Origin of the sequence: Pseudomonas sp. zfem003, assembly GCF_032621675.1 — a bacterium.
Taxonomy (GTDB): domain Bacteria; phylum Pseudomonadota; class Gammaproteobacteria; order Pseudomonadales; family Pseudomonadaceae; genus Metapseudomonas; species Metapseudomonas otitidis.
In genome coordinates, this window is sequence record NZ_JAVYJG010000007.1 from 219274 (window position 1) to 331632 (window position 112359).

Below are 112359 nucleotides of genomic sequence, written 5' to 3' on the forward strand. Positions count from 1 at the left end.
TGAAGGTGTAGGGGTTGAGGGTGTCGAAGGTGCCGAATGCCATCAGCCGCAGGGTTCCGCCCTTGGGGGCGTCGGCGTTCACCCAGTCGAAATGGCTGAAATTGGCGGGGTATTTGAGGCCGCCGAACTGGGCATAGCCATGGCTCTCGCTGATTGTCGCGCTCGCGGCGGCGCTGGCGAACAGGCCGATCAGCAGGAGTATGAGGTGACGCATCAGGTGGGAATCCGGTCCGTGGTGCGCTGGGAAGGGGGCGTGCCGTGAGCCGTGCGGGGCATGAAAACCTCGGGCGGTATCAGCCGTCTCGCATCACCGAAAGGGCTGCAGGACGGGCGTTCTGGCCGGTACAGTAACAGCTTGTATCCACTGGAAAAAGGTCCGTCCCGAGTGGGGCTGGCCAGCACTTTGACTACACTTTTCCAAAACGTGCGGGGGTTCCTCATCTTGGGTTTACGCAGCCATGGTTTGCAGTCATGGATCGACAGGCTCACTCAGGCGGATCTGCCTGCTCTCGCGGCGGTCGTGTTCGACCTCCACAGCCTCGCCCAGCGCGATCACGCGTCCGTCCAGCAACTGGCCGACGTGCTGTTGCGCGATGCCGCGCTGACCTCCAAGGTCCTTCGGGTCGGTAACAGCGCCTACTACAACCCTTCCCAGGAGCCGATTCGTACGATCTCCCGCGCCATCGTGCTGGTGGGATTCGAGAACGTTCGCCTCATCGGCCTGTCCCTCAGCCTGATCGACGGCCTGCTGACCCGTGCTCCTCGTGAGCAGTTGCAGGAGCTGCTGGCGCGCTCCTTCCATGCCGCCGTGCAGGCGCGCAATATCGCTGGCTACGTGATCAGCCGTGACCAGGAAGAGGTGTTCATCGCCGCGCTGCTCTATCGCCTTGGGGAGCTTGCGTTCTGGGGCTGCGCCGGAGACCAGGCCGACGAACTGGCCCAGGCCCTTGCTCAACCCGGTGCGGATGAGGAGCAGACGGTGCGCGAGGTGCTGGGTACCAGCTTCCGCCACCTCACCACCGGGCTGATCAAGAGCTGGAACCTGGGCGAGGTGGCGGCGCTGGCCCGCGGTGGCGGTGCCCAGGCCGATCCGGCCGTCAGGGCCGTGACGCTTGGGGTGCAGGTCAGCGAGGCGGCGCTGGAGGGCTGGGACTCGCCGCAGATGGCGACGCTGGTCCAGCAGATGGCGCAGTTCATCGGTGTGTCCCCCGAGGAGGCGATGCAGCAGGTGCTGGCCAGTGCCGACGAATCGGTGAAGGTGGCGGCGACCTTCGGTGCCAGCCGCCTGTGCGCGCTCATCCCGCCCACCGACCCCGAGCAACTGCTGGTGCAGCAGGCCCAGCGCAAGGCACGCCAGCTCCAGCCCGACCTGCTGCTGATGCAGCAGGCCCTGCAGGACCTGGGCATGATGGTGTCCCGCCAGGCGGATGTCGGCCTGATTCTCGACACGCTGACGCGCGGCCTGCACCTTGGTGTGGGGTTGGAGCGTGTGATGGTGGCGGTGCTGGCTGACCGCCAGACCTGCTTCCGCGTCAAGCGGGTGGCCGGCGAGGGGACGGCGGACTGGCAACAGGGCTTCGAGCTACCGGTCGAGCAGCCGGAGCAGCCCCACCTGTTCAGCTATGTGCTGCGCAGCCGCGAGCCGCTCTGGATGGGCATTCCTGCCACGTGCACCCTGAACGACCTGATGACCCAGCCCATGCGCCGCTGGTTCGGCCAGGGAATGTTCTTCATCGCCCCGTTGTTCGCGGGGGCACGCCCGATCGGGGTGATCTACGCCGATTGCCGGCCCTCGGGGCGTGCGCTGAAGCACGAGCAGTTCGTCGCCTTCCAGCGCTTCGCCCAGTTGTCCGGGCGATGCCTGGCGGCGATCGGCAAGCCTCAGGGGAGGTAGAGGGTCAGGGTCTGGCCTGGCTTGAGCGCGTGGCCGCTGCGGGGATTCCAGCGCTGGATATGCTTCATCTCCACATTGAAGCGCTTGGCGATGACGTACAGCGAATCCCCTTCCTTCACCTTGTAGTAGGTCACCGCATCGCGGCCGGCCTTGTCGGCCATCGCCACGGTACGGGTTGTAGTGCGGGTGCTGCTGGCGCCCTGCAGGGCGAGGGTCTGGCCGACCTTCAGGTGGGTACCGTTCAGGCGGTTCCAGCGCTTGATGTCACTCACATCGACGCCGGTCTGCTTGGCGATCTGCCAGAGGTTGTCGCCGTTGCGGACCTTGTAGGTACGCGCCTTGGCGGCCGGCTCGTTGCGGGCCAGGTTCTGGAACACCGGCTGGGTCGGGGCGCGGCCGGCTTCCACCGGGATGCTGAGGCTCTGGCCCACCCGCAGGCGATTCCCGGAGAGGCCATTGATTTCCTTGATACTGGCGACGCTCACCTGGTAGCGGTTGGCGATGGCCTGCAGGTTGTCGCCGTTGCGCACCCGGTAGTCCTGCCACTCCACCAGGTCCTGGGGGGCGAGGCTGGACAGGCTGGCCACCAGTTGCTCGGCCTTCTGGGTCGGCACCAGCAGTTGCTGCGGGCCGTCCATGGTGATGCGGCGCTTGAAGGCGGGGTTGAGCTGGTAGAGCTCGTCCGCGTCCAGATCGGCCATCGCCGCCACGCGGGACAGGTCCATGCGCTGCTTGAGTTCCACCACCTCGAAATAGGGCTCGTTGGCCACGGGGCTCAGGGCGATGCCGTAGGCGTCGGGGGCCAGGACCACTTGCGACAGGGCCAGCAGCTTGGGCACGTAGTCGCGGGTTTCCTGGGGCAGCGGCAGGTTCCAGTAGTCGGTGGGCAGGCCCACTTTCTGGTTGCGCTCGATGGCGCGGCTCACCGTGCCTTCGCCAGCGTTGTAGGCGGCCAGGGCCAGCAGCCAGTCGCCGTTGAACATCTCGTGCAGGCGCCCGAGGTAATCGAGGGCGGCGTTGGTCGAGGCGGTGATGTCGCGACGGCCGTCGTACCAGTTGGTCTGGCGCAGGTTGAAGTGGCGTCCGGTGGAGGGGATGAACTGCCACAGGCCCACCGCGTCCGCACGGGAATAGGCGAAGGGGTTGTAGGCGCTCTCGATGACCGGCAGCAGCGCCAACTCCAGCGGCATCTCACGTTCTTCGAGGCGCTCGACGATGTAGTGGATGTAGGGGTTGCTGCGTTGCGAGGCCTTCTCGACGAAGGACGAGTTGCTGACGAACCAGAGGCGTTGCTGTTCGATTCGCGGGTTGACGCCGATCTCGTCCTGCAGGGCGAAGCCTTTGCGCATGCGCTCCCAGATGTCCTGCGGTTCCTGCTCGACCTGCACCTCTTCCTGCCACTGGGTCTGCTGGTGCAGCTTGGCGGCCAGCGCCTTCTCCTGGCTGTCGTCCTCGGGGCGATGACCCATGCTCTGGCAGCCGGTGAGGGCTGCGGCGGAGACCAGCAATACAGCCCTTACGGCTCTTGCCAATGCGTCTAGATCAAGGGTTTTCGGCGGCGTAGACGGCATTGGTCGCTGGGCTTTTCCGGGAAAAAAGGTCGGGCGATTCTAGGAACCGACCCGGGGGTGGTCAAGTTTTCACCAGCTCGAATGTGACCTGAAGGGCGTTTCAGAACGTGTCCTTCCAGCTCCTCAGGGTGGCGAACACCGCTGCCGGGGCGGTGTGGCGGCTGCCGCTCCGTTTGTCGGCTGCGGCGATCACCGAGGCTTCCCTGACCCGCAGGAACGGATTGGTCTCGCGTTCCAGCGCAATGCTGGAGGGCAGGCTGACGCCGTCTTCCTCGCGCAAGCGGCTTACCGCCTCGAAGCGTTGTTCGATCGCCGGGTTGCCCGGCTCGACGGCGCAGGCAAAGCGCAGATTGCCGAGGGTGTATTCGTGGGTGCAGTAGACGCGGGTCGGGGCGGGGAGGGCGGCGAGGCGAGACAGGGCCGTGTGCATCTGCTCGGCGGTACCCTCGAAGAGCCGACCGCAACCGGCAGCGAACAGGGTGTCGCCGCTGAACAGCACCGGTGCGGTGGCATCGTCGTGGAAGTAGGCGATATGGCCCAGGGTGTGGCCGGGGACGTGGAACACCTCGAACGTCAGGCCGAGCACCTCGATGCGCTCGCCGTCTTCCAGCGCCCGGTCCCGCGCCGGGATGGTCTCGTGGGCCGGGCCGTACACCGTGGCGCCGGTGCGAGCCTTCAGCTCGGCCACCCCCCCCACGTGGTCGCCGTGGTGGTGGGTGATCAGGATGTCGCTGAGGGTCCAGCCGGGGTGTGCCTCCAGCCAGGCCAGCACGGGGGCGGCATCGCCGGGGTCGACCACCGCACAGCGTCGTTCGGTCGCATCCTGCAACAGCCAGATATAGTTGTCGGAGAAGGCACGGATGGGGTCGATCTGTATCATGGGCCGCTCGCCTGTCTGTCAGCAAAAGCGCATCTTAGGGGCCGTGCCCCGGGGCGTCGAGCCGGTGTGGGTAGTGCCCGTCGTGCTGCCCGGATCGGCGGCTCCGTGTCCATCACCAGGAGGTTTCCGTGAACAGGCCACCCATCGCCCAGGCCGATCCCGCCTGGCTCGAGTTGATCGAGGACGCCCGCACCTGGTTCTCCGGCCCGCTGGGTGGGCTGATGCTGTTCGAGGAGCAGCGCCTGCTCGAGGACGAACTGGGGCGTTATTTCGGCGGCTACCTGGTTCACTACGGCCCCCGTGCCGAACTGCCGCCGGGTGCGCGGCAGATCCAGCGCAGCGTCCATCTCGGCGCACCGTTGCCGGGGGTGGAGATCGCCTGCGACGAGAATGCCTGGCCCCTCTCCGAACATGCCGCCGATGTAGTGGTGCTGCAGCATGGGCTGGATTTCAGCCTCTCGCCCCATGGCCTGCTGCGTGAGGCCGCGCGCAGTGTGCGCCCTGGCGGGCACCTGCTGATCGTCGGGGTCAACCCGTGGAGTGCCTGGGGCGTGCGTCATTACTCCGCCGGGGACGCCCTGGGCAAGGCCCGCTGCATCGCGCCGAGCCGGGTCGCCGACTGGCTCAACCTGCTGGGTTTCGCGCTGGAGAAACGCCGCTTCGGGTGCTATCGTCCGCCGCTCGCTTCACCGGCCTGGCAATCGCGCCTGGCCTGGCTGGAGCGCTGGGGCGGCGCCGGGCAGTGGTTCGGTGCCGGCTTCTATCTGCTGGTGGCGCGCAAGCTGGTGGTCGGCCTGCGCCCGTTGCGCCAGAGTCGACGCGAGCCCATGGGCAAGCTGATTCCCATGCCGGTGGCGAAGGTCAGCCGGCGCGATTCGAAACACGAGGCATAAGTGACAGAACGGGTCGAGATGTACACCGACGGGGCCTGCAAGGGTAACCCCGGTCCCGGTGGCTGGGGCGTATTGCTCGTCTACAAGGGCGCCGAGAAGGAGCTCTGGGGGGGCGAGCACGACACCACCAACAACCGCATGGAGCTGATGGCCGCGATTGCCGGCCTGGTAGCGCTCAAGCGGCCGTGCCAGGTGCGTCTGGTCACCGACTCCGAATACGTGATGCGCGGCATCCAGGAGTGGCTCCCCAACTGGAAGAAGCGCGGCTGGAAGACGGCCGCCAAGCAACCGGTGAAGAACGCCGACCTGTGGCAGTTGCTGGACGAGCAGGTCAGCCGCCACCAGGTGGAATGGCAGTGGGTGCGCGGGCACACCGGCCATCCGGGCAACGAGCGTGCCGACCAGTTGGCGAACCGGGGTGTCAGCGAGCTGGGCCCCCGTTAGAATGCGCCATCGCAATACCGCCTCCTGATCCAGACCCTCCACCCCACGGGCATCGAACATGCGTTACGTAGTACTGGATACCGAAACCACCGGCATGCCGGTGACCGATGGCCACCGCATCATCGAGATCGGTTGCGTCGAGCTTGAAGGGCGCCGCCTCACCGGTCGCCACTTCCACCAATACCTGCAGCCCGACCGCGAAGTGGACGAAGGCGCCATCGCCGTCCACGGCATCACCAACGAGTTCCTGGTGGGCAAGCCGCGCTTCAAGGACGTTGCCGACGAGTTCTTCGAATTCATCAAGGGCGCCGAGCTGATCATCCACAACGCGGCGTTCGACATCGGCTTCATCAACAACGAGTTCGCCCTGCTGGGGCAGAGCGACCGTTCCGACATCGCCGAGCACTGCGGCGTGATCGACACCCTGATGATGGCGCGCGAGCGCCATCCGGGTCAGCGCAACAACCTCGACGCCCTGTGCAAGCGCTACGACGTCGACAACTCCGGCCGTGACCTCCACGGCGCACTGCTCGACGCCGAGATCCTCGCCGACGTCTACCTGGCGATGACCGGCGGCCAGACCAACCTGTCCCTGGCGGGCGAGGGCGGTGACGAGGGTGGCCGGCCCCAGGCCTCGCCCATCCGCCGCATCCAGGGCCGTGTGCCCGGCCGCGTGCTGCGGGCCAGCGAAGCGGAACTGGCGGCCCACCTGGAGCGGCTGGCAGTGATCGAGAAGGCCTCCGGCGGCCCGGCCCTGTGGGCCAAGCTGGAAGCACCGGCCACGCCCGAGGCGTGACCCGCGCCGATTTCACCGGCGCGACCTTTTCTTACAGGTGCTAGCGCCGGGGGTTACGCGACTCCCGGCGAGCTTCTACCCTGGCGTCCTGGGCGGGATGGACCCGCCGTACCGGGACGTCCTCATGTACAAAGACCTGAAGTTCCCCATCCTCATCGTCCACCGCGATATCAAGGCCGATACCGTCGCGGGGGAGCGCGTGCGCGGCATCGCCCACGAACTGGAGCGGGACGGTTTCGTCATCCTCTCCACCGCCAGTTCCGCCGAGGGGCGCATCGTCGCCTCCACCCACCACGGGCTGGCCTGCATCCTGGTGGCCGCGGAGGGCGCCGGGGAGAACCAGCGCCTGCTGCATGACGTGGTCGAACTGATCCGCGTCGCCCGGGTGCGAGCGCCGCAATTGCCGATCTTCGCCCTGGGTGAACAGGTCACCATCGAGAACGCCCCCGCCGAGGCGATGGCCGACCTCAACCAGCTGCGCGGCTTGCTGTACCTGTTCGAAGACACCGTGCCGTTTCTCGCGCGCCAGGTGGCGCGGGCTGCGCGCACCTATCTGGAGGGGTTGCTGCCGCCGTTCTTCCGCGCGCTGGTGGAGCACACCGCGCAGTCCAACTATTCCTGGCACACACCCGGCCACGGCGGTGGCGTGGCCTACCGCAAGAGCCCGGTGGGACAGGCTTTCCACCAGTTCTTCGGCGAGAACACCCTGCGTTCCGACCTCTCGGTGTCGGTGCCCGAACTGGGCTCGCTGCTGGACCACACCGGGCCGCTGGCCGAGGCAGAGGCGCGGGCGGCGCGGAACTTCGGCGCGGACCACACCTTCTTCGTCATCAACGGCACCTCTACCGCCAACAAGATCGTCTGGCACTCCATGGTCGGCCGCGATGACCTGGTACTGGTGGACCGCAACTGCCACAAGTCGATCCTCCACTCGATCATCATGACCGGCGCGATCCCGCTGTACCTGATGCCGGAGCGCAACGAGCTGGGCATCATCGGCCCGATCCCCCTGAGCGAATTCAGCCGCGAATCGATCCAGGCGAAGATCGACGCCAGCCCGCTGGCCCGTGGACGCGAGCCGAAGGTGCGCCTGGCGGTGGTGACCAACTCCACCTACGACGGGCTCTGCTACAACGCCGAGCTGATCAGGCAGACCCTGGGCGACAGCGTCGAGGTGCTGCACTTCGACGAGGCCTGGTACGCCTACGCGGCTTTCCACGAGTTCTACGCCGGCCGCTACGGCATGGGCACCGCGCGAGGGGCGGGCGGCCCGCTGGTGTTCACCACCCACTCCACCCACAAGCTGCTGGCGGCCTTCAGCCAGGCCTCGATGATCCACGTGCAGGACGGCGAGACCCGCCAGCTGGACCGTGATCGCTTCAACGAGGCGTTCATGATGCACATCTCCACCTCGCCCCAGTACGGGATCATCGCCTCGCTGGACGTGGCCTCCGCCATGATGGAAGGCCCCGCCGGGCGCTCGCTGATCCAGGAAACCTTCGACGAGGCCCTGAGCTTCCGCCGTGCCCTGGCCAACGTCGGGCAGAACCTGGCCGAGGATGACTGGTGGTTCAGCATCTGGCAGCCACCGAAGGTGGAAGGGCGCGACCAGGTCAGCACCCCCGATTGGCTGTTGCAGCCCCAGGCCGATTGGCACGGCTTCGGCGAGGTAGCCGACGACTACGTGTTGCTCGACCCGATCAAGGTCACCCTGGTGATGCCGGGCCTGACTGCCGACGGACGTTTGGGCGAACGCGGCATTCCGGCGGCGGTGGTCGGCAAGTTCCTCTGGGAGCGCGGGCTGGTGGTGGAGAAGACCGGCCTGTATTCCTTCCTGGTGCTGTTCTCCATGGGCATCACCAAGGGCAAGTGGAGTACGTTGCTCACCGAGCTGCTGGAGTTCAAGCGTCTCTACGACGCCAACGCGCCGCTGATCACCGCCTTGCCGTCCATCGCCCGTGCCGGCGGTGCCCGCTACCAGGGGCTCGGCCTGCGTGACCTGTGCGACGAACTCCACGGCTGCTACCGCGACAACGGCACCGCGCGGGCGATGCGGCGCATGTACACCACCCTGCCGGTGGCCGCGATGAAGCCGGCGGACGCCTACGACAAGCTGGTGCGCGGCGACGTGGAGGCGGTGCCGCTGGATGCGCTGCAAGGGCGCATCGCGGCGGTGATGCTGGTGCCCTATCCGCCGGGCATCCCGCTGATCATGCCGGGGGAGCGCTTCACCGAAGAGACCCGCTCGATCATCGACTACCTGGCCTTCGCCCGGACATTCGACGAGTCCTTCCCCGGTTTCGACTCCGATGTGCACGGCCTGCAGCAGCAGGACACCCCGCAGGGCCGCTGCTATACCGTTGATTGCATCAAGGAGTGACTCGGCCTGGGGGCGCGATGAGCGACGAGCGAGCGGCGGTGCGCCGGGGCGGTGGCATGGGGTTCTGGACCTGCACCGCCCTGGTGGTGGGGAACATGATCGGGTCGGGCGTTTTCCTGTTGCCCTCCAGCCTGGCGGCCTATGGCGGGCTCAGCCTGTTCGGCTGGCTGATCTCCAGCACCGGCGCGGTCATCCTCGCGCTCACCTTCGCCCGGCTGGCGCGGCTCGCGCCCGGGGCGGGCGGCCCCTACGCCTACACCCGTGATGGCTTCGGTCCGTTCGCCGGCTACCTCTGCGCCTGGACCTACTGGAAGGCGGCCTGGATCGGCAACGCGGCCATCGCTGTGACGTTGGTGGGCTACCTGCAGGTGTTCTTCCCGGCCTTGCGCGACCCAGTGCTCACTGTGCTGGTGGCCATCGGTGCCATCTGGTTGTGCACCCTGATCAACCTGCGGGGCATCGGCGCCTTCGGCGTGGCGCAGAACATCCTCACCGCGCTGAAGCTGATCCCGCTGCTGCTGGTGGGCATTCTCGGCTGGTTCTCGTTCCACCCCGAGTACCTGCGCATCCCTGCGCCGGAGGAGCTGCCGCCGGGAACCGGCGGCTACGCCAAGGCCATTGCCACCACGGCGGCGCTGACGCTGTGGTCCTTCATCGGCCTGGAGTCGGCCACCGTTCCGGCGGACGACGTCCGCGACCCGCGCCGCACCATTCCCCGTGCCACGGTGTTCGGCACCCTGGTGGCGGCGGCCGTGTACATCCTCTCCATCACCGCAGTGCAGGGGGTACTGCCGCCCGAGGAACTGGCGCGCTCCAGTGCGCCTTTCGCCGATGCGGCGCGGGTGCTGGTGGGGGAGTGGGGGTACCACCTGGTCGCGGCCGGGGCGGTGATCGCCTGCCTGGGGGCGCTCAATGGCTGGGTGCTGTTGCAGGGGCAGATCCCCATGGCCACCGCCCGTGACGGGCTGCTACCCCATTCGCTCGGGCAGACCAACCGCTGGGGCGCGCCGGCCAATGGACTGCTGGTCTCGGCGGTGCTGGTGACCGCCCTGGTGTTCGTCGATGGCCAGGGCGAGCTGGTGGATGTGTTCAACGTGATCATCCTTCTAGGCACCATGACCGGCGTCGTGCCCTATGCCTTCTGCACCGCCGCGCTGCTGCAGTGGCTGGCAGTCAAGCCCGAGGCGTTCACCGAACGTGAGCGGGGCTGGGCGCTGCTGCTCGGCTCGCTGGGGTTCGTGTACGCCATCTGGGCGCTGTACGGCACCGGCGAGCAGGCGATCTTCTGGGGCTTCCTGGTGCTGATGGCGGGGATTCCGCTGTACAGCTGGCGGCAGTGGCGAAACCGCGTGGAAGGCGCGCGGGGGAGCGGTTGAAGGCCGATGGCGTGGCCTGCATCACAGTGGTCGTCTTCGACTTTCGGTGGCCGCTTGTTATAGTTGCCGGGTTTGGAATCCCGCACTTTTCACAGGCCAGCAGCAGAACTGGCGAGGATAATTTTCGTGCCCGACTACAAAGCCTTTCGCGTTGAGCTGACGGACAAGATCGCCCATGTGGAGATCAACCGCCCCGAGAAGATCAACGCGATGAACGCCGATTTCTGGGCCGAGATCGTCGAGATCTTCCGCTGGATCGATGAAACGGACGAGGTCCGGGTCGTCGTCCTCAGTGGTGCCGGCAAGCACTTCTCCTCCGGTATCGACCTGATGCTGCTGGCATCCGTTGGCGCCCAGCTGGGCAAGGATGTGGGCCGCAATGCCCTGGTGCTGCGGCGCAAGATCCTCGAGCTGCAAGCCTCCTTCAATGCCGTCGACCTCTGCAGCAAGCCGGTGATCGCTGCGATCCAGGGTTATTGCCTGGGCGGGGCGATCGACCTGGTGTCCGCCTGCGACATGCGCTATTCCACCGTCGATGCCCAGTTCTCCATCAAGGAGATCGACATCGGCATGGCCGCGGACGTCGGTACCCTGCAGCGCCTGCCGCACATCATCGGCGACGGCATGATGCGCGAACTGGCCTACACCGGCCGCACCCTAGACGGTGAGGAAGCGCGCAGCATCGGCCTGGTCAATCGCACCTACGCCGACCGCGACGCACTCATGGAAGGCGTCTTCGCCTTGGCGCGGGACATCGCCGCCAAGTCGCCGGTGGCGATCCGCGGCACCAAGGAAATGATCCGCTACATGCGTGACCACCGCGTGGACGATGGCCTTGAGTACATCGCCACCTGGAACGCCGCCATGCTCCAGTCCAACGACCTGCGTGTGGCCATGGCCGCCCACATGAACAAACAGAAACCGGAATTCGCCGACTGATGCCGTACCAGTATTTCGCGCGGGAGGCGCGCTAGACCCATGGTCACCGGAGCCACTTCCCTCAGCTTGGTGCGCGACGAGCTGTTCGCCACGATCGAGCAGGCTGAACAGAGCCTCGAACAGTTCATTGTCGACCGCCACAACGGCAGCCTGCTGCAACAGGCGGTTGAAAGCCTGCAGCAGGTGCGCGGCACCCTCAACCTCATCGAACTGACCGGCGCCGAACTGCTGGCGCAGGAGATCCTCCAGCAGGCCACCGACATCCCGGCCGGCGTGGGGGAGGAGCGTGACAACCAGTTGGCCGCCCTGAGCAACGCGCTCTACGTGCTGCGCCGCTACCTGGAAAACGTCGATGCCCACCGGCAGGAAATGCCCGAGCTGCTGCTGCCGGCGATCAACGAGTTGCGCCAGTCCGCCGGGCAACAGCCGCTGCCGGAGAGCTTCTTCTTCAGCGTGCGCCTGGACCAGGCTCGCGTGCCGTCCGCCTCCAGCCTGCCTGAGGTCAGTGCCCAGTACCTGATGGCGCGGCGCTTGCGGCAGATGTACCAGGTGGGCCTGCTGGGCTTTATCCGCGAGCAGAGCCCCCAGCCCAGCCTGAAGCTCATGGGCCGTGCATTGGCGCGCCTGGACAGCCTCTATGCCATCGACCCGCGTGCGCGCCTGTGCTGGATCGGCGCTGCGGCGCTGGAGGCGATGGTGGACGGGCAGTTGATCGCGCGTAAGTCGCGCAAGCAGCTGTTCGCCCGCATCGACCGTGAACTCAAGCAGCTGCTGGCCAACGAGCACTACGAAGCGCCGCGCAGCCTGCAGAAGGAGCTGCTCTACCTGGTGGCCCTGGCGGACAGCCAGGGCCCGCGTGCCACCGAGGTCCGCAGCGTGTTCGGGATGACGGCGATGCCGTTCACCGACCACCTGCTGGAAGAGGAATACCAGCGCCTGGCCGGCCCCGGCCAGGCCGTCATGCGCTCGCTGTCCTCGGCGATCCGCGAGGAGCTGGCCAGCGTGAAGGACGTGCTTGACCTGATCGAGCGCGGCACCGCCCAGCCCGAAAGCCTCGGCAGCCTGCACGCCCTGCTGGGTAAGCTGGCCAAGACCCTCGGCATGGTCGGCCTGACTTCTGCCGCCAATGCGCTGCATGCGCAGCTGCCTGCCGTTGGCAGCTGGGCCGAAGGCGAAGCGGTATCGCCGGAGTCGCTCAACCGGCTCGCCGACGCCGTGCTGTATGTCGAGAGCATGGTGGCGGACCTGGAGCGCGGCGAGCGCCGTGATACCCGCCAGGCGGCCACCCCGGTGATGACCGAGGCGGAGTCCTTCGCCCAGCACCAACTGACCGAGGCGCGCATCGTGGTGATCGACGAGGCCCAGGGCGGCCTGGCGATGGCCAAGCGCGCCATCACCGCCTACCTGGAGTCCAACGGCGACAAGCTGCACCTGGCCAACGTGCCCAGCACCTTGCAGGCCGTGCGTGGCGGCCTGTGGTTCCTCGGGCAGGAGCGTGCCGGCAACCTGGTGGGCGCTTGTGGCGAGTTCATCCAGAAGCAGATGCTGGAAGCCGCGCAGATGCCCTCCGAGCAGATGCTGGAGACCCTGGCCGACGCCCTGACCAGCCTCGAGTACTACCTCGAAGGCGGCGCGGTGCTGCGCCCGGATGCCCAGCCCGATGTGCTCGACCTGGCTGCTGACAGCGTGCGGGCCCTGGGCCTGCAGGTGGCGGCCTGAGATGGCCGATCCGCGCTGGCGTTCGAGCTTCCTGGATGCGGCCCGGCCGGGTGGCTGGGCGCTGGCGCACTGCCGTCAGACTTTCCTGGCGGACGGCAATGGTGTGCTGTTCCCCCGTGACTGGCTGAAGCGCCAGGACCTGCCCATTCTCGCCGAGCATGGCATCGGTCACTTCGGTGATGACGAAGTCTTCCTCCTTGAACTGGCGCGCCCCGCCGACGTACCTGGCGCGGCCTGGGTCGGCCTGCGCCAACTGATGATGCAAGGTGATGCCGAGACCTTCCGCATGCTGGGTTTCGCTACCCAGATCGGAACCTGGGCCGACCACCACCGCTTCTGCGGCAGCTGCGGCGCACGCATGGTCCAGGTGGCCAGCGAGCGGGCGATGCACTGCGAAAGCTGCGGTGTGCACCACTACCCGCGCCTGGCGCCCAGCATGATCGTGTTGGTGACCCGTGGTGATGAGCTGCTGCTGGCGCGCTCGCCGCGCTTTGTCAGCGGCGTCTACAGCACGCTGGCGGGCTTCGTCGAACCTGGCGAGACGGTGGAGGAGTGCGTGGCCCGCGAAGTGCGCGAGGAGGTCGGGGTCGAGATCGGCGAGCCTCGCTACATTGCCAGCCAGAACTGGCCGTTCCCGCACTCGTTGATGCTGGGCTACCACGCCGAATACCGCTCCGGTGAGATCGTCCCTCAGCCGGGCGAAATCGAGGATGCGCGCTGGTTCTCCATCCATGCGCTACCGCCACTGCCGGCCAGCAAGTCCATTGCCCGCTACCTCATCGACCTCTACGTGGCGCGCCGCCTGGGCTTGTCAGAACCAGTGCTGCCAGGCTAGTCGCGCAGTCAGCGCCAGTACCACGCAGATGAACACCGGGCGGATCAGCTTCGCCCCGCCGCTGATGGCGGTGCGGGCGCCGAAGAAGGCGCCGGCCATCAGCGCCAGCCCCATGCAGATGCCCAGTACCCAGGCCACCTGGCCGCCGATGATGAACACCGCCAGCGCCACGCCGTTGCTGACGAAGTTCATGGTGCGCGCCACGCCGCTGGCCCGCACCAGGTCGAGCGGGTAGAGCAGCAGGCTGCTCACGGTCCAGAAGGCCCCTGTGCCGGGGCCGGCAACACCGTCGTAGAAGCCCAGGCCCAGCCCCTGGGGCCATTGCCTGCCATGGGGAATGGCCGCGTCGGCAGCGTGCTGCACGTCGGGGGTACGGCCGAACAACAGGTACAGGCCACAGCCGAACACCACGGCCGGCAGCATCTGGTTGAGCCAATGCGCCGGCAGCCAGTGGGCGATGGTCGCGCCAAGGGCGGCACCCACCGCTGTGGCCAGCAGGGCATTCTTCCAGCGGCGCGGTTCGAACAGCTTGCGTCGGTAGAAGGTGTAGCTGGCGGTAGCGGAGCCGAAGGTGGCGCAGAGCTTGTTGGTACCCAGCACCAGATGTGGCGGCAGGCCGGCCGTGAGCAGCGCCGGAATGGTCAACAGGCCGCCACCGCCCGCAATGGCGTCGATGAAACCGGCCAGGAACGCGACGCCGGCGAGCACCAGCAGAGTGGCCGGATCAACCGCGAGTTCGATGGGGAGGGGCATAAATGCTCGATCTGTGGCGGACTGCGCAGCGCGGCAACTGGTCGCTGCGTCGGGAGGTGCGCATAATGCCGGCTCTTTTGTGGAGAAGGAAAGGGTTCCATGCAGTATGACGGCCTGGCCTGGGGCATTGCCCTGCTGGCCCTGCTCGCGGTTGTGGTGGCCGCACGCATCCTCTTCGACCGCAGCTGGTTCCTCGGCTGGCTACGCGGCACCGTGGGCCTTGCCTTCGTCGCCTTGGCCGCCCTGGTGGGGACGGTTGCCTGGGACCTGACCCGCTACGACCACCTGGACGCCAGCAAGCCCATCGTGACGCTCAGCTTCAAGGCGCTCGGGCCCCAGCGTTACGAGGTGATGCTGCTGGAGGGCGGTCGCGAGCGCAGCGTGCTGCTGGACGGCGACCTGTGGCAACTGGATGCCCGGCTGCTGCACCTAAAGGGGTTGGCGCGCCTGATCGGCCTGCAGTCCGGCTACCGCCTGGAGAAGCTGTCGGGCCGCTTCCTCGCCATCGAGGACCAGCAGCTGGCGCAACACCCCGAGGCAACACTGGCCAGCAGCCCGTACGGCATCGACCTGTGGCGCTGGCTGCGGGTTGGGCAGCATGACCTCTTCCTGTTCGATGCCCAGGCGCAGCGCGTCACCTTCCTGCCGATGGCGGATGGGGCGGTCTACGCGGTCAACCTGTCCCCTACAGGGCTTCTGGCACAGCCGATGAACCAGGCAGCCACCCAGGCGCTCAAGGACTGGCGCTGACCTCGCCGCAGCCTCCTTGCATCACCGAGCCCCCGCATCTGCGGGGGTTTTCATATGTGCTTGAAATATTGAACAGGTGATGAGTATTTTGTTCGCGCCGCTATTCGCAGCGGTCCATGTCTACAAGGAAAACAACATGAACACGGGAATCCCGGCCGAGCTGGCAGAGCGCCTGGCTGGAGTCGATGAGATCGAGTGCGTGACGCCTGACCTGAATGGCGTGATGCGGGGCAAGGTGATGACCGGCGAGGGCTTCCTCTCCGGGCGGCGTCTGCAGCTGGCGCGTGGCGTGCTGCTGCAGTGCATCATGGGCGGCTATCCGCCGGCACGCTTCTATGGCAGTGACGATGGTGACCTGGCCCTGGTGCCCGACCCTGGACAGGTCCATCGCCTGCCGTGGAGTGACAGCCCGCGTGCCCTGGCGATCTGCGATGCCCAGGAGCTGGATGGCCGCGCGTCGGGCCTGTCCACCCGTGGCTTGCTGCGCCGTGTATTGGATCGCTATGCCGAGCGCGGCTGGTCGCCGGTGGTGGCCACCGAGCTGGAGTTCTTCGTGTTCGCGCCCAATCCCGATCCCCACCAGCCGTTCCAGCCGCCGGTTGGGCTGGATGGTCGCCGCGAGGACGGTTGTTCGGCGTTCAGCGTGAGCTCCAACAGCGGCCTGCGCCCCTTCTTCGAAGAGGTCTACCGCTGCATGGCGCTGCTGGGGATGCCGCGTGACACCTTCATGCACGAGATGGGTGTCAGCCAGTTCGAGATCAACCTCCTGCATGGCGATGCGATGCTGCTGGCCGACCAGACCTTTCTGTTCAAGCACCTGCTGAAGGAGGTCGCCCTGAAACATGGGTTGACCGTGGTGTGCATGGCCAAGCCGCTGGCGCATACGCCGGGCAGCTCGATGCATATCCACCAGAGCGTGGTGTCCAGTGCGGATGGGCGGAACATCTTTTCCGAGGCGAATGGCGATCCGTCGCCGGCGTTCTATCACTTCATCGGGGGGCAGCAGGCGGCGATGGCGGAGTTCACAGCCCTGTTCGCGCCCAACGTGAACTCATACCAGCGCTTGTGCCACCCTTACGCGTCGCCGAACAATGCGTGCTGGTCCCACGACAACCGCGCCGCTGGGCTGCGTATCCCGGCCAGTGCGCCCGTTGCGCGGCGGGTGGAGAATCGCTTGCCGGGTGCGGACACCAACCCCTACCTGGCGATTGCCGCGAGCCTGGCGGCGGGGCTTCATGGCCTGGAGCAGGGGATCGAGCCGAGCCCACCGATCCAGGGGGAGTTCGAGGTGGCGGATTCTCTTTCGTTGCCCTGTACCTTGCATGCAGCCCTGGAGCGTCTGAAGCGCAGCGACCTGGCACGGGAACTGTTCGGGGAGGAGTTCATCGAAGGCTACATCGCCACCAAGACGATGGAGCTGGCGAGCTTTTTCGATCAGATCACGCCCTGGGAGCGTCGTGTTCTGGCAGCCCAGGCTTGATCCGGCAATGTAGAGTTCCAGCGTTCGACGGCCTATCTGCCAGGCCCTAGCATTACCCCTCATCGCGGGCCGCACTCAAGCGGCCCGCCCTTGCTCAAGGAGCGCATGGAAAGCCGATGGGTCGAGTCCTGAAGTCCTTCCGGGCCCTGTATTTCGCAACGTTGCTCATGCTGATCGGCTCCGGCCTGCTCAGTACCTACCTCGGCCTGCGCCTGGCGGCGGACAAGGTCGATGGCCTGTGGGTCGGTGCGCTGATGGCGGCCAACTACCTGGGGCTCATCATCGGCGGCAAGCTGGGACACCGGCTGATCGCCCGGGTCGGGCACATCCGTGCATATGTCGCCTGTGCGGGGCTGGTGACGGCCGCCGTGCTGGGGCACGGCCTGCTGAGCTGGGTGCCCGGCTGGCTGTTCCTGCGGATGCTGGTCGGCCTGGGGATGATGTGCCAGTACATGGTGATCGAGAGCTGGTTGACCGAGCAGGCGGAGCCTGGTCAGCGCGGCAAGGTGTTCGCCGGCTACATGGTGGCCTCCTACCTCGGCTTGGTGCTGGGGCAACTGGTGCTGGTGCTGCACCCCGGCCTTGGCCCGGAGCTGCTGATGCTGGTGGCGATGTGCTTTGCGCTGTGCCTGGTGCCGGTGGCGGTGACCCGTAAGATCCACCCGGCGCCTCTGCATCCGGCGCCGCTAGAGCCACGCTTCTTCATCCGGCGGGTGCCGCAGTCGATGACCACGGTGCTGGTATCGGGCCTGATGCTGGGTTCGTTTTATGGTCTGGCGCCCCTCTACGCCACGCGACAGGGATTGACCACTGAGCAGGTCGGTCTCTTCATGGGCTGCTGCATCCTTGCGGGCTTGCTTGTGCAATGGCCTTTGGGCTGGCTGTCGGACCGTAACGACCGCGCCATGCTGATCCGTAGTGCGTCGGTGCTGCTGGTGCTGGCGGCCCTGCCGCTGGCGCTGATGCCCAGCGTGCCGATGGAGATGCTGTTCCCCATGGGCTTCCTGGTCTGCATGCTGCAGTTCACGCTCTACCCGCTGGCGGTGGCCTTCTCCAATGACCACATCGAGGCGGAGCGCCGGGTGTCGCTGACGGCGATGTTGCTGATCACCTTTGGGGTGGGCGCGAGCATCGGCCCGCTGCTGACCGGCGCGCTGATGAAGCAGCTGGGGCCGAACATGTTCTATGCGTTCGTCAGTCTCTGCGCGTTGATCCTGGTGGTGCGTGTGCGTCCCGACAAGGTCACCGGCCTGCACCGGGTGGACGAGGCTCCGTTGCAGCACGTGGCAACACCGGAAGTCAGCTCGCCGCTGGTGGCCGCGCTTGATCCTCGCGTGGATGAGCAGGTGGTGCAGGAGCAGATGACTGGGGAGGCTTTCACGCCACCCCCAGTTCCCGAGGAGCCGGAGGCGCCCCGCCCGAGCTGAAGGCTCGGGCGGAGAGCGGCTAGAAGAGATCGTCCTTGTCGAAGCGCCGGGCTTCGCGCTGGAGCTGGTAGACGAAGCGCTCCACGAGGCGTTGCTCGGGGCCGTTCATGCGGTAGAAGCGAACGCCCGCCAGGGTGATGTTCAGCTTGTCGTTGTAGCTGAGGTGGCGTAGCTCAACGGGGGTGAGCAAGGTGCCGAATGGCAGGCGAGCGCTGAAGCGCTCGTAGACCTGGCCTGTCTGCAGCTGTTGGGTGGCGTCACCGGCGAAGCGCAACTTGCAGCCGGTGGCGGAAATATCCAGCATCTCGCCGTTGATCCCAGCGGGCAGTCGGTCTCCGGCCAGCTCGATGGGGACGGGCTGCCCTTTCAACAAGGGCGCGCGGAAGGCGTTGCGGCGTTGGTGATAGGTGACTTCTTCCGGCAGGGGGCACCAATAGCAGGGGGCTCCCTGATGCTCGCCTACCTGCACGAGCTGGCGGCATTCCCAGGCGATTCTGACGCCATCATGGAAGCCTTCCACGCGGAAGTACTCCCCCGCGCGAATGAATCGCTCGCCGTCGTTGGGAACCATCTCGTCAAGGGCGATGCGTTTGCGATCCTTGTCCACTTCCACCAGAAAGCTTTGGAAGCGCTGGCTGCGCTCATGGAAGGTGACGACCAGGGGGTCATGGCTTTGCAGCAGGAGGCGAAGATTGGCCTGGATCTCCACAGGTGCCTTCAACACCTTGGGGGGTTGTGGGCCATCATCTTCGTTGAATGCGTTGGACACGGTCCAGGTCTCTCCAAACACATGGGGCTCGGGGCGCCAGCATACTGGCAATGTGCCCCGATGTCCTGGCGCTTCTTATTGTTTCAGGCCTGGCTGAGCGGGCGCTGTCGCGGGATTTTAGCGGCGCCCCCTCGGCTGTCATAGAGGCTGGGGGTTTCCTGGCCGCGGAGGATGGCCAGGGTGTTGTCGACACTGGTCTGGCTGGCGCGAATCAGGCGGCCGTTGCGCAGGTTGCCCGCCTGGCACTGTTCAAGTACATCGCTCAGCGTTGCACTGCGTGCCAGCAGGTCGGTTCCGACCGGGGAGCGTTCGGCCAGGGCGGTCAGTCCGGCACGATCGACACTCAGTCCGAGCGCCTGCAGCGCGTCGGCGCGAAGGCGGCCGTGCTGGTCGAGGAGGGCGAGCAGGGGTTGCTTGTCCGAAAGGATCTGCTCGAGTTGCGGCAGGTCACGTTCGGTCAGTGCCTTGAATTCGTTATCGATCAGCTCAAGCAGGCGCTGTGCGTGGTCGATATCGTGGTTGAGCAGGTCGAGCAGTTCGGTGTCGTGCATTTCGGGCTCTGGGGATCGGGCGTCCAACATCCCCAGCGCTGCCCTTGGACTAGCGCTGGGATTCGAAGTCGAGCAACTTGCTCGCCACGCGCTGGCTGTCTACCTGGTAGGTGCCGTTGGCGATGGCTTGCTTGATCTTGTCGACCCGCTCCCGGTCGACGGTGGGCAGGTCGCGCAGCTTGTCGGTGACCTTCTGCAGTTGCTGGGCATCGCTGCTCAGTTGCACGTTTTCACCGCTACGGGGGGACGTGGCAGCCGGCTCGCTGGTGGTCTGGCTGGCGCTGGTCTGGTTGGCGGTAACGCCTTCGTTCTTGCCGGCGTTGCCGGTACGTCCCGCGCTGGCGGGCGTGTTGGCATTATTGAGCCGGTTGAAGTCGATGACCATGATGCAGAACCTCTGGGTGTTATGGACGCTTACCGACCTTATCGACCAGGCCCAAACTAACTTTAGGGCAACTTCCGAAAAAATTCCCGGGTGCGGTGTGGCGCTGGAAAAACGGCACTCTACACGAATTGACTACGTGCCATACAAGAGTCGTGCCTACATGGCGACTTCCACTTGCCCAGGGCCGGTTACGCGGGCTTTGACCACGCGTTTGGAGTTGAGGTTGCGTACGCGTATCTGGTCACCTATGGCCCCTGCGGAAAGTGCCTCGCCCGGCATCTTGACCTGGATGGTGGAACTTCCGGCACTGATTACCACCTGATCACCCTTGTGGACTACCTCGGCCATTTCAACGTGGGTCGGCGTCAGGATCTGATCGACCAGGACGGGGCGTGTGAGCTTGTAGCCTTCCGCTTGGGAAGGCGCCGTAAGGTAGCCCTGGGAGAGCAGCCCCACATCACGCTCGACCAGGTTGTAATCACGGGAGGACAGTTCTTCCCCTTTGCGCATCGGGCGCGCTGCGACTATTACATTGCGGAACAGCCGAACCTGGGCAGGGACGAAGACCGACCAAGGGGTGCTGCCCTCGCAGCGAACCTTGACCGTCACCCGTCCGATCGGCTGTGCCGGGCTCTCCAGGCTGACCGTCAAATCCCTGTCGCAAGTGGCGAGGCGCAGGCGTGGGTCCAATCGGCTCACCTGGATCTCGTAGCGTCCCTCGATGCCGCTATTCTGGAGATATTCCTCTACCTTGAACTCAAGAAACCCTTCGGTGGAGCCGATAAGGACTTCGGGCGGCGTGAGTCCTTCTGCCTGTGCGCCGTTGTGGCTCAGGCAGAACAAAACGGGTAAAAAGGCCCATGACCGGTGGCGGCGATGTGCTATCAAGTGTCGGAAAAGCGTCGTTATCGGATTCATGCAATTCAAAAAAGCAAGGCTCGTGCCGCCTGCTAATCTATGGCGAAGCGTCCTGAAGCTCAAAAGGGGAGAGTCCTGGCATGGCCGGTGTATTGGATTCGGTTAACCAGCGTACGCAACTGGTGGGGCAGAACCGCCTGGAGTTGCTGTTGTTCCGGCTGGATGGACCCCAGCTCTACGGGATCAACGTGTTCAAGGTGAAGGAGGTGCTCCAGTGCCCCAAGCTCACCATCATGCCCAAGTCCAGCCCGGTGGTTCGGGGCGTGGCGAATATCCGCGGGGGGACCATCCCCATCCTCGACCTGTCCATGGCGACGGGGCGCAGGCCGCTGAGTGATCTCAAGAACAGCTTCGTGATCATCACGGAGTACAACAGCAAGGTTCAGGGGTTCCTGGTGCGCTCGGTGGAGCGAATCATCAACATGAACTGGGAAGAAATCCATCCGCCACCCAAGGGCACCGGGCGTGAGCACTACCTGACCGCGGTCACGCGCGTCGACAAGAACCTGGTCGAGATCATCGACGTGGAGAAAATCCTCGCCGAAGTCGCGCCGACCTCGGAGGTCATCTCCGAAGGCGTGATCGATCACGAGACCCAGGCCAGCGCCGTCACCAAGCGCGTGCTGATCGTCGATGACTCGTCCGTGGCGCGCAAGCAGCTGGTCCGCTGCCTGGAGACGGTCGGGGTGGAGGTGGTCTCGTTGAACGATGGCCGCCAGGCGTACAACTACCTGCATGACCTGGTCGAGCAGGGTAAGGCGCCGGAGAAAGAACTCCTGATGATCATTTCCGACATCGAGATGCCGGAGATGGACGGCTACACCCTGACGGCGGAGATCCGTGGCGATCCGAGAATGCAGAAGCTGCACATCCTCCTGCATACTTCGCTCTCCGGCGTATTCAACCAGGCGATGGTGAAGAAAGTTGGCGCGGATGACTTCCTCGCCAAGTTCCGGCCTGACGAGCTGGCTTCGAGGGTGATCGAGCGGATCAGGATTGCGGACGGGGCGTGAGGGGGATTCCTTCCCCAGGTACAGATATGAATGAGGCGGCCCTAGTGTCTTCAGGTAACTTGGATTTCGAGCAGTTCCGGACTTTCCTGGAAAAAACCTGCGGCATATTGCTGGGAAGCAATAAGCAGTACCTGGTTTCCAGCCGTCTGAACAAGCTGATGGAACAGAACGGCATCAAGACGCTGAGCGAACTGGTTCAGAAGATCCAGAGCGCCCCGCGCAGCGGCCTGCGAGAGCAGGTCGTGGATGCGATGACCACCAACGAAACGCTCTGGTTCCGGGATACCTACCCCTTCGAAGTGCTCAAGGGCCGCATCCTGCCCGAGCTGATCAAGGCCAACCCGAACCAGCCCCTGCGGATCTGGTCGGCGGCGAGTTCTTCTGGGCAGGAGCCGTTCTCCATCTCCATGGCCATCGACGAGTTCGAGCGGACCAACCTGGGCCAGCTCAAGGCCGGTGTGCGCATCGTCGCCACCGACCTGTCCACGGCGATGCTCGCGGCCTGCCGTGCTGGCGAATACGACAGCCTGGCGATGGGGCGTGGCTTGTCCCAGGAGCGGCTCACCCGCTTCTTCGACCCGAAAGGGCCGGGACGCTGGGTGGTCAAGCCGGCGATTCGCAATCGCGTGGAATTCCGTGCCCTGAACCTGCTGGACAGCTACGCCTCCCTCGGCAAGTTCGACATCGTGTTCTGCCGCAACGTACTGATCTACTTCTCCGCCGATGTGAAGAAGGACATCCTCACTCGTATCCACGCGACCCTGAAACCCGGTGGCTACCTGTTCCTCGGGGCCTCCGAGGCGCTGAACGGCCTGCCGGACCTCTACCAGATGGTCCAGTGCAACCCGGGCATCATCTACAAGGTGAAGTGACCGGTGGTGATCCTGAAAGGAGGCGCAAGCCTCCTTTTTTGTGCCTGCCATTCGGTCGTGCCGCCTTTTGCCGCTGGGCGGCAATCGCCTCTGCCGCCTTGCCACCCTGACCTTGGCAAAGCGGCAAGCCCTTACCGCTGATCTCCGTTCTGTCGTCCTGAATTCATCTCAACCTTTTGTTTTAAAAGGATTTTAAAAATTGGCACAGCCCTTGCTGAATGTCCGGCAGACAAACCGTCATTGCCGCACGGCAAAGGTTGGAAGAGATGAGCATCAGTTTCGAAAGCGCCCTTGGCATCCACGAGTCGGCCCTGCGGTTCCGCACCCAGCGTGCCGAAGTGCTGGCCAACAACATCGCCAACGCCGACACGCCCAACTACAAGGCGCGTGACCTGGACTTCTCCTCCGTGCTCGCCGAGCAGGCGGAGAAGGCTTCCAAGGGCACCTTCCAGGCCACGCTGACCAACGCGCGCCATATCGCGGCCGAAGGCACCGGCATGCTGGATGAGTCCCTCAAGTACCGCACCCCGTTCCAGCCTTCGATCGACCAGAACACCGTCGACCTGCAGCAGGAACAGTCCAGCTATACCGAGAACTCCGTGCAGTTCCAGGCCAGCTTCACCCTGCTCAACAGCAAGTTCAAAGGGCTCGTCAACGCGCTGCGTGGCGAGTAAGGAGAGCGATCATGTCCCTGTCCAGCGTCTTCAACATTGCCGGCACCGGCATGAGTGCCCAGAGCACCCGGCTGAACACCGTCTCCAGCAACATCGCCAACGCCGAGACCGTGTCCTCCAGCATCGACAAGACCTACCGCGCCCGCCACCCGGTGTTCGCCACCATGTACCAGAGCCAGCTCAACGGCCAGGGCAACGACCAGGGCTCTCTGTTCGCTCCCGAAGACGAGTCCGGTCGCGGCGTCCAGGTGCTGGGCGTGGTCGAAGACCAGAGCGCGCTGGTGCCGCGCTACGAGCCGAACCATCCCGCCGCCAACGCGGACGGCTACGTGTACTACCCCAACGTCAACGTGGTCGAGGAAATGGCGGACATGATCTCCGCCAGCCGAGCCTTCCAGACCAACGTCGAAATGATGAACACCGCCAAGCAGATGATGCAGCGCGTGCTGACCCTGGGTCAGTGAGTGCGTGAGGGAGCGACAAGATGAGCGTTGACGTAGGCGCCACCACCAGTTCTTCGGTACTGGATCAATACAAGCTCAAGGAAACCACCAAGTCGAAGGAGCTGGGCAAGGACCAGTTCCTCCAGTTGCTGGTGGCACAGATGAACAACCAGAACCCGCTGGACCCGCAGACCAACAGCGAGTTCGTGGCGCAGCTTGCCCAGTTCAGTACCGTCGAAGGCCTGGACAACCTGAACAAGAGCGTCAACACCATCCTCTCCAGCACCCAGTCTTCCCAGGCGCTGCAGGCGTCCTCCCTGGTCGGGCGCAAGGTCATGGTCCCCTCCAGCAAGGCCGTGGTCGATCCTGCCGAAGGGCTCACCGGCACCGTCAGCCTTACCAGTTCCACGTCCAACCTCTACGTCAACGTGCTGGACGAGAAGGGCAACACCGTCAACCGCGTCAACCTGGGTGCACAGAAGGCCGGTGCGGTCAGCTTCACCTGGGATGGCAAGGACTCCAGCGGCAACGCCGTTGCCAAGGGCACCTACACCTTCAAGGCCGAGGCCGGGGTCGATGGCAAGACAGTCGCCATGGGCACCGTCCTCCCGGCCAACGTCGATAGCGTCACCCTGGGCCAGAACGGCGGGGAAATGACGCTCAACCTCGCAGGGCTCGGCAGCATCGCGCTTTCCAAGGTCCAGGTCATCGGTAAGTAATCGTCGACGCTGTCGGCGCAACAGGAGCATCCCATGTCGTTCAACATCGGCCTCAGCGGCATCCGCGCCGCCTCCAGTGACCTCAACATCACTGGCAACAACATCGCCAACGCCGGGACCGTGGGCTTCAAGCAGTCCCGTGGAGAATTCCAGGACCTGTACTCGGCGTCCGTGCTGGGCTCCGGTAGCAAGACCATCGGCAGCGGCGTGCTGCTGGCCAACGTCGCCCAGCTCTACAACCAGGGCACCATCGACTACACCGAAAACGCCCTCGACCTGGCCATCAACGGCAACGGTTTCTTCGTCACCAGCAACAACGGCGCCGTCAGCTACACCCGTGCCGGCTACTTCGGTACCGACAAGAACGGCTTCATCGTCGACAACAACGGCTACCGTCTCCAGGGTTACACGGTAGATGCCAGTGGTGCGCTGCAAAGCGGTGTGGTGGGTGATCTCACCATCAAGACCAACAACCAGCAGCCCAAGGCCACCGCTACCATCACCCAGCCGTTCAACCTGAACTCCAGCAACACCCCGCCGACGGTGTCGCCGTTCAACCCGGCCGACCCGAAGAGCTACAACTCTTCGACCTCGGTCAACATCTATGACTCCCAGGGCAACCCTCACGTCATGACCCAGTACTTCGTCAAATCGGCCACACCGGCGAACACCTGGACCATGAACGTGCTGATCGATGGCCGTAACCCCACCAACCCGGCCTCCACCACGCCCATGAGCACGCCGGTGGGCTTTACCACCTCCGGCCAGCTGGACACCTCCACCTTCGCCAACACCGGCGGCTTCGCCGTCAACGCCGACGGCACCCTGGGCATCAACGGCTGGGTGCCGGCCGTGTCCAACGGCGCCACCCCGCCGGTGTGGAGTGCCAACGGTGCCGCTGCCGCCCCGAGCATCACCTTCGATATCCGCGGCTCCACCCAGTTCTCCAGCGCCTTCGCTGTTGCCAGCGTGGCCCAGGATGGCTACACCACCGGCCAACTGGCCGGTCTGCAGATCGATGACAAGGGCATGATCTACGCCCGCTACACCAACGGTCAGACCCAGCTCCAGGGCCAGGTCGTCCTGGCGAACTTCGCCAACGTCCAAGGCCTGACCCCGGTGGGCAAGACCTCCTGGGTCGAATCCTCCGAATCCGGTGCGCCGGTGATCGGCACCCCGCGTGCCGGCACCCTGGGGGCTCTCCAGTCCGGTGCCCTGGAGTCCTCCAACGTGGACATCTCCACCGAGCTGGTCGACCTGATCGTGGCGCAGCGCAACTACCAGGCCAACGCCAAGACCATCGAGACCGAGAACGCGGTGACCCAGACCATCATCAACCTGCGTTGAGTGAGTGGCCGCCGCCCGTCAAAAGGGTGGCGGCGACCTTGCCGCTGGCGGCATCCCCTCGCCGCCACGGCATTCCAAGGCCTCCATGTGAGGCCTTTTTCTTTTTGCTTTTTCCTTATTTGTCAATGAGTTGTCTCGATTTTGCAGGCCTGGCACAGCAATTGCTGTAGACCCTGCAAAGCAATGCGGGCGTCAAAAGCCCACCTTGGAGACCTCCATGGACAAGATGCTCTACATCTCCATGACCGGTGCCAGCCAGAACACCCTGGCCCAGCGCGCTCATGCCAACAACCTGGCGAACGTGTCCACCACCGGGTTCCGTCGCGACTTCGAACAGGCGCGTTCCATGCCCGTGTTCGGCGACACCTTCCCGGCGCGCGTGTTCGCCATGAGCGAACGTCCCGGGACCGACTTCACCCCCGGTGCCCTGCAGGAGACCGGGCGCGACATGGACATCGCCATCGGCGGGGAGGGCTGGATCGCCGTGCAGGCGCCGGACGGCAGCGAAGGCTACGTGCGCACCGCCAGCCTCCAGGTGGACGCCAACGGCCAGCTGCGAGCCGGCAATGGCTTGCCGGTTATCGGCAACGCCGGGCCGATCGCCATCCCGCCGGAGCAGAAGGTGGAGATCGGTTCCGACGGCACCATCAGCATCCGCGCCCTGGGCGAGGCCCCCAACGTGATGGCCGAGGTGGACCGCATCAAGCTGGTCAACCCCGATCCCAAGCAACTGGAGAAGGGCCTCGATGGCCTGATCCACACCAAGAACAAACAGCCGGCGGACGTGGATGGCACGGTCAAGCTCACCTCGGGCTTCCTTGAGGCGAGCAACGTCAATGCCGTCGAGGAGATGACTGCGATCCTCTCCCTGTCCCGTCAATTCGAACTGCACGTAAAGATGATGCGCACCGCCGAGGACGACGCCGCGGCGATGGCACGGGTCATGCAGCTCAGCTAACAACCAGTACGCGGCGCCATGACTTCGGCGCCCGAGGAGAATGACGATGATTCCGGCACTTTGGGTCAGCAAGACGGGTTTGGCGGCTCAGGACATGAACCTGACCACCATCTCCAACAACCTGGCCAACGTCTCCACCACCGGCTTCAAGCGCGACCGCGCCGAATTCCAGGACCTGCTCTACCAGATCCGCCGCCAGCCCGGCGCCCAGAGCACCCAGGACAGCCAACTGCCCAGCGGCCTGCAGTTGGGTACCGGTGTGCGCATCGCCGGCACCCAGAAGATCTTCACCCAGGGCAGCCTGCAGACCACCGAGCAGCCGCTGGACCTGGCCATCAACGGGCGCGGCTTCTTCCAGATCCTCATGCCGGACGGCACCGTCTCCTACACCCGCGACGGCAGCTTCCACCTGAACTCCGACGGGCAGATCGTCACCAGCCAGGGCTACCCCCTGGAGCCGGCCATCGTCCTGCCCGCCCAGGTCCAGACCTTCACCGTCGGCGAGGACGGCACCGCCTCGGTGACCACCTTCGGCAACCCCACGCCCCAGGTGATCGGCAACATCCAGACCGCCGACTTCGTCAACTACGGCGGCCTGCAGGCCATCGGCAACAACCTGTTCCTGGAGACCGCCGCCAGCGGTGCGCCGCAGGTCGGCACCCCGGGCCTCACCGGCCTCGGCAACGTCCTGCAGAACACCCTGGAGAACTCCAACGTCAGCGTGGTGGAAGAGCTGGTGGACATGATCACCACCCAGCGTGCCTACGAGATGAACTCCAAGGTCATCTCCACCGCCGACTCCATGCTCGGCTACATCTCGCAGAACCTGTAACGCCCCCGAGGTAAGTTGTCATGAACCGGCTGCTCATCATCGCCCCGTTGCTCGCCACCCAGCTCCTCGCCGGGTGCGTCGCGCCGCCGCCCAAGCCGAACGACCCGTACTACGCGCCGGTGCTGCCCCGCACCCCAATGCCGGCCGCGCAGAACAACGGCGCCATCTACCAGCCCGGGTTCGAGACCAACCTCTACAACGACCGCAAGGCCTACCGCGTAGGTGACATCATCACCATCACCCTCAACGAGCGGACCCAGGCCAGCAAGAACGCCAACTCGCAGATTCAGAAGAACAGCAAGGCCAACATCGGCCTGACCTCCCTGTTTGGCGGCGGCGTCTCGATCAGCAACCCCAGCACCAAGCTGAACCCCCTGGAAGCCGAAGACCTCACGCTGTCCGCCGGCTACAACGGCACCCGTGACGCCAACGGCACCTCCAAGGTAGGGCAGAGCAACAGCCTGACCGGCTCCATCACCGTCACCGTCTCCGAGGTGATGCCCAACGGCATCCTCGCCGTACGCGGCGAGAAGTGGCTGACCCTGAACACCGGCGACGAACTGGTACGCATCGCCGGCCTGGTGCGTGCGGACGACATCGGCACCGACAACACCGTGTCTTCCACCCGCGTGGCCGACGCCCGTATCACCTACTCGGGCACCGGCGCCTTCGCCGACGCCAGCCAGCCGGGCTGGTTCGACCGCTTCTTCATGAGCCCGCTGTGGCCGTTCTGAGCAGGTAGCGCGACATGAAACGATTCACCGCAGCCCTTTGCCTGTTGCTTGCCAGCACCCTCGCTCATGCCGAGCGGCTGAAGGACCTGGCCAGCATTCAGGGCGTGCGTAACAACCAGCTGATCGGCTACGGCCTGGTGGTGGGCCTCAACGGCACCGGCGACCAGACCACCCAGACGCCCTTCACCCTACAGACCTTCAACAACATGCTGGCGCAGTTCGGCATCAAGGTGCCGGCCGGTTCGGGCAACGTGCAGCTGAAGAACGTCGCCGCCGTCTCCATCCATGCCGACCTGCCACCCTTCGCCAAGCCCGGCCAGACCCTGGACGTGACCATCTCCTCCATCGGCAACGCCAAGAGCCTGCGCGGCGGCAGCCTGCTGATGACCCCGCTGAAGGGCATCGACGGCAACGTCTACGCCATCGCCCAGGGCAACCTGGTGGTGGGTGGCTTCGACGCCCAGGGCAGCGACGGCTCCAAGATCACCGTCAACGTCCCGTCGTCCGGCCGGATTCCCGCCGGTGCCACTGTCGAGCGCCCGGTGCCGAGCGGCTTCGATCAGGGCAATACCCTGACCCTGAACCTCAACCGCCCGGACTTCACCACCGCCAAGAACATCGTCGACAAGCTCAACGAACTGCTTGGCCCAGGCGTTGCCCAGGCCATCGACGGCGGTTCGGTACGGGTCAGCGCCCCGCTGGATCCGAACCAGCGCGTGGACTACCTCTCGGTTATCGAGAACCTGGAAATCGAATCCGGCAAGGCCGTGGCCAAGGTCATCATCAACTCGCGCACCGGCACCATCGTCATCGGCCAGGACGTGCGCGTGCAGCCGGCCGCCGTCACCCACGGCAGCCTCACCGTCACCATCACCGAAGACCCCATCGTCAGCCAGCCGGGCGCCTTGTCCGGCGGGCAGACGGCCGTCGTACCGCGTTCCAAGGTCAAGGCCGACCAGGAGGCGAAGCCGATGTTCAAGTTCGCTCCCGGTACCTCGCTGGACGAGATCGTCCGCGCGGTCAACCAGGTGGGGGCGTCTCCTTCCGACCTGATGGCCATCCTCGAGGCGCTCAAGCAAGCCGGCGCTCTCCAGGCTGACCTGATCGTGATCTGAGGTAGCGATCATGGACTCCAGGCTCACTACGGGCCTCGCCACGCGCGGGGCCATCGACTCCGGTGCCTTCACCGACCTGAACCGCATGGCCCAGTTCAAGGTGGGCAAGGGGCGCGACGGCGAGGAAAACGTCAAGAAGGTCGCCCAGGAGTTCGAGTCGCTGTTCGTCAACGAGATGCTGAAGTCCATGCGTGCCGCCGGCGACGTCTTCGCCGAAGGCAACTTCCTCAACAGCAACGAGAGCAAGACCTACCGCGACATGTACGACCAGCAGCTTGCGGTCACCATCTCCAAGGGCCACGGCATCGGCCTGGCCGATGTGCTGACCCGCCAGTTGAGCAAGACCAAGTCCACCGGCAAGGCCAATCCCTTCGCCCAGGTGGCCGAGACCGCCGGAGCCCAGTGGCCGCAGAAGGGCAGCAGCCCGGTGGCTGCGCCGGAGGCGGGCCGGGACGATTCCAAACTGCTGGCCCAGCGCCGTATCAGCCTGCCCAGCCGCTTCACCGACCGCCTGCTGGCCGGCATCGTGCCGCCTGCGGGGGCCGCAGACGGCAAGCAGGCCCTGGCCGGTTCCGACTGGTTGCCGGCCAAGTCCTATGGCGCGCCCGAGCGCGGCGTGGCCTCGGTGGACGGCGACAACGCGGTGATTGGCCGGCGCATCGCCCAACCGCCGCTGGCACCGGGCAAGCCTGCCTTCAGTTCGCCTCAGGAATTCATCGACACCATGATGCCCATGGCCCAGGAGGCGGCGAAGAGCATCGGCGTCGATCCGCGCTTCCTGGTGGCTCAGGCTGCACTGGAGACCGGCTGGGGCAAATCCATCATCCGCCAGCAGGACGGCAGCAGCAGCCACAACCTGTTCGGCATCAAGTCCCACGGCTGGGACGGCCAGTCGGCCCGCGCCGTGACCACCGAATACAAGGACGGCGAAGCCGTCAAGGAAGCGGCCTCGTTCCGCGCCTACGACTCGTACCGGCAGAGCTTCCGTGACTACGTGAGCTTCCTGCAGGGGAATGACCGTTACCAGGACGCACTGGCCGTGACCGACAAACCCGAGCGCTTCGTGCGCGAGCTGCAGCAGGCCGGCTACGCCACTGACCCGCAGTACGCCCGCAAGGTCACGCAGATCGCGCGCCAGATGCAGACCTACCAGGCCGTCGCATCGGTCGGTTCGGTGCCCAACTCATGAGGATGAGCAATGGCTGACCTTCTCTACATCGGCCTGTCCGGCCTGCGCAGCACGCAGACCTCGCTGACCACGACCGGGCACAACATCAGCAACGTCAACACGCCCGGCTTTTCACGCCAGCAGACGGTGCAGCAGACCAACCTCCCGCAGTTCACCGGCGGCGGCTACATCGGTTCCGGCAGCCAGGTGACGGATGTGCGCCGCCTGGCCAGCGAGTTCCTCACCTCGCAGCTGCGCACCGCCACCAGCCAGAACAGCGAGCTGCAGGCCTTCAAGAGCCAGATCGAACAGCTCGACTCGCTGCTGTCCAGCACCACCACCGGCATCAGCCCGGCGCTGAAGAGCTTCTTCACCTCGCTGCAGACCGCCTCCCAGGACCCGGCGTCCCTGGCCGGGCGCGAGGCCGTGCTGTCCCAGGCCAAGAGCCTCTCGGACACCTTCAACACGCTCTACAGCCAGTTCGACAAACAGAACGAACAGATCAACAGCCAGCTCGGTGCGCTGACCACCCAGATCAACTCCCTGGCCGCCAACGTCGCCTCCTACAACGACGCCATCGCCAAGGCGCGTGCCAACGGCGCCGAGCCCAACGACCTGCTGGACGCTCGCGAAGAGGCGATCCGGCAGATCTCCGAGATGGTCGGCGTGAAGACCCTTGAGCAGAAGGACGGCACCCTCAGCCTGTTCATCGGCACCGGCCAGCCGCTGGTGGTGGGCAACTCCGCCTCCACCCTGAAAGCCTCGCCGGGCGTCAACGATCCGTCGCGCTACCAGATCGAGCTCATCACCGGCGGCGTCTCGCAGATCGTCACCGACCAGGTGACCGGCGGCGAGATGGGCGGGCTGATTGCCTACCGTGATACCGCGCTGGACCAGTCCTACAACGCCCTGGGCCAGCTCGCCATCACCATCAGCGACACGGTCAACAAGCAACTGGGCCAGGGCCTGGACCTGGTTGGTCGGGCCGGCAGCCCGCTCTTCGCCAATATCAACTCGGCCCAGGCGGCATCCCTGCGTGTACTGGCGGCCACCACCAACACCGGTACGGCCAGTGGTGTCCTCAACATCACCAACACCAGCCAGATGACCGCCAGCGATTACCGGCTGGACTTCGACGGCACCAACTTCACCGCGCTGCGCCTGTCCGACAGCGCCAGCATGACCGTCACGGTCACCGGCACCGGCCCCTACACCCTGAGCTTCGCCGACGCCTCGGGCGTCAACCAGGGTTTCCAGGTGCAGTTGAACGCACTGCCGGCCGCCGGTGACCGTTTCACCCTGCAGCCGACCCGTCGCGGCGCTGCCGACTTCGGCGCGACGCTGCAGTCCGCCGACCAGTTGGCGTTCGCCGGTTCGGCCCGCGCCGAAGCCACCACCAACAACCGGGGTACCGGCGCCATCGGGCAGCCGGCGCTGGTCAACGGTCCGTCGCCCATCGACCTCACCGACCTGCAGGACTTGTTCGGCACCACCGGTCGCAAGCTGACGTTCGATTCGACCACCAACACCCTGACCGGCACCTTGCCGCCCGGCGCGACCCTGAGCTACGTCTCGCCGTCCACCACGGCGCTGACCCCCGGGCAGAACAACACCCTGCGGCTGAACTACACCGACCCGTCCACCAACAACAGCTACACCTACGAGTTCACCGTCTCGGGCATTCCCCAGGGCGGCGACAGCTTCACCCTGGCCTTCAACACCAAGGGCACCGCAGACAACCGCAACGGCCTCGCCCTGGTCGGGCTGCAGACCAAGCAGACGGTCAACATCGGTGCCACCAGCGCCACCTACAACGACTCCTACAGCGCCCTGGTGGAGAAGGTCGGTGCGCTCACGTCCCAGGTGCGGGTCAACGCGGCCTCTTCCGAGGCGGTACAGAAGCAGGCCCAGGACAGCCGTGACTCCCTGTCGGGCGTGAGCCTGGACGAAGAGGCCGCTAGCCTCATCCGGTTCCAGCAGTACTACAATGCCAATGCCCAGGTCATTCAAGTTGCGCGGGCGCTGTTCGATACCCTGATCGGCGCCTTCAACTGAGGCTGATGCGATATGAGAATCTCCACCATCCAGGCCTTCAACAACCAGGTTGCCGGCCTGCAGCGAAACTACTCCAACGTCACCCGCACCCAGGAACAGATCAGCACCGGCAAGCGCATCCTCACGCCGGCTGACGACCCGGTGGCGTCCGTGCGCCTCCTGCAGCTCAGCCAGGAGGAGTCGCTGAACGGCCAGTACAAGTCGAACATCACCGCCGCCAAGAACAGCCTCAATGCCGAAGAGGCCGTCCTGACCTCGGTGGGTAACGTGCTGCAGCGCATCCGCGAGATTGCTGTGCAGGCGGGCGACGGTGGCCAGGACTCCACTGACAAGGCAGCTCTGGGCACCGAGCTGCAACAGCGCGAGGACGAGTTGCTCAGCCTGCTCAACAGCCGTGACTCCAGCGGCAAGTACCTGTTCGGTGGCTCCCAGGCCGACACCGCGCCGTTCGTCCGCAATGCCGACGGCACCTACAGCTACCTGGGTGACGAGGGGCGGCGCGAAGTGCAGGTGGCCAGCAGCACCTTCCTCGCCCTGGGCGACAACGGCAAGGCGCTGTTCGAGGACGTGTTCAACGCCAACCGCGTGACCACCTCCCAGGGGACTGTCGGTACCGGCAGTACCGCGCGCATCGCCCAGGGCCTGGTGGTGGACAAGGTCGATTACGACACCATCTTCCCCGCCAGCAACCCGCCAGCGGCCACCGATGCCATCGGCATCCATTTCCTCGATTCCCAGAACTACGTGGTCTACAACCCGGCCACCCTGCCGCCGGCTTACGACTGGACCACCTACAACCCCGCCACGCCGCCGACTGGGCAGTTGGCTACCGGGGCGTTCGATACCAACAGCGCCACCCCTAACTTCGTCACCTACGGCGGCGTCAAGGTGCAGATCGACGGCAAGCCCGCCACTGGCGACGACTTCAGCATCAACCGCAACCCATCCCAGGAGAAGCGTGGGCTGCTGAACGTGGTCTCCGACCTGCGCAAGGCCCTTCAATCCTCCTCTGATGGCCCGGTTGGGAACCTGCAGATTCGTGATTCGGTGGCGGTGGCACTGTCCAACCTCGAAGCGGTGAATACCAAGGTACTTGCCGTGCAGGGCTCCATCGGTGCGCGCCTGAACACCCTGGAGACCACCGAAGGGTTCGTCGACGACGTCAGTCTGGTGAACAAGGCCGTGCAATCCGAGCTGGAGGACCTGGACTATGCCGAGGCCATCTCGCGCCTCACCATGCAGTCCACCATCCTGCAGGCGGCCCAGCAGAGCTTCGTCAAGATCAACGGCCTGAGCCTGTTCAACTTCCTCAACTGACCGACCTTTTGTGCACTGCTGGCGGCGCCCTGTCCCTGGGACACGGCGCCGCCTTGCATTCCGGTGGGTTGGCACCATGCTTGCTTCGTGACCTGAAAACCGAATAGAACGCCATAATTCCGTCAGCACGACAGGCGCAGGGCCGTCGGCGAAGCCGGTGGCGGCAGGGCAGGGGAGAACACGCATGTTCGATGGCAAGTCCGTATTCGTATCCGGAGGCACCGGCTCGTTCGGTCGCTCCTTCATCCGCAGCCTGCTCCAGCGCTACCAGCCCAAGCGCGTGGTGGTGTTCTCGCGGGATGAACTCAAGCAGTACGAGATGCAGCAGGAGTTCAATGCCCCCTGCATGCGCTACTTCCTGGGCGACGTGCGCGACGCCGACCGCGTTCAGCAGGCCCTGCGCGGCATCGACCTGGTGGTCCACGCCGCAGCCCTCAAGCAGGTACCGGCGGCTGAATACAACCCCACCGAATGCATCCGCACCAACGTCGGCGGCGCCGAGAACATCATCAATGGCGCCATCGCCAATGGCGTGCAGAAGGTGGTGGCACTCTCCACCGACAAGGCCTCCAGCCCCATCAACCTCTACGGCGCCACCAAGCTGCTGAGCGACAAGCTGTTCGTTGCCGCCAACAACATCACCGGCGATCACCAGACCCGTTTTGCCGTCGTCCGCTACGGCAACGTGGTCGGCTCGCGGGGCTCGGTGCTGCCGTTCTTCCGCAAGCTGCTGGCCGACGGCGCCCGAGAGCTGCCGATCACCGATGCGCGCATGACCCGCTTCTGGATCACCCTCGACCAGGGCGTCGACTTCGTCATGCGCAGCTTCGAGCGCATGCAGGGTGGCGAGCTGTTCGTGCCGAAGATCCCCTCCGCACGCATCACCGACCTGGCCGAGGCCCTGGCACCGGGCCTGCCCCATCGCCTGGTGGGCATCCGCCCCGGTGAGAAGCTGCACGAGATGATGATTTCCCGCGATGACAGCTCCCACACCTGGGAATTCGACAGCCACTTCGTCATCGCCCCCTCCATCAACTTCAACATGCAGTACGACTACGCCTGTGACGGCCTGGGAGGGATCGGGCGGGCCGTGGAGGAGGGCTTCGAGTACGTCTCCGACAGCAATCCCCACTACCTCAGCGTCGCCGAACTGCGCGAGCTGGCCGAGGTCTGGTCCTGAGCATGATTCCCTACGGACGCCAGAGCATTTCCCAGGCGGACATCGACGCTGTCGTCGAGACCCTCAACTCCGACTGGCTGACCCAGGGGCCGGCCATCGAGCGTTTCGAGGGCGCCTTCGCCGCCCGCTGCGAGGCCGCCCACGGCATCGCCGTCAGCAGCGCCACGGCAGCCTTGCACATCGCCTGCCTGGCCCTCGACCTGGGCCCGGGGGACTGGCTCTGGACCAGCCCCAACACCTTCGTCGCCAGCTCCAACTGCGCGCTCTACTGCGGCGCAAGCGTGGACTTCGTCGACATCGACCCGCGCACCCTCAACCTCGACGTGGACCTGCTGGAGGTTCGCCTCGCCCAGGCTGAGCAGTGCGGCCGGTTGCCCAAGGTGCTGGTGCCGGTGGCCTTCGCCGGTCAGAGCTGCGACATGGCGCGCATCGCCGCGCTGGCACGGCGTTATGGCTTCCGTGTGATCGAGGACGCCTCCCACGCCGTCGGCGCCGCCTACCTTGGGCGCCCGGTGGGCTGCGGCGTCCATGCCGACATCAGTGTGTTCAGCTTCCACCCGGTGAAGATCATCACCACCGGCGAGGGCGGCATGCTCACCACCCAGAACCCGCACCTGGCGGAGCGCCTGCGCCGCCTGCGCAGCCACGGCATCACCCGCGACCCCGCCGCCATGACCGAAGCCAGCCACGGCCCCTGGTACTACCAGCAGTTGGAACTGGGCTTCAACTACCGCATGACCGACCTGCAGGCCGCCCTCGGCTTCTCCCAGCTGCAGCGCCTGGAGGCCTTCGTCACCCGTCGCCGGGCACTGGCCGCGCGCTACGACGAGCTGCTCGCCGACCTGCCGCTGCGCCTGCCGGGGCGCCAGGAGGGGGCCGACTCGGCCTGGCACCTCTATCCGGTGCGCCTGCGTCTGGACGCCATCCGCCGCAGCCACCGCGAAGTGTTCGAGGGGCTGCGGGCCGCCGGTATCGGCGTCAACCTGCATTACATCCCGGTGCACCTGCAGCCTCATTACCAGCGGCTGGGCTTCGCCCCGGGCGACTTCCCCGAGGCCGAGCGCTACTACGCCGAGGCCCTGAGCCTGCCGCTCTTCCACGGCATGACCGATGACCAGCAGGAGCGGGTGGTGCAGGCACTGACCGCCCTCCTGCGCTGACAGGAGACGCGCCATGCGCGAACTGACCGAGCAGGAACGTTTCTGGCAGGGCGAGTTCGGTGACGACTACGTCGACCGCAACGACGGCGAGCGCCACGTGGCCAGCGCCACCGCCTTCTTCGCCCAGGCCCTGCGCCGTGCCGGGCGGCTCGACAGCCTGCTGGAGCTGGGTACCAACCGCGGGCTCAACCTCCAGGCGCTGCACCGGCTGCTGCCGGACGCGGCCCTGCATGGCGTCGAGCTGAATGCCAAGGCCCATGAGATGGCCCAGGGCCTGGGCATCGCCGAGGTGTGGCACGGCTCGCTGTTCGATTACCCGGTGCACGAGCCGGTGGACCTAGCCTTTACCCGTGGCGTGCTCATCCACCTGCCGCCCGAGCTGTTGCCCAAGGCCTACGCCAAGCTGTACGAGGCCAGCCGGCGCTACGTGCTCGTCGCCGAGTATTACAACCCCTCACCGGTGGAGGTGAGCTACCGGGGGCACACGGGCAAGCTGTTCAAGCGCGACTTCGCCGGCGAGCTGCTCGACCGCTACGAGGACCTGCGCCTGGTGGACTACGGCTTCGTCTACCGCCGTGACCCGAGCTTCCCCACCGACGACATCACCTGGTTCCTGCTGGAGAAGCGCCCATGAGCCGCGTCGCCATCATCCCTGCCCGAGGCGGCAGCAAGCGCATCCCGCGCAAGAACATCAAGCTCTTCCAGGGCCAGCCGATGATCGCCTACCCGATCCGCGCGGCCCTGCTGTCCGGGCTGTTCGACCGGGTGATCGTCAGCACCGACGACGAGGAGATCGCCAGCGTGGCCCGCGAACTGGGTGCCGAGGTGCCCTTCATGCGCCCGGCGGCCCTGGCCGACGACCATGCCGGCACGGTCGCGGTCATCCAGCACGCCGTTGCCGAGCTGGCGGCCGCCGGCCAACAGCCGGAGCTGGTCTGCTGCTTGTACGCCACCGCGCCCTTCGTCCAGGCCGACAGCCTGCAGGCCGGGCTGGATCTGCTGCTGCAACACCCCGATGCGCACTACGCCTTCACCGTCACCGATTTCGCTTCGCCGGTGCAGCGCGCCCTGCGCCTCACCGCCGGGGGCGGCGTGGAGTCGCTCTACCCGCAGTTCCGCGAAACCCGCTCCCAGGACCTGGAGCCGGCCTACCACGATGCCGGCCAGTTCTACTGGGGGCGTACCGAGGCCTGGACCCGTGGCGAGCCGATCCACGCCGCGCATTCGCGGCCGTTGGTGCTGCCGCGCTTCCTGGTGCAGGACATCGACACCCCCGACGATTGGCACCGGGCCGAGCTGATGTACACCGCGCTGCTGCTGGAAGGGGACATCTGAATGCGGGTGCTGGTGCGGGCGGATGCATCCCTGCGCATCGGCTCCGGCCATGTGATGCGCTGCCTGACCCTGGCCGAGGCGCTGCGCCAGGCCGGCTGCGACGTGCAGTTCGCCTGCCGGCCAGGTCCGGGTGACGGGCTGGCGCTGATCGCCGCCCGGGGGTTCCCGGTGCACCGCCTGGAAGGCGTCGAGGATGAGCGCGCCTGTGTGGAGTCCCCCTTGCCCTGGGCAGAGGACCTGGCGGCCTTGTGGCAGGCGCTGCCCGCCGGCACGACCTTCGACTGGTGCGTGGTGGACCACTACGGCCTCGGCGCCGAGTGGGAGCGGGGCGTTCGCCTGCGTGCCCGCTGGGTCATGGCCATCGACGACCTGCTGCGCCGCCCCCATGAGGTCGACCTGCTGCTGGACCAGAACGCCACCGCACGCCAACGCCTGGACGACGACTCGCTGGCGACTGTCCGGCAACCGCTGCTCGGGCCTCACTTCGCGCTCCTGCGCGAGGCTTTCCAGGGCGCGCCGATCGCTGTTGCCGAGCGGGTCGAGCGGGTACTGGTGAGCTTCGGTGGCGTGGACATCGGCGGCGAGACCCTGAAGGCCCTGGCCGCGCTGGAAACCTTTCCCGGCGTGGCGGTCGACGTGGTCGCCGGCGCCGCCAATCCGGCGTGGAGCGAACTGGAGCAGCGGGTAAGCCAGCACCCCCGCTGGACCCTGCATCGCCACGTGGACGACTTTGCCGGGCTGATGCGCCAGGCCGACCTGTGCATCGGTGCCGGCGGCGGCACCACCTGGGAGCGCGCTGCGCTGGGATTGCCGACGCTCTGCGTCTCCCTCGCGCCCAACCAGCGCCCCAATGCCGAGCGGCTGGCCGAGGCGGGCCTGCACCTCTACCTGGGAGAGGCTGCCGACCTGGCGGTCGATGATTACCGTGCGGCGCTGCGGATTCTGCTCGGCAACCCGGGCCTGCGCCGCAGCCTGGCGGCGCGGGGGCGGGAGACTGTGGACGGGCGTGGCGTCCGGCGCGTGGTCGCGGCCCTGCTGGCCCGTGACCTGCGCATGCGCGCGGCAACCCTGGACGACGCCCGGCTGCTGTTCGAAGGGCGCAATGCCGAGCCCGTGCGACGGGCGTCGCTCAACACCGAGCCGGTGGAGTGGTCGTCCCACGTGCGCTGGCTGGAGCGTGTGCTCGCCAGCCCGGACCAGCACCTGCTGTGGCTGGCCGAGGCGGCGGACGGCCCGGTTGGCGTGCTGCGCTACGACCGCATCGAGGCGGCGCGGGTCGAGGTTTCGCTCTATCTGCTGCCCGGCCGCGATTCGGCCGGCTGGGGCCTGTACATGCTGCAGGCCGGTGAGGCGGCCCTGGCCCTTCACTGGCCGGAGGTGAGCGGGGTGGAGGCACGGGTACGCCCTGACAACCTCGCCTCGCTGTTACTCTTCGAGCGCGCCGGTTTCACCCAGCGTCACTGTGTGTTTCAACGAACCCTGCAGGGAGAGAGCCGATGAGCACCTTTCGGATCGGCGCCAGAGCCATCGGGCGCGATGCCGCGCCCTTCGTCATCGCCGAGATGAGCGGCAACCACAACCAGTCCCTGGAGCGTGCCCTGGCGCTGGTGGATGCCGCCGCCGATGCCGGCGCCCACGCGCTGAAGCTGCAGACCTACACCCCGGACACCATGACCCTCGACCTGGACGAGGGCGAGTTCCACATCGGCGACCCCGACAGCCTGTGGAGCGGCACCTCGCTCTATCGTCTGTACGGTGAGGCCTACACCCCCTGGGAATGGCACGAGCCGATCTTCCGCCGCGCCCGCGAGCGCGGGCTGGAGGCCTTCTCCACGCCGTTCGACGCCACATCGGTGGACTTCCTCGAATCCCTCGGCGTGCCCGCCTACAAGATCGCCAGTTTCGAGAACGTCGACCTGCCGCTGATCCGTCGCGTGGCCGCCACCGGCAAGCCGCTGATCATCTCCACCGGCATGGCCAGCGTCGGCGAGATCCAGGACTGCGTCGACGCGGCACGCGGCGCCGGTTGCCGTGACCTGGTGCTGCTCAAATGCACCAGCACCTACCCGGCCAGCCCGGCCAACACCCACCTGCGCAGCATTCCCCACATGCGCGAGCTGTTCGGCTGCGAAGTGGGGCTGAGCGACCACACCCTCGGCGTCGGCGCCTCGGTGGCGGCCGTCGCCCTGGGCGCCAGCGTGATCGAAAAGCACTTCACCCTGTCCCGTGCCGAGGGCGGGGTGGATTCCGCCTTCTCCCTGGAACCGGCCGAGCTGGCGGCCCTGGTGAGCGAAACCGAGCGGGCCTGGCAGGCCCTCGGGCAGGTCCATTACGGGCCCACGCCGGCTGAGCGCAAGTCCCTGGTGTTTCGTCGTTCCCTCTACGTGGTGCGTGACATCGCCGCCGGCGAGCCCTTCACGGCCGACAACGTGCGCGCCATCCGTCCGGGCCTCGGCCTGCCGCCCAAGCACCTGGACGAGGTGCTGCGCTGCGTTGCCAGCGAGCCGCTCAAGCGCGGCCAGGCGCTGGCCTGGCGGCACCTGTCGGGAGGCGGTCGATGAGCCGGGTGTGCATCCTCGACTACGGCTCCGGCAACGTCCGTTCGGTGGCGAACCTGTTCGCCACCCTGGGGGAAACCCGGGTTTCCAACGATCCCCAGGTGATCGCCGATGCCACCCACCTGGTGTTGCCCGGGGTGGGGGCCTACGGCGCGGCAATGGCGCGAATCGCCCAGCAATTGCCGCTGGACGGCGTGCGCCGTGCGGTCTTCGAACATGGCAAGCCTTTCCTCGGCATCTGCGTGGGCATGCAGGTGCTCAGCGACGAGGGTCATGAATTCGGCCAGCATGCCGGGCTCGGCTGGATACCCGGTCGCGTGCTGGCGCTGGACAGTGCCGGCCTGCCGCTGCCCCACGTGGGCTGGAACGACATCCGGGGGGAGCGGCCCCACCCCCTGTTGCAGGGGTTGGAAGCCACGCCGGACTTCTATTTCGTGCACAGCTACGCCTTCGCCACGGCCTCGACCGATGACGTCATCGCCACCGTCGAGTACGGCAGCCGCTTCCCGGCGGTGGTCGGGCGGGAGAACGTGCTGGGCGTGCAGTTTCACCCCGAGAAGAGCCAGCGGGCCGGCGCCCAGCTGCTGAAGAACTTCCTGGAGCTGGCATGAAGAAGAAACGCATCATCCCGGTCCTGCTGCTGAAGAACGGCCAGCTGGTGCAGAGCAAGCGCTTTTCCCGCCACCAGGTGCTGGGCAATCCCTCCGCCGCTGTCCGCCGGCTCAGCGACTGGGCCGCCGACGAGCTGGTCTACCTGGACATCAGCCGCGACGACCACTACGACCTGGGCCGTGACGACCTGGGCAGCCGCAACCTGCAGGACATCGACGCCATCGTTGCCGAAGTCGCCCGGGCGTCCTTCATGCCGATCACCCTGGGCGGGCGCATCCGCTCGCTGGACGATATCGCCCGGCGCCTGGCCACGGGGGCGGACAAGGTCACGCTGAACACTGCTGCCCTGGACGACCCAAACCTGATCGAGGCGGCCAGCCGCGAATACGGCTCGCAGTGCATCGTGCTCTCGGTGGATGTCCTGCAGCAGGGTGACGACTACCGCGTGTTCGCCGAAGGCGGGCGTCGCGACACCGGCCGCCGTGTCGAGGACTGGGTGCGCGAGGCCCAGGAGCGGGGCGCCGGCGAGGTGATGGTGAATGCCATCGACCGGGACGGCGCGCGCCAGGGCTACGACCTGGCTCTGCTGGACCGGGTCTGCGCCAGCGTGCACATCCCGGTGATCGCCCTCGGGGGCGTGGGGGAGTGGGCGCACATGGCCCAGGCCCTGGAGCAGACCGGCGTCGACGCGGTGGCGGCGGCCAACATCTTTCATTACACCGACCAGAGCGTCTACCTGGCGCGCAAGTACCTGTTCGAGCAGGGGCTGAACGTTCGCAGCCCCCAGCTACTCAGTCTCTAGGAGCCTCTTCATGGAATATTGCAGCCGCTGCGTGTACCCCCGGGCCAGCGTCAACCTGATGCTGGACGAGCACGGTGTCTGCTCGGCCTGCCAGGTCGCCGAGCAGTTCGCCCAGCTGCCGCCCACCTTCTGGGACGAGCGCCGCAAGCGCTTCGAGCGGGTGCTGGAGGAGACCGGTGCCGGCAAGCGCAACGACAACTACGACTGCATCATCCCGGTCAGCGGTGGCAAGGACAGCTACTACCAGGCCCACGTGATCGCCGCCCAGTACGGCCTCAAGCCGCTGCTGGTGACCTACCACGGCAACAACTACCTGCCCGAGGGGGACTACAACCGCGACCGCATGCGCCATGTGTTCGATGCCGACCACATGGTCTTCGGCCCCAGCGTGGAGGTGCTCAAGCGGCTCAACCGCCTGTGCTTCCGCAAGATGGGCGACATGAACTGGCACGCCCACTGCGGGATCATGACCTACCCGATCCAGGTGGCGGTGAAGTTCGACATTCCGCTGATCATCTGGGGCGAGACCGCCTGGGACATCTCCGGGATGTTCGACCCGGACGATTACGTGGAATTCAGCGCGCGCGTCCGCCACGAGCACGCCCTGCGCGGCTTCGAGTGGAGCGACATGCTGGACGACCCCGAGGAGCCGCTGCGCGAGAAGGATCTGCTGTGGGCGCGCTATCCCAGCGATGCCGACATCCTCAAGACGGGAGTGCGGGGCATCTACATCGGCAACTTCTTCCCCTGGGACCCGAACCAGCACACCCGCCTGGTGCAGGAACGCTACGGTTGGAAGATGGCCGACAAGCCCTTCGAGCGCACCTACCGGCAGATGTCCAACCTGGACGACCGCTACGAGAACGGCGTGCACGACCTGCTCAAGTTCATCAAGTTCGGCTACGGCCGCGCCTCCGACCATGCCTCCAAGGACATCCGCGCCGGCTACCTGACCCGGGAGGAGGGCATCGAGATCGTCCGCCGCATGGACTCTGTGGTGTCCAGCGACCTGCAGCACTGGCTGGACTACGTGGGCATGACCGAGCAGGCCTTCTGGGAGACGGCCGACACCTTCCGCTCGCCGCGTGTCTGGTGGATCAAGGATGGCCAGTGGTGGAAGGACAACATCTGGGGTGAGCCGAGCGCCTACGGGCCGGTGCACCTGCCCGAGGCGCAGCAGCAGAAATACCGGCGTGCCGGTTGAGGAGTGCGACGGTGAAAGAAGACGACATCCGCCCTTCGCGCCTGCAGGCCGGTCAGCGTGTGGCCCTGCTGCATGACATCGCCTTCCTGCTGGCCCGCAATGAAGAGTTCGTCCAGTGCGCGTGCCCGGCCTGCGGCAGCGAGCGCGCCCGGCCACGCTTCGAGAAGAACGGCTTCCGCTACGTGGACTGCCTGGACTGCACCAGCTTCTACGTCAATCCCCGGCCCGGCGAGCGCCTGCTGGCGGACTTCTACCGCCAGAGCGAGAACTACGCCTACTGGGCTCGGCACATCTATCCGGCCTCGGCCGAGGCGCGCCACCAGTCGGTGATCGTGCCGCGGGTGGAGCGGGTGCTGGAGCTGTGCCAGCGCATCGGCCTGCCCTGTGGCGACCTGCTGGAGGTGGGGGCGGGCTATGGCTCCTTCTGCCGCGAGATGCAGCAGCGCGGGCTCTGGCAGCGCATCGTCGGCATCGAGCCGACGCCGGACCTGGCGGCGATCTGCCGCGAGCAGGGTTTCGAGGTGGTGGAGCAACCGGTGGAGGTCTATGCCGCCGCGACCGCCCAGCGCTTCGACCTGATCGCAGCCTTCGAGGTGATCGAGCACCTGTTCGACCCCGGCCAGGTGGTGGCCAGCCTGTCGGCGCTGCTGCGTCCGGGGGGCGCGCTGATCCTCACGTGTCCGAACGGTGCCGGGTTCGATGTCCAGCAACTGGGGCCGGAGAGCCCCTGCGTGGACCATGAGCACCTGAACTACTTCAACACCCGCTCGCTGCCGCTGCTGCTGCAGCGCCACGGGCTGGAGACCCTGGCCTGCTTCACCCCCGGCAAGCTCGATGCCGAGCTGGTGCGCAAGGGCGTCCAGGCGCAAGGCCGCGAGGCGGAGCTGGACCCCTTCCTGCAGGACGTGCTGTTCAACCGCTGGGACGAGCTGGGCCCGGCCTTCCAGCGCTTCCTGGCGGAGTCGGGGATGTCGTCCCACATGTGGGTGATGGCCCGCAAGCCGGAGGAGGGCGCCCGTGTCTGAGTACGAAGCCTTCGCCAAGGCGCTGCGCCAGAGCTACCAGGACAACGGCTTCGCCCTGGTCAAGCAGTTGCTCGCCCCCGAGACCACCCGCCATCTGCGCGAGGAACTGGTGAAGGCCTTCGCCAGCGAGACCCGCTACCCCGGCGACATCTACGACAACCCCAGCCTGGGCAGCATTCGCATCGACGTGTTCAACCGCTACCCGGCGGTGTGGAAAGCCATCTTCGACTCCGAGTTCCTGACGGTGCTGCAGATGCTGCTGGGCGAGGATTTTGTGCTGCTGCCCGAGTCCGCCCTGCATCACCGCGGCTATGGCACCTGGCACAAGGACACCGATTCGCAGCAGAAGGCCGGGCATCGTTTCCACTGGGAGCCGGACTGCGACATCGTGCAGATCGCGTTCTACCTCCAGGCCAATACGCCGGAATACGGTGGTGGGCTGGAGGTGATCCCCGGCTCCCACCGCGTGGACATGCGCTGGTACGAGGAGAGCCAGAGGGGCTATCGCGTCCCCGGCGAGGCCGGCGACCTGGTGATCTTCAACACCCGCCTGGACCACAAGGCCTGCTGGCCCACCGGGCCGGTGCCGGTGGAGCAGGAGAAGTACGCGGTGTTCTTCATGGCCTCGCGCAACAACGCCCATGCCCGCCAGTACATCGACTTCATCCGCGGGCGCAGCGGTTACCTGTTCATGGATGGATTCAGCTTCCCCGAGCCCGTGCAGCGGCTGGCCCAACCGCGTGGCATCCAGTTGCTGGTGTGAATCTTGCTCCACGGGCTGCAACGTCAATTTTCCGTACAAGGCCCGCCCGGATGGTCGGGCCTGCGATAAGGCAGGTAGCGCTATGGTCGGACTCGTTCTTCCTTCTTCGATGCAGGGCCGGCCGGCCTGGCGGCAGCTGCTGCCGGCGGGCTTCAACGGCTTCGACCCCGAGCAACCCTGCGGCTACTGGCCATCGCTTTGGCGACGTTGGCTGGGCTATCGCGACAGCGACCCGGCGTTCGCGGCCTTCCTGGCCTTCCTGGAGTCGCTGCCCGGCCAGCCGGAGCTGAGCCGCGAAGCCCTCGCCGAACAGTTGGCCGCGCACCTGGCACGTCCGCGCAATCGCTTCTTTCTCTTCGTGGTCTGGTTCTTCCGTGAAGGCGCGCAGCCCACACCGCTGGCCAGCCTGCCGGACCTGTCGGCCCTGCTGGGCGAGCAGCACTGGGCGACCTTCCGCCGCTGGCATCGCAAGTACCACACCGACTTCGTGGCCCTGCAGTGCCTGCAGGCCTGGGAGCGTCAGCCGGAAGTGAAGGCCGCTTACCAGTACCGGGGCGTGGACCTCCACGGCGCCCTGGACTACCAGGCCTTCCCGCGCATGCTCGATTCGCTGTTCAACGCTTTCTCGGCCGAGTGATCCCCATGTCCCAACCTGTACGTGCCCTCATCACCCAGCTCTGGCCGAAGAACATTCCACTGCTGGAACGCTACCTGAGCGAGAACGAGCCGCGGACGCTGATCACCTTCCAGGGCTGCCTGACTCCGGAGCTGGAGGCCATGGTCCAGCGCCATGGCGGCGAGCTGGTGGTGATCGACCCCCTGCTGGACCAGGCAATGCCCTCGGCCCAGGCGGAATTCGACCAGCGCCAGGCGCTGGCCTTCAGCGACACCGTGCGCCAGGACCTGCGCCCCGACCTGGAGGCCGCCGGCCTGGAGTGGGACGGCTGGGAGGCCACCCTGAAGGATGTGGCCGCGCGAACCCTGCCGGTGTCCTTTGCCCTGGTGGATGCGCTGGACCGGATGGCGGCGACCTACGAGGTGGAACTGGTCGCCGTCAACGAGGACTGGATGTTCGGTTCCAAGACCCTGGTGGCGTGGGCCAAGGCGCGAGGCATCCCCTCCCTGCACATCGAGCACAACCCGACGCTCTGCTACCCCTATACCGTGCATGACCAGCAGAACTCCGACCTGATGGTGGTGTGGAGCGAGGACAGCCGCCGCCTCTACGGCGACGCCGGCTTCGATCCGGAGCGTCTGCATGTGCTGGGTCTGCCGCAGTTCGACTCGCTGTTCGAAGCCCGCGAAGAACGGGCCAGTGCCCGCGCGGCCTTGTGCCAGGAACTGGGGCTGGATGCCGCGCGGCCCATTGTGGTGCTGGGCACTACGCTGCTGGCCGAGCACAGCCTGCCGCCGGAGCTGGCCATCGACGAGCAGGTGCTGCGGGCCTACCTGGAGGCTGTGCGGGCCCTGGGCGGTGAAGCCCAGGTGATCATCAAGGGCCGGCGTCCGCAGGGGCGCTTCGGGCCTGAGCAGGTCCAGTTGCTGGCGGCCCAGTACGGTCTGGGTGCCAATGACTACCGCTACGCCGACGGCGCACCGTTGCCCTTCCTGCTCAGCGCCGATGTGCTGGTGGCCGTGGATTCGGGCCTGCAGGTGGAGGCCATGCTGGTCGGTACACCAGCCCTCAACCTGATGACCGAGACCGGTTTCTTCTACGGGCCCGGCCTGGTGCCGGCTCAGGGCGTCGACACCGTGGGGGCGGACGAACTGGCCGACGCCATCCGCCGGCTGCTGACGGATGACGTTCACCGCGAAACGATGCGCGCGCGCGCGAAGGCCTGTGTGGAGGCTCTGCCGCGCAACTCGACGGCGGCCATTGCTGCGTTCATGGGCCGCATGGCGCTGTCTGAACCCCGTCGCCTGCTGGCCAGCGACCAGCTGCAGGACTGGCTGGATTCCGGTACGCCGAAAGGGCCGGCGCTGGCGCGCATCCTCGACAGCCTGGCGGCCCAGCAGCCGCGGCCGCCCCGCTTGGCAGTGGTGGTGCTGGATCGCCACGGCGATGCCGATGGGGTCTCCGCCACGCTGGACAGCCTGGCAGCCAATCTCTATCCCCATGTCGTCCCGGTGCTGCTGAGCACGGCTGGGCTGTCGGCTCCGGCCGGCGTCATGGGCCTGTGCGTGGCCGAGGGCGAGCAATTGCAGGCGATCAACGCCTGGGCCGCCGAAGCCGATGTGGACTGGTTGCAGGTGGTGGAGGCGGGCGTGACGTTCACGGCGGGCGGCCTGCTGGCGATGGTGCGACGCCTGGAGCGGCTGGAAGGGTGCCGGGCGGTGTATGGCGACGAATTCCAGCGTGCGCCTTCCGGTGCCCGCGGGGCGTGCTTCAAGCCAGACTTCAACCTCGACCTGCTGCTCAGCTTCCCCCTGAGCCTGGCGCCGCGCTGGTTCTTCCGGCGGGAAGTGTTCCTGGCCGAGGGCGGGTTCGACCCGATCTTCGTCGAGGCGCCCGAGCTGGAGTTGCTGTTGCGCCTGGTGGAAGGCGATGGCCTGCAAGGGCTGGAGCATGTCGACGAGGTGCTGCTGAGCGCTCCCGTTCCGGTGTTGCAGGCCAACCCCTACGAGCAGGTGGCCATCGAACGGCACCTGGAGAAGCGCGGCTTCCAGGCGCGGGTCGAGAGCCCGATGCCGAGGCGCTACCACATCCACTATGGGCACCCGCAGCAGCCGCGGATCTCCATCGTGGTGGCGGTACGCGATCACCTTCCCTTGCTGCAGCGCTGTGTGGAAACCCTGCTGGAGCACACCCGCTACCCGAATTACGAGTTGCTGCTGGTGGATTGCGAAAGCCAGGATGCGGCGACCCTCAGTTGGCTGGAGGGGGTCGAGGGCTTGCAGAGCGAGCAGGTGAAGGTGTGGCGGTTTGCCGGCCCCTTCAATTTCTCGGCCATGGTCAATGCGGTGGCGATGACGGTGGAGAGCGAGTACCTGCTGCTGCTGGGCCACGACGTGGAAATCGTCCAGCCCGAATGGCTGGATGAGCTGATCAACCAGGCCCAGCGCCCGGAAGTGGGGGTGGTAGGGGCAAAGGTGCTGGATGCGATGAACAGCGTCGAGCAGGCCGGCATCGTGCTGGGGCTCCATGACGTCGCGGGGCGTGCCTTTGTGGGTGAACCTTTCGAGGCTCCGGGCTACCTCAATCGCCTGCAGGTGACGCAGAACTACAGCGCCGTTGGCAGTGCCTGCCTGATGGTGCGTCGCGAAGCCTATGTGGCCGTTGGCGGGATGGACGAGGCGAAGCTGTCGGCCTTCTATGGCGACGTCGACCTGTGCCTGCGCATCCGCGCTTCGGGTCTGCTCAACGTGTGGACGCCCCACAGCGTGGTTCGGCGCGATGGCATCGACCTGCCGATTCTTGCCATTGAAGGCGCGCTGCCAAGGCAGGCAGCACTGAAGGCCGAGCGCGAGGAGATGCTGCAGCGTTGGCTACCGGTGCTGGCGAACGATCCGTCCTATAACCGCAACCTGTCGCTGGCCGGGTCGGGCTTCAGCTTCGAGTACGGCGAGCGCCGCGTGAGCGATCCGCTGCTGCCGCAGGTGCTGTGCTACCCGGCGGACATCACCGGCTGCGGACATTACCGTGTACGCCAGCCGCTCGCGGCACTGAAGGCGGCCGGTTGGGCGGAGGGCATGGCCAGTGGGGTGCACCTGTCCCCGGTGGAACTGGAACGCTTCCAGGCCACCAGCATCGTCTTCCAGCGGCAGATCATGGAGCCGCAGATCGAGGGTATGCGCGAGGTGAAGGCGTTGTCTTCGGTATTCAAGGTCTACGAGCTGGACGACTACCTGCCCAACCTGCCGCTGAAGAGCGTGCACCGCGACACCATGCCGAAGGACATCCTGCGCTCGCTCAGGCAAGCGGTGGCGCTGACTGATCGCTTCGTGGTGTCCACCGAGCCGCTGGCCGAGGCCTTGCGCGACCTGCACGGGGACATCCGGGTGGTGCCCAACTTCCTCCCCGAACACTGGTGGGGCAACCTGCGCAGCCAACGCCGTCGAGGCCGCAAGCCGCGTGTCGGCTGGGCCGGGGGGAGCAGCCACCTGGGTGACCTGGAGCTGATCACCGACTTGGTCAAGGCGCTGAAGGACGAGGTGGAGTGGGTCTTCTTCGGCATGTGCCCGGAGCGTATCCGGCCCTATATCCACGAATTCCACGGCGGCGTGCCCATCGAGCAGTACCCGGCGCTGCTGGCGAGCCTGGACCTGGACCTGGCGTTGGCGCCGCTGGAGCCGAACCTGTTCAACGAGTGCAAGAGCAACCTGCGGCTGCTGGAGTACGGTGCCTGCGGCTTCCCGGTGATCTGCACCGACGCCGTCTGCTACCGCGGCGACCTGCCGGTGACCCGGGTTAAGAACCGCTTCAAGGACTGGCTGGATGCAGTGCGCATGCACCTGGCCGATCTGGACGCCACTGCCCGGCAGGGTGACGCGTTGCGCCAGCAGGTGCTCGGCGAGTGGATGTTGAGGGGGGAGAACCTGCAGCGCTGGCGTTCCGCCTGGCTGCCGGACTGACCACTGGGTACCCGACGAACGGCATGGCGAAATCCTAAAGCTTCGTCATACCCGCCGATAACCCTGGTACGGACACAGTTCGTGCTTGTTGAGCAAGCCCCGGGAGAAAAAATTTCGAATCTCCCCTAAAGGTCCTCCGACAAGCGCCGATAAACAGTTCGAATGCGAATTCTAGGGGCACCTGAGCAGCAGGTCCTGAAGGTCGCAGGCTCAGGCAAATACTAGGTACTTCGGGAGACGCCACCATGGCACTTACAGTCAACACAAACATCGCTTCGCTCAACACTCAGCGTAACCTGAACGCATCGTCCAACTCGCTGAACACCTCGCTGCAACGTCTCTCCACCGGTGCCCGCATCAACAGCGCCAAGGACGATGCCGCCGGCCTGCAGATCTCGAACCGTCTGACCAACCAGATCAGCGGCCTGAACCAGGCGACTCGTAACGCCAACGACGGTATCTCCCTGGCGCAAACCGCTGAAGGTGCCCTGCAGCAGTCCACCGCGATCCTCCAGCGTATCCGCGACCTGTCCATCCAGGCCGCCACTGGCTCCAACAGCGCCGACGACCGTGCCGCCCTGCAGAAAGAAGTGACCGCCCAGCAGGCCGAACTGTCCCGTATCGCCGAAACCACTACCTTCGGTGGTCGCAAGCTGCTGGATGGCTCCTTCGGTACCACCAGCTTCCAGGTGGGCTCCAAAGCCTACGAGACCATCGACGTGACCCTGCGCGATGCTTCCTCCAGCAAGCTGGGCTCCTACCAGGTCGGCGGTGGTGCCTCCACCAACTCGGCCGGTGCTTCCGCTGCAGCCACCACCAAGACCGGTACCCTGATCACCGGTAGCGGCGGCGCCTTCAGCTCCGGCACTGTGACCGTGGTTGGCAACGGCCAGACCAAAGACATCGACATCACTGCAACTGACAGCGCGAAGAGCATCGCCCAGAAGTTCGACGGCTCCATCTCTGGTCTGTCCGCCACTGCCCGTACCGTGGTTCAGGCCGACGTGAACTTCACCTCCGGTGCCGCTACCTTTAACATCACCGTGGGCAGCAACACCGTGCAGATGGTGGGTGTGACCTCCAACGAGGACCTGACCAACCAGATCAACTCCAACGCCGGTAAGTTGGGCCTGACTGCCAACTACGACAAGCAGAGCGACAAGATCACCATCACCTCGTCTACTGGTGAAACGATTGAGTTCGGCACTGCGACCGGTTCTTCGGCGGGCACGATTGATGTGGCTGTCCAAGGTAACGATGGAACCTTCGGGGCAGCGGCAGATGTCAAGGCTGCCGGCGGTAAGGCCTTCGGTTACGTGCAGCTGGACTCCCCGACTTCCTTCGCGGTAACCGGCTCTACCACCGAGGTGTTCTCGCAGAGTTCCTCGACTCTGAACACGGTGGCCAACGTGGACATCTCCACCGCCGATGGTGCCCAGCGCGCGATTGCGGTAATCGATAGCGCCCTGGCGGCGATCGACTCCCAGCGTGCCGACCTCGGTGCTGTGCAGAACCGCTTCGACAACACCATCTCCAACCTGCAGAACATCTCCGAGAACGCATCTGCCGCTCGGAGCCGGATCAAGGACACTGACTTCGCGGCCGAAACCGCTACGCTGTCCAAGAACCAAGTTCTGCAACAGGCTGGTACGGCGATCCTGGCCCAGGCCAACCAGTTGCCGCAGTCGGTCCTCAGCCTGCTGAGGTAAGTGAGGCGGAGCGCCTAGTCACTGATGGGAGGAAGGGACTTACCCTTCCTCCCATTTGGCCATTGTGAGGTATGTAAAACATGGATATCTCAAGCATAACGTCGGTCAACGCCATCCCTCGGTTGGTGAAGGACACCAGCGGTACGACGCCTTCCCAAAATGGCGTCACCCCGAATACGACCACTGCGGTTCCGGTAGCCAGCGGCACGGCCGCCCAGGACGACAAGGATGCCCGTAAAGGCCAGGGCGCCGATCTGGAGTCGGCGGTGTCCGACATTCAGTCTTTCGTGCAGGCCGTCAAGCGCGGGTTGGAGTTCAGCGTGGATGACTCCACTGGCGATGTGGTGGTGAAGGTCATCGACACCGACTCGGGCAAGCTGATTCGCCAGATTCCGTCGGAGGAGCTTCTCAAGCTTGCTGAGCGGCTTGACGACATCCGCAGTCTGATGTTCGAAGCAAAGGCTTGAGTTGGCGCGATTCTTGTTTGCTGCTCTGCCAATCCTTCCAGGAAGGGGATTCGGGACGTTTTTTTGACGGAGGTGTGAAATGGCCACAACGATCGGCACAGTGGGTTCGGGACTGCTCGACATCGACGCGACGGTCAAGGCACTGGTGAACAACGCCAGGGCGCCGAAACAGAACCAGCTGGATTCGCTTGAGTCCAAGACCACCACCAAGCTCACTGCCCTGGGTAGCCTCAAGAGCGCCGTCAGCGATTTTCAGACTGCGATGGCCTTGCTCAACAGTCCGAGCAGCTTCTTGTCCCGTAGTGTCGTCTCTTCCAATACGGCTGCACTTAACGCTACCGCTACTGCAAGCGCTGTGGCAGGCACCTACAGCATCAACGTCACTCAGCTCGCTCAAGGCAGCAAGATCGCCTCGGCAGCTTTCGCCGATGGCGCAACGACCACATTCAACTCCGGAACGCTTGATATCAAGATCGGCGGTGAGGATGCCCTCAACATTTCCGTCGACAGCACCAACAACACGCTGACCGGCATCCGAGATGCGATCAACAAGCAGGGTGCCGCCAAGGGGCTCAGCGCGACTATCGTGACCGACAGCCAGGGTTCGCGCCTTGTCTTGAGCAGCAGCAAGATGGGTGATGGCAAGGACATCACCATGACCGGTACCAGTACCTCGGGCAGCGCCACTGACCTGGGCAAGCTGACCTTCCCTGGCGCAGCCCTCAACGCCTCCGACTTCGCCACGCCTGCCGAGTACAATGCTGCCGTTGCAGCCGCCGGAAAGACCCTCAACACCGCACAAAGCGCCAAGTTGACCGTTGATGGCCTGAATGTGGTCAGCGACTCCAACAGCGTGTCCACCGCGATTGAAGGGCTGACCCTGAATCTCACCGCCGCGACCGAGGTCGGCAAGCCGTTGACGCTCACGGTGTCACAGAACACCAGCGCAGTGAAAACCAACGTCCAGAACTTCGTTACGGCCTATAACAAGATGGTTTCCACCATCAACAGTCTGACCAAAGTGACTGCAGTAGAAGGCAGCAAGCCTGTTGTGGCGGCTCTTGCTGGTGACTCCACTGCTCGTGGTCTGCTGGCGAACTTGCGCACGGAGCTGGTCACCCAGAGTAGTGATGGCGGTACCGTCAAGGCGCTTGCAAGCCTGGGGATCGCGACCAAGACAGACGGCACCCTCGAGCTGGACAACACCAAGCTCGACAAAGCGATTGCGAAGGATGTGCAGGGTATTTCCGACTTCTTCACTGGTGACAACGGATTGGCCAATCGCTTGACCAATCGAGCCAAGCCGTTCACGGCTTCAGGTGGGGTGCTTGAACAGCGCAGTACGGTCTTGCGCGACACCATCAAGAGCGTTGACAAGCAGAAGGCTGCACTGGATGTGCGCATGACCGTGTTGCAAACCCGTCTCTACAAGCAGTTCACGACCCTAGACAGCTTGCTGAGCCAGATGCAGAGCACCAGCACGAACCTGACCGAGCAACTCAAGAAACTTCCCGGCACGTCCAGCAGCTGATCTTGAGTTTGACGCGCGAGCCTCCTGATCGCGAAAAAAGATGGATGGAGGCTTAAGCTCTGGTAGGACCGGCCGATAAGATGAACATCGACGAAACACCGGTTCACGAGGAGTTGCGCAAATGAACGCGATGATGGCCATGCAGCAGTATCAGCGGGTCAATGTCCAGGCCCAGGTTGCCGAAGCCAGCCCCCACCGCCTTATCCAGATGCTCATGGAAGGTGGTCTGGAGCGCATGGCACAGGCCCAGGGCGCGATGATGCGCGACCAGGCGCCGCTCAAGGGCGAACTGATCAGCAAGTCCATTGCCATCATCGGCGGGTTGCGAGAAGCGCTCGATCCCACCCAGGGTGGCGAGATCGCCATGAACCTCGACCGCCTCTACGAATACATGATCGCTCGCCTGATCGAGGCCAATAAGGTCAACGACCCTGCGCTCGTCAACGAAGTGGCAGGGCTGCTGCGCGAAGTGAAATCCGGCTGGGACGCCATCGCGCCCGTTTGAGGAAAGCACCATGAGCCAGACCATGCTCAAGCAGATCGAAGAGACCCGGGAGGCGCTCGTCTCCGCCTTCGAAAGCCAGGACTGGGAGGCCGTTGGGCGCCTGGACCTCCAGTGCCGTGAACAGGTGAATGTGGCGATGCTGGACTGCGGCGATATCGAAGAAGGGTTGCGAGCCCAGCTCGAGGCACTGATCGAGGTTTATCGCCAACTGACTGAATCCTGCGCGCGACAGCGTGACGAGGTAGCGGCTGAGCTCAGCCAGATCGTTCGTGCCAGCCAGGGCGCCAAGGTCTACCAGCTCTTCGGTTGAGTGGAATCCAGGCTGCACCGATGCCCCTCGGTGCAGCTTTCATGGCCTTTCGCGAGGTCATCGGGGCTTCTGAAAAATACACGCCATAAATTTGACTCAGTCGGTGTTTTTGACTTTACTACTGGCCAATTGCCGGCGGAACTCCTTGAGGTACGTCGGTTTTTCTTGCCGCGTTCCAGTGGCGCCCGCTTTCGAGTAAGAACAGACCGATGTGGCGTGAAACCAAGATTCTGCTGATCGATGACAACGCTGATCGGCGTCGAGACCTGACAGTCATTCTGAACTTCCTCGGTGAAGACCACCTGGCCTGCGGCAGCGCGGACTGGCGTGCCATGGCGGATGCCAGCAGCGCCAGCCGCGACGTGCTCTGCGTGCTGTTGGGTGAGGTCCAGTCCAAGGGCGGTGTGCTGGAGCTGCTCAAGCAGGTCGGCAACTGGGACGAATTCCTGCCGGTGTTGCTGATCGACCAGGTGGCTCCAGTCGAGTGGTCGGAAGACATCCGTCGTCGCGTGCTGGCATCCCTGGAGATGCCGCCCAGCTACAACAAGCTCCTCGACTCCCTGCACCGTGCCCAGGTCTACCGCGAGATGTACGACCAGGCCCGCGAGCGTGGTCGCCAGCGCGAACCGAACCTGTTCCGCAGCCTGGTGGGCACCAGCCGTGCGATCCAGCAGGTGCGGCAGATGATGCAGCAGGTGGCCGATACCGATGCCAGCGTGCTGATCCTCGGCGAGTCCGGCACCGGCAAGGAAGTGGTGGCGCGCAACCTTCACTACCATTCCAAGCGCCGCGAAGCGCCCTTCGTACCGGTCAACTGCGGCGCAATCCCCGCCGAGTTGCTCGAGAGCGAGCTCTTCGGCCATGAGAAGGGCGCCTTCACCGGCGCCATCACCAGCCGTGCCGGCCGCTTCGAGCTGGCCAACGGCGGTACGTTGTTCCTCGACGAGATCGGCGACATGCCGCTGCCCATGCAGGTCAAGCTGCTGCGCGTGCTGCAGGAGCGCACCTTCGAGCGGGTTGGCAGCAACAAGACCCAGAACGTCGACGTGCGCATCATCGCCGCGACCCACAAGAACCTCGAGCAGATGATCGAGATCGGCAGCTTCCGTGAAGACCTCTACTACCGCCTGAACGTCTTCCCCATCGAGATGGCCCCGCTGCGTGAGCGCGTGGAGGACATCCCGCTGCTGATGAACGAGCTCATCTCCCGCATGGAGCACGAAAAGCGCGGCTCCATCCGCTTCAATTCCGCCGCCATCATGTCGCTGTGCAACCACGACTGGCCGGGCAACGTCCGTGAGCTGGCCAACCTGGTGGAGCGCATGGCGATCATGCACCCCTACGGCGTCATCGGCGTCAGCGAACTGCCGAAGAAGTTCCGCCATGTGGACGACGAGGACGAGCAACTCGCCGCTAGCTTGCGCGAAGAGCTGGAGGAGCGTTCCGCCATCGGCGCCGGTCTGCCCGGCGTCAGTGCTCCGGCGATGCTGCCGCCCGAAGGCCTGGACCTGAAAGACTACCTGGGCAACCTCGAGCAGGAACTGATCCAGCAGGCGCTGGACGATGCGGCCGGTGTGGTGGCCCGTGCCGCCGAGCGCCTGCGTATCCGACGCACCACCTTGGTGGAGAAGATGCGCAAGTACGGTATGAGCCGCCGCGACGAAGATATGGCGGAAGATTGACGTCCTTTTGCTAACTAGCTGATTTAAATGGATTAATTTTTAGGCACGGGTATTGCTAAGTCTCTTGTGAAACGACCGTTGGATGACGGTTTGCCGAGCGAGAGACTGAAATGACCGCAAGAGCCAACCCCGCACAGCAAGACGACGAGAACACCCAGGTGAATGTCGAAGAGGCCGGCCGTGCCAGCCTCGAAAAGACCTTCGCCATGTTCAGCCAGATGTCGTCTCAGCTCAGTGAGTCGTACAACGTGCTCGAAGCGCGTGTCACCGAGCTCAAGGGGCAGTTGGCACTGGTCAGTGCCCAGCGCATGCAGGAGCTGGCGGAAAAGGAACGCCTGGCCCAGCGTCTGCAGAGCCTGTTGGACCTGCTGCCCGGTGGCGTCATCGTCCTCGACGGACAGGGCGTCGTCCGCGAGGCCAACCCGGTGGCCTGCAGCCTGCTCGGGCGCCCCCTGGTCGGCATGCTCTGGCGCGAGGTCATCGCGCGCAATTTCGCTCCCCGCAAGGACGACGGCCATGAGATATCCCTCAAGGATGGCCGTCGCGTCTCCATCGCCACCCGGTCCCTCGATGGTGAGCCAGGTCAGCTGGTACTGCTGGCCGACCTGACGGAAACCCGCCGCTTGCAGGATGAGCTGGCCCGCCATGAGCGCCTGTCCTCGCTGGGGCGCATGGTCGCCTCCCTGGCTCATCAGATCCGCACCCCGCTTTCCGCCGCCTTGCTCTATGCCAGCCACCTGGCCGAGCAGGTGCTGCCGACCGAGCAGCAGCAGCGCTTTGCCAGTCGCCTCAAGGAACGCCTCCATGAACTGGAGCACCAGGTGCGCGACATGCTGGTGTTTGCCCGGGGCGACCTGCCGCTGCCGGATCGCCTTGCGCCGGTGATGCTGTTCGCCGCGTTGCGCTCGGCCGCTGAGCCTCACCTCGCCGGCGCCCAGGTGCGTTGGCAGTGCGACATCAGTGGGGGAGAGGTGCTGTGCAACCGCGACACCCTCGTCGGTGCACTGTTGAACCTGATCGAAAACGCCACCCAGGCCGCCGGTCCTCGGCTGCGCCTGAAGGTGCACCTCTTTGCCCGTGGCAACGCCCTGCACCTGTCCGTCAGCGATAACGGTCCTGGCATCGAGCCCGCCACCCTGGCGCGCCTGGGCGAGCCTTTCTTCACCACCAAGACCACCGGAACCGGCCTCGGCCTGGCCGTGGTCAAGGCCGTGGCACGTGCCCACCAGGGCGAGCTGACGTTGCGCTCGCGCGTGGGACTGGGCACCTGCGCCACCCTGGTTCTGCCGCTGCTGGCGGCACAGCCGGCTAAACAGGAGTGATTCCATGACCGTCAAGATCCTGCTGGTCGAAGACGACCGCGCCCTGCGCGAAGCCCTGGCCGATACCTTGGCCCTCGGCGGCTACACCTACCGTGAGGCCGATTGCGCCGAGGCCGCCTTGGTGGCCCTGGGCGAAGAGCACTTCGGCATGGTCATCAGCGACGTGAACATGCCGGGCATGGATGGGCACCAGTTGCTGGCCCTGATCCGCACGCGGTATCCGCAGCTCCCCGTCCTGCTGATGACCGCCTACGGCGCCGTCGAACGTGCCGTGGATGCGATCCGCCAGGGCGCGGCGGATTACCTGGTCAAGCCTTTCGAGCCTCGCGTGCTGCTGGACCTTGTCGGGCGCCATGCCCTGGGCCATGTCCCCCGTGGCGAAGCCGAAGGCCCCATCGCCGAGGACCCGGCCAGCCGTCAGCTGCTGGAGCTGGCGGCCCGGGTCGCCCGCAGCGACTCCACCGTGCTGATCTCCGGCGAGTCCGGTACCGGCAAGGAGGTCCTGGCGCGCTACATCCATCTGCAGTCGTCCCGTGCGGACAAGCCTTTCATCGCCATCAACTGCGCGGCCATCCCGGACAACATGCTGGAAGCCACGCTTTTCGGTCACGAGAAAGGGGCATTCACCGGCGCCATCGCCGCCCAGCCCGGCAAGTTCGAACTGGCCAATGGCGGCACCATCCTGCTGGACGAGATTTCCGAAATGCCGCTGGCGCTGCAGGCCAAGCTCCTGCGGGTGCTGCAGGAGCGTGAGGTGGAGCGCGTCGGTGCGCGCAAGCCCATCGAGCTGGATATTCGCGTGCTCGCCACCACCAACCGCGACCTGGCGGGAGAGGTGGCGGCCGGACGTTTCCGTGAAGACCTCTACTACCGGCTCTCGGTCTTCCCCCTGGCCTGGCGCGCCTTGCGCGAGCGCCCGGCGGACATCCTGCCCCTGGCCGAGCGCCTGCTGGCCAAGCACGTACGCAAGATGAACCACGCCCCTGTCAGCCTCTCCCGCGAGGCACGCGATGCGCTGTTGCGCCATCCCTGGCCGGGCAACGTGCGGGAGCTGGACAACGCCATCCAGCGGGCGCTGATTCTCCAGCAGGGCGGCATCGTCCAACCCCACGACCTGTGCCTGGATGCACCCATCGGCATGAGTGTCGGTTCTTTGGCGCCGCAGCCGATTGTGTCGTCCGTACCGGTCTCCGCTGCGCCGCCAGTCGCTACTCCGCCGGTTGTGGTCGACGCTGCCAGCGCGCTGGGTGAGGACCTGCGCCGCCATGAGTTCCAGATGATCATCGAGACGCTGCGTCTGGAGCGGGGGCGTCGCAAGGAGGCGGCCGAGCGGCTCGGCATCAGCCCCCGGACCCTGCGCTACAAGCTGGCGCAGATGCGCGATGCCGGCATGGACGTCGAGGCCTACCTCTACGCCAGCTGACACGGGCTCCGCGTCTGCCTGAGCATTGATCACCGGGTTGGCCAGCCTGACAGGGCAGCGCCAACCCTTTGTTTTGTCTGCGTTTCAGTCCCTTCCCAAGCGCCTTCGCCACTTCTGGCACCCTTGTTGCAAATACCCTTTCAAAGGCCGCTCCTGCGTCAAAAATCTGCGGCCGCGGAGGAATGTGATGAGCCAGGGTGTCGAATTCAATCGCCTGATGCTGGAAATGCGCTCCATGCAGATGGAGGCGATGGCACGACCCAAACCCACCACCCAAGCTGCGCCCGAGGCTGCTGCGGTGCCGAGCTTTTCCGACATGCTCGGCCAGGCCGTGAACAAGGTGAACGAGGTCCAGCAGGCGTCCAGTCAGTTGGCCACCGCCTTCGAGGTGGGCAAGAGCGGCGTCGACATCACTGACGTGATGATCGCTTCGCAGAAGGCCAGCGTTTCCTTCCAGGCTTTGACCCAGGTGCGCAACAAGCTGGTCCAGGCCTACCAAGACATCATGCAGATGCCGGTTTAAGGGGGGAGGTGAGAAATGGCAGACGCAGCAACCGCCAACGTACCGGCACCCTCCACCGAGCCGGGTGAGAAGAAGCCCCTGTTCGGACTGGCCTTCCTGGAAAACCTGTCGCAGATGACCATGCTGCGCCAGATCGGCCTCATGGTCGGCCTGGCCGCCAGTGTCGCCATCGGCTTCGCCGTGGTGCTCTGGTCTCAGCAGCCGGACTACCGCCCGCTGTACGGCAGCCTCACCGGCATGGACGCGAACCAGGTGATGGAGACGCTGAACGGCGCCGACATTCCCTACAAGATCGAGCCCAACTCTGGCGCGCTGCTGGTCAAGGCGGACGATGTGGCGCGCGCGCGCATCAAGCTCGCTGGCGCCGGCCTCGCCCCCAGCGACGGCAACGTCGGTTTCGAGATCCTCGACAAGGACCAGGGCCTGGGCACCAGCCAGTTCATGGAGGCCACCCGCTACCGCCGGGGCCTGGAAGGCGAGCTGGCTCGCACCATCTCCAGCCTGAACAACGTCAAGGGCGCGCGCGTCCACCTGGCCATCCCGAAAAGCTCGGTATTCGTCCGTGATGAGCGCAAGCCCAGCGCCTCCGTACTGGTTGAGCTGTACCCGGGCCGCAATCTCGAGCCGAGCCAGGTGATGGCCATCGTCAACCTGGTGGCCACCAGTGTTCCCGAACTGGAGAAAGGCCAGGTCACCGTGGTCGACCAGAAGGGCACCCTGCTGTCCGACCAGCAGGAGCTGTCCGAGCTGACCATGGCGGGCAAGCAGTATGACTACACCCGCCGGATGGAGAGCCTGTTCACCCAGCGCGTGCACAGCATCCTGCAGCCAGTGCTCGGCAGCGGCCGCTACAAGGCCGAGGTGTCGGCAGACGTCGACTTCAGCGCCGTCGAGTCCACCTCCGAAATGTTCAACCCCGACCAGCCGGCCCTGCGCAGTGAGCAGAAGCTCGCCGAGGAGCGCCAGGCGGGTTCCGGGCCCCAGGGTGTGCCCGGTGCGCTGTCCAACCAGCCCCCCGGCCCGGCCAATGCCCCGCAACAGGCCACCGCCGCTGCAGCCCCCGGCGTGCAGCCCGGCCAGCCGATCCTCGACGACAACGGCCAGCAGATCATCGACCAGGCCACCGGCAAGCCGCTGCTGGCGCCGTACCCGACCGACAAGCGCGACCAGAGCACCCGCAACTACGAGCTGGACCGCTCGGTGAGCTACACCAAGCAGCAGCAAGGCCGCCTGCGCCGCCTGTCCGTGGCGGTGGTGCTGGACGATCAGGTCAAGGTCAACGCCCAGGGCGAGACCACCCACGTGCCCTGGACCGCTGACGAGCTGGCCCGCTTCACCCGCCTGGTGCAGGACGCGGTGGGCTTCGATGCCAGCCGTGGCGACAGCGTCAGCGTGATCAACACGCCGTTCCTCGGCGGCCAGGACGATGTGATCGAACTGCCGTGGTACGAGCAGGTCTGGTTCCAGATGCTGACGTCCGCGCTGAAGCAGCTGTTCCCGGCGCTGCTGATCCTGATCCTGGTGTGGTTCGTGCTGCGTCCGGTGCTGAACAACATCTCCGGCGCCAAGGACAAGGAACGCGAGGCAGCCCTGGCGGCCGAGCGCGAGCTGGGCGAACTGGGTGGTGGGTTGTCCGGTGAGCTGGCCGATGATCGGGTCAGCCTCGGCGGACCGCAGAGCATCCTCCTGCCCAGCCCGAGCGAGGGGTATGATGCGCAACTGAACGCGATCAAGAGCCTGGTGGCTGAAGACCCGGGTCGCGTGGCCCTGGTAGTCAAAGAGTGGATCAACTCCGATGAGTGACAATCGCCCCCCAGCCAAGCTGACCAAGGTGGACAAGGCAGCCATCCTGCTCCTGTCCCTTGGCGAGACCGATGCCGCACAAGTGCTGCGCCACATGGGCCCGAAGGAGGTCCAGAAGGTCGGCGTGGCCATGGCGCAGATGCGCAACGTCCACCGCGAGCAGGTGGAGCAGGTGATGGGCGAGTTCGTCGAGATCGTCGGCGACCAGACCAGCCTGGGCGTCGGTGCCGACGGCTACATCCGCAAGATGCTCACCCAGGCCCTGGGCGAGGACAAGGCGAATAACCTCATCGACCGCATCCTGCTGGGTGGCAGCACCAGCGGCCTGGACAGCCTGAAGTGGATGGAGCCGCGCGCCGTGGCCGACGTGATCCGCTACGAGCACCCGCAGATCCAGGCCATCGTCGTCGCCTACCTCGACCCCGACCAGGCCGGTGAGGTGCTCAGTCACTTCGACCACAAGGTCCGCCTCGACATCATCCTGCGGGTGTCGTCCCTCAATACCGTGCAGCCGTCCGCGTTGAAGGAACTGAACCTGATCCTCGAGAAGCAGTTCGCCGGCAACGCCAGTTCGACCCGCACCACCATGGGCGGCGTCAAGCGTGCGGCGGACATCATGAACTACCTCGACAGCTCGGTCGAAGGCGCGCTGATGGACTCCATCCGCGAAGTGGACGCCGACCTGTCCGGCCAGATCGAAGACCTCATGTTCGTCTTCGACAACCTGGCCGACGTGGACGACCGGGGTATCCAGGCGCTCATGCGCGAAGTGTCCTCCGAGGTGCTGGTGGTGGCGCTCAAAGGCGCCGACGACGCGATCAAGGAAAAGGTCTTCAAGAACATGTCCAAGCGTGCCGCCGAACTGCTGCGCGACGACCTCGAGGCCAAGGGCCCGGTGCGCGTCAGCGACGTGGAAGCGGCACAGAAGGAAATCCTCACCATCGCCCGCCGGATGGCCGAAGCCGGGGAGATCGTCCTCGGTGGCAAGGGCGGCGAAGAAATGATCTGAGGCGCATTCCATGGCCAACAAGGATGCGCAGAGCGAGCTGATCCGCGCCAAGGACATCAATGCCTTCGACCGCTGGTCGCTGCCCAGCTTCGACCCGGAAGTGCCGGCACCTGCGGTCGAGCCGGAGCCGGTGCCGAGCGAGGAGCCTGCTGCGCCCGTCGACGAGGCGCAGCCGGAGCCGGGGCTGGAGACGATCGAAGAGGTCCCGCCGGAAGACGTCAAGCCGCTGACGCTGGAAGAGCTGGAGGCCATCCGACAGGACGCCTACAACGAAGGCTTCGCCACCGGTGAGAAGGACGGCTTCCACGCCGGCCAGCTCAAGGCCAAGCAGGAGGCGGAGGTCGTGCTCAATGCCCGCCTCGACGCGCTGGAGCAATTGATGGGGCAACTGATGGACCCCATCGCCGAGCAGGACCAGCAGCTGGAAGAGGCCGTCATCCACCTGGTGGGGCACATGGCCCGGCAGGTGGTGCAGCGCGAGCTGTCCACCGACTCCTCCCAGCTGCGCCACATCCTGCGGGAAGCCCTCAAGCTGCTGCCCATGGGCGCGAGCAACGTGCGCATCCACGTCAACCCGCAGGACTTCGAGCTGGTGAAGGCCCTGCGCGAGCGCCATGAGGAATCCTGGCGCATCCTCGAAGACGATGGCCTGCTGCCCGGCGGTTGCCGGATCGAGACCGAGCACAGCCGCATCGATGCTAGCGTGGAAACCCGCCTGGCCCAGGCCCTCAAGCAGCTCTTCGACCAGCAGCGGGACCAGAAGGTGCACCCGCCGGCTGCCGACCTGTCCATCGACCTCGAGGACGGCCATGCGTCTTGATCGGGTCAGCTTTGCCCGCCGCCTGGCCGGGTATGCCGACGCGGTCAGCCTGCCCAACCAGCCCGTGGTGGAGGGGCGCCTGCTGCGCATGGTCGGTCTGACCCTGGAGGCCGAGGGCCTGCGTGCGGCCATCGGCAGCCGCTGCCTGGTGATCAACGACGACAGCTACCACCCCGTGCAGGTCGAGGCCGAAGTCATGGGCTTCGCCAGCGGCAAGCTGTACCTGATGCCGGTGGGCAGCCTGGCCGGCATCGCGCCCGGTGCGCGGGTCGTGCCCCTGCCGGATACCGGCCGCCTGCCCATGGGCATGTCCATGCTCGGTCGAGTGCTGGATGGCGCCGGCCGTGCGCTGGACGGCAAGGGCGGGATGAAGGCCGAGGACTGGGTGGCGATGGACGGCCCGGTGATCAACCCGCTGAACCGCGACCCCATTTCCGTTCCCCTGGATGTCGGCATCCGCTCCATCAACGGCCTGCTCACCGTCGGTCGCGGCCAGCGGCTGGGCCTGTTCGCCGGCACCGGCGTCGGCAAGTCGGTGCTGCTGGGCATGATGACCCGCTTCACCGAGGCGGAGATCATCGTGGTCGGCCTGATCGGCGAACGGGGTCGCGAGGTGAAGGAGTTCATCGAGCACATCCTCGGCGAGGAGGGGCTCAAGCGCTCGGTGGTGGTGGCATCACCCGCCGACGACGCGCCGCTGATGCGTCTTCGTGCCGCCATGTATTGCACCCGCATCGCCGAATACTTCCGCGACAAGGGCAAGAATGTCCTGCTGCTGATGGATTCCCTGACCCGCTTCGCCCAGGCCCAGCGGGAGATCGCCCTGGCCATCGGCGAGCCGCCGGCGACCAAGGGCTATCCGCCGTCGGTCTTCGCCAAGCTGCCCAAGCTGGTGGAGCGCGCCGGCAATGGCGAGAAGGGCGGCGGTTCCATCACCGCCTTCTACACCGTGCTCTCCGAGGGCGACGACCAGCAGGACCCCATCGCCGACTCGGCGCGGGGCGTGCTCGACGGGCATTTCGTGCTCTCACGCCGGCTGGCGGAGGAGGGTCACTACCCGGCCATCGACATCGAGGCGTCCATCAGCCGGGTCATGCCCCAGGTGGTCAGCCCCGAGCACCTGAAGATGGCCCAGCGCTTCAAGCAGCTGTGGTCGCGCTACCAGCAGAGCCGCGATCTCATCAGCGTCGGCGCCTACGTCGCCGGTGGCGACCCGGACACCGACCTGGCCATCGCCCGCCAGCCCGCCATGGCGGCCTTCCTCCAGCAGGGCCTGGACGAGAGCGAGCCGCTGGCCAGCAGCGTCATGCGCCTGGGGGGCGTACTGGCCAACGGCAACGCGGGTTGATGAACGATGGCCAATGACCGGGCGGCGCGCCTTGCGCCGGTGGTGGAGATGGCCCAGAAGGCCGAGCGCGAAGCCGCGCGGCTGATGGGCCAGTGCCAGGCCCAACTGGCCCAGGCCGAGGGCAAGCTTGGCGACCTCGAGCGCTACCGGGGCGACTACCAGCAGCAGTGGATCACCCAGGGCAGCCAGGGCGTCAGCGGCCAATGGCTGACCAACTACCAGCGCTTCCTTTCGCAATTGGAGGCGGCGGTGAGCCAGCAGAACCAGAGCGTGGCCTGGCACCGGGAGAACCTGAACCGTGCGCGGGACACCTGGCAGCAACGCTACGCGCGGCTGGAGGGCCTGAAAAAGCTGGTGCAGCGCTACCGTGACGAGGCCCGGCTGGCGGAGGACAAGCGTGAGCAACGCCTGCTGGATGAGCTCTCCCAGCGTCTGAATCGTCCCGGACAGGAGTAAGACGCAGGTTGCCGAGGTCCCTGGCGGGTGCTAAATCTTCTCAGCACGCGCCTTTTCATCTGACCAAGGAGTCTTGCATGGCCATCACCTCGCTGCCTTCGAGCGACGGGCAAGAGTTGACCATCGTCATTCAGGGACGTTTCGATTTCGGGGCCCACCAGGAATTTCGCGACGCCTACGAGCGCGTCAACATTTCCCCCAAGCGCTATGTCGTTGACCTGAAGGGCACCACCTACCTCGACAGCTCTGCCCTCGGCATGCTCCTGCTGCTGCGTGACCACGCGGGGGGCGACAGCGCCCAGATCCGCCTGGCCAACTGCAACCCGGACGTCCGCAAGATCCTCGCCATCTCCAACTTCGAGCAGCTGTTCCAGATTGCCTGAGGTGCCCGTGCCCGGCCGTCTGTCGATCCTCATCGCCGAGGACAACGCGGCCGACCGCATGCTGCTGTCCACCATCGTCAGCCGCCAGGGGCACCGTGCCCTGACTGCCGGCAACGGCGTGGAGGCGGTGGCGCTGTTCCAGCAGGAGCGGCCGAACCTGGTGCTGATGGATGCGCTGATGCCAGAGATGGACGGCTTCGAAGCCGCACGGCGCATCAAGCAATTGGCTGGGGAAGAGCTGGTCCCGATCATCTTCCTCACCTCCCTGACCGAGAACGAAGCCCTTGTACGCTGCCTGGAGGCCGGCGGTGACGACTTCCTCGCCAAGCCCTACAACCGGGTCATCCTCGAAGCCAAGATCAACGCCATGGACCGCCTGCGCCGCCTGCAGGAGACGGTGCTGCACCAGCGCGACCTGATCGCACGGCACCATGAGCACCTGCTCACCGAGCAGCGGGTGGCCAAGGCGGTGTTCGACAAGGTGGCCCACTCCGGCTGCCTCAAGGCCTCCAATATCCGCTACCTGCAGTCGCCCTATGCGCTGTTCAACGGTGACCTGTTGCTGGCCGCCTTCAAACCCTCCGGCGGCATGCATGTGCTGCTGGGGGACTTCACCGGCCATGGCCTGCCGGCAGCCATCGGGGCGATGCCCCTGGCCGAGGTGTTCTACGGCATGACGGCCAAGGGCTATGCCATGTCCGACATCCTCCGGGAGATGAACGCCAAGCTGAAGCGCATCCTGCCGGTGGGCGTGTTCTGCTGCGCCACGCTGCTCAACCTCAATTTCCAGCAGCGGCTGCTGGAGGTGTGGAATGGCGGCCTGCCGGAGGGTTACCTGCGTCGCGGCGCCGATGGCAGCGTGGTGCCGCTGGTATCGCGGCACCTGCCGCTGGGGGTCCTGGACCCGGCGGTGTTCGATGCCACCTACGAGGTCTATCCGGTGGAGCTGGGGGATCGCATCTTCCTCTGGTCCGATGGGGTGCTGGAAACGCGCAACGAAGCCGGAGAGCTGTACGGCGACGAGCGGCTGAAGGAGGTGTTCGCCCGCTGTGGGCGTTCCGAGCACCTGTTCGACGCCATCCAGCAATCCCTCACGGCGTTCCGTGGCGAAGCCCAGGACGACGTCAGCATGATCGAAGTGGGCGTGGTGGATGGCCTGGAGCAATGGCCGCAGCTGGACTTCACCGACAGCGGCCAGCTCAGCCCCCTGGACTGGTCGGCCAGCTTCGAGTTCCGCGCCCAGACGCTCAAGCGCTTCAACCCGTTGCCGTTCCTGTTGCAGTTGCTGTTGGAGGTGCAGGGGCTGAGGGAGCAGGGCGGTGCGCTCTACACCGTGCTGGCGGAGCTGTATTCCAATGCCCTGGAGCACGGTGTGCTGGGGCTGGACTCCGCCCTCAAGCGAGATGCCAAGGGGTTCGCCGAGTACTACCGCGAGCGCAGCGCCCGCCTGGAGCGGCTGGAGGAGGGGCATGTGCGCATCCATCTCGCGCTGATGCCTGAGGGGGAGGGAGGGCGCCTGCGTATCCAGGTGGAGGACAGCGGCAAGGGATTCGACGCGCGGCAACTGCCTGCCGTCCAGGACGGCAAGGTGCTGCTCAGCGGGCGCGGCCTGAATCTCGTCAGGCAGCTTGCCGCACGCTGCGACTTGCCGGAGGATGGCAAGGGCATTCGCGTGGAGTTCGTCTGGCCGCGCCCATCCTGATGTTCATTGTGTTCTGCCGGGGGTAACCGGGTTGTCCGATCTGCATATCGATACCACTGTGCTCGCTGCCTTGCAGGAGGTGATGGAGGACGAGTATCCCGTCCTGCTGGACACCTTCCTGGTGGACTCCGAGGAGCGCCTGCGCCTGCTGCACCAGGCCTGCGACCAGGGCGATGCCCAGGGGCTGCGCCTGGCTGCCCACAGCTTCAAGGGCAGCTGCAGCAACATGGGGGCACCTCTGCTGTCGTCGCTGTGCAAGCAATTGGAAGAAGCCGGGCGTCGTGAGCAACTCGACGAGGCGCCCTCGCTGGTGGAACAGATCGAGCGTGAATTCGCCATCGTGCGCATCCTCATGCGCTCCGAGCGGCAGCGTTATCGCCTCTGATGGCGGACTTGGCCCGTCACTTGCAACCTCCCAGGCACGAATCCAACCCCCAGCGGAGAGTGCCCATGCCCGTTGCCCCCGATATGCTTCTGCAGGCCAAGCCTGAGGTGAAGCCGAACTTTCAGGCGGCAAAGTCCCAGGTGCGGACGCCCGAGCCCAGCAACAGCGGGGCTCCCAGCTTCGCCCAGATGTATGCGAAGGAACGGCAAGCCAAGCCTGCAGAACGAAGTGAACCCGCGCCCAAGCAGGCCCGGGACAAGCCTGCCGACAACCGCAAGAGTGACGAGCCGGCCGACAAACCGGCTGCCGCACCGGCAGACAAGCCGACCACCGTTGCCGATAGCGGCAATGCCTTGCCGTCGGATGCAGCCGCCACCACCACCAGCGACGATTCGACGGATACCACCTCCAGCGACGGCAGTTCGACGCTCGATCCGCTGCTGCTGATGGCCATGAACGGCCAGACGCCGCCCGTGCCCACCGAGCCGCAGGTACAGCCGGCGGAGGTGCAGCCCGAGGTGCCGGCGCTGGTGGTCACCACGCCGCTGGCCACGACGCCCCAGACCCAGGCAACCCAGCCTGCGGCAGAGGAAACCGACCCGCTCCAGGGCGTCGTCGGTCTGCCCCAGACGCTGCAGGCCAGCACAGAGGGCGACCCGGTCCAGGCGGCCACCACTACCACGGTGAACAGCCAGAATTCCGCCAGCGGCAGTCATAACTTCGCCAGCGCCATGGCAGCCTTCTCCGAGAAGAACGCCGATGTGAGCGAGACGCCGCCCGAGGTCGAGTTGCCGGCCGGCGAGTTCTCCGAACAACTGGCCCAGGGGCTGGGCGAGAACAAGGCGGAGATCCGCAGCGAGGTGCTGGACAGTCGCCTGAATGCCCTCAACCAGGCCGTGACCCAGCAATCGGCCATGGCCCAGCGTGCCCCGGCCGTGGTGCCCGGCCAGCCGGTGGCCATCAACCAGAACGGCTGGAGCGAGGCGGTGGTGGACCGGGTGATGTGGTTGTCCAGCCAGAACCTGAAGTCCGCCGAGATCCAGCTCGACCCGCAGGAACTGGGGCGGCTGGAGGTGCGCATCCACATGAGCCAGGACCAGACCCAGGTCACTTTCGCCAGCCCCAACGCCGGCGTGCGGGACGCGCTGGAAGGGCAGATGCACCGCCTGCGCGACATGTTCAACCAGCAGGGCATGACCCAGCTCGACGTCAACGTCTCCGACCAGTCCCTGGCGCGCAGCTGGCAAGGCCAGCAGGGCGGCGAGGGTGAGCGTCGTGGCGGCGGCAATGGCAATGGCGGCTTGCTGGGCGGTTCCGGCGATGACGAGACGCTGGCTGGCGTCAGTGAGCTGCGACCTGCTGCGGCCGGCGTCGCCCGGGGGCTGGTGGACTACTACGCCTGATCCGTCGAGCCGACGCCGTCCTGTTCTAGACTTAGAGCGCCCGGTACGAGAACGTACCGGGCGCTTTTTCTTGGATGACAGGCGCGGGCGACACTGGTATACCCAGCGCGATTGTTGAGAGCCTGGCATAGCACTTGCTCACAACCCATTGAATGCGGACGGAAAGCCGCTCAGCGACGGAATATTGGCATGGCGAAGAAAGAAGCAGCGGCCGGGGAAGAGAAACCGGCGGGCAAGAGCAAGCTCAAACTGATCATCCTGATCGTGGTGGCGCTGTTGCTGGCGATCGGGCTTTCCGTCGGGGCCACCTGGTTCTTCCTCAGCAAGGGCGGGGACAAGAAGGACGAGGGCAAGAAGGAGGAGGCGGCCGCCGAGCACGCCGCTCCGGTCAAGCAGCCGGCCATCTACGAGCCGCTGGCCCCTGCCTTCGTGGTCAACTTCAACCAGAACGGGCGGCAGCGCTACATGCAGGTCAGCGTGGCGCTGATGGCCCGTGACAAGGGCGAGATGGATGCCCTGAAAGTCCACATGCCGGTGCTGCGCAACAAGCTCGTCATGCTGTTCTCCGGCCAGAACTTCGACAACCTCGTGACTGCCGTGGGCAAGGAAATGCTGCGCCAGCAGGCCACGGCGACCGTCCAGGAACTGGCCAAGCAGGAAACCGGCAAGGTCGTGATCGAGCAGGTCCTGTTCACCAACTTCGTATTGCAGTAGGCGGGTTCAACCATGGCCGTACAAGACCTCCTTTCCCAGGACGAGATCGATGCCCTGCTGCACGGCGTCGACGATGGCCTCGTTGAGACCGAAAGCGACGTCGAGCCTGGCAGTGTCAAAAGTTATGACCTGACCAGCCAGGACCGCATCGTCCGTGGGCGCATGCCCACCCTCGAGATGATCAACGAGCGCTTCGCCCGCTACACCCGCATCAGCATGTTCAACCTGTTGCGCCGCTCCGCGGACGTCGCGGTGGGCGGTGTGCAGGTGATGAAGTTCGGCGAGTACGTGCACTCCCTCTACGTCCCCACCAGCCTCAACCTGGTGAAGATGAAGCCGCTGCGCGGCACCGGGCTGTTCATCCTCGACGCCAAGCTGGTGTTCAAGCTGGTGGACAACTTCTTCGGGGGCGATGGCCGCCACGCCAAGATCGAAGGCCGCGAATTCACCCCCACCGAGCTGCGGGTGGTGCGCATGGTCCTCGACCAGGCCTTCATCGACCTGAAGGAGGCCTGGCACGCGGTGATGGACGTGCACTTCGAGTACATCAACTCGGAGGTGAACCCGGCACTCGCCAACATTGTCAGCCCCAGTGAGGTGGTGGTGGTTTCCACCTTCCACATCGAGCTGGACGGCGGTGGCGGCGACCTGCACATCACCATGCCCTATTCGATGATCGAGCCGATCCGCGAGATGCTCGATGCCGGCTTCCAGTCCGACGTCGACGATCAGGACGAGCGCTGGATCAAGGCCCTGCGCGAGGACATTCTCGACGTCAGCGTGCCGGTGGGCGCCACCGTGGTCCGCCGCCAGCTGCGCCTGCGGGACATCCTGCACATGCAGCCCGGGGACGTGATCCCGGTGGACATGCCCGAGTACATGATCATGCGCGCCAACGGGGTGCCGGCCTTCAAGGTCAAGCTGGGGGCCCACAAGGGCAACCTGTCGCTGCAGATACTGGATCCCATCGACCGTCCCCGCTGACGGTCGCTCTCATTACGTAAGCCGACGAGGTCGAGATGGCAGACGAAGAAAACACCACGCCCGAGGAACAGGCGCTCGCCGACGAGTGGGCTGCCGCGCTGGCGGAGGCCGGCGAGAGCCCCGGCCAGGACGATATCGACGCGCTGATGAACCAGGGCGCGGCCCCCGAGGCCCCTGCCGCCAACCCCCGTGCACCCATGGAAGAGTTCGGCAGCGTGCCGCGCTCCAACGCGCCGGTGAGCCTGGATGGCCCGAACCTGGATGTGATCCTCGACATTCCCGTGTCCATCTCCATGGAAGTGGGCAATACCGACATCACCATCCGCAACCTGTTGCAGCTGAACCAGGGCTCGGTGATCGAGCTGGACCGCCTGGCCGGCGAGCCGCTGGACGTGCTGGTCAACGGCACCCTGATCGCCCACGGGGAAGTGGTGGTGGTGAACGAGAAGTTCGGCATCCGCCTGACCGACGTGATCAGCCCCAGCGAACGCATCAAGAAGCTGCGCTGACCATGAGCCGCCTCCTGTTCGCCCTCATCTTCGCCCCGCTGGCGGCCATGGCCGCCGAGCCGGCAGCGGTCGCCTCGGCGCCTGCTGCGGCGAGCGCCACGGCTGCGTCTGCGGCTGCGGTGACTGGCGGCAGCGGTGTGGCCGCCCAACTGGGCCAGCTCACCCTGGGCTTGCTGCTGGTGGTGGGGGTGATCTTCCTGCTCGCCTGGCTGCTGCGCCGGGTGCAGCAGATGGGGCCGCGTGGCAGTGACCGGGCGATCCGCCTGATCGCCAGCCAGACCCTCAGCCCGCGGGACCGGCTGGTGCTGGTCCAGGTGGGTAACGAGCAGGTCCTGCTCGGGCTCACGCCAGGCCGGATCACCCCGCTGCACGTGCTCAAGGAGCCGGTGCACCTGCCCGATTCGCAACCCGCCCAACCCGAATTCGCCCAGCGCCTGATGGAGTTGCTGGGCAAGGACAAGGACAAGCACTGATGGCCTTCTGGCGCATCCTGATCGCCCTGCTGCTGGCGGTGGCGGCCCCCCTGGCGCTGGGCGCCGACGACCCGTTGTCGGTCTCCGCCATCACCCTGACCACCGACGCGCAGGGTCAGCAGGAGTATTCGGTCAGCCTGCAGATTCTGCTGATCATGACGGCGCTGAGCTTCATCCCGGCGTTCGTCATGCTGATGACCAGCTTCACCCGGATCATCATCGTCTTCTCCATCCTCCGCCAGGCGCTGGGCCTGCAGCAGACCCCGTCGAACCAGATCCTCACCGGGATGGCGCTGTTCCTGACGATGTTCATCATGGGGCCGGTGTTCGACCAGGTGAACCGCGATGCCCTGCAGCCCTACCTGAACGGGCAGTTGCCGGCCCAGGAGGCGATCAAGCGGGCCGAGGGACCGGTCAAGAACTTCATGCTGGCGCAGACCCGCTCCAGTGACCTGGAGCTGTTCGTGCGGTTGTCCAAGCGCACCGACATTCCCAGTGCCGATGCCACGCCCTTGACCATACTGGTGCCGGCCTTTGTCACGTCCGAGCTGAAGACCGCCTTCCAGATCGGCTTCATGATCTTCATCCCGTTCCTGATCATCGACCTGGTGGTGGCGAGCGTACTGATGGCGATGGGCATGATGATGCTCTCGCCGCTGATCATTTCGTTGCCGTTCAAGATCATGCTGTTCGTGCTGGTGGATGGCTGGGCGCTGATCATCGGCACCCTGGCCGGAAGCTTCGGAGGCGTCTAGCGATGACACCCGAGATTGCCGTCGACCTGTTCCGCGAGGCGCTGTGGCTGACCTGCGTCATCGTCGGGATCCTGGTGGTGCCGAGCCTGGTGGTGGGCCTGATCGTGGCGATGTTCCAGGCTGCGACCCAGATCAACGAGCAGACCCTGAGCTTCCTGCCGCGCCTGCTGGTGATGCTGATGACGCTGATGGTGGCCGGCCCCTGGCTGACCCGCCAGTTGATGGAGTACATCACCACGCTCTACCACAACATTCCCATGCTGATCGGCTGAGATGCTGGAGCTGACCTCCTCGCAGATCGGCGGCTGGATCGCCAGCCTGGTGCTGCCACTGTTCCGCATCGCTTCCTTGCTGATGACCATGCCGCTGTTCGGGACCCAACTGGTGCCGAATCGCGTGCGGCTCTACCTTGCTCTCGCCATCACCGTGGTGCTGGCGCCCAACTTGCCACCCATGCCTGAAGTGGACGCCGTGAGCCTGCGGGCCTTCCTGCTGGTGCTGGAGCAGGTGCTGATCGGCGCGGTGATGGGGTTTGCACTGCAGCTGTTCTTCCACGCCTTCGTGGTGGCCGGCCAGATCCTGGCGGTGCAGATGGGCCTGGGCTTCGCGTCCATGGTGGACCCCACCAACGGGGTATCGGTGCCGGTGATCGGTCAGTTCTTCACCATGCTGGTGACGCTGCTGTTCCTGGCCATGAACGGCCACCTGGTGGTGTTCGAGGTGCTGGCCGAGAGTTTCGTGACCTTGCCGGTGGGCGGGGGGCTGATGGCCGCTCACTTCTGGGAGCTGGCCACCCGCCTGGGCTGGGTGCTGGGGGCTGGCCTGCTGTTGGCACTGCCGGCGATCACGGCGTTGCTGGTGGTGAACATCGCCTTTGGCGTGATGACCCGCGCCGCGCCGCAGCTGAACATCTTCTCCATCGGTTTCCCGCTCACCGTGGCCATGGGCCTGGTGATCATCTGGATCGGCATGGCCGACATCCTGTCCCAGTACCAGGTGCTGGCCACCGACGCGCTGCAGCTGCTGCGCGAGTTGGTGAGGGCGCGCTGATGGTCCTTCAACCCCTTACCCGTCCCGGTCGGTCAACCGGGCCTGCTGCCGAGGTGCGCCATGGCAGAGAGTGAGAGCGGGGCGGACAAGAGCGAAGAACCCACAGCGAAACGCCAACAGGAGGCGCGCGAGAAGGGGCAGATTGCTCGATCCCGGGAGCTGAACACCCTGGCCATCACCCTGGGTGGGGCAGGGGGGCTGCTGGCCACCGGTGGGGGGCTGGCGGACATGATGATGAAGATGATGCGCACCAGCTTCGACTTTTCCCGTGAGGTGTTGCTGGACGAGCGCAGCATGGGTCTGTTCCTGCTGCATGCCGGGCAGATGGCGCTGTCGGCGGTCATGCCGCTGCTGGTGACCTTGCTGATCATCTCCCTGGCGGCGCCGGTGGCGCTGGGCGGCTGGCTATTTTCTCCGGAAGCGATGGGGCCGAAGTTCAGCCGGATGAACCCGCTTTCCGGCCTCAAGCGCATGTTTTCCGCTCACGCGCTGGTGGAGCTGCTCAAGGCCCTGGGCAAGTTCGCACTGGTGCTGATGGTGGCGGTGATGGTGCTGTCCTCGGATGCCGATGACCTGCTGGCCATCGCCCACGAGCCGCTGGACCGGGCCATCCTGCACAGCGTCCAGGTGGTGGGCTGGAGTGCGGTCTGGCTGGCCTGCGGGCTGATCCTCATCGCGGGGATCGACGTGCCTTACCAGCTCTGGGACAACAAGCAGAAGCTGATGATGACCAAGCAGGAAGTGCGCGACGAGTACAAGGACTCCGAGGGCAAGCCCGAGGTCAAGGCGCGCATCCGCCGCATGCAGCGGGAGATGGCCGAGCGCCGCATGATGGCGGCCGTGCCCCAGGCCGACGTGGTCATTACCAACCCGACCCACTTCGCGGTGGCGCTCAAGTACGACCCGGCCAAGGGCACTGCCCCGGTGCTGCTGGCCAAGGGCAACGACTTCACCGCACTGAAGATTCGCGAGATCGCCCAGGAGCACAAGGTCACCGTGCTGGAGTCGCCGGCGCTGGCGCGGGCGGTGTTCTATTCCACCGAGCTGGACCACGAGATTCCGGCCGGCCTCTACCTGGCGGTGGCCCAGGTGCTGGCGTACGTCTACCAGCTCAAGCAGTTCCGTGCCGGCAAGGCCAAGCGACCGCCGCCGCTTTCCGAGCCGCCCATCCCCGCCGGTCTGCGGCGCGACGAGTAGGGCGCGGGCCCGTCCGGGTCGACATAACGCGCTGTTCTGCCAGGGTTTCACGAAGTTGGAAGGGTTCTTGCACCAGAGCTTGTGCGCGGTTTCGCGCGTCAAGATTTTGAATGGTTGGGCAGGCTTGCCCGCCAGTGCTCGAGGACCTCGATGTGGATCGCACGCAACTGATGGGCAACCTGCGCGGCAACTTCGCCAGCCTCTCCCGGGGCAACCTGGGGGTGCCGCTGCTGGTGCTGGTGATGCTGGGGATGATGACCCTGCCGGTGCCGCCCTTCCTGCTGGACGTGTTCTTCACGTTCAACATCGCGCTGTCCATCGTCGTCCTGCTGGTCAGCGTCTATGCGCTGCGCCCGCTGGATTTCGCGGTATTCCCCACCATCCTGCTGGTCTCCACCTTGCTGCGTCTGGCGCTGAACGTGGCTTCCAGCCGCGTGGTACTGCTGCACGGCCAGGATGGGCATGACGCAGCCGGCAAGGTGATCCAGGCCTTCGGCGAGGTGGTGATCGGCGGCAACTACGTAGTCGGTGCGGTGATCTTCGCGATCTTGATGATCATCAACTTCGTGGTGGTCACCAAGGGTGCCGGGCGCATTTCCGAAGTGAGCGCGCGTTTCACCCTGGACGCGATGCCCGGCAAGCAGATGGCCATCGACGCCGACCTCAACGCCGGTCTGATCGACCAGAACGAGGCCAAGAAGCGCCGTGCCGAGGTGTCCCAAGAGGCGGATTTCTACGGTTCCATGGACGGTGCCAGCAAGTTCGTGCGCGGTGACGCCATCGCCGGCCTGTTGATCCTGTTCATCAACCTTATTGGTGGCATGGCCATCGGTATCGTCCAGCACGGCCTGACCTTCGGCGATGCCGGGCGCATCTACTCCCTGCTGACCATCGGTGACGGCCTGGTGGCACAGATTCCCTCGCTGCTGCTGTCGACCGCTGCCGCGATCATGGTGACCCGCGTATCCAGCTCCGAGGACATGGGCCAGCAGGTCAACCGCCAGATGTTCACCTCGCCCAAGGCACTGGCCGTTTCCGCCGCCATCCTGGTCGCCATGGGCCTGGTGCCGGGCATGCCGCATGTCTCCTTCATCGGCCTGGGTGCGATTTCCGCCGGCGGCGCCTGGTGGATCTGGCACAAGTCGAAGAAGGCCCAGGAAGCGGCCGCCCAGGAAGTCCAGCGCCAGCAGGAGCTGCTGCCGGCCCAGCGTCCCCAGGAAACCAAGGAACTGGGTTGGGACGACGTCACCCCGGTGGACATGGTAGGCCTGGAGGTGGGCTACCGGCTGATCCCGCTGGTGGATCGCAACCAGGGCGGCCAGTTGCTGGCGCGGATCAAGGGCGTGCGCAAGAAGCTCTCCCAGGAGATGGGCTTCCTCATGCCGTCCGTACACATCCGCGACAACCTCGACCTGCTGCCCAACGCCTATCGGCTGACGCTGATGGGGGTGAGCGTGGCGGAGGCGGAGGTGTATCCGGATCGCGAGTTGGCGATCAACCCTGGCCAGGTGTTCGGCACCCTCAACGGCATCGCCGCCAAGGATCCGGCGTTTGGCCTGGAAGCCGTCTGGATCGATGCCAGTCAGCGCGACCAGGCGCAGTCCCTGGGCTACACGGTGGTGGATGCGAGCACGGTGGTGGCCACCCACCTCAACCAGATCCTGCACAAGCATGCCCACGAGCTGTTGGGGCACGAGGAGGTGCAGCAACTGATGCAGCTGCTGGCCAAGAGCTCGCCGAAGCTGGCCGAGGAGCTGGTGCCGGGGCTGGTGTCACTGTCGACGCTGCTCAAGGTGCTGCAGAACCTGCTGCAGGAACAGGTGCCGGTACGCGACATCCGCACCATCGCCGAAGCCATCGCGAACGTGGCGCCGAAGAGTCAAGATCCCGCCGCGATGGTGGCGGCGGTTCGCGTCGCACTTTCCCGCGCAATCGTCCAAGGCATTGTGGGACTAGAGCCGGAGCTGCCTGTGATCACCCTGGAGCCCAGGTTGGAACAGATTTTGCTGAACAGTATGCAGAAGGCCGGTCAGGGCGCGGAGGACGGCATCCTCCTCGAACCGGGCATGGCCGAGAAGCTGCAACGTTCCCTGGTGGACGCGGCGCAGCGCCAGGAGATGCTCGGCAAGCCGGCGATCCTCCTGGTGGCAGGCCCGATCCGATCCATGATGTCGCGCTTCGCCCGGTTGGCCGTACCCACCATGAACGTACTGGCCTACCAGGAAATACCGGACAACAAGCAGGTCACCATAGTTGCGACTGTGGGGCAGAACTAACCGAGGTCACAGGCCATGCAGGTCAAACGCTTCTTCGCTGCGGATATGCGCCAGGCCATGAAACTGGTGCGGGACGAACTGGGCGCCGATGCTTCCATCATCGGTACCCGGCGCGTGGCCGGTGGTGTCGAGATCACGGCGGCACTCGACTACCCCATGCCTGCTCCGGCCCCCAGCAAGCCGAACCCGGCCCTGGAAGCGGAGCTGCGCCGCACCCAGGCACGCATCGCCGAGGCCCATGCCGAGCTGTCCAACCGCGCCGCTCGCGCGGATGCCGGACGCAACCGGCAACTGGTTCCGGATCGCTCCGAGCCTTCGCCGGAGGCCCTTGAGGCCGCCATGCGCCCGACCCGTCCCGCCGTGGCGCCGGCAGCCGTCGCGGCCGTTCCGGTCACTCCGACAGCTGCGCCCGTGGCCGACCAGCGTGCGCTGGATGCCATGCGTTTCGAGCTCAACGGGCTGCGTGAGCTGATCGAAGTCCAGCTTGGTTCCATCGCCTGGAGCCAGATGCAGAACCGTCGCCCGCAGCAGGCCAATCTGTGGCGTCGCCTGCAGCGGATGGGGCTGCCGGTGGAGCTGTCCCGTGTGTTGCTGGAGCGTGTCAGCAGCGTCAAGGATCCGCGCCAGGCCTGGCGCATGGTGCTGGCCCACCTGGCCCACGCCATCCGTACCCCTGCCGAGGAGCCTCTGGAAGAGGGGGGCGTGATCGCCCTGGTCGGTCCCGCCGGCATGGGCAAAACCACCACCCTGGCCAAGCTGGCCGCCCGCTATGTGCTTAAGTACGGCGCCCAGCAGATCGCCCTGGTGAGCATGGACAGCTACCGGATCGGTGCCCAGGAACAACTGAAGACCCTGGGCCGCATCCTCGGTGTGTCCGTCACTCACGTCGATCCGGGCCAGTCGCTGACCCAGGCTCTCGCCCCCCTCGCACGCAAGCGTGTGGTGCTGATTGATACGGCGGGGCTGCCGGCGAACGATCCGGCGCTTAAAATGCAGCTCGAGACACTGGCCAGCCGCAGCGTGAAAGCGCGCAATTTCCTCGTTTTGGCTGCAACCAGTCAAAGCCAGGTGCTGAAAGCGGCCTACCATAGTTACAAGCGGTGTGGCCTTTCGGGCTGCATCCTGACCAAGCTCGATGAAGCCGCGAGCCTGGGCGAAGTGTTGGGACTGGCTATCGGCCAGCATCTGCCGGTAGCCTATCTCGCTGATGGGCCTCGGATTCCGGATGATCTCCAGGTTCCGCGCAGTCACCAACTGGTGAGCCGTGCGGTGAGCCTTCAGGCACCGGAGGACCCCAGCGAGGAAGCCATGGCCGACCTGTTCGCAGGTCTGTACCAGGCGCCCACTCGCCAGGTTGGATAGAAACCCAGAGCCGCCCGGGATGGGTGGCGTGAATGCGCCAAGTGGCCCAGTCGACGTGAACAAGGTGTGTGATAAATGGGTAGTTTGCATCCCGTACAGGTGATTGCTGTAACCGGTGGCAAGGGCGGTGTCGGCAAGACCAACGTATCCGTGAACCTCTCGCTGGCGCTGGCCGACCTGGGGCGCCGCGTGATGCTGCTCGACGCCGACCTCGGCCTGGCCAACGTCGACGTGCTGCTCGGGCTGACGCCCAAGCGGACCCTGGCGGACGTGATCGCAGGCGAGTGCGACCTGCGTGACGTGCTGCTGCAAGGGCCGGGCGGCGTCCGCATCGTGCCGGCCGCTTCCGGCACGCAGAGCATGGTCCAGCTCTCGCCGATGCAGCATGCCGGCCTGATCCAGGCGTTCAGCGAGATCAGCGACAACCTGGACGTGCTGGTGATCGACACCGCCGCCGGCATCGGCGATGCGGTGGTCAGCTTCGTCCGTGCTGCGCAGGAAGTGATCGTGGTCGTCTGCGACGAGCCCACTTCCATCACCGACGCCTATGCGCTGATCAAGCTGCTCAACCGCGATTTCGGCATGAGTCGTTTCCGGGTCCTGGCCAATATGGCCCACAGCCCGCAGGAAGGTCGCAACCTCTTTGCTAAGCTGACCAAGGTGACCGATCGCTTCCTCGATGTGGCCTTGCAGTACGTCGGCGCCGTCCCCTACGACGAGTCCGTGCGCAAGGCGGTGCAGAAGCAGCGAGCGGTCTACGAAGCGTTCCCGCGTTCGAAATGTGCCCTGGCGTTCAAGGCGATTGCTCAGAAGGTGGACAGCTGGCCGTTGCCGGCCAACCCCCGTGGCCACCTTGAGTTCTTCGTCGAGCGACTGGTGCAGCAACCCATCGCGGATTCGACCGTATGACACCACCCGCAAGTGGACTTCGCATGTACAACAAGGCTCAGGCCGGGGATTCCCAGCACCAGCTGATCGAGCGCTACGCGCCCCTGGTCAAGCGGATCGCCTACCACCTGCTGGCACGCTTGCCGGCGAACGTGCAGGTTGAAGACCTCATGCAGGCGGGGATGATCGGCCTGCTGGAAGCATCGAAGAAGTACGACTCCAGCAAGGGCGCGAGTTTCGAGACCTACGCCGGCATCCGCATCCGCGGGGCGATGCTCGACGAGGTCCGCAAGGGCGACTGGGCACCGCGCTCGGTCCACCGCAATACCCGGATGGTCAGCGACGCCATCCGCAAAGTCGAGGCAAGAACCGGACGTGACGCTAAAGATCAGGAGGTTGCGGCCGAACTTGGATTGAGTCTCGAAGATTACTACGGCATCCTGAGCGACACTTTGGGCAGCCGGCTGTTCAGCTTCGACGACCTTCTGGAAGGCGGGGAGCATGGCACGGCGCACGAAGACACCGGAGTCACCCATCTCGAACCTTCGAATGACCTGGAAGACGAGCGCTTCCAGGCGGCGCTGGCCGATGCCATCGCCAATCTGCCGGAACGAGAGCGCCTGGTGCTGGCGCTGTATTACGACGAAGAGCTGAATTTGAAGGAAATCGGTGAAGTGCTGGGAGTCAGTGAATCCCGAGTCAGCCAGTTGCACAGCCAGTGCGCCGCGCGTTTGCGGGCCCGGCTGGGTGAGTGGCGTGCCTGAAGCACACCGGTTTTTCGATTGAACGACGCCCCCGTGACCCGGGGGCGTTCAGGACTGTACGGAGGTCGATTTGGACAAGAACATGAAAATCCTCATCGTGGACGATTTCTCTACGATGAGACGCATCATCAAGAACCTCCTGCGTGATTTGGGCTTCACCAACACCGCAGAGGCCGACGACGGCACGACCGCCTTGCCGATGCTGCACAGCGGCAATTTCGATTTCCTGGTCACCGACTGGAACATGCCCGGCATGACCGGTATCGACCTGCTGCGTGCCGTGCGCGCCGACGAGCGCCTGAAGCACCTGCCGGTGCTGATGGTGACTGCTGAAGCCAAGCGCGATCAGATCATCGAAGCCGCCCAGGCCGGCGTGAACGGGTACGTGGTCAAGCCGTTCACGGCCCAGGTTCTCAAAGAGAAGATTGAAAAGATCTTCGAGCGGGTCAACGGCTGATGCCAGTCGCGAGGACGCCATGGATAAAGATTCCCAGTCGGGAGACCTCGAGTCGACCCTGAAAAATCATGCACGCGAGCTGGTGGAAACCCTTGAAAAGGGCAACTTCGGCGATGCGGTGCAACTGATCCACGAACTGAACAAGGTTCGCGACCGCGGCCTCTATCAGGAAGTCGGCAAGCTCACCCGCGAGTTGCACAATGCGATCGTCAACTTCCAGATCGATCCGCATTTGCCCCACGCCAAGGAAATGTCCCAGATCGCCGATGCGACGGATCGTCTCTCCTACGTCGTGCACATGACGGAGAAGGCAGCCAACCGCACCATGGATCTGGTGGAGGAGAGCGCACCGCTGCTCAATGGCCTGGGCGATGAAGCCCAGAGCCTTTCCGAGGAGTGGGGGCGCTTCATGCGGCGCGAGATCGGCGCGGATGCGTTCCGGGAGTTGGCCAAGCGCATCGAATCGTTCCTGGCGCGCAGCCAGCGCGACACCGAGCAGCTATCCTCCCATATGAACGACATCCTGCTGGCACAGGACTATCAGGACCTGACCGGGCAAGTGATCAAACGCGTCACCCAGTTGGTGACCGAAGTTGAGCACAACCTGGTGAAACTGGTGCTGATGGCCAGTGATGTAGACCGTTTCGCAGGCATTCAACATGACCGCGAAGCGATGGTTGTCGAGAAAGAAAAACTAAAAGATCCATCTAGGGGTGAAGGTCCGCAGATCAATGCCGATAAGCGTGATGACGTCGTGGCCGATCAGGTCGACGTCGATGATCTGTTATCCAGCCTTGGTTTCTAGGGGAGCCGCCTAATGAGCTTCGACGCCGATGAAGAAATCCTCCAGGACTTCCTGGTAGAGGCCGGCGAAATACTGGAGCAATTGTCCGAGCAGCTCGTTGAGCTGGAGAGCCGTCCGGACGATATGGATCTGCTCAATGCCATTTTCCGGGGTTTCCACACGGTCAAGGGCGGAGCTGGTTTCCTCCAGCTAAACGCCCTTGTGGAATGCTGCCACATCGCCGAAAACGTGTTCGACATCCTCCGCAAGGGTGCGCGTCGAGTCGATGCAGAGCTGATGGACGTGGTGCTCCAGGCACTGGATACCGTCAACGAGATGTTCAGCCAGGTACGCGAGCGCGCTGAGCCGACGCCCGCCACGCCCGAGCTGCTGGCCGCATTGTCGCGCCTGGCAGAGCCTGCGGGTGCGTCCGAGCCTGAGCCTGTCGCCGAGGCTTTCGAGCCTGAGCCCGAACCGGAGGCCGAAGAGCCTGCCGCGCCGGCATCGGGCGACATCACCGACAGCGAGTTCGAACAACTGCTGACGGCACTGGACGAGCCTTCTGGCTCCGCTGCCGAGCCCGCACCCGGCAATGAAGCGGCCACGTCGGATGAAATTACCGATGACGAGTTCGAAGCGCTGCTGGACCAGCTCCATGGCAAGGGCAAGTTCGTCGGCGATGCAGCGCCAGCTGCCAGTTCGCCCAAGGCGCCCGAGCCGGTTGCTGCCTCTTCTGCTTCGCCGGGCGGCGATGACATCACCGATGATGAGTTCGAAGCCCTGCTGGACCAGCTTCACGGCAAGGGCAAGTTTGTCGCCCCTGCTGTGGATGACGCCGCACCGGCTGCTGTAGCGTCCGCGCCCGATACCGCAGCACCGGCTGCGCCGGGTGGCGACAACATCACCGATGACGAGTTCGAAGCCCTGCTGGACCAGCTTCATGGCAAGGGCAAGTTCGTTGCGGAGGCGCCCGCTTCGTCCGCTCCGGTGAAGCCAGCGGCGCCCGCCAAGCCCGCTGCTGCGCCCGCCAAGCCTGCGGCCACACCCGCCGCAAAAGCGCCCGAGCCGGCCAAGCCTGCCGCCAAGCCCGAACCCGCCAAGCCTGCGCCGGCAGCTTCCCGTCCGGCTGCGCCGACGGCTAACGGAGATAAGGCTGCTCCTGCGGCAGCCAGCGAAACGGAGACCACCGTACGGGTGGACACCGCCCGCCTGGACGAGATCATGAACATGGTGGGCGAGCTGGTACTGGTGCGTAACCGTCTGGTGCGTCTCGGTGCCAACAGCGGTGACGAGGCCATGGCCAAGGCTGTGTCTAACCTCGACGTGGTGACCGCCGACCTGCAGACCGCGGTGATGAAGACCCGCATGCAGCCCATCAAGAAGGTCTTCGGCCGTTTCCCGCGTCTCGTGCGCGACTTGGCCCGCAACCTGAAGAAAGAGATCAACCTCGAGCTGGTGGGGGAGGAGACCGACCTCGACAAGAACCTCGTCGAGGCGCTTGCCGATCCGCTGGTCCACCTGGTGCGCAACGCCGTGGACCATGGCATCGAGACGCCCGAGGAGCGCGAGGCCGCCGGCAAGGCACGTACCGGTCGCGTCGTGCTGTCCGCCGAGCAGGAGGGTGACCACATCCTTCTGATGATCACCGACGACGGCAAGGGCATGGACGCGAACATCCTCCGCGCCAAGGCCGTCGAGAAAGGGCTGCTGGACAAGGATGCCGCCGACCGCCTGACCGAGCTGGAGTGCTACAACCTGATCTTCGCCCCGGGCTTCTCGACCAAGACCGAGATCTCGGACGTATCCGGTCGTGGCGTTGGTATGGACGTGGTGAAAACCAAGATCTCCCAGCTCAACGGCACGGTGAACGTGTTCTCGCAGAAAGGGCAAGGGTCCAAGATCGTCATCAAGGTGCCGCTGACCCTGGCGATCATGCCGACGCTCATGGTGATGCTGGGCAACCAGGCCTTCGCCTTCCCACTGGTCAACGTCAATGAGATCTTCCACCTCGACCTGTCCCGCACCAACGTTGTGGATGGCCAGGAAGTGGTGATCGTTCGCGACAAGGCCCTGCCGCTGTTCTACCTCAAGCGCTGGCTGGTTCGTGACGCCTCATACGAGGAGCAGGGCGAAGGGCACGTGGTGATCCTCTCCGTGGGCACCCAGCGCATCGGCTTCGTGGTGGATCAACTGGTCGGCCAGGAAGAAGTGGTGATCAAGCCGCTTGGCAAGATGCTGCAGGGGACGCCCGGCATGTCCGGTGCCACCATTACCGGCGATGGACGAATCGCCCTCATCCTCGACGTGCCGAGCATGCTCAAGCGCTACGCGCGCCGCGGTTGATCGTTTAGGCGGCCCGTTGGGGGCCGCCTGTTAGGAGTGTTTATGGCAGTCAAGGTTCTGGTGGTTGATGACTCCGGCTTCTTCCGTCGTCGCGTTTCGGAGATTCTGTCCGCCGACACCAATATCCAGGTGGTAGGGACCGCCACGAATGGCCGGGAGGCCATCGATCAGGCGCTGGCGCTCAAGCCCGACGTCATCACCATGGATTACGAAATGCCCATGATGGACGGCATCACCGCCGTGCGGCACATCATGCAGCGCTGCCCGACTCCGGTCCTGATGTTCTCCTCCCTGACTCACGAAGGCGCCCGGGTAACCCTTGATGCGCTGGATGCCGGTGCGGTCGACTTCCTGCCGAAGAACTTCGAGGACATCTCCCGCAATCCGGAGAAGGTCAAGCAACTGCTCTGCGAGAAGGTGCACAGCATCGCGCGGAGCAACCGTCGCTACAGTAGCTACACCCCGCCGCCTGCCGCGCCGACGCCCAGCAGTTCCGGCCCGTCGAGCCTGTCTCGCCCTGCGGCTACACCTGCCCCAGCGCCGGCTTCCTCATCCAGTGGTAGTTCCAGCAGCGGACCTGCGCCCAAGCGCAAGTCCTACCGGCTGGTGGCCATCGGCACCTCGACGGGCGGCCCCGTTGCGCTTCAGCGTGTGCTGACCCAGTTGCCCGCCAATTTCCCGGCGCCGCTGGTGCTGATCCAGCACATGCCCGCGGCGTTCACCAAGGCATTCGCCGAGCGCCTGGACAAGCTCTGCCGTATTTCCGTCAAGGAGGCCGAGGATGGCGACCAGCTCAGGCCTGGCCTCGCCCTGCTGGCACCGGGCGGCAAGCAGATGATGGTGGATCCGCGCGGGACCGTGCGCATCCTCCCTGGCGATGAGCGCCTCAACTACAAGCCCTGCGTCGACATCACCTTCGGCTCCGCTGCCAAGGCCTTCAATGACAAGGTCCTGGCCGTGGTGCTGACCGGTATGGGGGCCGACGGCCGCGAGGGCGCACGCCTGCTCAAGCAGAGCGGCAGCCAGGTGTGGGCGCAGGATGAAGCCAGTTGTGTGATCTATGGCATGCCGATGGCGATTGTGAAGGCCAACCTGGCAGACGCGGTCTACGGCCTCGACGACATTGGCAGGCACATCGCCGAAGCATGCCTGTGATGGGAGTAGTGCGGTAAATGGATGCGTTGAGCATCGTAGGGATCATCCTTGCACTGGTCGCCATCGTTGGAGGCAACTACCTCGAAGGAGGGCACGCTGGTGCCCTTCTGAACGGCCCGGCTGCGCTGATCGTGATTGGCGGTACCGTGGGTGCCGCTTTGCTCCAGACGCCCATGAGCGTGCTCAAGCGGGCTCTGGCAATCCTTCGCTGGATCATCTTCCCGCCCAGGATCGACCTCACCGGCGGCATCAACAGCGTGGTGGGCTGGAGCATGGCGGCGCGCAAGGAAGGGCTCCTGGGCCTGGAGCCCATCGCCGACGCCGAGCCGGACCCCTATGCCCGCAAGGGATTGCAGCTCCTGGTCGACGGTGCCGAGCCCGAGTCCATCCGCAGCATTCTCGAAGTGGACCTCTACACCCAGGAGGCCCGCGATCTGCAGGCCGCCAAGGTGTTCGAGAGCATGGGCGGCTACGCCCCCACCATCGGCATCATTGGTGCGGTGATGGGGCTGATCCACGTCATGGGAAACCTGGCCGACCCGAGTCAGCTGGGAGGTGGCATTGCGGTAGCGTTCGTCGCCACCATCTACGGCGTGAGTTTCGCCAACCTGCTCCTGTTGCCGGTGAGCAGCAAGCTGAAGGCTATCGCCATGCGCCAGTCGCGCTACCGGGAAATGCTGCTGGAGGGCATCCTCTCCATCGGCGAGGGTGAAAACCCCCGCTCCATCGAACTGAAGCTGCAAGGCTTCGTGGATTGATGGAGGCATGGCATGGCTCGCAGGCGTCAGCACGAAGAGCATGAGAATCACGAGCGCTGGCTCGTTTCATACGCCGATTTCATTACGCTGCTGTTCGCGTTCTTCGTGGTCATGTACTCCATCTCCTCGATCAACGAGGGCAAGTACAAGATCCTCTCGGACACCCTGACCGGCGTCTTCAACCAGCCGGATCGCTCGATCAAGCCGATCCCGATCGGTGAAGAGCGGCCTCGTACTACCGAGGCAGAGCAGACGTCTGCAGAGCAGGGCGGGCCTGGCGATGCCCAGGCCGATCCCTTGCAGAGCATCACCGAGAGCATGCAGGCAGCGTTCGGCGACCTGATCTCCAACGAGCAGATGACGGTTCGCGGCAACGAGCTCTGGGTGGAGATCGAGCTGAATTCCAGCCTGTTGTTCCCCAGTGGCGATGCCATCCCCACCAACGAGGCGTTCAACATTATCGAGAAGGTGGCGAAGATCCTCGCCCCCTACGAAAACCCCGTGCACGTCGAAGGCTTCACCGATAACCTGCCCATCAGTACCGCAGCCTATCCTTCCAACTGGGAGCTTTCCGCCTCCCGTGCATCCAGTATCGTGAGGATGCTTTCCATGGACGGGGTCAATCCGGCGCGCCTCGCGGCGGTCGGGTACGGCGAATTCCAGCCGGTGGCGGACAACTCGACGGCGGAAGGGCGCGCACGCAACCGCCGTGTGGTATTGGTGGTTTCGCGAAACCTCGACGTGCGGCGAGCGGTGAGTGGGGTAGGGGCGGGCAAAGCCAAGCCGGATGACGCGTTGCGACGTGCTGGCACGCAAACTGCACCAGCGCCTGCACCGGGGCCCTCCGCAGCGGGGGCCGTCAATTCCCCGTCGCCCGCGCCAGCGGGTGGACAATGATCCTCGGCAAGGCTGTGGTTTCGCCGGGAGGACGAAGAGCATGAGAGTTTGGGCGGTAGCCAATCAGAAGGGTGGTGTCGGCAAGACCACCACCTCCATCGCACTGGCAGGCCTGCTGGCCGACGCCGGCAAGCGCGTCGTGGTCGTGGATCTCGACCCCCACGGTTCCATGACCAGCTATTTCGGCCATGACCCCGATACCCTGGAGCACAGCTGCTTCGACTTGTTTCTCCACCAGGGCGGCGTACCGGAAGGACTGCCCCGGCAACTGTTGCTGCAGACCAGCCACGAGCGCATGTCGCTGCTGCCTTCCAGCACCGCCCTGGCCACCCTCGAGCGCCAGTCGCCCGGGCAGAACGGGCTCGGCCTGGTAATCGCCAAGAGCCTGGCGCAGCTGTGGCAGGACTTCGACCACGCCATCATTGACAGCCCGCCACTGCTCGGCGTGTTGATGGTCAATGCGCTGGCCGCCAGCCAGCAACTGGTGATCCCCGTGCAGACCGAATTCCTCGCAGTGAAGGGCCTGGAACGCATGGTCAGCACCCTCAACATGGTCAATCGCTCGCGCAAGCAGGCGCTGCCCTACACCATCGTGCCGACTCTTTTCGACCGTCGGACCCAGGCGTCCCTGAATACCCTGCGTGTGCTGCGCAACACCTATCCGGAGCACCTCTGGCCGGCCTACATCCCGGTGGACACCCGCCTGCGGGATGCCAGCCGTGCCGGCGTGACCCCGTCGCAGTACGACGGCAACAGCCGCGGTGTGATCGCCTATCGCGCGCTGCTCAAGCACCTGCTGAGCCAGCAGCTCGCCGCGCAGGTCGCCTGATATGAGCGTCTATGCTGAGCTACAGGTGCTCTCAAGTCCGGCATGCCCTGTGCCGATAGACTGTCGAGCCCAACGTCGCAGGTCCCACCCATGAGCCGTACCCTCGCCACCACCACACGACCGCAACTGGCGTTGCAGTCCTATCTGGACTCCCTGCTGCGGGAAGCAGCCATCGAACTCGCCGACAGCGTAAGCCTGGAGGAATTCGAGGCTGCCGTGCTCGAGGAGCAGGTGCGCGATGCCCGGCTGAACCAGGCACGCCCAGTACTGGCCGCCGCGCTGGAGGCGGCTCCCCGTGTGGTGCGTGCCGCCCCCGTAGCGGTCCAGCTGGAGGATCGCCCGGTGCGTCAGCTTGCGCCGGTCATCGCCGAGCCCGTGCTGGTGCCGACAATTCCGGAGCCAGAGCCAGAGCCGGAGCCTGCGCTGGTGGAACCGGTTGCCGAACTGCAGGTTGCCAGCGTCGAGCCCCGCGAGCCTTTGCCACCCAGCTTCGAGGGGCGCCCTCAATGGGCGGAAGAGCCATTCGAATGCCTGCTGTTCGACGTCGCCGGGCTGACCCTGGCCGTGCCTCTGGTCTGCCTGGGCTCCATCTACCCACTTGCCGGCCAGGAACTCACGCCATTGTTCGGCCAGCCGGACTGGTTCCTCGGTATCCTGCCGTGCCAGGCAGGCAACCTGAAGGTGCTGGACACGGCTCGCTGGGTGATGCCGGACCGTTACCGCGATGATTTCCGCGAGGGGCTGCAGTACGTTATTTCCGTCCAGGGCTACGAATGGGGTCTCGCCGTGCACCAGGTGAGCCGCTCCATCCGCCTGGACCCGAACGAGATCAAGTGGCGCAGCCAGCGCAGCCAGCGACCCTGGCTGGCCGGCACGGTGATCGAGCACATGTGTGCGCTACTGGACGTCGCCGCGCTGGCCGAATTGATTGCCAGTGGCGCCGTCAAGAACATGTCGCTTAACTGAACAATGAAGAGGCAGACTCCGCACGCCGGGGCGCCGGATTCGCAACAAGGCGGTCAACCCGCATTCGCCGCCCCGTGCGGTACAAGAAGAGGCTAGGGAACATGAAGAAATCGTCAGGGCAAGGTTCCGAAGATCCCATCCTGCAGTGGGTGACTTTCCGCCTGGACAATGAAACCTACGGCATCAACGTGATGCAGGTGCAGGAAGTCCTGCGCTACACCGAGATCGCGCCGGTGCCGGGAGCTCCCAGCTACGTCCTGGGCATCATCAACCTGCGGGGCAACGTGGTGACGGTGATCGATACCCGCCAGCGCTTCGGCCTGGATTCCGCGCCGGTCACCGACAACACCCGCATCGTCATCATCGAGGCGGACAAGCAGGTGGTGGGCATCCTCGTCGACAGCGTCGCCGAAGTGGTCTACCTGCGTCAGTCCGAGGTCGAGACCGCGCCCAACGTGGGCAACGAGGAGTCGGCCAAGTTCATCCAGGGCGTCTGCAACAAGAACGGCGAGCTGCTGATCCTGGTCGAGCTGGACAAGATGATGAGCGAAGAAGAGTGGTCGGAGCTGGAGAGCATCTGACGTGCTGATCGAGATCGCGCTGCTGGTCCTGGCGGTCGCCTGTGCGGCGCTCGCCTTCGCCTGCGTGCGATTGCGTCGGCAGCAGCTGGAGCTCGCCCAGGAACAGGCCAAGCGCGAAGCGGCTCGAGACCAGCGGCTGAAGGAACTGGCCCGCCGTCTCGATGCCTACCTCAGCGGCAGCATCCGCATGGGGGAGGAGTTGCACGAGCTGCGCCGGGTGGTCGCGCCGCTGCCCGACAAGGTCAGCCAGATCGAGCAGCGCGACCCCAGCAGCATCTCCTTCACCCAAGCTGCACGCCTGGCGGGCATGGGGGCGAGCGTCGACGACCTCACTCATTCCTGTGGGCTCAGCAAGGCCGAGGCGGAACTGGTCAGCAAGCTCCAGCTCGCGCGCAAGCAGGCCCAGAGCTGATGCGCGCTCGGTTCTAAGCACCGCCTGCCATCTAACCAATCACTCCAAGTCGGCACTTCTGCCCGGACTAGGCTCTATCCAGGCCCACCGAGCGGAGTTGCCCATGCGCCTGGCTCCCCTGTTGCTCTTGCTCCTCTTGCCGCTGGCCCAGGCGGAAGAGGCACCCTTGCATGTTGCGGGAGCGACGACTGTCAACGTGCTGCAGGCCAAGCGGCTGTTCGACTACGGCGCCCTGTTCATCGACGTCCGGCCGGACCGGGAGTGGAGCTGGGGCCACGTTCACGGAGCCGTGCACCTGGACCTGACCGATCGCTTCGCCGGCCTGGCCATGCCCCAGTGGCCGCGGCATGTGCCGCTGGTGATCTACTGCGACAGCGACGTCTGCCCGCGCGGGGCACTGGCGGCGCAACTGGCAGTGGGGTGGGGGTATCGCCAGGTCTTCTATTTCCGTGACGGCTACTTCGCCTGGCAATTGCTGGACTTCCCCCAAGGAAAGGGCATGGAGGGTGAAGTGCTGGCGCTCAGCCCCTAGGGCCCTCCAGCAGCGGCAGGCCGGGCGTCACGTCCCGGGTGGCGTCGGGGTCGAAGCCCGCCGGGCATTTGCCCTTCAGGTACCAGGCAAAGGCGATGATCTCGGCCAGCGTGCGGTACAGCGCCTCTGGGATGGCTTCGCCCAGTTCCATCCGCGCCAGCAGGCGGACCAGCTCAGCGTTCTCGTAGATCGGCACCTCGTACTCGCGGGCGATGGCGAGGATAGCCTCGGCCAGCTCGTCGTCACCCTTGGCGGTCAGGTTCGGTGCACTGACCCCGTCATAGGACAGGGCAATCGCCTGGCGGCGTTCGGTCTGTTTCATGCCGTCTCATCCACCCAGCGTTGCTGCAGGGTCGTGCGTGGGCCTTGGGGCGGCGTGCCTTGCTGGCAGGCCAGTTCACCCACTTCCAGCCCGGCGGCCACCAGCCGCTCACGCAGATTGCCCAGTTCGCTGTCGATGAAGCGCGCCGTGGCGGCTCGCTCCGCCCACAGCTGGCTGGAGATCGAACCGCGCAGCAGCTGTGCCTGGACCTGCAGTGGGCCCAAGGGAGCGATATCGAACGCCAGTTCGATACGCCAGAGGTTTTCCTTCTGCTCGTCCTTGCGCCGTTGCTGCTGGGCCTGACGCTCTTCCTGCTGGATCTTGATCTGCAGCGGGACGATTTCCTGCTGGTTGCGCATCGGTAGCTCCAGCTGCCAGGTGGTGACCAGGTTGCCCTCCGGGGTCATCTGCGACTGCGCCAGGCTGGAGAGCTGGTGGGTCTGCAGGCGCGAGACGGCTGCCGCCGCCAGCTTCAGCAGGGTTTCCAGGTCGCCTTCCTCCTGTGCGGCCTGGGCCAGGCGGGAGGGAAGGGGGAAGCTCAGTGCCTGCTGGCGCGAGCTGGCCTGGCCGAGGGAGCCCAGTGCGTTGCGGATGAAGGCCGGCAGGGCCTGGGCCATGGCGTTGCTGGCGCCAGCAGTGGGCAGCGCCGCCGGTGCGTTGGGCAGCTCAGGCAGCAACTGGGCGATCAGGCGCAGCAGGTTGCCCTTCAGGTCCTGCCCGGTGGCGGCGCCATGACCGGCCAGCAGGCGCGCCTCCAGCAGCGCACCGCTGTTCTCCATGGCCTTGGCCAGTTGCTTGGCGTCGCTCAGCTGGCCGGGGCCGGGCAGTGAGCCCAGCAGGCGCTCCACGGCGTTGCGCAGGTTCGGTGGCAGGTCCGGGTCGAGTTCGGCAAGGGCGCCGAACAGGCCCTCCAGGGAGCCCTGGCGCGACACCTGGCTGTTCAGCTGCTGGCTGAGGGCCAACTGGTCCAGGCGATTGCTCAGCGGGATGAAGCGCAGGGACTGGTCGCCCTGGACCTGGGCGCTGAGCAGGCTGCCGACCGGCAGCGGTTGCGGGCTGTCGACAGCCAGCTGGCGGCCTGCCAGCGGCGTGTTGATCAGGTTGATCAGGGTGCGATAGACGGTCGCCTTCGCCTCGGCGAGCTGTTCGCTGGCGACCACCTTGCCCTGGATCAGCGTGCCGACCGGCACCTGCTCCATGTCCAGGCTGTCCAGCGGCAGGGCACCGGTCGGTTGCAGGGCTACCATCAGGCGGCTGTCCGAAAGGGCCGTGACGTTCACCAGCGAGCCCTGGCTCAGGGGGCGCGTGCTGGTGGCTTCCAGCGTTGCCTGCTGGCCGCTGCCCAGGCTCAGGCGCAGCATCACCTGGAAGCTGTTCTGTGCGGTTTCCTTGACGCTGACCACCTCGGCTTCGGCGCTGTCGCCGGCCGCCAGCAGGCCACTGGATGGTTGCAGCAGCTTCAGCGCGGCATCTGCCACAGCCTGCGCCGCCCGGCTGGCGGTGGGCACGGAAGCGATGGGGCGCGAAGTGCTGATCTCGGTCATCAAAGGGTTACAACCTGTTGAAAAAGCCCCCTTCGGGGCTGGGGATGACATGTATAATGCCGCCCCGTCCGGGCTGGCGGTGGAGCGCGATTCCAGTATAGCGGCCGGCGACCCCATCACTTGAGTTCCCCGCAGGGTATCCGCTGACGTGACCAGTCCCTACCTCCAGACCCTCGACCTCGCCTGCGAGCGTGATTGGCGGATGCTTTTCGAAGGGCTGGACCTGGCGCTCGAACCCGGGGAAATGCTGCAGATCAGCGGACCCAACGGCAGTGGCAAGACCAGCCTGCTGCGCCTGCTCTGCGGCCTCATGCAACCCACCTCCGGCGAGATCCTGCTGAAAGGCGTCGCCCTCGGTCGGCAGCGTGCCGAACTGGCCCGCGAGCTGCTGTGGATCGGCCATGCCGCCGGCATCAAGGGCCTGCTCACCCCGGAAGAGAACCTGACCTGGCTCTGCGCCCTGCACCAGAGCGCCGAGCGCGAGGCGATCTGGGAGGCGCTGGCCGCCGTCGGGCTGCGTGGATTCGAGGACGTTCCCAGCCACACCCTCTCCGCCGGCCAGCAGCGCCGCGTCGCCCTGGCGCGGCTCTACCTCGATCCGCCGCCGCTGTGGATCCTCGACGAACCCTACACCGCACTCGACAAGCAGGGCGTCACCCAGCTCGAGGCGCACCTGGCCGGGCACTGCGAGCGTGGCGGCCTGGTGGTGTTCACCACCCACCACAGCCCCGCCCACCTGCCGGCGGGCTACCGTGAACTGGACCTGGGACGACGTGCGGCATGAGATCGGTCTTCACCCTGGTCATGGCCCGCGAAGCGCGCCTGCTGTTCCGTCGCCCTGCCGAGCTGGCCAACCCCCTGGTGTTCTTCGCCATCGTCATCGCCCTGTTCCCCCTGGCGGTCGGTCCCGAGAGCCAATTGTTGCAAACCCTTTCACCGGGGCTGGTCTGGGTAGCGGCCCTGTTGGCCGTCCTGCTCTCGCTGGACGGGCTTTTCCGCAGTGATTTCGAGGACGGCTCGCTGGAACAGTGGGTCGTTTCGCCGCACCCCCTGCCGCTTCTGGTCCTGGCCAAGGTGCTGGCACACTGGCTCTTCTCCGGACTGGCGCTGGTCCTGCTGGCGCCGCTGCTGGCGCTGATGCTGGGCCTGCCCGCCCGCTGCCTGCCGGTGCTGCTCGGCTCCCTGCTGCTGGGCACGCCGGTGTTGAGCCTGCTGGGTGCGGTGGGTGCCGCGCTGACCGTTGGTCTCAAGCGCGGCGGCCTGCTTCTCGCGCTGCTGATACTGCCGCTGTACATCCCCGTGCTGATTCTCGGCAGCGGGGCCCTGCAAGCGGCCCTGCAAGGATTGCCGGCTGTCGGCCACCTGTTGTGGCTGGGCTGCCTCACCGCCCTGGCGGTGACCCTGACTCCCTTTGCCATAGCCGCTGGCCTGACCATCAGCGTCGGCGAATAACGAACAAGAGTTGCCTTGATGAGAGAACTGCCGATGTCCGCACAGGCCTCCGTGCCCAGCAGGTGGGCCCGATGAACTGGACCTGGTTCCACAAGCTGGGTTCGCCGAAATGGTTCTACGAGATCAGTGGCCGCTGGCTCCCCTGGTTCGCCGTCGGCGCCGCCTTGCTGATCACCGTCGGTACCGTCTGGGGCCTGGCCTTCGCACCGCCGGACTACCAGCAGGGCAACAGCTTCCGGATCATCTACATCCACGTCCCGGCCGCCTTCCTGGCCCAGTCCTGCTACGTCATGCTCGCCGTCTGCGGTGTGGTCGGGCTGGTCTGGAAGATGAAGCTGGCCGACGTCGCCCTGCAGGCCGCCGCGCCGGTAGGCGCCTGGATGACCTTCATCGCCCTGGTGACCGGTGCCGTGTGGGGCAAGCCCACCTGGGGTGCCTGGTGGGTGTGGGATGCCCGACTGACGTCGATGCTCATCCTCCTGTTCCTGTACTTCGGTGTGATTGCACTGGGCCAGGCCATCAGCAATCGTGACAGCGCCGCCAAGGCCTGCGCGGTGCTGGCCATCGTCGGGGTCATCAACATCCCGATCATCAAGTACTCGGTGGAGTGGTGGAACACCCTGCACCAGCCGGCCACCTTCACCGTCACCGAGAAGCCGGCCATGCCCGCCGAGATGTGGGTGCCGCTGCTACTGATGGTGCTGGGCTTCTACTGCTTCTTCGGCGCCGTTGTGCTGATGCGCATGCGCCTCGAAGTCCTGCGTCGCGAGGCCCGCGCCGCCTGGGTGCGCAACGAGGTGAAGGCCCTGGTGGAGAAGGCATCGTGAGTTTTGCATCGTTCGGCGAGTTCCTCGCCATGGGCCACCACGGCCTGTACGTCTGGAGCGCCTACGGCATCAGCTTGCTGGTCCTGGCGCTCAATGTCGCGCTGCCGGTCGCAGCCCGGCGTCGCTACCTGAAAGAAGAGGCGCGCCGTCTGCGCCGGGAGGAAGGCAAGTGAATCCGATCCGCAAGAAGCGCCTGTTCATCATCCTGGCCATCCTCGCCGGGGTGGGGATCGCCGTGGCGCTGGCGTTGTCGGCGCTGCAGCAGAACATCAACCTGTTCTACACCCCCACCCAGATCGCCAACGGCGAAGCCCCCCAGGACACCCGCATCCGCGCCGGCGGCATGGTGGCCGAAGGTTCGGTCAAGCGGACCGGCGACTCCCTCGACGTCGAGTTCGTGGTCACCGACTTCGCCAAGAGCGTCACCATCCGCTACCACGGCATCCTCCCCGACCTGTTCCGCGAAGGGCAGGGCATCGTTGCCCTGGGCAAGCTGGACGGGCAGGGCGTGCTGGTGGCTGACGAGGTGCTGGCCAAGCACGACGAGAAGTACATGCCGCCGGAGGTCACCAAGGCCCTCAAGGAAAGCGGCAACCTGCCTGAGAAGAAAGAGGGCTGATCGATGATTCCCGAACTCGGCCACCTGGCCCTGATCCTCGCCCTGTGCATGGCTGCCGTGCAGGCCACCCTGCCGATGATCGGCGCCTGGCGCGGCGACCGGCAGTGGATGAGCCTGGCGCAACCGGCCGCCTGGGGGCAGTTCGCTTTCCTGGCGTTCTCCTTCGGCTGCCTCACCTGGGCCTTCATGAGCGACGATTTCTCGGTCGCCTACGTCGCCAGCAACTCCAACAGCGCGCTGCCCTGGTACTACAAGTTCAGTGCCGTATGGGGCGCCCACGAGGGCTCGCTGCTGCTCTGGGCACTGATCCTCGGTGGCTGGACCTTCGCCGTCTCGGTGTTCTCCCGGCAACTGCCCGAGGTGATGCTGGCCCGCGTCCTGGGCGTGATGGGCATGATCAGCATCGGCTTCCTGTCGTTCCTGATCATCACCTCCAACCCCTTCAAGCGCCTGCTGCCGAACATGCCGGCCGACGGCAACGACCTGAACCCGCTGCTGCAGGACTTCGGCCTGATCGTCCATCCGCCGATGCTCTACATGGGCTACGTCGGCTTCTCGGTGGCCTTTGCCTTCGCCATCGCCGCGCTGCTCGGCGGTCGCCTGGACGCCGCCTGGGCGCGCTGGTCGCGTCCGTGGACCATCATCGCCTGGGCCTTCCTCAGCGTCGGCATCGTGCTCGGCTCCTGGTGGGCCTACTACGAACTCGGCTGGGGTGGCTGGTGGTTCTGGGACCCGGTGGAGAACGCCTCCTTCATGCCCTGGCTGGTGGGCACCGCGCTGATCCACTCCCTGGCCGTCACCGAGAAGCGCGGTGTGTTCAAGAGCTGGACCGTGCTGCTGGCCATCGCCGCCTTCTCCCTCAGCCTGCTGGGCACCTTCCTGGTCCGTTCCGGCGTGCTGACTTCGGTGCACGCCTTTGCCGCCGACCCGGAGCGGGGCGTGTTCATCCTCGGCTTCCTGCTGGCCGTGGTGGGCAGCTCGCTGACCCTGTTCGCCATCCGCGCGCCGGTGGTCAAGAGCCAGGTGGGCTTCGCCCTCTGGTCCCGCGAGACGCTGCTGCTGGTCAACAACCTGGTGCTGGTGGTGACCGCCGCCATGATCCTGCTGGGCACCCTCTACCCGCTGGTGCTGGACGCGCTATCCGGCGCCAAGCTCTCCGTCGGCCCGCCGTACTTCAATGCCCTGTTCCTGCCGCTGATGGCCCTGCTGATGGTGGTGATCGCCGTGGGCGTGCTGGTGCGCTGGAAGGACACCCCGGTGAAGTGGCTGGTGGGCATGCTCGGCCCGGTGCTGGTCGGCAGCCTGGTGCTGGGCGTGCTCGCAGCGTTCGTCCTGGGGGATTTCCACTGGGCGGTGCTGGCGGTTGGCTGCCTGTCCGCCTGGGTGCTGCTGGCCGGCGTTCGCGACCTGCTCGACAAGACCCGCCACAAGGGCCTGCTCAAGGGCGCCCGTAGCCTGACCCGCAGCTACTGGGGCATGCAATTGGCCCACGCCGGGATCGCCGTGTGTGCCCTCGGTGTCGTGCTCTCCAGCCAGTACAGCGCCGAGCGTGACCTGCGCCTGTCCCCCGGCGAGTCGGTGGAGCTGGGCGGCTATCGCTTCGTGTTCGAGGGCGCAGCCCACCACGAAGGCCCCAACTTCACCTCCGACAAGGGCACCGTCCGTGTCCTCGACGGTGATCGGCAGATCGCTGTGCTGCACCCGGAGAAGCGCCTGTACACCGTGCAGCAGTCGATGATGACCGAGGCCGGCATCGACGCCGGCTTCACCCGCGACCTCTACGTCGCCCTCGGTGAGCCCCTGGGTGACGGCGCCTGGGCCGTGCGCGTGCACGTCAAGCCGTTCGTCCGCTGGATCTGGCTCGGGGGCCTGCTGATGGGCCTGGGCGGCGTCCTGGCGGCATTCGACCCGCGCTACCGGGTCAAGGTGAAGACCCGGGTGCGTGACGCCCTGGGCCTGGCTGGAGCTCAAGCATGAAGCGCCTGATCCTGTTGCTGCCGCTGGCGATCTTCCTCGGCGTGGCGGTGTTCCTCTACCGCGGGTTGTTCCTCGACCCCGCCGAGCTGCCCTCGGCGCTGATCGGCAAACCCTTCCCCGCGTTCAGCCTGCCGGCCGTGGACGGCGCGCGCACGCTGACCGAAGCCGACCTCAAGGGCAAGCCCGCGCTGGTCAACGTCTGGGGCACCTGGTGCATCTCCTGCCGGGTCGAGCACCCGGTGCTGAACAAGCTGTCGCAGATGGGCGTGACCATCTACGGCGTCAACTACAAGGACGACAACGCCGCCGCCCTCAAGTGGCTGAAGGAGTTCCACAACCCCTATCAGCTGGACATCCGCGACGAGCAGGGCAGCCTCGGCCTGGACCTGGGCGTCTACGGCGCCCCCGAGACCTTCCTGATCGACAAGGACGGCGTCATCCGCCACAAGTTCGTCGGCGTGATCGACGAGGTCGTCTGGCGTGAGCAACTGGCGCCGCTGTACCAGTCCCTGGTCGACGAGGCCGGCCAATGAAGCGCCTGCTCGCCACCCTGGCCCTCGGCCTTGCCCTCACCGGCGTCGCCCGCGCGGCCATCGACACCTACGAGTTCCGTGACGAAGCCGAGCGCGAGCGCTTCCGCGTGCTCACCGAAGAACTGCGCTGCCCCAAGTGCCAGAACCAGAACATCGCCGACTCCAACGCCCCCATCGCCACCGACCTGCGCCGCGAGATCTACCGCATGCTCGAAGCGGGCAAGAGCAATGACGAGATCGTCGACTTCCTGGTGGCCCGCTACGGCGACTTCGTGCGCTACAAGCCCCCGGTGAACGGCCGCACGCTGCTGCTCTGGTACGGCCCGGCGGGCCTGCTGGCCGGCGGCCTGCTGGTGCTCGGGGTGATCGTGCTGCGCCGTCGCCGCGTCGAGAACGCGCCGGGTGATGCACTGCTTTCCAGCGATGAGCGCGCCCGTCTGGATGCGCTGCTCAATCAAGAGACTCAGGACAAGAACCGCTGATGATCGATTTCTGGCTCGCCGCCGGCCTGCTGCTGCTGGTCGCCCTGGCATTCCTGCTGATTCCCGTGCTGCGCGGCCGCAAGGCCCAGGCCGAGGAAGACCGAACCGCCCTCAACGTCGCCCTGTACCAGGAGCGCCTGGCCGAACTGCAGGCCCAGCACGAGGCCGGCACCCTTACCGAGGCCCAGCTGGAGGCCGGTCGCGCCGAAGCGGCCCGCGAACTGCTGGCCGATACCGAGGGCGCCGCCGCCGACCGCAGCGCCCGCCTGGGGCGTGCGCTGCCGCTGCTCGCCGCACTGCTGGTGCCGGTCCTCGGCCTTGGCCTGTATGCCCACTGGGGGGCCAGCGACAAGGTCCAGCTGGCCCGCGAAATGCGCGAACAGCCGCGCACCATCGAGGAAATGACCGCGCGCCTGGAAAAGGCCGTGCAGGCCCAGCCGGATTCCGCCGAAGGCTGGTACTTCCTCGGCCGTACCTACATGGCTCAGGAGCGCCCGGTCGATGCCGCCAAGGCCTACGAGCGCGCGGTGCAGATCGCTGGTCGTCAGCCCGAGCTGCTCGGCCAGTGGGCCCAGGCGCTGTACTTCGCCAGCCAGAAGCGCTTCACCCCTGAAGTCCAGGCGCTGACCGAGGACGCCCTCAAGGCGGACCCCAATGAGGTCACCAGCCTCGGCCTGCTGGGCATCGCCGGTTTCGAGGAAGGCCGCTTCAAGGACGCCATTGGCTACTGGGAGCGCCTGATCGCCGTCCTGCCCCAAGACGACCCGTCCCGCGCCGCCCTGCAAGGCGGGATCGACCGGGCCCGCGAGCGGCTGGCCGAGAACGGCGAAACCCTGCCCGAGCGCGAGACGCTCACCAAGTCCATGCCGCAGCTGAAGGTCCGCGTCGACCTGGCCGCTGCACTGAAGGACAAGGTGCAGCCGGGTGACACGGTGTTCATCTTCGCCCGCGCCGCAGAAGGTCCGCCCATGCCGCTGGCCGTCAAGCGCCTGACGGTGAAGGACCTGCCGGCCGAGGTGGTACTCAGCGACGCCGACGCGATGATGCCGCAGCTGAAGATCTCCAACTTCCCGCAGGTGCAACTGGTCGCCCGTGTATCCCGCGAAGGCAATGCCAAGAGCGGTGAATGGATCGGACGCGGCCCGGCGTTGTCTAGTGCTACCGAGGATCCGCAGCAGTTGACCATCGACAGCCCGGATCAGCCCTGACAAACCCATCGGAGCCGGCAGCCATGCACGCGACCCTTCGACTGTCCCTGGCCTGCCTGCTCGTCACCCTGGCCGGCTGTACCCTCCGGCCTCCCGCCCCGGCAGGCCAGCCGCCTGCCCAGGGGCCCGCGGCAACACCGCCGCGCGTCACCCCGGCCCCTGCGCCAACCCCGCGGGTGACCCGCATGAAGACCCACCCCCGCTATGCCCCGCCGCCCGGCGCGGCCTGCTACTGGGACAACACCCTCGGGGTGTACGTGCTGGAAGGGCGGGGCGAGCTCTATTACCGCGAACGCACCTATTACCGCTGGGACGGTGGCTGGAGCTGGTCCAACGGCGCCGACGGCCCCTGGCAGCCCACCGACGTCTCCGGCGTACCCGCCGGGCTGGGTCGTCGCCATCCGTGACTTGCGTCACAAAGGGCGGCTCGCAGGGCCATGGACAGCATCCGGGCGCTTAGGTAAGTTGCTGGCGTTTTGATATCTCCGGAGCACATGGATGTTCGCTCGTGCCTGCCTGGCCACCTTGGCCATCGTCCTTTCCCTGCCTGCCAGCGCTCAGGTCTACCAATGGCGAGACGAGCAGGGCCGCGTGCATTTCACCGACACCCCGCCGCCGGAAAGCCGCAACGTCCATGAAGAGAAGCTGCAGGTGAACACCATGCAGGGCCTCGACGACACCGAGGTGAAGGCACGCCCGGCCTCCCTGCGTGGACTGGACCTGGACGATGAGGACGACCTCAACCCCGGCCAGCTCCAGCAGAAAGGCGTGGTGCAGTGCGCGGCCGCCATCTCGCGCATGCCTTCGCTGATCCGTGAGGCCCAGCAGCTCGGGCGCGAGCGTGTACGCCAGAAGCGCATCACCCAGGCCCAGCTGGACGAGGCCATGTACAAGTTCGACACCGCCTACAAGCTGCTCAAGCGCAACGAGCGGGCCTGTGTGTCCGACTACGTCAAGGGCGGTACGCCGCGCATGGCGGTCAACTGCATGGCCGACACCCGTGACGTGACCAGCTTCGGCCTGTGCATGCAGTTCGCCCAGTGGGCCGACGCCTTCGACTGAGGGGCGAGGCTCATGGCCTGTTTCATGGATTCTCCGGGTCGTGCCCCAGGGCCTGGATGAACAGTGAGAACAGCTCCGGCTGGGAGGAAATGTCCAGCTTGGCGTAGAGATGCCGGCGGTGGACCTTCACCGTGTCCGGCGAGATGGCCAGCCGCTCCGCCATCGCCTTGCTCGAATAGCCCCGCAGGATCAGCCGGGCGATCTCCAGCTCCCGCTCCGACAACACCCCCGCACCGAACTGGCTGAGGGCATCGCGTACCTGCGAGGCCACCTGGTCCTGGCTGGCCGGGCCGCGAGCCTGCAGGCGCTGGCGCCAGTGCTGCTGCATCAGCGCCAGCACCCAGGGCGCCACCAGGGCCGCAAGGCCGCATTCCGCTGCATCGAACCGCTTTCGCATGCCCAGTGACAGGGACAGGCTGCCCGCGCCGGGGAGCTGTGCGATGAACTGCACCTCGTCTTCCAGCACGTTGTCGTGGAAGTAGCTGAGGTAGTACTCGCTCTGGAGGAAGTGGTCCGGCGCCACTTCCTCCAGGCGGTAGAAGCCGCTGGGCAGCCCTTCCCGGCACGCCTGGTAGAAGGGGTCGAGCAGGTAGGGCCCGCTGAGGTAGGCCGGCATGGCGGTGGGCGTGCCTTCCGGCTCGGCGTCGTACTCCTCCAGGGGCTGCGGCGCGCCCTGGGCGGGGTAGTAGGCCGCCAGCGCGTTGTCGAACGGCAGCCACTGGTGCAGCAACAGGATCAGCTGCTTCCAGAACCGCTCGCCGCCGAGGTGCTCGACGGTGCGGCCCAGGCCGGCATGCAGGCCGACCTCCCTGAACAGGCTGTCCATGCGGTGCTCCAGATCGAAAAGGGGGAGGCCAGCTTGTCCGATCCGCTCCCCCGGCCTCAAGGGGGCGTACGCCAATAGGGTGATTGGCGCACGGCCGGGCCCCGCCCAGAATCGGCCCACCAACCGGCGCCACCAGAAGCGCCACTGCGTACTGCTTGATGTCTGCCTCAATCCCAATAACAACCAGAGGATCAGGATATGAGCGCTTCCACGCCTGCGGGCGGCCGTCTCAAACCCAGTCTCGGCACCGCCGATGTCGTCGCCATCACCGTCTCCGGGGTCACCCCCGCCAGTTCCATCTTCGTGATCGCCCCCTTCGCCATCCAGCAGGCCGGCAGCGGCGCCTTCATGGCCTTCGCCCTGGCCGGCGTGCTGGCCCTGATGTTCGCCTGCTGCTACGCCGAGCTGGGCCGTGCGCACCGCTCGGCCGGCGGGGAGTACGTCTACGCCAAGCGCATCTTCGGTGGGCTGGCCGGCTACGCCACCTTCCTCACGGTGCTGGCCATGCTGCTGTTCATCCCGCCGGTGCTGGCCACCGGTGCCGCCACCTACCTCAACCGCGCGCTGGGCACGGCGTTCGACAGCCAGACGGTGGCCCTGACCATCGTCGTCGCCAGCTACGCGCTGGGCATTCTCAACATCAAGGTCAACGCCTGGGTCACCGGCCTCTGCCTGTTGCTGGAGGTGGCCGCCCTGCTGGTGATCGTCGGCCTGGGCTTCGGCAACCCCAGTCAGCCGGCCAGCGTGCTGCTGCACCCGCAGATCCTCGATGGCGGCGTGCTCCAGGCGGCGCCCATGGCGCTGGTGCTGGGCGCGGTGGGCACGGCGCTGTTCTCCTACAACGGCTACGGCAGCGCGGTGCTGATGGCCGAGGACATGAAATGCGGCGGCCGGGGCGTGCACAAGGCGGTGCTGTGGTCCCTGGTGCTGGTGGTGGTGATCGAGCTGGTGCCGCTCACCGCGTTGATCATCGGCGCACCCTCGCTGGAGACCCTGATCGCCAGCCCCGACCCCATCGGCTACCTGCTCGCCAGCCTGGGCAACGAGACGCTGTCGCGCTGGGTCAGCGCCGGCATCTTCCTCTCGGTGTTCAACGCCATCGTCGCCATCGTCATCCAGATCGGCCGGGTCATCTTCAGCAGCGGTCGCGACGAGCTGTGGATGCCGACCCTGAACCGCACCTTCACCCGCATTCATCCGCGCTGGGATTCGCCCTGGCTGGCCACGCTGTTCCTGGCGGTGCCCTCGGCGCTGCTCAGCTTCAGCTCCAACCTGGCCGAACTGACTTCGTTCACCGTGCTGCTGATCGTCCTGGTCTACCTGGTGGTGGGGCTGTGCGGCCTGTTCAGCCGGGTGCTGCGGCGTGACCTGGAACACAGCTACCGCATGCCGTTCTGGCCGCTGCCGGCCCTGTTGGCTGCCGGTGGTGCCGCGGCGCTGCTGGTCAACCTGGGCCTGGCGGCCTCCAGCCGGGACCTGCTCATCATCCTCGGGCTGCTGGCCGTCTCGGTGATCTTCTACTGCACCTATGGCAAGTTCAGCCCGGCCTTCCAGAAGCTTTGAACCACAAGGAGTCGCCATGCGCGCGCGTCAATTGGGAATCCGCATCGGCCTGGGTACGCCCGGCCCGCTCAACGCCATTACCGATGTACCCGGGGTCCGGGTCGGCCACAGCACGCTGGAGGAGGTGCGCGACGGCAAGCCGGTGCGCACCGGGGTGACCCTGGTGCAGCCCCGCGAGGGCTCGGCCCGCCAGCAACCCTGCTTCGCCGGCTGCCATGTGCTCAATGGCAACGGTGACGCCACCGGCCTGGAGTGGATCCGCGAGGCGGGCCTGCTGACCACGCCGCTGGCCATCACCAACACCCACAGTGTCGGCGTGGTACGCGATGCCCTGGTGGCGGCCGAGCGCGAGCAGGCCGGGCAGGCGGTGTACTGGTGCATGCCGGTGGTGATGGAGACCTACGACGGTTTGCTCAACGACATCTGGGGCCAGCACGTCGGCCCCGAGCAGGTGCGCCAGGCCCTGGCCGAGGCGCGCAGCGGTGCCGTGGAGGAGGGCGCCGTGGGGGGTGGCACCGGGATGATCTGCCACGAATTCAAGGGCGGGATCGGCACCGCCTCCCGGCAACTGCCGGCAGAGCAGGGTGGCTGGGCGGTGGGGGCGCTGGTGCAGGCCAACCACGGCGTGCGCCGTGAGCTGCGGGTGGACGGCTACCCGGTGGGGCGCGTGCTGACCGAGATCGAGTCGCCCTTCGCCGAGCGCGACACCCCCGGCATGGGCTCGATCGTGGTGATCATCGCCACCGACGCGCCGCTGCTGCCGCACCAGTGCCAGCGCCTGGCCCAGCGCGCCTCCATCGGCATCGCCCGGACCGGCGGCGGCACCGAGGACTCTAGCGGCGACATCTTCCTGGCCTTCGCCACCGGCAACCGCAACCTGCCGCCGGCGGACTACGCGCGCAAGGACCTGCCGTTCAGCACGCCGCTGGCAATGGTCAACAACGACCACATCTCCCCGCTGTTCTCGGCGGCGGCAGAGGCGGTGGAGGAGGCCATCGTCAATGCATTGCTGGCCGGGCGGGCGATGGTCACGGCGGATGGGCGCCGGGTGCCGGCGCTGGAAGGGGATGTGTTGCTGGAGGCGCTGCGCGCCCAGGGCTGGCGCGGCTGAAACGACAGGGCCCGGCGCTGGCCGGGCCCTGTTGGGGTCACTGGGCGGTATAGACCTGGTCGAACACGCCGCCGTCCTGGAAGTGGGTCTTCTGCACGTCACGCCAGCTGCCGAAGGTCTTCTCCACGGAGAAGAAGTCCACCTTCGGGAAGCGGTCGGAGAACTTGGCGAGGATCTCCGGGTTGCGCGGGCGCAGGTAGTTGTTGGCGGCGATGGTCTGGCCCTCGTCGCTCCACAGGTACTTCAGGTAGGCCTCGGCGGTTTCGCGGGTGCCTTTCTTGTCCACCACCTTGTCGACCACAGCCACCGGCGGCTCGGCCTCGGCGGAAACGCTGGGGTAGACCACCTCGAAACCACCGCGGCCGAATTCACGGGCGATCATCTCGGCTTCGTTCTCGAAGGTCACCAGCACGTCGCCGATCTGGTTCTGCATGAAGGTGGTGGTGGCGGCACGGCCACCGGTGTCCAGCACCGGCACGTGCTTGAACAGCTGGCCGACGAAGGCCTTGGCCTTCTCTTCATTGCCCCCGTTCTTCAGCACGTAGCCCCAGGCGGAGAGGTAGGTGTAGCGGCCGTTGCCCGAGGTCTTGGGGTTGGGCACCACCACCTGCACGCCGTCCTTCACCAGGTCCGGCCAGTCCTTCAGGCCCTTGGGGTTGCCCTTGCGCACGATGAACACGGTGGCGGAGGTGAACGGTGCGCTGTTGTTCGGCAGGCGCTCGGCCCAGTTCTTCGGCACCAGGCCGCCGTTGTCGGCGAGGGCGTCGATGTCGGTGGCCTGGTTCATGGTGATGACGTCGGCCGGCAGGCCGTCGATCACGGCACGGGCCTGCTTGCTGGAGCCGCCATGGGACATCTGCAGGGTGACGTTCTCGCCCTTTTCCGCTTTCCAGTGCTTCTGGAAGGCGGCGTTGTAGTCCTTGTAGAAGTCGCGCATCACGTCATAGGAGACGTTGAGCAGCGGCGGTGCGCCATGGGCGGCACCGGCCAGGGCGAGACCTGCGGCGAGGAGCGAGGCGGAGAACAGTCGTTTCACTGTGCGTTCCTTCTTGGCGGAGTGAGGAGCGGGACTATAGCGGCTGGCTGCATATGCTTTAAAGAACTGAAAAGTAATTTGCTTATTCTGCACCGAGCGCAAGCAGGGCTCGCTGCAGGTTCTCCCGGGCCGGCTGCTCCCAGCGTTCGGCCAGCGGGGCGTTGTGGTAGAGCGCCGGGTGCGCCAGGAGCTGCTTCAGGAGCTTGCTGCGTCCGGCCCGGAACAGCGGCTCCGGCACCCAGTGGTACTCCTGGCGGATGGCGATTTCGTAGGCGTCGTACACCGGCGGCGGGGCCGCGAGGATGGACAGGTCGAGGTCGACCACCAGCCCGGCATCGGCACCTTGCGGCGGTGCCTGGTGGCAGGTGGCGAGAATGAGCGCGCGAACGACCTCGCCGTGGTGCCCGAGCCCGGCGGCCTCCAGCCAGGCCACTGCCTGCTCGGCGCTGGCGGCTTCGTTGTCCTGGCGGCGGGTGTCGTAGACCAGGTCGTGGGTCCAGAGCGCCAGTTCGACGAGGTGCGGGTGCTCGGCCAGGTGCTGCCAGGTGTCGAAGTGCGCCAGGCAGGCCGCGATGTGGGCATCGCTGTGGTAGGCGCGGTCCGGTGCGGAATAGGCCGCCAGCAGATGCTCGAAGCTATCGGTGGGGGCTGTGGCACCCAGCTGCTGCCAGAGGCGGTTCCAGCGGGTCGGGTCGAGTCGGCTCATGGTGGGCCCGGTTGCGGTGGCAGGGAGGCTCACGATGCCCGGCCGGCGGCCGTCGTGCAATGTTCTGGGCCTCTCTTGAAATGGTCTTTCAAAGGCGGCGGGCACGGCGCAGCGCATGGGCGTTGCCGGCAGTGCGCCGGGCGCTGTCCCGCAGCAGGCGCCCGCCGGCCAGCACCAGCCAGCAGGCGAGGATGAAGGGGGCGGTCATGGCCGGCAGCCCCAGGGCGGCGAAGCCGGGTTGCAGCAGCAGGCCCAGCCCCACCCCCAGCAGCACGCGGGGCAGGCTGCGCACACCCTGGCCGAGGGCGATGGCGATGAGCACGCCATTGAGGCCGAACAGCCCACCCATCACGGCCGTGTGCGGCAGCGCCAGGGCCATGCCCAGCAGCAGCGCCGAGCCGGCGCCCAGCAGGGCCCAGGCCGCCACGCGCCAGCTGGCGAGGGCCAAGGCGGCGAGGACGCAGGCACCCGCAGCGGGGCTGTCGAGGAAGATCACCTGGCCGAAGCTGCGCAACAGGGCGAGGCCACCGTCCGCCAGGGTCACCTGGGGCCAGGGCGTGTCGTCCGGCTGGGGCGGCGGCAGCAGGCCGGCCAGCCACAGGCTGATCCAGCCCAGCGCCACGAAGGGGCTGGTGTACACCGGCAGGCCGTCGTGGTGGCGCGAGGCACGCAACAGAGGGCGCATCACCAGGCTCGACAGCCCGGCTGCGGCGATGACGAACAGCGGCAGCAGCGCCTCGCCCTCCAGGCGCAACCCGAGCAGCAGGCCCAGCAGGCAGCCGTTGTAGCCGTAGAGGCCGGCGTCGAGGTCGTCAGGGGCTGCGCCCAGGCAACGGGCGATGAACCAGGCACTCCAGGTACCCAGCACGGCGTAGGGCAGCAGGCTGGGCGCCCCGAGGAAGATGGCGAGCAGCAGCACGGCGCCGCAGCCCGGATGACGTTGCAGGAATACCTGGCTCACCCCGTTGAGGGGGCCGATGAACCAGCCCCGGAGGGTTGGGTGTGGGCTTCGCATGGTGGCAGTCGAAAGAACGCGTGGGACGGCTCGTGGGCTCGTCAGGCGCGGCTCGCTGCATGGGCGGGCCGCGCCGGGGCTGGGAGGTGGCGGGCCGATACGTGCCGGCCCGCTTCACCTCAGGACAGTTGTTCGATACGCAGCAGGTTGGTGGAGCCGGGCGTGCCGAGGGGGACGCCGGCGGTGATCACCAGGGTGTCTCCCGTGCGGGCCATGTTCTGGCCACGGGCGATCTCCAGGGCGGTACCGGTGATCTCCTCGACGCGGTGCAGGCGGGCGTTGACCACCGAGTAGACGCCCCAGGCCAGGGTCAGGCGCCGCGCCGTGGCCAGGTTCGGCGTCAGGCTGAGGATCGGCGCCTTGGGCCGCTCGCGGGAGGCGCGCAGGCTGGAGGCGCCGGACTCGGTGTAGTTCACCAGCACGGCCACGGGGAGGATGCTGCTGATGCGGCGGATGGCGCAGCTGATGGCGTCGGAGGCCGTGGCTTCGGCCTGGGGGCGGGCCACGTCGAGCTGGCTCTGGAAGTCCGGGCCGTTCTCCACCTGGCGGATGATCTTGCTCATCATCTGCACCGTTTCCAGCGGGTAGTCCCCGGAGGCGGTCTCGGCCGACAGCATCACGGTGTCGGCGCCTTCGGCCACGGCGTGGGCTACGTCGGTGACTTCGGCGCGGGTCGGCGCCGGGGAGAAGCGCATGGACTCGAGCATCTGGGTCGCCACCACCACCGGCCGGCCGAGCTGGCGGCAGGTGCGGATGATGTCCTTCTGGATGCGCGGCACGTTCTCGGCCGGCACTTCGACCCCCAGGTCGCCACGGGCCACCATGATGGCGTCGCACAGGCGGGCGATGGCCTCCAGGTGCTGCACGGCGGAGGGTTTCTCGATCTTGGCCATCAGCGCAGCGCGGCCCTGGATCAGCTCGCGGGCTTCGACGATGTCCTCGGGGCGCTGGACGAACGACAGCGCTACCCAGTCCACGCCCAGCTCCAGGCCGAAGTCCAGGTCACGGCGGTCCTTGGCGGTCAGGGGGGAGAGCTGCAGCACCGCCTCGGGCACGTTCACGCCCTTGCGGTCGGACAGCTCGCCGCCAGCGATCACGCGGGTTTCCACCGCGTCGGCGTGCTTGGCGGTCACTTGCAGGCGCAGCCGGCCGTCGTCCAGCAGCAGGCTCATGCCCGGCTCCAGGGCCTGGATGATCTCCGGGTGGGGCAGGTTGACCCGCTGGCTGTCGCCGGGGCGGGCGTCGAGGTCGAGGCGGAAGGCCTGGTCGCGCTCCAGCTGGACCTTGCCTTCGGCGAAGCGGCCGACCCGCAGCTTGGGCCCTTGCAGGTCCATGAGGATGCCGATGGGGTGGCCCAGCTCGCGCTCCACCTCGCGCACCCACTGGTAGCGCTGGGCGTGGTCGGCGTGCTCGCCGTGGCTGAAGTTCAGGCGGAACAGGTTGACGCCGGCCTTCACCAGGTCGCGGATGTCGTCGATGCCTTTGATCGCCGGCCCGAGGGTGGCGAGGATCTTCACTTTCTTGTCAGGCGTCATGTGCAGGGCTCTCAAGAATCAGGATGGCGCGGAAGTCGTTGACGTTGGTACGGGTCGGGCCGGTCACGATCAGCCCGTCGAGGGCGGCGAAGTAGCCGTAGCCGTCGTTGTCGTCCAGGGCGTCGCGGGAGGACAGGCCGAGCGCCTGGGCGCGGGCGTGGCTCTCCGGGGTCATCAGGGCGCCGGCATTGTCCTCGGAACCGTCGATGCCGTCAGTATCGCCGGCCAGGGCGTAGATGCCCGGGTGGCCCTTGAGGTCGTGGGCCAGGCTGAGGAGGAACTCGGCGTTGCGCCCGCCACGGCCGTTGCCGCGTACGGTGACGGTGGTCTCGCCGCCGGAGAGGATCACGCACGGCGGCTTGATTGGCTGGCCGTGGCGGGCGATCTGCCGGGCGATGCCGGCGTGGACCTTGGCCACCTCGCGGGATTCGCCTTCCAGGTCGCCGAGGATCAGCGGGGTCAGGCCGGCGGCGCGGACCTTGTCGGCGGCGGCGTCGAGGGATTGCTGGGGCGTGGCAATGAGCTGGAAGTGGCTGCGGGACAGGCACGGGTCACCGGGCTTGACTGTCTCCGAGCGCGGGTCCTGCAGCCAGACGCGGACGTGGGCGGGTACCTCGATCTGGTAGCGGGCGAGGATGGCCAGGGCGTCGGCGGAGGTGGTCGGGTCGGCCACGGTGGGGCCGGAGGCGATCACCGTGGCCTCGTCGCCAGGCACGTCGGAGATGGCGTAGGTGTACACGGTGGCCGGCCAGCAGGCCTTGGCCAGGCGGCCGCCCTTGATGGCCGAGAGGTGCTTGCGCACGCAGTTCATCTCGGAGATGGAGGCGCCGGACCGGAGCAGGGCCTTGTTGACCTGCTGCTTGTCCTGGAGGGTGAGCCCTTCGGCCGGCAGGGCCAGCAGGGAGGAGCCGCCGCCGGAGAGCAGGAAGATCACCCGGTCCGCTTCGCTGAGGCCGCTGACCAGCTCCAGTACGCGCCGGGCCGTTTCCAGGCCGGCGGCGTCCGGCACCGGGTGGGCGGCTTCGACCACTTCGATGCGCCGGCAGTCGGCGCCGTGGCCGTAGCGGGTCACCACCAGGCCGGCGATCTCGCCCTGCCATTCGCGTTCGATCACTTCGGCCATGGCGGCGGCGGCCTTGCCGGCACCGATGACGATGACGCGGCCGGAACGGTCGGTGGGCAGGTGGTCGGCGAGGACCTGGCGGGGATGGGCGGCGGCGATGGCGGTGGCGAACAGGTCGCGCAGCAGGGCTTCGGGATTGAGCGGCATGAGGGGGCTCCAGGGCAGGGCTGTGGTTCGGGGGCTACCGTCGGCCTGGGGCGTCGGGCGGGCCGATCCCAGTCCCCAGCGGCCGGGGTGCGGGGCCGCTCGGGACTGGGATCGACCACCCTGGCCTCTGGCGCCGTGTCACCTCGGGCCAGGGCAGTCGATTGGGGTTCGCCGAGGATAAACCGATCCGTGGACCGGCTCATGCACCCGGCGGCAAACGCCTTACTCCTTGCGGATGGAGAAGTTGGCCATGTGCTCCAGGCCCTTGATCAGCGCGGAGTGGTCCCAGCCGCTGCCACCCAGGGCGGCGCAGGTGCTGAACACCTGCTGGGCGTTGGCGGTGTTGGGCAGGTTGAGGCCCAGTTCGCGGGCGCCGGAGAGGGCGAGGTTGAGGTCCTTCTGGTGCAGGTTGATACGGAAGCCTGGATCGAAGGTGCCCTTGATCATGCGCTCGCCGTGCACTTCGAGGATCTTCGAGCCGGCGAAGCCGCCCATCAGCGCCTCACGCACCTTGGCCGGGTCTGCACCGTTGCGGGCGGCGAACAGCAGGGCCTCGGCAACAGCCTGGATGTTCAGCGCGACGATGATCTGGTTGGCCACCTTGGCGGTCTGGCCGTCACCGCTGTCGCCGACGCGGGTGATGTTCTTGCCCATGGCCTGGAACAGCGGCAGGGCGCGTTCGAAGGCATTCGGGCAGCCGCCGACCATGATGCTCAGGGTCGCGGCCTTGGCGCCGACTTCACCGCCGGAGACGGGGGCGTCGAGGTAGGTGGCGCCGGTGGCCGTGATCTTCTCGGCGAAGGCCTTGGTGGCAGTGGGGGAGATGGAGCTCATGTCGATCACCACCTTGTTCGGGCCCACGCCTTCGGCGATGCCGTCCTTGCGGAACAACACGTCTTCGACCTGCGGGGTGTCCGGCACCATGACGATGATGAACTCGGCTTCCTGGGCTACTTCGCGGGGGTTGGCCAGGGCGATGGCGCCGGCCTCGACGAGCGCGGCAGGGGCCTTGTCATGGTGGTTGGAGAGGAACAGCTGGTGGCCGGCTTTCTGCAGGTTCTGCGCCATGGGCAGGCCCATGATGCCGGTGCCGATGAATCCGATCTTGGCCATGTGGAATACCTCGTTATTAGATGGCGTTGTGGGTTTTCAGCCAGCCCAGGCCGGCGGCGGTCGTGGTGGCGGGCTTGTACTCGCAGCCGATCCAGCCCTGGTAGCCGATGCGGTCGAGGTGCTGGAAGAGGAAGCGGTAGTTGATCTCGCCGGTGCCCGGTTCGTGGCGGCCGGGGTTGTCGGCCAGCTGCACGTGGTGGATGGCGGGGAGGTTGCGTTCCAGGGTGCGGGCCAGGTCTCCCTCCATGATTTGCATGTGGTAGATGTCGTACTGCAGGAACAGGTTGGGGCTGCCCACCTTCTCGCGGACATCCAGCGCCTGTCGGGTGGTCTGCAGGTAGAAGCCGGGGATGTCGAGGGTGTTGATCATCTCCATCACCAGCGTGATGCCGGCGGCTTCGAGGCGCTCGGCGGCGTATTCGAGGTTGTTGAGGAAGGTGTTCTCGATCACCTCGCAGCTGTGGCCTTGCGGGCGGATGCCGGCCAGGCAGTTGACCTGCTTGTTGCCCAGGACCTTGGCGTAGGCGATGGCCTTGTCGACGCCGGCGCGGAATTCCTCGACGCGATCGGGGTGGCAGGCGATGCCGCGCTCACCCTTGGCCCAGTCGCCGGCGGGCAGGTTGAACAGCACCTGCTCCAGGCCGTTGGCGTCCAGGCGGGCCTTGATCTCCTCGGCCGGGTAGTCATAGGGGAAGAGGTACTCGACGCCGCTGAAGCCGGCTTCGGCGGCGGCGGCGAAACGGTCCAGGAAGTCCACCTCGGTGAACAGCATGGACAGGTTGGCAGCGAAACGGGGCATGAAGATTCTCCTCGGTAGACGCCCCTCTCCCGCCACGAACGGGAGAGGGGCGGTGGCTCGTCAGTCCAGCAGCGAGATGGCAGTGGGGGCGTCGGCGCCGGTCAGGGCCAGCTCTTCGAACTCGTTGACGGCATTGATCTCGGTGCCCATGGAGATGTTGGTGACACGCTCCAGGATGACCTCCACCACCACCGGTACGCGGAACTCCGCCATCAGCTTGCGAGCCTGGGCGAAGGCGGCCTGCAGGTCGTTGGCGTCGAACACGCGGATGGCCTTGCAACCCAGGCCCTCGACCACGGCGACGTGGTCCACGCCGTAGCCGTTCAGCTCCGGTGCGTTGACGTTCTCGAAGGACAGCTGCACGCAGTAGTCGATCTCGAAGCCGCGCTGCGCCTGGCGGATCAGCCCCAGGTAGGAGTTGTTCACCAGCACGTGGATGTAGGGCAGGTTGAACTGCGCGCCGGCGGCCAGCTCCTCGATCATGAACTGGAAGTCGTAGTCGCCGGAGAGGGCGACCACCTGGCGCTGCGGATCGGCCTTGACCACGCCGAGGGCGGCGGGGATGGTCCAGCCCAGCGGGCCGGCCTGGCCGCAGTTGATCCAGTGGCGCGGCTTGTAGACGTGCAGGAACTGGGCACCGGCGATCTGCGACAGGCCGATGGTGCTGACGTAGCAGGTGTCCTTGCCGAAGAACTCGTTCATCTCCTCGTACACGCGCTGGGGCTTCACCGGCACGTTGTCGAAGTGGGTCTTGCGCAGCAGGGTGCGCTTGCGCTCGCGGCAGGATTCGACCCAGGCGCTGCGATCCTTCAGCTTGCCGGCGGCCTTCCACTCGCGGGCGACTTCGAGGAAGGCGTCCAGGGCGGCGGCGGCGTCGGAGACGATGCCCAGGTCGGGGGTGAACACGCGGCCGATCTGGGTCGGTTCGATGTCCACGTGGATGAAGCGGCGGCCCTGGGTGTAGACGTCCACGGAGCCGGTGTGGCGGTTGGCCCAGCGGTTGCCGATGCCGAACACCAGGTCGGACTCCAGCAGGGTGGCGTTGCCGTAGCGGTGGGAGGTCTGCAGGCCGCACATGCCGGCCATCAGCGGGTGGTCGTCGGGGATGGTGCCCCAGCCCATCAGGGTCGGGATGACCGGCACGCCGGTCAGCTCGGCGAACTCCACCAGGCGCTCGGAGGCGTCGGCGTTGATGATGCCGCCACCGGCCACCAGCACCGGGCGCTCGGCGTCGTTGAGCATCGCCAGGGCCTTCTCGGCCTGGATGCGGCTGGCGCTGGGCTTGTTCACGGCCAGCGGCTGGTAGGCCTCGATGTCGAATTCGATCTCGGCCATCTGCACGTCGAACGGCAGGTCGATCAGCACCGGGCCGGGGCGGCCGCTGCGCATTTCGAAGAAGGCCTTCTGGAAGGCGTAGGGCACCTGGCCCGGCTCGAGGACGGTGGTCGCCCACTTGGTCACCGGCTTGACGATGTTGGTGATGTCGACGGCCTGGAAGTCCTCCTTGTGCAGGCGGGCGCGAGGTGCCTGGCCGGTGATGCAGAGGATCGGGATGGAGTCGGCGGAGGCGGAGTACAGGCCGGTGACCATGTCGGTGCCCGCCGGGCCGGAGGTGCCGATGCACACACCGATGTTGCCCGGGTTGGTGCGGGTGTAGCCCTCGGCCATATGGGAGGCGCCTTCGACGTGGCGGGCCAGCACATGGTCAACACCGCCGATCTTGTTCAGGGCGGCGTACAGCGGGTTGATCGCGGCGCCGGGTACGCCGAACGCAGTGTCGACGCCTTCGCGGCGCATCACTAGAACGGCAGCCTCGATTGCTCTCATTTTGGCCATGTTTTGTGCCTCGTTTATTGTGAAAATTGTATACAAGTCGTGTTGGCGGATTCTATTCAGGCGTTCGAGAACGGGTCAAGAAGATTTCCAGGGGAGATGGACGAAGGGATCGCTTTCTTTAAAACGCCCGTTTGACGCGGGGTTGAGGCTGGCTATCGGCTACCGCTCATCTTGTTTGTATACAAAAAATACGATCATTGTATTTTTGTGTTGATTTTTTTGTATTGCCTGATTTACTCCGGCGAATGCCTCCAGCAGCGCCTGACGAGCAGGGCCTGATGCCCCTTGGGTGCGCTTAGGAGCGACCGGACCATCATCTGATCGAGGAAGCCTCGCCATGAGCACCCTGTCCCTGGAAACCGCCATGAGCATCACCCACCGCGCGCTGGAGGCCGGGCGCGCCCTGCGTGCCGCGCCGCTGACCATTGCCGTGCTCGACGCCGGCGGGCACCTGATCGCCCTGCAGCGCGAGGACGGCGCCAGCATGCTTCGACCGCAGATCGCCATCGGCAAGGCCTGGGGCGCGGTGGCGCTGGGCAAGGGCTCCCGGCTGATTGCGGCGGACGCCCAGCAGCGCCCGGCCTTCATCGGTGCCGTCAACCACCTGGCCGACGGCAACCTGGTGCCGGCTCCGGGGGGCGTGCTGATCCGCGACCCGGCGGGGGAGGTGATCGGGGCGGTGGGCATCAGCGGCGACACCTCCGACATCGACGAGCAGTGTGCCGTCTCGGGCGTGGAGGCGGTCGGGCTGAGGGCCGACGCCGGCCTGCCGGCCTGACTTCCGGCGCGCCGGGGCTTGCGACGAAGCCGTCGCAAGCCTAGGATGCGCGCCGTCCCT

The 112359-nt window shown here is 66.0% G+C and carries 112 protein-coding genes (1 of these 112 only partly in view); 93 read left to right on the forward strand and 19 right to left on the reverse strand.

Going from position 1 to position 112359, the window contains the following annotated elements; translation table 11 throughout:
• Nucleotides 1-214, reverse strand: the beginning of a protein-coding gene (locus RTK35_RS17965) for an extracellular solute-binding protein (RefSeq protein WP_316908640.1). Its footprint begins 1616 nt before the window's first position; only the first 214 of its 1830 coding nucleotides appear in the window; the start codon lies at nucleotides 212-214; its stop codon lies off the left edge, out of view.
• A 228-nt stretch (nucleotides 215-442) separates the two neighbouring features.
• Between RTK35_RS17965 and RTK35_RS17970 the strand changes: the two genes are divergently transcribed.
• On the forward strand, nucleotides 443-1894 hold the full coding sequence (locus RTK35_RS17970) for an HDOD domain-containing protein (protein ID WP_172434164.1): 1452 nt from the start codon (nucleotides 443-445) through the stop codon (nucleotides 1892-1894).
• Here the strand turns inward: RTK35_RS17970 and RTK35_RS17975 are convergent.
• Both RTK35_RS17975 and gloB read right to left on the reverse strand, forming a co-directional pair.
• Nucleotides 1882-3465 (reverse strand): lytic transglycosylase domain-containing protein, encoded by a 1584-nt coding sequence (locus RTK35_RS17975; RefSeq protein ID WP_316908641.1) that lies wholly within the window; start codon nucleotides 3463-3465, stop codon nucleotides 1882-1884. The genes RTK35_RS17970 and RTK35_RS17975 overlap by 13 nt on opposite strands.
• Nucleotides 3466-3565: 100 nt before the next feature.
• A complete protein-coding gene (gloB, locus tag RTK35_RS17980) occupies nucleotides 3566-4345 on the reverse strand; it encodes a hydroxyacylglutathione hydrolase (protein WP_316908642.1) in 780 nt (259 codons plus the stop codon).
• 128 nt (nucleotides 4346-4473) lie between these two features.
• Between gloB and RTK35_RS17985 the strand changes: the two genes are divergently transcribed.
• The 8 genes from RTK35_RS17985 to nudC all read left to right on the forward strand — a co-directional run bounded on the left by RTK35_RS17985 (nucleotide 4474) and on the right by nudC (nucleotide 13727).
• Nucleotides 4474-5238, forward strand: a complete 765-nt coding sequence (locus RTK35_RS17985) for a methyltransferase domain-containing protein (protein ID WP_316908643.1) — start codon at nucleotides 4474-4476, stop codon at nucleotides 5236-5238.
• Nucleotides 5239-5256: 18 nt separating this feature from the next.
• Entirely contained in the window at nucleotides 5257-5682 is a 426-nt protein-coding gene (gene rnhA / locus RTK35_RS17990) for a ribonuclease HI (protein WP_069560315.1), read from the forward strand.
• Between the two features lie 58 nt (nucleotides 5683-5740).
• Nucleotides 5741-6478: a DNA polymerase III subunit epsilon gene (gene dnaQ / locus RTK35_RS17995; RefSeq protein ID WP_074968197.1), complete on the forward strand. Its 738-nt coding sequence runs from the start codon at nucleotides 5741-5743 to the stop codon at nucleotides 6476-6478.
• Between the two features lie 124 nt (nucleotides 6479-6602).
• Nucleotides 6603-8858, forward strand: coding sequence for an arginine/lysine/ornithine decarboxylase (locus RTK35_RS18000; protein WP_316908644.1), 2256 nt, complete (start codon nucleotides 6603-6605; stop codon nucleotides 8856-8858).
• A 17-nt stretch (nucleotides 8859-8875) separates the two neighbouring features.
• The gene (locus tag RTK35_RS18005; protein ID WP_316908645.1) at nucleotides 8876-10234 is read left to right on the forward strand and encodes an amino acid permease; all 1359 of its coding nucleotides are present in this window, start codon (nucleotides 8876-8878) and stop codon (nucleotides 10232-10234) included.
• A 126-nt stretch (nucleotides 10235-10360) separates the two neighbouring features.
• Nucleotides 10361-11173, forward strand: a complete 813-nt coding sequence (locus tag RTK35_RS18010) for a crotonase/enoyl-CoA hydratase family protein (RefSeq protein ID WP_316908646.1) — start codon at nucleotides 10361-10363, stop codon at nucleotides 11171-11173.
• Nucleotides 11174-11212: 39 nt separating this feature from the next.
• On the forward strand, nucleotides 11213-12892 hold the full coding sequence (locus RTK35_RS18015; RefSeq protein ID WP_044408279.1) for a hypothetical protein: 1680 nt from the start codon (nucleotides 11213-11215) through the stop codon (nucleotides 12890-12892).
• A gap of 1 nt (nucleotide 12893) precedes the next feature.
• The gene (gene nudC / locus RTK35_RS18020; RefSeq protein ID WP_316908647.1) at nucleotides 12894-13727 is read left to right on the forward strand and encodes an NAD(+) diphosphatase; all 834 of its coding nucleotides are present in this window, start codon (nucleotides 12894-12896) and stop codon (nucleotides 13725-13727) included.
• Here the strand turns inward: nudC and RTK35_RS18025 are convergent.
• On the reverse strand, nucleotides 13704-14480 hold the full coding sequence (locus RTK35_RS18025; RefSeq protein ID WP_316908648.1) for a TSUP family transporter: 777 nt from the start codon (nucleotides 14478-14480) through the stop codon (nucleotides 13704-13706). The genes nudC and RTK35_RS18025 overlap by 24 nt on opposite strands.
• Nucleotides 14481-14579: 99 nt before the next feature.
• On the opposite strand from RTK35_RS18025, the gene RTK35_RS18030 reads away from it, so the two are divergent.
• The 3 genes from RTK35_RS18030 to RTK35_RS18040 all read left to right on the forward strand — a co-directional run bounded on the left by RTK35_RS18030 (nucleotide 14580) and on the right by RTK35_RS18040 (nucleotide 18137).
• Nucleotides 14580-15230, forward strand: a complete 651-nt coding sequence (locus tag RTK35_RS18030; protein WP_074968185.1) for a hypothetical protein — start codon at nucleotides 14580-14582, stop codon at nucleotides 15228-15230.
• Nucleotides 15231-15468: 238 nt separating this feature from the next.
• On the forward strand, nucleotides 15469-16710 hold the full coding sequence (locus RTK35_RS18035; RefSeq protein WP_172435116.1) for a glutamine synthetase family protein: 1242 nt from the start codon (nucleotides 15469-15471) through the stop codon (nucleotides 16708-16710).
• A 116-nt stretch (nucleotides 16711-16826) separates the two neighbouring features.
• On the forward strand, nucleotides 16827-18137 hold the full coding sequence (locus RTK35_RS18040) for an MFS transporter (protein ID WP_316908649.1): 1311 nt from the start codon (nucleotides 16827-16829) through the stop codon (nucleotides 18135-18137).
• 19 nt (nucleotides 18138-18156) lie between these two features.
• On the opposite strand, the gene RTK35_RS18045 is transcribed toward RTK35_RS18040, so the two are convergent.
• The 4 genes from RTK35_RS18045 to flgA all read right to left on the reverse strand — a co-directional run bounded on the left by RTK35_RS18045 (nucleotide 18157) and on the right by flgA (nucleotide 20760).
• Nucleotides 18157-18906, reverse strand: a complete 750-nt coding sequence (locus tag RTK35_RS18045) for a flagellar brake protein (protein WP_316908650.1) — start codon at nucleotides 18904-18906, stop codon at nucleotides 18157-18159.
• Between the two features lie 83 nt (nucleotides 18907-18989).
• The gene (locus tag RTK35_RS18050; RefSeq protein ID WP_268192758.1) at nucleotides 18990-19457 is read right to left on the reverse strand and encodes a flagella synthesis protein FlgN; all 468 of its coding nucleotides are present in this window, start codon (nucleotides 19455-19457) and stop codon (nucleotides 18990-18992) included.
• Nucleotides 19458-19506: 49 nt separating this feature from the next.
• The gene (flgM, locus tag RTK35_RS18055; RefSeq protein WP_044408256.1) at nucleotides 19507-19842 is read right to left on the reverse strand and encodes a flagellar biosynthesis anti-sigma factor FlgM; all 336 of its coding nucleotides are present in this window, start codon (nucleotides 19840-19842) and stop codon (nucleotides 19507-19509) included.
• 156 nt (nucleotides 19843-19998) lie between these two features.
• On the reverse strand, nucleotides 19999-20760 hold the full coding sequence (gene flgA, locus RTK35_RS18060) for a flagellar basal body P-ring formation chaperone FlgA (RefSeq protein ID WP_316908772.1): 762 nt from the start codon (nucleotides 20758-20760) through the stop codon (nucleotides 19999-20001).
• 80 nt (nucleotides 20761-20840) lie between these two features.
• Here flgA and RTK35_RS18065 point away from each other — a divergent pair, with 80 nt between their 5' ends.
• From RTK35_RS18065 to RTK35_RS18395, 67 genes are all read left to right on the forward strand, one after another.
• On the forward strand, nucleotides 20841-21773 hold the full coding sequence (locus tag RTK35_RS18065; RefSeq protein ID WP_044408250.1) for a chemotaxis protein CheV: 933 nt from the start codon (nucleotides 20841-20843) through the stop codon (nucleotides 21771-21773).
• Nucleotides 21774-21817: 44 nt separating this feature from the next.
• A complete protein-coding gene (cheR, locus tag RTK35_RS18070) occupies nucleotides 21818-22645 on the forward strand; it encodes a protein-glutamate O-methyltransferase CheR (RefSeq protein ID WP_208274594.1) in 828 nt (275 codons plus the stop codon).
• A 266-nt stretch (nucleotides 22646-22911) separates the two neighbouring features.
• The gene (gene flgB, locus RTK35_RS18075; RefSeq protein ID WP_172434157.1) at nucleotides 22912-23319 is read left to right on the forward strand and encodes a flagellar basal body rod protein FlgB; all 408 of its coding nucleotides are present in this window, start codon (nucleotides 22912-22914) and stop codon (nucleotides 23317-23319) included.
• A gap of 11 nt (nucleotides 23320-23330) precedes the next feature.
• The gene (gene flgC, locus RTK35_RS18080; RefSeq protein ID WP_074968172.1) at nucleotides 23331-23783 is read left to right on the forward strand and encodes a flagellar basal body rod protein FlgC; all 453 of its coding nucleotides are present in this window, start codon (nucleotides 23331-23333) and stop codon (nucleotides 23781-23783) included.
• 20 nt (nucleotides 23784-23803) lie between these two features.
• Nucleotides 23804-24481 carry a flagellar hook assembly protein FlgD gene (gene flgD / locus RTK35_RS18085; protein WP_044408239.1) on the forward strand — a complete coding sequence of 226 codons (678 nt, stop codon included), beginning with the start codon at nucleotides 23804-23806 and terminating at the stop codon, nucleotides 24479-24481.
• 33 nt (nucleotides 24482-24514) lie between these two features.
• Nucleotides 24515-25828: a flagellar hook protein FlgE gene (gene flgE / locus RTK35_RS18090; protein WP_044408236.1), complete on the forward strand. Its 1314-nt coding sequence runs from the start codon at nucleotides 24515-24517 to the stop codon at nucleotides 25826-25828.
• Between the two features lie 217 nt (nucleotides 25829-26045).
• Nucleotides 26046-26786: a flagellar basal body rod protein FlgF gene (locus RTK35_RS18095; protein ID WP_069560336.1), complete on the forward strand. Its 741-nt coding sequence runs from the start codon at nucleotides 26046-26048 to the stop codon at nucleotides 26784-26786.
• Nucleotides 26787-26832: 46 nt separating this feature from the next.
• Nucleotides 26833-27618: a flagellar basal-body rod protein FlgG gene (flgG, locus tag RTK35_RS18100; RefSeq protein ID WP_044408230.1), complete on the forward strand. Its 786-nt coding sequence runs from the start codon at nucleotides 26833-26835 to the stop codon at nucleotides 27616-27618.
• A gap of 20 nt (nucleotides 27619-27638) precedes the next feature.
• On the forward strand, nucleotides 27639-28352 hold the full coding sequence (flgH, locus tag RTK35_RS18105; RefSeq protein WP_044408227.1) for a flagellar basal body L-ring protein FlgH: 714 nt from the start codon (nucleotides 27639-27641) through the stop codon (nucleotides 28350-28352).
• A 14-nt stretch (nucleotides 28353-28366) separates the two neighbouring features.
• On the forward strand, nucleotides 28367-29467 hold the full coding sequence (locus RTK35_RS18110; RefSeq protein ID WP_044408224.1) for a flagellar basal body P-ring protein FlgI: 1101 nt from the start codon (nucleotides 28367-28369) through the stop codon (nucleotides 29465-29467).
• A gap of 10 nt (nucleotides 29468-29477) precedes the next feature.
• On the forward strand, nucleotides 29478-30656 hold the full coding sequence (gene flgJ, locus RTK35_RS18115) for a flagellar assembly peptidoglycan hydrolase FlgJ (protein WP_142007947.1): 1179 nt from the start codon (nucleotides 29478-29480) through the stop codon (nucleotides 30654-30656).
• 9 nt (nucleotides 30657-30665) lie between these two features.
• Complete coding sequence (gene flgK / locus RTK35_RS18120) at nucleotides 30666-32690, forward strand: flagellar hook-associated protein FlgK (protein ID WP_316908651.1); 2025 nt, start codon at nucleotides 30666-30668, stop codon at nucleotides 32688-32690.
• 12 nt (nucleotides 32691-32702) lie between these two features.
• Nucleotides 32703-34007, forward strand: a complete 1305-nt coding sequence (gene flgL / locus RTK35_RS18125; RefSeq protein ID WP_182852258.1) for a flagellar hook-associated protein FlgL — start codon at nucleotides 32703-32705, stop codon at nucleotides 34005-34007.
• Between the two features lie 184 nt (nucleotides 34008-34191).
• Nucleotides 34192-35187 carry a UDP-N-acetylglucosamine 4,6-dehydratase (inverting) gene (pseB, locus tag RTK35_RS18130; protein WP_316908652.1) on the forward strand — a complete coding sequence of 332 codons (996 nt, stop codon included), beginning with the start codon at nucleotides 34192-34194 and terminating at the stop codon, nucleotides 35185-35187.
• 2 nt (nucleotides 35188-35189) lie between these two features.
• On the forward strand, nucleotides 35190-36347 hold the full coding sequence (pseC, locus tag RTK35_RS18135; RefSeq protein WP_316908653.1) for a UDP-4-amino-4,6-dideoxy-N-acetyl-beta-L-altrosamine transaminase: 1158 nt from the start codon (nucleotides 35190-35192) through the stop codon (nucleotides 36345-36347).
• Nucleotides 36348-36360: 13 nt separating this feature from the next.
• Nucleotides 36361-36981, forward strand: coding sequence for a pseudaminic acid biosynthesis-associated methylase (locus tag RTK35_RS18140; protein WP_316908654.1), 621 nt, complete (start codon nucleotides 36361-36363; stop codon nucleotides 36979-36981).
• A complete protein-coding gene (pseF, locus tag RTK35_RS18145; RefSeq protein ID WP_301151795.1) occupies nucleotides 36978-37682 on the forward strand; it encodes a pseudaminic acid cytidylyltransferase in 705 nt (234 codons plus the stop codon). The genes RTK35_RS18140 and pseF overlap by 4 nt, the downstream gene beginning before the upstream one ends.
• Nucleotides 37683-39182: a UDP-2,4-diacetamido-2,4,6-trideoxy-beta-L-altropyranose hydrolase gene (gene pseG, locus RTK35_RS18150; RefSeq protein WP_316908655.1), complete on the forward strand. Its 1500-nt coding sequence runs from the start codon at nucleotides 37683-37685 to the stop codon at nucleotides 39180-39182.
• Nucleotides 39179-40243 carry a pseudaminic acid synthase gene (gene pseI, locus RTK35_RS18155; protein ID WP_044408199.1) on the forward strand — a complete coding sequence of 355 codons (1065 nt, stop codon included), beginning with the start codon at nucleotides 39179-39181 and terminating at the stop codon, nucleotides 40241-40243. Before pseG ends, pseI begins: the two co-directional genes overlap by 4 nt.
• Nucleotides 40240-40851 carry an imidazole glycerol phosphate synthase subunit HisH gene (gene hisH / locus RTK35_RS18160; RefSeq protein ID WP_316908656.1) on the forward strand — a complete coding sequence of 204 codons (612 nt, stop codon included), beginning with the start codon at nucleotides 40240-40242 and terminating at the stop codon, nucleotides 40849-40851. The genes pseI and hisH overlap by 4 nt, the downstream gene beginning before the upstream one ends.
• Complete coding sequence (gene hisF / locus RTK35_RS18165) at nucleotides 40848-41654, forward strand: imidazole glycerol phosphate synthase subunit HisF (RefSeq protein ID WP_107328838.1); 807 nt, start codon at nucleotides 40848-40850, stop codon at nucleotides 41652-41654. The genes hisH and hisF overlap by 4 nt, the downstream gene beginning before the upstream one ends.
• A 10-nt stretch (nucleotides 41655-41664) precedes the next feature.
• Nucleotides 41665-42858 (forward strand): N-acetyl sugar amidotransferase, encoded by a 1194-nt coding sequence (locus RTK35_RS18170; protein WP_316908657.1) that lies wholly within the window; start codon nucleotides 41665-41667, stop codon nucleotides 42856-42858.
• A gap of 11 nt (nucleotides 42859-42869) precedes the next feature.
• Nucleotides 42870-43883: a class I SAM-dependent methyltransferase gene (locus RTK35_RS18175; protein ID WP_052807619.1), complete on the forward strand. Its 1014-nt coding sequence runs from the start codon at nucleotides 42870-42872 to the stop codon at nucleotides 43881-43883.
• A complete protein-coding gene (locus tag RTK35_RS18180) occupies nucleotides 43876-44646 on the forward strand; it encodes a phytanoyl-CoA dioxygenase family protein (protein ID WP_316908658.1) in 771 nt (256 codons plus the stop codon). Before RTK35_RS18175 ends, RTK35_RS18180 begins: the two co-directional genes overlap by 8 nt.
• Nucleotides 44647-44728: 82 nt before the next feature.
• Complete coding sequence (locus tag RTK35_RS18185; protein ID WP_316908659.1) at nucleotides 44729-45283, forward strand: hypothetical protein; 555 nt, start codon at nucleotides 44729-44731, stop codon at nucleotides 45281-45283.
• Nucleotides 45284-45288: 5 nt separating this feature from the next.
• Nucleotides 45289-49218, forward strand: a complete 3930-nt coding sequence (locus RTK35_RS18190) for a glycosyltransferase (RefSeq protein ID WP_316908660.1) — start codon at nucleotides 45289-45291, stop codon at nucleotides 49216-49218.
• A 245-nt stretch (nucleotides 49219-49463) separates the two neighbouring features.
• A complete protein-coding gene (locus RTK35_RS18195) occupies nucleotides 49464-50927 on the forward strand; it encodes a flagellin (RefSeq protein WP_074968141.1) in 1464 nt (487 codons plus the stop codon).
• An 80-nt stretch (nucleotides 50928-51007) separates the two neighbouring features.
• Nucleotides 51008-51394 (forward strand): flagellar protein FlaG, encoded by a 387-nt coding sequence (locus RTK35_RS18200; RefSeq protein WP_182852265.1) that lies wholly within the window; start codon nucleotides 51008-51010, stop codon nucleotides 51392-51394.
• 79 nt (nucleotides 51395-51473) lie between these two features.
• A complete protein-coding gene (gene fliD / locus RTK35_RS18205; RefSeq protein ID WP_107328831.1) occupies nucleotides 51474-52925 on the forward strand; it encodes a flagellar filament capping protein FliD in 1452 nt (483 codons plus the stop codon).
• Between the two features lie 121 nt (nucleotides 52926-53046).
• Entirely contained in the window at nucleotides 53047-53430 is a 384-nt protein-coding gene (gene fliS, locus RTK35_RS18210; RefSeq protein ID WP_074968136.1) for a flagellar export chaperone FliS, read from the forward strand.
• Between the two features lie 10 nt (nucleotides 53431-53440).
• Nucleotides 53441-53740: a hypothetical protein gene (locus RTK35_RS18215; RefSeq protein WP_044408167.1), complete on the forward strand. Its 300-nt coding sequence runs from the start codon at nucleotides 53441-53443 to the stop codon at nucleotides 53738-53740.
• Between the two features lie 209 nt (nucleotides 53741-53949).
• Nucleotides 53950-55422: a sigma-54 dependent transcriptional regulator gene (locus RTK35_RS18220; RefSeq protein ID WP_044408164.1), complete on the forward strand. Its 1473-nt coding sequence runs from the start codon at nucleotides 53950-53952 to the stop codon at nucleotides 55420-55422.
• A 110-nt stretch (nucleotides 55423-55532) separates the two neighbouring features.
• Nucleotides 55533-56744 (forward strand): sensor histidine kinase, encoded by a 1212-nt coding sequence (locus RTK35_RS18225; protein ID WP_142007965.1) that lies wholly within the window; start codon nucleotides 55533-55535, stop codon nucleotides 56742-56744.
• Between the two features lie 4 nt (nucleotides 56745-56748).
• On the forward strand, nucleotides 56749-58167 hold the full coding sequence (locus tag RTK35_RS18230; protein WP_074968132.1) for a sigma-54-dependent transcriptional regulator: 1419 nt from the start codon (nucleotides 56749-56751) through the stop codon (nucleotides 58165-58167).
• A 187-nt stretch (nucleotides 58168-58354) separates the two neighbouring features.
• Entirely contained in the window at nucleotides 58355-58690 is a 336-nt protein-coding gene (fliE, locus tag RTK35_RS18235; RefSeq protein WP_044408155.1) for a flagellar hook-basal body complex protein FliE, read from the forward strand.
• Nucleotides 58691-58705: 15 nt separating this feature from the next.
• Nucleotides 58706-60493 (forward strand): flagellar basal-body MS-ring/collar protein FliF, encoded by a 1788-nt coding sequence (gene fliF, locus RTK35_RS18240; protein WP_044408152.1) that lies wholly within the window; start codon nucleotides 58706-58708, stop codon nucleotides 60491-60493.
• Nucleotides 60486-61502 (forward strand): flagellar motor switch protein FliG, encoded by a 1017-nt coding sequence (gene fliG, locus RTK35_RS18245; protein WP_044408149.1) that lies wholly within the window; start codon nucleotides 60486-60488, stop codon nucleotides 61500-61502. Before fliF ends, fliG begins: the two co-directional genes overlap by 8 nt.
• A gap of 10 nt (nucleotides 61503-61512) precedes the next feature.
• Nucleotides 61513-62322, forward strand: a complete 810-nt coding sequence (gene fliH, locus RTK35_RS18250) for a flagellar assembly protein FliH (protein WP_142007970.1) — start codon at nucleotides 61513-61515, stop codon at nucleotides 62320-62322.
• Nucleotides 62312-63670: a flagellar protein export ATPase FliI gene (gene fliI, locus RTK35_RS18255; protein WP_044408144.1), complete on the forward strand. Its 1359-nt coding sequence runs from the start codon at nucleotides 62312-62314 to the stop codon at nucleotides 63668-63670. The genes fliH and fliI overlap by 11 nt, the downstream gene beginning before the upstream one ends.
• Nucleotides 63671-63676: 6 nt before the next feature.
• A complete protein-coding gene (fliJ, locus tag RTK35_RS18260) occupies nucleotides 63677-64126 on the forward strand; it encodes a flagellar export protein FliJ (RefSeq protein ID WP_044408141.1) in 450 nt (149 codons plus the stop codon).
• 77 nt (nucleotides 64127-64203) lie between these two features.
• Entirely contained in the window at nucleotides 64204-64509 is a 306-nt protein-coding gene (locus RTK35_RS18265) for an STAS domain-containing protein (protein WP_044408138.1), read from the forward strand.
• A 7-nt stretch (nucleotides 64510-64516) separates the two neighbouring features.
• Entirely contained in the window at nucleotides 64517-66211 is a 1695-nt protein-coding gene (locus RTK35_RS18270) for a fused response regulator/phosphatase (RefSeq protein WP_276574485.1), read from the forward strand.
• 31 nt (nucleotides 66212-66242) lie between these two features.
• The gene (locus RTK35_RS18275) at nucleotides 66243-66596 is read left to right on the forward strand and encodes an Hpt domain-containing protein (RefSeq protein WP_074968128.1); all 354 of its coding nucleotides are present in this window, start codon (nucleotides 66243-66245) and stop codon (nucleotides 66594-66596) included.
• Nucleotides 66597-66661: 65 nt separating this feature from the next.
• Nucleotides 66662-67999, forward strand: a complete 1338-nt coding sequence (locus RTK35_RS18280; RefSeq protein WP_316908661.1) for a flagellar hook-length control protein FliK — start codon at nucleotides 66662-66664, stop codon at nucleotides 67997-67999.
• A gap of 189 nt (nucleotides 68000-68188) precedes the next feature.
• On the forward strand, nucleotides 68189-68713 hold the full coding sequence (gene fliL / locus RTK35_RS18285) for a flagellar basal body-associated protein FliL (RefSeq protein ID WP_044408131.1): 525 nt from the start codon (nucleotides 68189-68191) through the stop codon (nucleotides 68711-68713).
• Nucleotides 68714-68725: 12 nt separating this feature from the next.
• Entirely contained in the window at nucleotides 68726-69697 is a 972-nt protein-coding gene (gene fliM, locus RTK35_RS18290; RefSeq protein WP_044408128.1) for a flagellar motor switch protein FliM, read from the forward strand.
• 35 nt (nucleotides 69698-69732) lie between these two features.
• The gene (fliN, locus tag RTK35_RS18295; RefSeq protein ID WP_044408125.1) at nucleotides 69733-70206 is read left to right on the forward strand and encodes a flagellar motor switch protein FliN; all 474 of its coding nucleotides are present in this window, start codon (nucleotides 69733-69735) and stop codon (nucleotides 70204-70206) included.
• A gap of 2 nt (nucleotides 70207-70208) precedes the next feature.
• A complete protein-coding gene (fliO, locus tag RTK35_RS18300; RefSeq protein ID WP_410478688.1) occupies nucleotides 70209-70679 on the forward strand; it encodes a flagellar biosynthetic protein FliO in 471 nt (156 codons plus the stop codon).
• Entirely contained in the window at nucleotides 70679-71434 is a 756-nt protein-coding gene (gene fliP / locus RTK35_RS18305; protein ID WP_044408120.1) for a flagellar type III secretion system pore protein FliP, read from the forward strand. Before fliO ends, fliP begins: the two co-directional genes overlap by 1 nt.
• A gap of 2 nt (nucleotides 71435-71436) precedes the next feature.
• A complete protein-coding gene (gene fliQ, locus RTK35_RS18310) occupies nucleotides 71437-71706 on the forward strand; it encodes a flagellar biosynthesis protein FliQ (protein ID WP_044408117.1) in 270 nt (89 codons plus the stop codon).
• Between the two features lies 1 nt (nucleotide 71707).
• Nucleotides 71708-72484: a flagellar biosynthetic protein FliR gene (gene fliR / locus RTK35_RS18315; RefSeq protein ID WP_044408114.1), complete on the forward strand. Its 777-nt coding sequence runs from the start codon at nucleotides 71708-71710 to the stop codon at nucleotides 72482-72484.
• A gap of 60 nt (nucleotides 72485-72544) precedes the next feature.
• Nucleotides 72545-73681 (forward strand): flagellar biosynthesis protein FlhB, encoded by a 1137-nt coding sequence (flhB, locus tag RTK35_RS18320; protein ID WP_316908662.1) that lies wholly within the window; start codon nucleotides 72545-72547, stop codon nucleotides 73679-73681.
• A 152-nt stretch (nucleotides 73682-73833) separates the two neighbouring features.
• Complete coding sequence (flhA, locus tag RTK35_RS18325) at nucleotides 73834-75957, forward strand: flagellar biosynthesis protein FlhA (protein WP_044408893.1); 2124 nt, start codon at nucleotides 73834-73836, stop codon at nucleotides 75955-75957.
• Between the two features lie 15 nt (nucleotides 75958-75972).
• On the forward strand, nucleotides 75973-77319 hold the full coding sequence (flhF, locus tag RTK35_RS18330; RefSeq protein ID WP_316908663.1) for a flagellar biosynthesis protein FlhF: 1347 nt from the start codon (nucleotides 75973-75975) through the stop codon (nucleotides 77317-77319).
• A gap of 75 nt (nucleotides 77320-77394) precedes the next feature.
• Nucleotides 77395-78228 carry a flagellar synthesis regulator FleN gene (gene fleN / locus RTK35_RS18335; protein WP_069560381.1) on the forward strand — a complete coding sequence of 278 codons (834 nt, stop codon included), beginning with the start codon at nucleotides 77395-77397 and terminating at the stop codon, nucleotides 78226-78228.
• Nucleotides 78225-78971, forward strand: a complete 747-nt coding sequence (gene fliA / locus RTK35_RS18340; protein ID WP_044408109.1) for an RNA polymerase sigma factor FliA — start codon at nucleotides 78225-78227, stop codon at nucleotides 78969-78971. The genes fleN and fliA overlap by 4 nt, the downstream gene beginning before the upstream one ends.
• An 82-nt stretch (nucleotides 78972-79053) precedes the next feature.
• Entirely contained in the window at nucleotides 79054-79428 is a 375-nt protein-coding gene (locus RTK35_RS18345; RefSeq protein WP_003083073.1) for a chemotaxis response regulator CheY, read from the forward strand.
• 19 nt (nucleotides 79429-79447) lie between these two features.
• Complete coding sequence (locus RTK35_RS18350; RefSeq protein WP_044408080.1) at nucleotides 79448-80233, forward strand: protein phosphatase CheZ; 786 nt, start codon at nucleotides 79448-79450, stop codon at nucleotides 80231-80233.
• A gap of 12 nt (nucleotides 80234-80245) precedes the next feature.
• Nucleotides 80246-82555: a chemotaxis protein CheA gene (locus RTK35_RS18355; RefSeq protein ID WP_316908664.1), complete on the forward strand. Its 2310-nt coding sequence runs from the start codon at nucleotides 80246-80248 to the stop codon at nucleotides 82553-82555.
• A 42-nt stretch (nucleotides 82556-82597) separates the two neighbouring features.
• On the forward strand, nucleotides 82598-83710 hold the full coding sequence (locus tag RTK35_RS18360; protein ID WP_279862302.1) for a chemotaxis response regulator protein-glutamate methylesterase: 1113 nt from the start codon (nucleotides 82598-82600) through the stop codon (nucleotides 83708-83710).
• 17 nt (nucleotides 83711-83727) lie between these two features.
• On the forward strand, nucleotides 83728-84468 hold the full coding sequence (locus RTK35_RS18365; RefSeq protein ID WP_044408072.1) for a flagellar motor protein: 741 nt from the start codon (nucleotides 83728-83730) through the stop codon (nucleotides 84466-84468).
• A 12-nt stretch (nucleotides 84469-84480) separates the two neighbouring features.
• Nucleotides 84481-85365, forward strand: coding sequence for a flagellar motor protein MotD (motD, locus tag RTK35_RS18370; RefSeq protein ID WP_316908665.1), 885 nt, complete (start codon nucleotides 84481-84483; stop codon nucleotides 85363-85365).
• A gap of 40 nt (nucleotides 85366-85405) precedes the next feature.
• A complete protein-coding gene (locus tag RTK35_RS18375; protein ID WP_172434124.1) occupies nucleotides 85406-86194 on the forward strand; it encodes a ParA family protein in 789 nt (262 codons plus the stop codon).
• Nucleotides 86195-86284: 90 nt separating this feature from the next.
• A complete protein-coding gene (locus tag RTK35_RS18380; protein ID WP_316908666.1) occupies nucleotides 86285-87160 on the forward strand; it encodes a CheW domain-containing protein in 876 nt (291 codons plus the stop codon).
• Nucleotides 87161-87261: 101 nt separating this feature from the next.
• Nucleotides 87262-87741, forward strand: a complete 480-nt coding sequence (locus RTK35_RS18385) for a chemotaxis protein CheW (RefSeq protein WP_044408061.1) — start codon at nucleotides 87262-87264, stop codon at nucleotides 87739-87741.
• A 4-nt stretch (nucleotides 87742-87745) separates the two neighbouring features.
• Nucleotides 87746-88153, forward strand: coding sequence for a DUF2802 domain-containing protein (locus RTK35_RS18390; protein WP_082078272.1), 408 nt, complete (start codon nucleotides 87746-87748; stop codon nucleotides 88151-88153).
• Between the two features lie 103 nt (nucleotides 88154-88256).
• The gene (locus tag RTK35_RS18395; RefSeq protein WP_142007992.1) at nucleotides 88257-88685 is read left to right on the forward strand and encodes a rhodanese-like domain-containing protein; all 429 of its coding nucleotides are present in this window, start codon (nucleotides 88257-88259) and stop codon (nucleotides 88683-88685) included.
• Here RTK35_RS18395 and RTK35_RS18400 read toward each other — a convergent pair.
• Together RTK35_RS18400 and RTK35_RS18405 are read right to left on the reverse strand one after the other, a co-directional pair.
• A complete protein-coding gene (locus RTK35_RS18400; RefSeq protein WP_142007994.1) occupies nucleotides 88675-89007 on the reverse strand; it encodes an EscU/YscU/HrcU family type III secretion system export apparatus switch protein in 333 nt (110 codons plus the stop codon). The genes RTK35_RS18395 and RTK35_RS18400 overlap by 11 nt on opposite strands.
• Nucleotides 89004-90551 carry a flagellar hook-length control protein FliK gene (locus tag RTK35_RS18405; protein ID WP_316908667.1) on the reverse strand — a complete coding sequence of 516 codons (1548 nt, stop codon included), beginning with the start codon at nucleotides 90549-90551 and terminating at the stop codon, nucleotides 89004-89006. Before RTK35_RS18405 ends, RTK35_RS18400 begins: the two co-directional genes overlap by 4 nt.
• Nucleotides 90552-90699: 148 nt before the next feature.
• Here RTK35_RS18405 and ccmA point away from each other — a divergent pair, with 148 nt between their 5' ends.
• The 11 genes from ccmA to RTK35_RS18460 all read left to right on the forward strand — a co-directional run bounded on the left by ccmA (nucleotide 90700) and on the right by RTK35_RS18460 (nucleotide 98711).
• Entirely contained in the window at nucleotides 90700-91335 is a 636-nt protein-coding gene (gene ccmA / locus RTK35_RS18410; RefSeq protein ID WP_316908668.1) for a cytochrome c biogenesis heme-transporting ATPase CcmA, read from the forward strand.
• A complete protein-coding gene (gene ccmB / locus RTK35_RS18415) occupies nucleotides 91332-92003 on the forward strand; it encodes a heme exporter protein CcmB (RefSeq protein ID WP_044408044.1) in 672 nt (223 codons plus the stop codon). Before ccmA ends, ccmB begins: the two co-directional genes overlap by 4 nt.
• Nucleotides 92004-92074: 71 nt before the next feature.
• On the forward strand, nucleotides 92075-92830 hold the full coding sequence (locus RTK35_RS18420; RefSeq protein WP_074968104.1) for a heme ABC transporter permease: 756 nt from the start codon (nucleotides 92075-92077) through the stop codon (nucleotides 92828-92830).
• Entirely contained in the window at nucleotides 92827-93003 is a 177-nt protein-coding gene (gene ccmD / locus RTK35_RS18425) for a heme exporter protein CcmD (protein ID WP_044408038.1), read from the forward strand. The genes RTK35_RS18420 and ccmD overlap by 4 nt, the downstream gene beginning before the upstream one ends.
• A complete protein-coding gene (ccmE, locus tag RTK35_RS18430; protein WP_044408035.1) occupies nucleotides 93000-93449 on the forward strand; it encodes a cytochrome c maturation protein CcmE in 450 nt (149 codons plus the stop codon). Before ccmD ends, ccmE begins: the two co-directional genes overlap by 4 nt.
• 3 nt (nucleotides 93450-93452) lie before the next feature.
• Entirely contained in the window at nucleotides 93453-95426 is a 1974-nt protein-coding gene (locus tag RTK35_RS18435) for a heme lyase CcmF/NrfE family subunit (RefSeq protein ID WP_044408032.1), read from the forward strand.
• Nucleotides 95423-95959, forward strand: coding sequence for a DsbE family thiol:disulfide interchange protein (locus RTK35_RS18440; RefSeq protein WP_044408029.1), 537 nt, complete (start codon nucleotides 95423-95425; stop codon nucleotides 95957-95959). The genes RTK35_RS18435 and RTK35_RS18440 overlap by 4 nt, the downstream gene beginning before the upstream one ends.
• Complete coding sequence (locus RTK35_RS18445; protein WP_044408026.1) at nucleotides 95956-96441, forward strand: cytochrome c-type biogenesis protein; 486 nt, start codon at nucleotides 95956-95958, stop codon at nucleotides 96439-96441. Before RTK35_RS18440 ends, RTK35_RS18445 begins: the two co-directional genes overlap by 4 nt.
• The gene (gene ccmI / locus RTK35_RS18450) at nucleotides 96441-97649 is read left to right on the forward strand and encodes a c-type cytochrome biogenesis protein CcmI (protein ID WP_316908669.1); all 1209 of its coding nucleotides are present in this window, start codon (nucleotides 96441-96443) and stop codon (nucleotides 97647-97649) included. The genes RTK35_RS18445 and ccmI overlap by 1 nt, the downstream gene beginning before the upstream one ends.
• 185 nt (nucleotides 97650-97834) lie before the next feature.
• The gene (locus RTK35_RS18455; protein WP_316908670.1) at nucleotides 97835-98056 is read left to right on the forward strand and encodes a hypothetical protein; all 222 of its coding nucleotides are present in this window, start codon (nucleotides 97835-97837) and stop codon (nucleotides 98054-98056) included.
• A 91-nt stretch (nucleotides 98057-98147) separates the two neighbouring features.
• Nucleotides 98148-98711 carry a DUF4124 domain-containing protein gene (locus RTK35_RS18460; RefSeq protein WP_316908671.1) on the forward strand — a complete coding sequence of 188 codons (564 nt, stop codon included), beginning with the start codon at nucleotides 98148-98150 and terminating at the stop codon, nucleotides 98709-98711.
• A 22-nt stretch (nucleotides 98712-98733) separates the two neighbouring features.
• On the opposite strand, the gene RTK35_RS18465 is transcribed toward RTK35_RS18460, so the two are convergent.
• Nucleotides 98734-99537 (reverse strand): helix-turn-helix transcriptional regulator, encoded by an 804-nt coding sequence (locus RTK35_RS18465; protein ID WP_316908672.1) that lies wholly within the window; start codon nucleotides 99535-99537, stop codon nucleotides 98734-98736.
• A gap of 198 nt (nucleotides 99538-99735) precedes the next feature.
• On the opposite strand from RTK35_RS18465, the gene RTK35_RS18470 reads away from it, so the two are divergent.
• Together RTK35_RS18470 and RTK35_RS18475 are read left to right on the forward strand one after the other, a co-directional pair.
• A complete protein-coding gene (locus tag RTK35_RS18470; protein ID WP_044404260.1) occupies nucleotides 99736-101100 on the forward strand; it encodes an APC family permease in 1365 nt (454 codons plus the stop codon).
• Between the two features lie 16 nt (nucleotides 101101-101116).
• Nucleotides 101117-102211 (forward strand): P1 family peptidase, encoded by a 1095-nt coding sequence (locus RTK35_RS18475; protein ID WP_074968093.1) that lies wholly within the window; start codon nucleotides 101117-101119, stop codon nucleotides 102209-102211.
• A 37-nt stretch (nucleotides 102212-102248) separates the two neighbouring features.
• Here RTK35_RS18475 and RTK35_RS18480 read toward each other — a convergent pair whose 3' ends face one another.
• The 8 genes from RTK35_RS18480 to gcl all read right to left on the reverse strand — a co-directional run bounded on the left by RTK35_RS18480 (nucleotide 102249) and on the right by gcl (nucleotide 111521).
• Nucleotides 102249-103247 carry a sulfate ABC transporter substrate-binding protein gene (locus RTK35_RS18480; RefSeq protein WP_316908673.1) on the reverse strand — a complete coding sequence of 333 codons (999 nt, stop codon included), beginning with the start codon at nucleotides 103245-103247 and terminating at the stop codon, nucleotides 102249-102251.
• Nucleotides 103248-103329: 82 nt separating this feature from the next.
• The gene (locus tag RTK35_RS18485; RefSeq protein ID WP_316908674.1) at nucleotides 103330-103953 is read right to left on the reverse strand and encodes a hypothetical protein; all 624 of its coding nucleotides are present in this window, start codon (nucleotides 103951-103953) and stop codon (nucleotides 103330-103332) included.
• 88 nt (nucleotides 103954-104041) lie between these two features.
• Nucleotides 104042-104968: an urea transporter gene (locus RTK35_RS18490; RefSeq protein WP_316908675.1), complete on the reverse strand. Its 927-nt coding sequence runs from the start codon at nucleotides 104966-104968 to the stop codon at nucleotides 104042-104044.
• A 119-nt stretch (nucleotides 104969-105087) separates the two neighbouring features.
• Nucleotides 105088-106503 (reverse strand): pyruvate kinase, encoded by a 1416-nt coding sequence (pyk, locus tag RTK35_RS18495; protein ID WP_044404267.1) that lies wholly within the window; start codon nucleotides 106501-106503, stop codon nucleotides 105088-105090.
• Nucleotides 106493-107773: a glycerate kinase gene (locus tag RTK35_RS18500; protein ID WP_316908676.1), complete on the reverse strand. Its 1281-nt coding sequence runs from the start codon at nucleotides 107771-107773 to the stop codon at nucleotides 106493-106495. Before RTK35_RS18500 ends, pyk begins: the two co-directional genes overlap by 11 nt.
• A 222-nt stretch (nucleotides 107774-107995) precedes the next feature.
• On the reverse strand, nucleotides 107996-108886 hold the full coding sequence (locus RTK35_RS18505) for a 2-hydroxy-3-oxopropionate reductase (RefSeq protein ID WP_316908677.1): 891 nt from the start codon (nucleotides 108884-108886) through the stop codon (nucleotides 107996-107998).
• A gap of 16 nt (nucleotides 108887-108902) precedes the next feature.
• Nucleotides 108903-109685: a hydroxypyruvate isomerase gene (gene hyi, locus RTK35_RS18510; protein WP_069560408.1), complete on the reverse strand. Its 783-nt coding sequence runs from the start codon at nucleotides 109683-109685 to the stop codon at nucleotides 108903-108905.
• Nucleotides 109686-109745: 60 nt separating this feature from the next.
• Nucleotides 109746-111521 carry a glyoxylate carboligase gene (gene gcl / locus RTK35_RS18515; protein WP_107331130.1) on the reverse strand — a complete coding sequence of 592 codons (1776 nt, stop codon included), beginning with the start codon at nucleotides 111519-111521 and terminating at the stop codon, nucleotides 109746-109748.
• 337 nt (nucleotides 111522-111858) lie between these two features.
• Here gcl and RTK35_RS18520 point away from each other — a divergent pair, with 337 nt between their 5' ends.
• Complete coding sequence (locus RTK35_RS18520; RefSeq protein WP_044404282.1) at nucleotides 111859-112299, forward strand: GlcG/HbpS family heme-binding protein; 441 nt, start codon at nucleotides 111859-111861, stop codon at nucleotides 112297-112299.
• The last annotated feature ends 60 nt before the right edge of the window (nucleotides 112300-112359 follow it).

Excerpts from the sequence above, each read along its gene's own strand:
- RTK35_RS18360 (WP_279862302.1), top strand. The coding sequence starts at position 82,598 with ATGGCAGTCAAGGTTCTGGTGGTTGATGACTCCGGCTTCTTCCGTCGT.
- RTK35_RS18025 (WP_316908648.1), bottom strand. The coding sequence starts at position 14,480 with ATGCCCCTCCCCATCGAACTCGCGGTTGATCCGGCCACTCTGCTGGTG.
- RTK35_RS18520 (WP_044404282.1), top strand. The coding sequence starts at position 111,859 with ATGAGCACCCTGTCCCTGGAAACCGCCATGAGCATCACCCACCGCGCG.
- pseI (WP_044408199.1), top strand. The coding sequence starts at position 39,179 with ATGAGCACCTTTCGGATCGGCGCCAGAGCCATCGGGCGCGATGCCGCG.
- RTK35_RS18005 (WP_316908645.1), top strand. The coding sequence starts at position 8,876 with ATGAGCGACGAGCGAGCGGCGGTGCGCCGGGGCGGTGGCATGGGGTTC.
- fliF (WP_044408152.1), top strand. The coding sequence starts at position 58,706 with ATGGCAGACGCAGCAACCGCCAACGTACCGGCACCCTCCACCGAGCCG.
- RTK35_RS18460 (WP_316908671.1), top strand. The coding sequence starts at position 98,148 with ATGTTCGCTCGTGCCTGCCTGGCCACCTTGGCCATCGTCCTTTCCCTG.
- RTK35_RS18030 (WP_074968185.1), top strand. The coding sequence starts at position 14,580 with ATGCAGTATGACGGCCTGGCCTGGGGCATTGCCCTGCTGGCCCTGCTC.
- fliE (WP_044408155.1), top strand. The coding sequence starts at position 58,355 with ATGAGCCAGGGTGTCGAATTCAATCGCCTGATGCTGGAAATGCGCTCC.
- ccmB (WP_044408044.1), top strand. The coding sequence starts at position 91,332 with ATGAGATCGGTCTTCACCCTGGTCATGGCCCGCGAAGCGCGCCTGCTG.
- pseG (WP_316908655.1), top strand. The coding sequence starts at position 37,683 with ATGCGGGTGCTGGTGCGGGCGGATGCATCCCTGCGCATCGGCTCCGGC.
- RTK35_RS18050 (WP_268192758.1), bottom strand. The coding sequence starts at position 19,457 with ATGCACGACACCGAACTGCTCGACCTGCTCAACCACGATATCGACCAC.
- flgA (WP_316908772.1), bottom strand. The coding sequence starts at position 20,760 with ATGAATCCGATAACGACGCTTTTCCGACACTTGATAGCACATCGCCGC.
- flgJ (WP_142007947.1), top strand. The coding sequence starts at position 29,478 with ATGGACTCCAGGCTCACTACGGGCCTCGCCACGCGCGGGGCCATCGAC.
- RTK35_RS18195 (WP_074968141.1), top strand. The coding sequence starts at position 49,464 with ATGGCACTTACAGTCAACACAAACATCGCTTCGCTCAACACTCAGCGT.
- RTK35_RS17975 (WP_316908641.1), bottom strand. The coding sequence starts at position 3,465 with ATGCCGTCTACGCCGCCGAAAACCCTTGATCTAGACGCATTGGCAAGA.
- rnhA (WP_069560315.1), top strand. The coding sequence starts at position 5,257 with ATGTACACCGACGGGGCCTGCAAGGGTAACCCCGGTCCCGGTGGCTGG.
- pseC (WP_316908653.1), top strand. The coding sequence starts at position 35,190 with ATGATTCCCTACGGACGCCAGAGCATTTCCCAGGCGGACATCGACGCT.
- pyk (WP_044404267.1), bottom strand. The coding sequence starts at position 106,503 with ATGACGCCTGACAAGAAAGTGAAGATCCTCGCCACCCTCGGGCCGGCG.
- nudC (WP_316908647.1), top strand. The coding sequence starts at position 12,894 with ATGGCCGATCCGCGCTGGCGTTCGAGCTTCCTGGATGCGGCCCGGCCG.
- RTK35_RS18385 (WP_044408061.1), top strand. The coding sequence starts at position 87,262 with ATGAAGAAATCGTCAGGGCAAGGTTCCGAAGATCCCATCCTGCAGTGG.
- RTK35_RS18435 (WP_044408032.1), top strand. The coding sequence starts at position 93,453 with ATGATTCCCGAACTCGGCCACCTGGCCCTGATCCTCGCCCTGTGCATG.
- fliR (WP_044408114.1), top strand. The coding sequence starts at position 71,708 with ATGCTGGAGCTGACCTCCTCGCAGATCGGCGGCTGGATCGCCAGCCTG.
- fliN (WP_044408125.1), top strand. The coding sequence starts at position 69,733 with ATGGCAGACGAAGAAAACACCACGCCCGAGGAACAGGCGCTCGCCGAC.
- gloB (WP_316908642.1), bottom strand. The coding sequence starts at position 4,345 with ATGATACAGATCGACCCCATCCGTGCCTTCTCCGACAACTATATCTGG.
- RTK35_RS18470 (WP_044404260.1), top strand. The coding sequence starts at position 99,736 with ATGAGCGCTTCCACGCCTGCGGGCGGCCGTCTCAAACCCAGTCTCGGC.
- fliP (WP_044408120.1), top strand. The coding sequence starts at position 70,679 with ATGGCCTTCTGGCGCATCCTGATCGCCCTGCTGCTGGCGGTGGCGGCC.
- RTK35_RS18095 (WP_069560336.1), top strand. The coding sequence starts at position 26,046 with ATGGACAAGATGCTCTACATCTCCATGACCGGTGCCAGCCAGAACACC.
- RTK35_RS18140 (WP_316908654.1), top strand. The coding sequence starts at position 36,361 with ATGCGCGAACTGACCGAGCAGGAACGTTTCTGGCAGGGCGAGTTCGGT.
- fliG (WP_044408149.1), top strand. The coding sequence starts at position 60,486 with ATGAGTGACAATCGCCCCCCAGCCAAGCTGACCAAGGTGGACAAGGCA.
- fliL (WP_044408131.1), top strand. The coding sequence starts at position 68,189 with ATGGCGAAGAAAGAAGCAGCGGCCGGGGAAGAGAAACCGGCGGGCAAG.
- fliH (WP_142007970.1), top strand. The coding sequence starts at position 61,513 with ATGGCCAACAAGGATGCGCAGAGCGAGCTGATCCGCGCCAAGGACATC.
- RTK35_RS18490 (WP_316908675.1), bottom strand. The coding sequence starts at position 104,968 with ATGCGAAGCCCACACCCAACCCTCCGGGGCTGGTTCATCGGCCCCCTC.
- RTK35_RS18420 (WP_074968104.1), top strand. The coding sequence starts at position 92,075 with ATGAACTGGACCTGGTTCCACAAGCTGGGTTCGCCGAAATGGTTCTAC.
- flgG (WP_044408230.1), top strand. The coding sequence starts at position 26,833 with ATGATTCCGGCACTTTGGGTCAGCAAGACGGGTTTGGCGGCTCAGGAC.
- RTK35_RS18200 (WP_182852265.1), top strand. The coding sequence starts at position 51,008 with ATGGATATCTCAAGCATAACGTCGGTCAACGCCATCCCTCGGTTGGTG.
- hisF (WP_107328838.1), top strand. The coding sequence starts at position 40,848 with ATGAAGAAGAAACGCATCATCCCGGTCCTGCTGCTGAAGAACGGCCAG.
- RTK35_RS18505 (WP_316908677.1), bottom strand. The coding sequence starts at position 108,886 with ATGGCCAAGATCGGATTCATCGGCACCGGCATCATGGGCCTGCCCATG.
- RTK35_RS18405 (WP_316908667.1), bottom strand. The coding sequence starts at position 90,551 with ATGACCGAGATCAGCACTTCGCGCCCCATCGCTTCCGTGCCCACCGCC.
- RTK35_RS18015 (WP_044408279.1), top strand. The coding sequence starts at position 11,213 with ATGGTCACCGGAGCCACTTCCCTCAGCTTGGTGCGCGACGAGCTGTTC.
- fliI (WP_044408144.1), top strand. The coding sequence starts at position 62,312 with ATGCGTCTTGATCGGGTCAGCTTTGCCCGCCGCCTGGCCGGGTATGCC.
- RTK35_RS18280 (WP_316908661.1), top strand. The coding sequence starts at position 66,662 with ATGCCCGTTGCCCCCGATATGCTTCTGCAGGCCAAGCCTGAGGTGAAG.
- RTK35_RS18345 (WP_003083073.1), top strand. The coding sequence starts at position 79,054 with ATGAAAATCCTCATCGTGGACGATTTCTCTACGATGAGACGCATCATC.
- RTK35_RS18445 (WP_044408026.1), top strand. The coding sequence starts at position 95,956 with ATGAAGCGCCTGCTCGCCACCCTGGCCCTCGGCCTTGCCCTCACCGGC.
- RTK35_RS18465 (WP_316908672.1), bottom strand. The coding sequence starts at position 99,537 with ATGGACAGCCTGTTCAGGGAGGTCGGCCTGCATGCCGGCCTGGGCCGC.
- fliO (WP_410478688.1), top strand. The coding sequence starts at position 70,209 with ATGAGCCGCCTCCTGTTCGCCCTCATCTTCGCCCCGCTGGCGGCCATG.
- hyi (WP_069560408.1), bottom strand. The coding sequence starts at position 109,685 with ATGCCCCGTTTCGCTGCCAACCTGTCCATGCTGTTCACCGAGGTGGAC.
- flgC (WP_074968172.1), top strand. The coding sequence starts at position 23,331 with ATGTCCCTGTCCAGCGTCTTCAACATTGCCGGCACCGGCATGAGTGCC.
- flhF (WP_316908663.1), top strand. The coding sequence starts at position 75,973 with ATGCAGGTCAAACGCTTCTTCGCTGCGGATATGCGCCAGGCCATGAAA.
- RTK35_RS18440 (WP_044408029.1), top strand. The coding sequence starts at position 95,423 with ATGAAGCGCCTGATCCTGTTGCTGCCGCTGGCGATCTTCCTCGGCGTG.
- RTK35_RS18455 (WP_316908670.1), top strand. The coding sequence starts at position 97,835 with ATGAAGACCCACCCCCGCTATGCCCCGCCGCCCGGCGCGGCCTGCTAC.
- RTK35_RS18395 (WP_142007992.1), top strand. The coding sequence starts at position 88,257 with ATGCGCCTGGCTCCCCTGTTGCTCTTGCTCCTCTTGCCGCTGGCCCAG.
- RTK35_RS18220 (WP_044408164.1), top strand. The coding sequence starts at position 53,950 with ATGTGGCGTGAAACCAAGATTCTGCTGATCGATGACAACGCTGATCGG.
- RTK35_RS18265 (WP_044408138.1), top strand. The coding sequence starts at position 64,204 with ATGGCCATCACCTCGCTGCCTTCGAGCGACGGGCAAGAGTTGACCATC.
- flgM (WP_044408256.1), bottom strand. The coding sequence starts at position 19,842 with ATGGTCATCGACTTCAACCGGCTCAATAATGCCAACACGCCCGCCAGC.
- RTK35_RS18065 (WP_044408250.1), top strand. The coding sequence starts at position 20,841 with ATGGCCGGTGTATTGGATTCGGTTAACCAGCGTACGCAACTGGTGGGG.
- RTK35_RS18170 (WP_316908657.1), top strand. The coding sequence starts at position 41,665 with ATGGAATATTGCAGCCGCTGCGTGTACCCCCGGGCCAGCGTCAACCTG.
- RTK35_RS18350 (WP_044408080.1), top strand. The coding sequence starts at position 79,448 with ATGGATAAAGATTCCCAGTCGGGAGACCTCGAGTCGACCCTGAAAAAT.
- fleN (WP_069560381.1), top strand. The coding sequence starts at position 77,395 with ATGGGTAGTTTGCATCCCGTACAGGTGATTGCTGTAACCGGTGGCAAG.
- RTK35_RS18485 (WP_316908674.1), bottom strand. The coding sequence starts at position 103,953 with ATGAGCCGACTCGACCCGACCCGCTGGAACCGCCTCTGGCAGCAGCTG.
- fliS (WP_074968136.1), top strand. The coding sequence starts at position 53,047 with ATGAACGCGATGATGGCCATGCAGCAGTATCAGCGGGTCAATGTCCAG.
- RTK35_RS18230 (WP_074968132.1), top strand. The coding sequence starts at position 56,749 with ATGACCGTCAAGATCCTGCTGGTCGAAGACGACCGCGCCCTGCGCGAA.
- flgK (WP_316908651.1), top strand. The coding sequence starts at position 30,666 with ATGGCTGACCTTCTCTACATCGGCCTGTCCGGCCTGCGCAGCACGCAG.
- RTK35_RS18400 (WP_142007994.1), bottom strand. The coding sequence starts at position 89,007 with ATGAAACAGACCGAACGCCGCCAGGCGATTGCCCTGTCCTATGACGGG.
- motD (WP_316908665.1), top strand. The coding sequence starts at position 84,481 with ATGGCTCGCAGGCGTCAGCACGAAGAGCATGAGAATCACGAGCGCTGG.
- flgE (WP_044408236.1), top strand. The coding sequence starts at position 24,515 with ATGTCGTTCAACATCGGCCTCAGCGGCATCCGCGCCGCCTCCAGTGAC.
- flgL (WP_182852258.1), top strand. The coding sequence starts at position 32,703 with ATGAGAATCTCCACCATCCAGGCCTTCAACAACCAGGTTGCCGGCCTG.
- RTK35_RS18035 (WP_172435116.1), top strand. The coding sequence starts at position 15,469 with ATGACCGGCGAGGGCTTCCTCTCCGGGCGGCGTCTGCAGCTGGCGCGT.
- RTK35_RS18475 (WP_074968093.1), top strand. The coding sequence starts at position 101,117 with ATGCGCGCGCGTCAATTGGGAATCCGCATCGGCCTGGGTACGCCCGGC.
- fliJ (WP_044408141.1), top strand. The coding sequence starts at position 63,677 with ATGGCCAATGACCGGGCGGCGCGCCTTGCGCCGGTGGTGGAGATGGCC.
- RTK35_RS18110 (WP_044408224.1), top strand. The coding sequence starts at position 28,367 with ATGAAACGATTCACCGCAGCCCTTTGCCTGTTGCTTGCCAGCACCCTC.
- RTK35_RS18355 (WP_316908664.1), top strand. The coding sequence starts at position 80,246 with ATGAGCTTCGACGCCGATGAAGAAATCCTCCAGGACTTCCTGGTAGAG.
- RTK35_RS18375 (WP_172434124.1), top strand. The coding sequence starts at position 85,406 with ATGAGAGTTTGGGCGGTAGCCAATCAGAAGGGTGGTGTCGGCAAGACC.
- ccmI (WP_316908669.1), top strand. The coding sequence starts at position 96,441 with ATGATCGATTTCTGGCTCGCCGCCGGCCTGCTGCTGCTGGTCGCCCTG.
- hisH (WP_316908656.1), top strand. The coding sequence starts at position 40,240 with ATGAGCCGGGTGTGCATCCTCGACTACGGCTCCGGCAACGTCCGTTCG.
- pseF (WP_301151795.1), top strand. The coding sequence starts at position 36,978 with ATGAGCCGCGTCGCCATCATCCCTGCCCGAGGCGGCAGCAAGCGCATC.
- pseB (WP_316908652.1), top strand. The coding sequence starts at position 34,192 with ATGTTCGATGGCAAGTCCGTATTCGTATCCGGAGGCACCGGCTCGTTC.
- RTK35_RS18040 (WP_316908649.1), top strand. The coding sequence starts at position 16,827 with ATGGGTCGAGTCCTGAAGTCCTTCCGGGCCCTGTATTTCGCAACGTTG.
- flgH (WP_044408227.1), top strand. The coding sequence starts at position 27,639 with ATGAACCGGCTGCTCATCATCGCCCCGTTGCTCGCCACCCAGCTCCTC.
- flgB (WP_172434157.1), top strand. The coding sequence starts at position 22,912 with ATGAGCATCAGTTTCGAAAGCGCCCTTGGCATCCACGAGTCGGCCCTG.
- RTK35_RS18225 (WP_142007965.1), top strand. The coding sequence starts at position 55,533 with ATGACCGCAAGAGCCAACCCCGCACAGCAAGACGACGAGAACACCCAG.
- RTK35_RS18380 (WP_316908666.1), top strand. The coding sequence starts at position 86,285 with ATGAGCCGTACCCTCGCCACCACCACACGACCGCAACTGGCGTTGCAG.
- gcl (WP_107331130.1), bottom strand. The coding sequence starts at position 111,521 with ATGGCCAAAATGAGAGCAATCGAGGCTGCCGTTCTAGTGATGCGCCGC.
- RTK35_RS18500 (WP_316908676.1), bottom strand. The coding sequence starts at position 107,773 with ATGCCGCTCAATCCCGAAGCCCTGCTGCGCGACCTGTTCGCCACCGCC.
- flgD (WP_044408239.1), top strand. The coding sequence starts at position 23,804 with ATGAGCGTTGACGTAGGCGCCACCACCAGTTCTTCGGTACTGGATCAA.
- dnaQ (WP_074968197.1), top strand. The coding sequence starts at position 5,741 with ATGCGTTACGTAGTACTGGATACCGAAACCACCGGCATGCCGGTGACC.
- RTK35_RS18215 (WP_044408167.1), top strand. The coding sequence starts at position 53,441 with ATGAGCCAGACCATGCTCAAGCAGATCGAAGAGACCCGGGAGGCGCTC.
- RTK35_RS18185 (WP_316908659.1), top strand. The coding sequence starts at position 44,729 with ATGGTCGGACTCGTTCTTCCTTCTTCGATGCAGGGCCGGCCGGCCTGG.
- fliQ (WP_044408117.1), top strand. The coding sequence starts at position 71,437 with ATGACACCCGAGATTGCCGTCGACCTGTTCCGCGAGGCGCTGTGGCTG.
- RTK35_RS18000 (WP_316908644.1), top strand. The coding sequence starts at position 6,603 with ATGTACAAAGACCTGAAGTTCCCCATCCTCATCGTCCACCGCGATATC.
- flhB (WP_316908662.1), top strand. The coding sequence starts at position 72,545 with ATGGCAGAGAGTGAGAGCGGGGCGGACAAGAGCGAAGAACCCACAGCG.
- fliM (WP_044408128.1), top strand. The coding sequence starts at position 68,726 with ATGGCCGTACAAGACCTCCTTTCCCAGGACGAGATCGATGCCCTGCTG.
- fliA (WP_044408109.1), top strand. The coding sequence starts at position 78,225 with ATGACACCACCCGCAAGTGGACTTCGCATGTACAACAAGGCTCAGGCC.
- fliD (WP_107328831.1), top strand. The coding sequence starts at position 51,474 with ATGGCCACAACGATCGGCACAGTGGGTTCGGGACTGCTCGACATCGAC.
- RTK35_RS18190 (WP_316908660.1), top strand. The coding sequence starts at position 45,289 with ATGTCCCAACCTGTACGTGCCCTCATCACCCAGCTCTGGCCGAAGAAC.
- RTK35_RS18365 (WP_044408072.1), top strand. The coding sequence starts at position 83,728 with ATGGATGCGTTGAGCATCGTAGGGATCATCCTTGCACTGGTCGCCATC.